This is a genomic window from Leifsonia sp. YAF41, from assembly GCF_052113185.1.
Taxonomy (GTDB): Bacteria; Actinomycetota; Actinomycetes; order Actinomycetales; family Microbacteriaceae; genus Cryobacterium.
Map to the genome: position 1 here is coordinate 1 of NZ_JBFRCS010000005.1, position 115,343 is coordinate 115,343.

Genomic DNA, 115,343 nt, shown 5'->3' on the forward strand with positions numbered 1-115,343 from the left:
GCAGCATTAGCGTGGGACATGAGGGTCTCCTGGTTTTAGTGAATGTCTAAGCAACACCACTGTGAACCGGAGACCCTCACCCTTTCGTCAATGACTACAGCGAGTCGTCACACCGAGTCAACCAACGTCCCTGGGCAGTACAGCTAGCCGGACGGTCCGACGGCGCCTACCATTGAGTGATGTGACGATTGCTCATGGAGATTGGGCGCCCGCGCTCCGCACACATCCCCCGCTTTTCCCCCATTCGCGCATATGTGAAACGTCACGTACACTTTTTAGTGCGCATGATTCGTAGCGTCGGGCGTGGCTCGAGCACATACAGATGTCAGGGGTTTCTGGATGCTCGAGCCGGCCTGACGACGCGCTCGGAGTTCGAGACGCCTCTCGAAATTCGCGCTTGCGTAAACGGTTAGCGCGGCTGCATCCGGATCGCCCCATCAAGACGAATCGTCTCACCGTTCAGCATCGAGTTCTCGACGATGTGGCAGACGAGCGCCGCGTACTCAGAGGGGTCGCCGAGACGCGACGGATGCGGAACCTGCGCCGCCAGTGAATCACGCACCTCCTGCGGCAGCCCTTTCAGCATCGGGGTGTCGAAGGTTCCGGGCGCGATCGTCATCACACGGATCAGCGTCTGCGCGAACTCCCGCGCCAGTGGCAAGGTCATAGCGGCGACGCCGCCCTTCGACGCAGAGTAGGCGGCCTGCCCGATCTGCCCATCGAATGCCGCGACGGACGCCGTGTTGACGACGACCCCGCGCTCCGGGGTTTCCCCGGTCGGTTCTGTGGCTTGCATTGCCGCGGCGGCGAGTCTGATGACGTTGAAGGTTCCCACGAGATTGACCCGGATGACCCGCTCGAATTCCTCAAGCGGAATCGGGCCCTCCCGGCCGACGGTGCGTGCACCGGTCGCGATGCCGGCGCAATTGACGACGATTCGCAACGGACCGATCGCGGTTGCCGCATCCACTGCCGCCTGCACCTCGGCGGCTTTGGTGACATCCCCGGCGACAAAGCGTGCTCGCCCGCCGAGCGCCTCGACGATCTGCTCGCCCGGCGCCCCGGGAAGGTCGAACAAGACGACCGATGCCCCGGCGTCGTGCAGGGCAGTGGCCGTGGCCAGGCCGAGACCCGAGGCCCCGCCGGTGACGAGTGCAGCGCATCCGTGAATCAACATGGTCAGAGCCTTTCGATGATTGTCGCGTTGGCCATGCCGCCGCCCTCGCACATGGTTTGCAAGCCGTAGCGGCCGCCGGTGGCTTCGAGTTCGTTCAGCAGGGTGCCGAGCAGGCGGGTGCCCGAGGAGCCGAGTGCGTGCCCGAGGGCGATCGCCCCGCCGCGGGGATTGAGTTTGGCCAGGTCGGCGCCGAGTTCGCGCTGCCACACCAACGGCACGCAGGCGAACGCCTCATTGACCTCGTAGGCGTCGAGGTCGTCGATGCTGAGGCCCGCGCGGTCGAGGATGCGCCGGGTCGCCGGGATCACACCCGTCAACATGAGCAGCGGGTCGCTTCCGGTGACCGCGAAGCTGTGGAAGCGGGCGCGCGGGGTGAGGCCGAGCTGTTCGGCGCGCGCGGCGCTCATGATCAGGGTGGCGGAGGCTCCGTCGGTGAGCGGCGACGAGTTGCCTGGCGTGATCTGCCAGTCGAGGTCGGGGAAGCGCTGGGCGAGTTTCTCGCTGTAGAACGCGGGCTTGAGTCCGGCGAGGGATTCGACGGTGGTCCCGGCCCGGATCGTCTCGTCGGCGCTCACGATCGTGCCGTCGGGGGTGGTGATGCTGAGAAGTTCGCGGCCGAAGTCGCCGCGGGCCGCTGCCGCTGCGGCGAGCTGGTGGGAGCGGGCGGCGAAGGCGTCGAGCTCGTCGCGGTCGAGGCCCCACTTCTGGTTGATGAGCTCGGCGGAGACGCCCTGGTTGACCAGTCCCTTCGGGTAGCGCTCGTGCATGAGCGAGCCGAACGGGTCTTGGCGGTACTCGCCGACTCCAACGGAGGAGCCGAGCGGCACGCGGCTCATCGATTCGACGCCACAGGCGATGACCACGTCGTAGGCTCCGGCGATCACGCCCTGCGCGGCGAAGGCCGCCGCCTGCTGGCTGGAGCCGCACTGCCGGTCGATGGTGGTTCCCGGCACCGAATCGGGGAAGCCGGCGCTGAGCAATGCGGTGCGCGTGACGTTGTAGCTCTGCTCGCCGACCTGGCTGACGCATCCGCCGATCACGTCATCGACGAGGGCCGGATCGAGGTCATTGCGGGCGACCAGTTCGCCGAGCACGCCGGCGAGGAGGTCGGCCGGGTGCACGCTGGAGAGCGCACCGCCCGGTTTTCCCCGGCCTGACGGCGTGCGGACAACATCGACAATGACGGCATCGTTGCTCATGGGGTCCAGCGTAGAGGGTGGTGCTGTTTGTTTGCTTGCGCGCCTGCGAAGTTGAAAAGTCTGCCGAAGTGAGTGTGGCTAATTCAGGTAATCCGGGACTGCGCACCTCCGGAGGCCTCGGACTAGTGCGATGGAGTTGGGCCGCGCAACCGGATTTCCTGAGTTAGCCACCGAGAACACGGATGATTAGGCCGACAGCGCCCACATCGCCACGGCGCTGGCCGCCGCCACGTTGAGCGAGTCGATTCCGTGCATCATCGGAATCTGCACCACGGTGTCCGAGGCGGCGAGGGCGTCGTCGGTCAGGCCCGGGCCCTCGGCACCGAGCACCAACGCGAGTTTCTCGTAGCCGGTGGCCTGAAAATCGCGCAGGCTCACCGCATCCGGGGTCAACGCAAGCGCGGCGACGTGAAACCCGTGCCGGGTCAACACCTCACGGGTTGACGCCCAGTCTCCGGTGCGGGTCCACGGCACTTGCAGCACCGTGCCCATTGAGACGCGAATGGCCCGCCGGTAGAACGGGTCGGAGCAGCGCGGTGTGACGAGGATCGCGTCGGCGCCGATCGCGCCGGCCGAACGGAAGATGGCGCCGACATTGGTCGGGTCGGCCACGTTCTCGAGGATCACAATGCGGCGGGCGCCGTCGAGCAATTCGTCAAGGTCGGGCAGCGCCGGCCGGTGCATCGAGGCGATCAGGCCGCGGTGCAGGATGTACCCGGTCAGCTCGGCGAGGAGCTCCCCCGGCCCCGAGAAAATGGGCACGTCGTCGCCGACGAGAGCGATCGCCTCGTCGACGGTACCGCCCAGGGCGAGAACGGAACGCGGCCGGTGCCCGGCACGCAACGCCCGCTCGAGCACGAGCGCCGACTCGGCGAGGTAAAGACCGTGCTCGGTGCTGCTCGCCTTCTTGAGAGCGACATCCGTCAGGTGCGAGTAGTCCGACAATCGCGGATCGCTGAGGTCGGAAATCTCGATGACGGGCATCCGTCGATCTTATCGAGCGCCTCGAGGCCGGCCCGGTTCGTCGCGAGTGCGAGACCCACGCCCACGCGTGCGCTCGAATCGTCGCCTGCCGGTGGATCAAGGCGACGATACGAGCGCACGCGCGAAAAGAGCGCGTGACGGAGAGAGATGGATGAGAAGCGACAGTGGCGAGAAGAAGGCGAGATGCACGCTGCAGATTCAACACGCGCGTGCGCCCGAACCGTCGCCTGCCGGTGGGTCGAGGCGACGATGTGAGCGCACGCGCGAGAAGAGCGCGTGACTGGTGAGACTGGTGAGACTGGTGGGACTGCTTCGCTAGACCGCGAACGGATCCGGCGTCAGCGTGTACTTCGTCGAGAGGTACTCATGGATTCCCTCGAGGCCACCCTCCCGGCCCAGACCCGACTGCTTGACCCCGCCGAACGGGGCCGCCGCGTTGGAGATGACGCCCATGTTCAGGCCCATCATTCCGGTCTGCAGGCGTTCGATCATGCGCTGGCCGCGGGCGAGATCCTTGGTGTAGACGTAGCTGACGAGGCCGTATTCGGTGTCGTTCGCGAGGCGCAGGGCGTCCTCCTCGTCGGTGAACGAGGCGATCGCAAGCACCGGTCCAAAGATCTCTTCACGCAGGATGCTGCTGCCCGCGATCACGCCGCTGATCACGGTCGGCTGGTAGAAGGTACCCTCGCCGGCAATCGCCGAACCGCCGGTGAGCAGCGTGGCCCCGCGGCCCACGGCATCCTGAACCAGCTCGTCAGCTTTGGCGACTGCCTTGTCGTTGATCAGCGGGCCGATGACGACGCCCTCTTCGGTGCCGCGACCGATCGCGAAGCCGTTGACTCGCTCGGTGACCCGGCGGGCGAACTCGTCGGCGATCGACTCGTGCACGATGAACCGGTTGGCCGCCGTGCACGCCTGGCCGATGTTGCGGAACTTCGCCGCGATGGCCCCGTCGACGGCCTTGTCGAGGTCGGCGTCTTCGAAGACCACGAACGGCGCGTTGCCGCCGAGTTCCATCGAGGTGCGCAGCACGCTCTGGGCCGACTGGCGGATGAGCGCCTGGCCAACCGGGGTCGAGCCCGTGAAGCTGAGTTTGCGGAGGCGACGGTCGGCGATGATCGGATCGGAGACCGCACCGGAGGTCGACGTGGTGATCACGTTGACGACGCCGGCGGGCAGGCCCGCTTCTTCGAGCAGCGCGACGAACAGGAGCGTGGTCAGCGGGGTGAGCGAGGCCGGCTTGATGACAACGGTGCAGCCGGCGGCGAGCGCGGGGGCGATCTTGCGGGTCGCCATCGCGAGCGGGAAGTTCCACGGGGTGATCAGGAAGCAGGGGCCGACCGGAACCTGGGTGACGATCATGCGGCCGGTGCCCTCGGGGTTCGAGCCGTAGCGACCCGTAATACGCACCGCTTCTTCGCTGAACCAGCGCAGGAATTCGCCGCCGTAGGCGACCTCGCCGAGCGCCTCGGCGAGCGGCTTGCCCATCTCGAGTGTCATCAGCAGGGCGAAGTCCTGTTTGCGTTCCTGCATCAGGTCGAACGCACGACGCAGGATCTCGCCGCGCACCCGGGGCGGGGTCGCCGCCCAGCTGTCCTGTGCGGCAACGGCGGCGTCGAGAGCGGCGGCGCCGTCTTCGACGCCGGCGTCGGCGATGGTCTTGATGGTCTTGCCGGTGGCCGGGTCGGTCACTGCGATTGAGCGGCCGGAGCGGCCTTCGACCCACTGGCCCCCGATGAACAATTTGTCGGGAACGCGGGCCAACAGTTCGATTTCGCGTGACTCATTCACGGGGACTCCTTCATCGTCATTAATGATTCGGTTCGAGCATAACTACCGCGTCTGAGTTGCAAATGTCGAGCGGCCAGATCTCGCGCAGGCGCGCAATCCGCGTGCGCGGGCGGGCAACGGATGCGCCGGACTCGTTCGGTATTCGAATTCTATGTTCTACTATTGAAACAGCCAGGTACCGGCTTCACACCATCACTGCACGGAGTTCAGCAATGCCGCCACATGGGTTGATGAGAGACGCGACGGATTCGACGAGCGAGCTCGACTGAATGGCTGACTTCACTCTGCGGCAGCTGACCTACTTCGTCGGGATTGCGGAGGCCGGCAGCATTTCGGATGCCGCGCTACGCCTCCATGTGTCGGCGTCGGCGCTCGCCGCCGCGCTCACCGACCTTGAATCAAGCGTGGGCGCCGCCTTGTTCATCCGCCGCAAAGCCCACGGGGTCACCCTCACTCCGAACGGCCTGGCCGTGCTCGACCAGGCGCGTCTCGTGCTCCGCGCAGCCGACGAGATCCGGCATGTGTCCGACCTCCCCGACCACGCACTGCGCGGCCCTGTCACGCTCGGCTGCTACCTCTCTCTGGCACCGACGATTGTGCCGCGGATCCTCGATGAAATCGGCAGACAGCATCCGGATATCACGCTGAATCTCGTCGAGGCAACGCAGGACGCTCTGCTGCGCGGTCTCGATGATGGGCAAATCGACCTCGCAGCGGTATACGACATGCAATTGGCGGGGCGTCTGAACCGGGTGCTACTCCATCAGGTGAGAATGCACATTCTGCTGCCAGCCGACCACCCACTCGCCGCCGAACCGAGCGTGAGACTGGAGCAGCTGGCCGACGAGCCATTCGTACTGCTTGACGCTCAACCCAGCCAAGAACACACGCTGGGCGTGTTTCAGGCCGCCGGATTCCATCCCCTGATCGGGCATCGCACGTCGAGCTACGAGATGGTGCGTTCCCTCGTGGCACGGGGACTCGGTTGGAGCGTGCTCGTGCAACGCCCGGCTAACGACTTCAGCTACGAAGGTTTGCCCCTCGTGATGAAAGAGATCAGCCCGGCTCCTGCACCGGTTGGCGTCTACGTGGTCTGGCCGGAGAGCAGCGTTCTCACCGTGCGGGCGAAGGCGATCATTGACTGTGTTCTCGGCCTCGACTGGCCGAATCCGGCGGCGACAGCCGTCTAGGCGATTAACAACCATGCACGCCCCCTCCCGTCGAAACGGAGAGGGGGCGTGCTGTTGTCGGGCGCGACTGTTGTCGGGCGCCCTAGTAACCCGCGCTGCCTGCGGTCACGGCATCGGCCGAATGCTTCATTCCGTAGATCTGCCCGACAGACTGCTCTGCTTCGTGGTCCGGCCCCAGCGGGATGCCCGTGCGATCACGCAACACGAGCGTCGCGGCGAAAGCGATGACCGTCAGTACTGCGATGTAGACCGCAACGGAGAACGCAGTTCCGGACTGCTGCACGAGCCAGGTCGCGATCAACGGCGCAAAGGCGCCACCGAGGATCGCCCCGAGTGCATACGTGATCGAGACGCCGGAGAAACGGATCGAAGCCGGGAACAATTCAGCAAAGAACGCGGCCTGCTGACCGTAAGTGAAACCATTCCCGATTGTGAAGAGCGAAAGTCCGAGGAACAGGAGCCAGACGTTCCCGGTGTTCACGAGGGGGAAGAGCAGGAACACCGTCGTCAGCTGCACGCACCAGCCGATGATGTAGGTGTTGCGTCGCCCGATACGGTCTGACACGCCACCGGCGATCCAGGTCATGGCGAGCCAGACAACGGCCGAACCGGTGACGGCGAGCAGCACCGGGGTGCGTTCCATCCCCACCAGCCCGTCGGGGTTTGTCGCGTAGTTCTGGATGTACCCGCCCGTTGTCATGTAGCCGGCGGCGTTGTTACCCGCGAAGGTGAGAGCGGCCAGAATCACCAACAACCAGTGCTTGCGAAACAGCGTCGCAACCGGCATCTTGCTTTGCTGCTTGCGCTTGGCAATCTCGGTGAAGACCGGGCTCTCATCAACGCTGCGGCGCACGATGAAGCCGACGACGATCAGCACAAAGCTGAGCAGGAACGGAACGCGCCAACCCCACTCGAGGAAGGCCTCACCGGGTGAGATCACGCCGGTCATCAGGGCCAGCATGCCGGATGCGAGAAGCAAGCCGATCGGGACGCCGATCTGGGGGAACGCGCCAAAACGACCCCGCCGTCCGTCGGGCGCATGCTCGACGGCCATCAGCACGGCGCCACCCCACTCGCCACCGGTTGAGATTCCCTGCAGAATGCGCAGCAGCATCAGCAGCACCGGGGCGGCGATGCCGATCTGGGCGTAGGTCGGCAACAGGCCGATCAGCACCGTCGAGGAACCCATCATGATCAGAGTGACGGCCAGCACGACTCGGCGGCCGAGCCGGTCACCGAAGTGGCCGGCAAGAAAAGCGCCGAGGGGCCGGAAGAGAAAACTCACTCCGACGGAGGCGAAGGAGAGCAGGATCGCGGCTTGCGGTCCGGCCGGCTGAAAAAAGAGCTGCGCGAAGACGAGCCCGGCGGCGCTCGCATAGAGAAAGAAGTCGTACCACTCGATTGTCGTGCCGATGACGGTGGCGAATGCCACTCTGCGCAGTTCGGGGCTCATCCTTACCCTCGGGCGCTCGAGTACAACTGTTGACATCCTTGACTCCTTCGTCGGCATCGACTCAAACATGAGTCGGCAATGCTGATCAGAGTACGCGGCGCACCCAGACGGCCGTCAACGGCATTTTGCCCAGGTGTATCCCCGGGTTCGGTGCGGAAGCGGCGGGTCGATGACGGAGCCAACGGCTGAGAGACGCGTCACTCCAGGGTTCGCTGCTAGGATCCCTGTCACAGATCGTATACACCGCAGTAGCGATCCTGAGAGCTTTCGAGGTGTTCCCGTGCAGCGTTCCCTAGCCGCCCCCACTCCCCGTGCCACCGACAATCGGGCGTCGAACCCGAAACCCCTCACCTTCAACGAGTTCCGCACCGCGGTTTCCGAATCCTTCGTGCCACTGAAGGTCACCGCCTCGGCTTCGGAGACCGCTTCGTTTCGCGGGGTGCTGCGCTCGGTCAGCGTCGGCGATGTGCACATCTCGGAGGTCAGCGCTGCCCGCCATTCGGTGGAGAGAACACCGGAGCTCATCGCCCGAGGCGGTGTCGGCGACTCGTTCAAGATCAGCCTGCAATTGAAAGGGACCGGGCTTCTGATTCAGGACAACCGCGAAGCGGTCCTGCGCCCGGGGGATCTCGCCGTGTACGACACGCACCGGCCGTATTCACTGGTGTTCGACGAGGCGTATCGCTCGATGGTGATCATGTTTCCGAAACATCTGGTCAACCTTCCCGCCGACGCCGTCGGACAGCTCACCGCGGTGCGGATGTCCGGCTCGGACGGGATCGGCGCCATCATCGTTCCCTTCCTGGCCCAGCTCGTCGAGAACTTCGATCAGCTGAACGGGAGCACCGGCGCCCAGCTCTCACAGAGCGCACTGGACCTCGTCTCCACGATGTTCTCGCGAGAACTCGCGATCGATCGTGGGCCGACCACCCCGCACCAGGCCCTCATGCAGCGCATTCGCACCTACATCGACGACAACCTGGCCTCTGTCGATCTCGACCCCGCCCAGATCGCCGCCGCGCACTTCATCTCAACCCGCCACCTGCACGGACTCTTTCACGAGAACGGATGCACCGTCTCATCACTCATCCGCAGCCGGCGCTTGCAGCAGTGCCACCGCGACCTGCTGAATCCCGCACTCGCCGACCGCCCGGTTGCCGCCATCGCTGCCCGCTGGGGATTCGTGGATGCCGCGCACTTCAGCCGCGTGTTCAAAGCCGCACACGGCCTCCCGCCGAGTGAGGTGCGCAGCCGCGCATTCAGCCCAGCCTCCTAGTCGGCCTCCCCGTCCAGCCGCTACATTCCCGCGTGCTCGAACGCCAGGGTCGGCAGATCCACCACATGCGCGCCGCCGTCGGCGACGATGACCGATCCGGTCATGTACGAGGCCTCGTCGGAAGCGAGAAAACGCACGATCGAGGCCATCTCGGACGGCTGAGCCTCGCGCCCCAACGGCACATCCCTGGTCACGAGGGCGTAGCCGTCCTCACGACCGGTCAGCCCTGCCGCCTGACCGAGGGCATCCATTTCTTCGTCGGCCATCGGCGTGCGCACCCATCCCGGGCAGAGCGCGTTGACCCGCACTCCGCGCTTGCCGTAGTCGCGCGCCATCGACCGGGTCAGTCCGATGAGCGCGTGCTTGCCGACCGTGTACCCGGCGACATCCGGCCCGGCGAACAAACCGGCCAGGGAGGAGACCACGACGATCGCCCCGCGCGACTCGATCAGCGCGGGAAGTGCCGCCCGAGCGATCACGAAGGCGCTCGTCAGGTTCGCCTGGAGGCTTGCCGCCCACGCCGCATCGTCGGTGTCGGTGACCGACGCGAGTCCGTGGCCGCCGGCATTGGCGACAAGGATGTCGATGGAGCCGAAGGTGTCGACGATCTGGCGGGCGGCGGCGGTGGCTTGTGCCCCGTCGCTGGCATCGGCGACGATCGCCAGGGCGCCGGTGCGGGCGGCCACCTCGTCGAGCGGGGCACGGCGCCGGCCGACGATCACGACCCGAGCGCCCTCCGACGCGAATCGCTCGGCAATTGCGGCGCCGATCCCGGTTCCACCGCCCGTGATCACAACGACCTTGCCCTCGACGGTCGCTCCGGTGTAGCCCATGTCTTCTCTTTCCCGTCGGTCAATCAATCGCGTTCTCCCCCATACTGCCGCCTGAGACCGACTCACCGACAAGCTCTGCACGCAAAGTCAACTGCCTCTCACTTGCCGACAAAAGCCAGCTGCGGCTGCGCCCGAGAATTCTAGATACCCGCATCGGCCAGCCCTGGCATCCGCCTGAATGAGCAGAAGGACAACAGAATGAGTGAAGTGTCGCGATCGGAAGGCAATACCCGCCTCGCCAGGAACGTGCTCGGAGTGCCCGGCATCGTCTTTTTGGTGCTGGCCGCCGTCGCTCCCCTGACCGGGATGATTGTCATCGCCGCCATCGGCATCGCCGTCGGCAACGGTGGCGGCATGGTCGGCGCGTTCCTGCTCGTCATGGCCGTGCTGCTGCTCTTCGCCGTCGGCTACGCGCAGATGTCGAAGATCCTGGTCAACGCCGGCGGCTTCTACGCCTTCGTGGTGAAGGGCCTGGGGCGCCCGATGGGCCTCGTCGCGGGCTTCGTCGCCATGCTCGGCTACAACTGCTTCGTCGCCGGCGCCATCGGCACCAGCGGTTTCTTCACGGCGATGGTGGCGAAGGATGTCTTCGGCATTGACATGCACTGGATGATCTGGAGCCTGATCTCGGTCGTTCTCGTCTTCGTGCTCAGCCGCAAGGGCATCGGCTTCAGCGCCAAGATCCTCGGCGTGTGCCTGGTCCTGGAGATCTCGATCCTGCTGGTGATGGACTTCACCGTCTTGTTCCGCCACGGCCTCAGCTTCGAGGTCTTCAACCCGTCGATCATCCTGTCGGGGTCGCTCGGCCTGGCCATGCTGTTTGCCGCCAACGCGTTCATCGGCTTCGAGGCCACGGCACTCTTCAGTGAGGAGGCGAAAGACCCCAACCGCACCATCCCGCGCGCAACCTACATCGCCATCACCTTCATCGGCCTGTTCGCCGCATTCACCACCTGGTCGATCGTGAGCGCGATCGGCGTCGCACAGGCACAGGATGTCGCGCTTGAGCACCTCTCCACCGGCGACCTGGTCTTCACCATCTCTCAGGACTACCTCGGCGACACCCTCACCAAGGTGATGATGGTACTTCTGCTGATCAGCCTGTTTGCGGCACTCCTCGCACTCCACAACTCGGCCACGCGGTACCTGTATGCGCTGGGCCGCGTCGGAGTCTTGCCGCGGGCGCTCGGCCAGACCCGGGCCTCGACCGGTTCGCCGCAGAACGCCGCGATCGTGCAGCTCGCCTTCGGAACGCTCGTCGCCGCCATTTATTGGGCTGCCGGGCTCGACCCCATTGCGGCACTCACCGCGAGCATGACCGGCTTCGGAACCCTGGGCATCCTCGTGCTGCAGCTGCTCGCCGCCCTGTCGATCGTCGTCTACTTCCGCCGCACCCGGGACTCGCGGATCTGGAAGACCTTCATCGCTCCCGGGCTCGGCGGACTCGGCCTGCTCGTGATCGTCGGCCTCGCCATCCTGAACTTTCCGGACATGGCGGGCTCGGACAACCCGATCATCGGGATGCTGCCCTGGCTTCTGCCCCTCGTGCTCATCGCCGGACTGGCGACCGCCGCCTGGCTGAAGAAGTACCGGCCAGCCGTCTACGCGAACCTGGAGACCGACCTGGAACAGTCTGAAGCCGCCGCCGTCGCCAACAGCGACGCCTCGAACTCAGCGGTGCGCTAGAACCGCTGCTCCAGCGAAAACACGCGAGGAGAGGAGACCACCCGGACGGGGTGGTCTCCTCTCCTCGCGTTTTCGGCGTGCGCTGCGGCCTACAGCGATGGTGCGCCACCGGGCAACCATCGCGCGCCCTGGGACAAGCGACCGATGCGCCCCAGTGCATACGGTGGAAGAGGTGTTTGACTCACCGTTCAGACTCACAGTGGAGGACCAATGCAGACCTACGACAGCCTTCTGGCGACGATCACTCCGTCGTCGGGACCCACCCGCGACATTCTCGATCCGGCCACCGGCGCGGTCGTTGGTTCGGCCCCCGTGCACTCCGTCGAGGACCTCAACCGTGTTGTCGCCGCGGCCGTCGCCGCTCAGCCGGCCTGGGCCGCACTCGGGCACGCCGCTCGCAGTGAGACGATGCAGCGGGTCGCGGATGCGATCGACGCCGCCGCCGAGCCGCTGGCCGAGTTGCTCTCCCGTGAGCAGGGCAAGCCGCTGAACGGCCCGAACGCCCGCTTCGAGGTCGGTGGGGCATCAGCCTGGCTGCGCACTGCGGCCGCGACGGTGCTGGAAACCGAAGTCGTTCTGGACGACGGCCCCGCCCAGGCGTCGCTGCACTATCGCCCGATCGGTGTCGTCGGCGCGATCGGACCGTGGAACTGGCCGATGATGATCGCCATCTGGCAGATCGCCCCGGCACTGCGGATGGGCAACGCCGTTGTCGTCAAGCCGTCGGAATACACGCCGCTGAGCGTGCTCGCTCTCGTCGCGGTGATGAACCAGGTACTGCCGGAAGGCCTCGTCACCGTCGTGTCGGGCGACCGCGAAATCGGCGCCGGCCTGTCGAGCCACCCGGCCATCGGCAAGGTCATGTTCACCGGTTCGACCGCCACAGGCAAGGCAATCATCCGCAGCTCCGCTGACACCGTGAAGCGCCTCACTCTTGAGCTCGGCGGCAATGACGCCGGCATCGTGCTGCCCGACGCCGACCCGGCGGCCATCGCCGAGGGACTCTTCTGGGGCGCGTTCATCAACACCGGCCAGACCTGTGCCGCATTGAAGCGCCTCTACGTGCACGACGACATCTATGACGAGGTCTGCGAGGCTCTCACCGCTCTCGCCGCCGCCATTCCGATGGGCGTCGGCCTGGATGAGAACAATGTGCTCGGCCCGCTGCAGAACAAGGCCCAGTACGACATCGTGCACCGCCTGGTCGAGAGCGCGAAGGAGTCTGGCGCTCGCGTTCTCATCGGAGGCAACCCCGTGGCCGAGCAGCCCGGATACTTCTACCCCACCACGCTGATCGCCGACATCGACCACGACAACGCCCTGGTCGTCGAGGAGCAGTTCGGCCCGGCGCTGCCGATCATCCGCTACAGCGACATCGACGAAGCCATCGCGCTGGCGAACAGCCTCGATGTCGGTCTCGGCGGTTCGGTCTGGTCGTCAGACCTCGACAAGGCACGCGAGATCGCGGCCCGCCTGGAGACCGGAACCGTGTGGATCAACTCGCACGGCACCATCCACCCCATGGTTCCGTTCGGCGGGGCGAAGCAGTCCGGCTACGGCCTTGAGTTCGGTGTCGAAGGCCTCAAGGCGCTCGGTGTGCCGCAGGTGATCAGCGGCTAGATCTGTCACCGGCTGCATGTGACGATCGCCGCCCCGCCGGCTTGCGGGGCGGCGATCACCCTGTCGTGGCTCGCCGCCGGGCCGCGCTCACCCAGCCACTCACGTTGACGCACATTCCCTGAACTCGTGCACAATCGGACGCTGCGTCGCGAGCCGAACTGTGCGTATAGTTCACTGTGAATTCCGGTCACACAGTAGTGCCCGCATCACAGCGCGCAATGAAGGGTCTGTGGAGATGAGCGACGACCTCACTCGGCTCTCGGCTCGCGCGCTCACCGGGATGATCGCGACCGGCGCGCTGTCGGCCCGCGAAGCGTTGCACTCGCACTGGGACCGCATCGACCGAGTCAACCCGGCCATCAACGCGATCATCTACGAAGACCGGGACCGGGCCTTCGCCGAGGCCACCGCCGCCGATGAGCGGCAGGCGTCGGGGGCCGTGCTCCCGCCACTGCACGGATTGCCCCTGACTCACAAAGACACCAACGACGTCGCTGGAATGCCGACCACCTGGGGCTCACCGCTGCTCGCCGGCTCGGTACCCGCGACCAATGATGTCGTGATCGAACGGCTGCGCGCAGCGGGGGTGGTCAGCACGGGCAAGAGCAACGTTCCGGAGTTCGCCGCCGGCGCGCACACCTTCAACGACCTCTTCGGCCCGACGCACAACCCTTACGACCTCTCGCGGAGCGCCGGGGGCTCCAGCGGCGGAGTCGCCGCAGCACTCGCCGCAGGAATCCAGCCGCTCGGCGACGGATCCGACATGGGCGGGTCGGTGCGCATTCCCGCTGCGTTCTGCAATGTTGTCGGTCTGCGGCCGTCGCGCGGGCGCATCCCGATCGTCACTCCGAACTCGTGGGCCTGGCTCGCACGCGCCGGCCTGATGGCCCGCGAAGTGGCCGATGTTGCCCTGGCGATGTCGGTCGTGTCGGGCCCGGATGCCCGGAGCCCCCTGTCTCTCGCTGAGGATCAGGCGTCGTTTGCCGCCCCGCTGGAGCGCGACCTTCGGGGATTGCGCATCGGCTGGACCGTCGACTTCGGACTCGGCCTGCCCGTCGAACCGGAGGTGGTCTCGGTCTTCCTGGCCGCCCTCGGCGAATTCGAGCAGCTCGGTCTGCACATCGAAGAGGCGGCGCCCGATCTCTCCGACGCCGACTTCGTGTTCAACCAGACCAGAGCCTTCGACTTCGAACTCGGTTGGGGTGATCTGGTGCGGGGCGACCCTGCGCGAGTGAAACCTGAGATGCTCTGGAACGTGGGCCTCGGCACCCGACAGACCGGGGCAGACATCCGTGAGCTGGCCCTGGCCCGCACCCGGCTCGAGGGCCGGATCCGCGAATACTTCAGCCGATTCGACCTGTTGCTCACCCCGGGGTCGCAGTGCCTGCCCTTCCCGGGCGAGTGGCGCTATCCCGGGAGCATCGACGGCCAGAAGTTCGACACGTACCTCGATTGGATGCGCTCGGCCAGCGTCATCTCCGCCGCCGACGTCCCGGCCTTGGCCATACCAGCCGGGTTCACCCCGTCGGGCCTTCCGGTGGGCCTGCAACTGGTGGCTCCGCACGGCGCCGACCTCCTGCTGCTCCAGGTCGGTCATGCCTTCGAACAACGCACTCGCTTCTTCGAGCGTGCACCCGAGCTAGCCTGACCCTCTGCTGAACGAGGCGGCTCGACTGGCCGCTTCCCTCAGCCCAGGAGCCCGGCCAGGCTTCCCTCCATCTCCCGCAGGAGCAGCTCGGCGTGCTCACTCTGAAAAGCGAGCGGTGGGCGAATCTTCAACACCGAATCGTTCGGACCGATCTTGCTCATCAGCACGCCGCGCTCACGCATGTCTTCGACGATCGCCCGGGTGAGCGCCGCATCCGGCTGACTCTGGCCGGCATCGCTGTAGAGCTCGAAGCCGAAGAAGAGGCCGGCACCGCGCACCGGACCGATCCGGTCATAGTGGCTCGTGATCTCGGTCAGTCGCTGGTTGATGAGGGCACCCAGCTGGGCGGACCGGTTCATCAGATCTTCGTCACGCATCACGTCGAGCACGGCAAGCCCCACCGCCGCCGAGACCGGAGTACCGGCAAAGGTGTTGAAGTACATGTTGCGACGCCCGAACTCATCGAGAAGCGCCTCGGTCGTCACGACGCCGCCGAGCGGATGACCGTTGCCCATCGGCTTGCCGAGGGTGACCAGGTCGGGCACGATCCCGAGACGCTGGTAGCCCCAGAAGTGTGAACCGGTGCGCCCGAAACCCGACTGCACTTCGTCTGCGATGACGAGTCCGCCCGCCGCCCGCACCCGCTCGGCGACCCCGGCGAGGTAGCCGTCGGGTGTGTGGCAGAGCCCTTCGGTCGAGAACAGGGAGTCGACGAGCACCGCGGCGACGCCGTGCCCGGCGGCGACAAGTGAGCTGATCGCCGCGTCAACCTCGGCCAGGCTCGTGGCGAGAAGTTCTTCGTCACCGAGCGCACTGCTGAGGGTGTCGGGAATATGAATCGTGCGCACGTGCTCGCCCAGCCCTTCGTGCGCCGTCAGCCCCGTGGTCAAACCAGCGAGATAGGCCGTGTTGCCGTGGTAGCTGAAGTCGGAGACCAGCACGCCGGTGTTGCCGGTGTGCTGGGTGGCGACACGGAATGCGAGTTCATTCGACTCGGACCCGCTGTTGGTGAAGAACACGCGGTCGAGGCTCGGCTCGAAGTTCTCCAGCAACGCCTCGGCGTAGTCGACGACCCGGTCGTTGAGATAGCGGGTGTGGATGTTGAGCGTCGACGCCTGCGCGCGCATGGCCTCGATCACCCGGGGATGGCAGTGCCCGACGTGCGGCACGTTGTTATAGGTGTCCAGGTAGCGCTTGCCCGCGACGTCGGTCATCCACACCCCCTCGGCGGAAACCAATTCGATGGGCTCGTTATAGAAGAGGGGCGAGTGCGGGCCCAGGGTCGCGATCCGGCGTTGCAGGAGATCGTGTGTCATCGGGTTGGTCCTTTGCTGCCGTCGCCGGCGGTGAGAGCGAAAAGTGAGGGTGAGGGCGCCGGCCGAGTCAGGGCCGGCCCCAAGGCAGTGGTTCGCCGGCCAGATAGACGGATGCGCAGTGCACGACCCAGGGGGCGACATCCGTTTCAATGTGGTCGGCTGCCTCATCGCCTGGCCGGTCCGAGGCCCAGCCGAGGTAGGTGAATGCGCGGGCGAGCAACATCGCGTCCCAGGCCGCGAGCTCCGCGGCGGTCAACTCGCGGACCGCGTTGTAGCCGTCGAGAAGTGCACTGCGGTACTCCTCGAAGCGCGGGTGGTGCGTGTAGAAGAAGAGGATCGTGGCCAGGTCGAAGAGGTACCAGCCCTCACCGAAGTCGTCGAAGTCGATGATGACCAGACCGTCGGCGTCGCGCAGGATGTTCTCGGGCGTCAGGTCGGCGTGAATCACGCCGTAGTGGTGCGCATCGACGCTGAGCGTCGCCAGTTCGGCGCGCACCCGGGCGACCGCCGACCGGAGGATCGCGCGTTCGGCATCGTTCAACGTGCGGAGTTGTGTCGGGTCACCCCAGAGGGGCTGGTTCCCGGTGAGACCGTCCAGATCCCACGGCGCCCGTTCGAACCCGGCCGGGCGACCGAGTGCCTCGGAATCGTTGTGCACGGTGCCGAGCAGCCGACCGATCTGGGCGAAGGTCGCGGCATCGGTCTGGTCGAGGCCGTCGAACGCCGCCGCCACGTCGCCGACGGGCGCGGCATCCTCAAGCCAGCGTTGCACCGACACCCGCCGTGAGTGGCCGTTGCAGTCGACCCGGCTCCAGAGGGCACCGGATGTCGCCGGAACGATCTCGACGACCGGCAGCCCCCGCTCCTTCAGCGCGCAGATGTATTCGAGCTCGTTCTCGATCTCCCGGTCGCTGCGATAGTCCGGTCGGTGCAATCGGAGAGCCACCGCGGCGCCGTCGGCGGGAGCGACCCGGAAGACATGATTTTCGCGGTACTTGACGAAGGTGATCTCTGCCTCGTCATCGATTCCGAAGTGGGACAGAGCGGCTCGCGCGGTCTCCCGTGCTGCGATCTGGTCAAACACCATGCGGTGATCCTTTCGTCGTGAGCCGCCCTGAACCGGCGTCACCTGTGACGCTCAACCGGAGCCCAAAAAACCATACTCACGTTCTTGTTTACAGAATGGAAGTCTGGAAATAGGATTGCATTAACCGACCGAGAAGAAAAGGGGAACTCATGACGACTGCTGCGCGGACACCACTGCGCAAGCGCCGACAGCAACGCGTGCGCGAGGATCTCATCGCAGCGACCGTGAACCTGGTCTCGACCGGTGACCTCGCCGCCGCCACCATTGATCGGATCACTGCCGAGAGCGGGATGTCGCGGGCAACGCTCTACGCCCACTACCCGGCAGGCCGGGACGACCTGCTGCGCGACACGTACAACGCGGTCGGCAGCGCTCTTCTCGCACAAGCTCGTCAGGGCGCCTCGTCGGCGGAGACCTGGAACGCGAAGATTCTCGCGTACGCGGCGGCGATGCTCGAGTTCTCGACCGACCCCCGGCTCGGCTCCTTCTACAACATTTCCGGACCCCATCTGGTCGGCTTCCGTGCCGAACGCGGCATCGGCTCCCAGGGGTTCTTCGACGCATTCTGTGAGCAGCTCCGCGATGCCGTCTCGGCCGGTGCGATCGATGCGAGCATCGACGTCGAGTCGACCGCGACACTTCTCACCGGGAGCCTGCGCGACGCAGGGATCGAAACGTCCCGCAATCCGGCCCGCGCGAGCGCTTTTCTTGACAGCTTCGACCGACTTCTCGTCGGCCTCACCGCTTCGCACTAACAACTCCGACCACAGCACGGCTACAGCACCGACGCGGCCATCGCGGCGAGCATCACGCCGAGACTCGCCGCTTCAAGAGCGCTTGACCGCCGGCGACGCGTGCGCCGCGCGTGGCGGACAACGAGCCACGCGGCATGCACGAGGAGGCCGAGGACGCCGACCAGCAGCCATCCGGTCGCCCCGCCGACGCCGTGCGCTCCAGCATGAGCATGCCCACCCGGCGAGCGCCCCGCACCGACGAAACCGACGGGACCGGCGGGACCGGCGAGAACCAGGATCAGCCCCCCAGCCACCACGAACGTCAGCGCGCGGTGCAGATCCAGCGACGCGCAGACCGAGCCAGGGTTCGGAACCGACCAGCGCCGCCGCGCCGCCCCATACATGCCAGCCGCAATCAGCAGCGCCGACCAGACGAGAGGTGGCAACCAGTCGCCGGGCACCGACATGTCGAGCATGGCCGCAACCATGATCGCCTGCCCCAGCCAGCTGGACACAGAGGCCCGGTGAGGCCCGAGCACCCCGCAGGCCGTGCAGGCGAGTGCCGAGATCAGCATGCACACGTGTAGCGCAACTTCCATGCAGAACTTCCTTGTTTTGTGGAGTTGACCTAAGTTACCCTACAACCGTAGGGAAAAAACAGAGAAGAGAGTGAAACATGACAACGACGTCACCGAACGCAGCGCTACATGCCGGCACCCCGGCGTCACTGCCCGCACCGGCCGACCCATTGGCCAGCCTGCAGGCCGAAGAAATCGTGACGGCGCGCAGTCTCCTCTCGGCGGCCGGCCATGTCAGCGACACCACGCGCTTTGTCTATCTGGGCGTCGACGAACCAGACAAAGCAGCTGTTCTGAGCGGTGGCGAACTGCCGCGCATTCTGCGTGCCGTGCTCCTCGACCAGGCGACGGGCATCGCGCTCGATGCGCGAGTGTCACTTGGCGATGGGCAGATCTCCGTCTTCGATATCGACGGCGAGACCGGTCAGGTCGCCATCCTCGACGAGGAGTTCGGCTCCATCGACGGCATCCTGGCCAACGAACCCGACTGGCATGCAGCCCTCGCCAAACGTGGCATCACGCATGATCAGGTTGCGCTCGCTCCCCTCTCCGCCGGCAACTACGGCTTCGCTGAGGAGAAGGGCCGCCGGATCATCCGTGTGCTCGCCTTCATGCAGCAGTATGAGGGCGACCACTGCTGGGCGCACCCCGTCGACGGCCTGTGCGCCTACGTCGACATGATCGACCAGAAGATGTTCGACCTGATCGACCACAAGGTCTACCCGATCCCCGCCGAGGGCGGCAACTTCAACGATCGCGCGGTCGTCGGGCCGGACCTCGACACGCTGAAACCGATCTCGATTACCCAGCCCGAGGGGCCGAGTTTCACCGTTGAGGGCGAGGAAGTCACCTGGGCGAACTGGCGGTTCAGCGTCGGCTTCGACGCCCGCGAGGGTCTTGTGCTGCGTCGCATCCGTTTCAATGATGCGGATGCCGGCGAGGAGCGCGACGTGATCTACCGCGCCTCGATCTCGGAGATGGTGGTGCCCTACGGCGACCCGTCACCGACCCGCTTCTGGCAGAACTACTTCGACACCGGCGAGTACATCTACGGTCGGTACGCGAACTCGCTCAAGCTCGGCTGTGACTGCCTGGGCGAGATTCACTACTTCGACGCGACCCTCGCCGACGAGCTCGGCAACCCGCATGTCATCCCCAACGCGATCTGCATGCACGAGGAAGACTTCGGCACCCTGTGGAAACACACCGACATTTACACCGGCGTCGAGGAGGTGCGTCGTCAGCGCCGCCTGGTGATCAGCTTCTTCACGACCGTCGGCAACTACGACTACGGCTTCTACTGGTACCTCTACCTCGACGGCACCATCGAGTGCGAGGCCAAGCTGACCGGTGTGCTGTTCACCTCGGCGTATGACCCCGAAGCCGGCGACTTCGCCAGCGAGGTGGCGCCCGGCCTCGGTGCTCCGTACCACCAGCACCTGTTCAGTGCCCGCCTCGACATGATGGTCGACGGTCTGTCGAATGCCGTCAACGAGGTGGATGCCGTGCGCCTGCCGATCAGCGACACGAACCCGTACGGCAATGCGTTCACCAAAAAGACGACACGACTGCGGGTCGAGTCGGAGGGCGCGCGCGACGCACAGCCCTCGGTCGGCCGCGCCTGGCATGTCGTGAACACCGAGAAGACGAACCGCCTCGGATACCCGGTCGGCTATGAGCTGCTCGCCCAGGGAACACCGACCCTGCTCGCCGCCGACGACTCTGTCATTGCTCAGCGTGCCGGCTTCACCCGCAAGCACCTCTGGGTGACCCGGTACTCCCCCGCCGAGCGCTATGCGGCCGGCGACCTGCCCAACCAGAACCCGGGTGGCGACGGCCTGCCCCGCTATAGCGCGGCGAATCGCAGCATTGACGGTGAAGACATCGTGCTCTGGCACACCTTCGGCCCGACGCACTTCCCGCGCGTCGAGGACTGGCCGGTGATGCCCGTCGATTACGCGAAGTTCACGCTCAAGCCCTACGGGTTCTTCGGTCGCAACCCCGCTCTGAACGTGCCGGCGTCTGCCTCGGCCGGCCATGGCGCGAGCGCGTGCGCCTGCGATCACAGCGGCGGCGACAGCGCGGACTGTGCATGTGCGGGTTGCGAGGGTTAAGAGCTCACTCGCTGTCAGACGATGACCGGGCGGCACTGGCCGCCCGATCATGTCGCTGTGTGGTCATGTCGGTGCGTGGGCGTTCAGTTCAGTTCAGTTCAGTTCAGACGTGTCAGAAAGTCGTCGAGCATCGCTGTCAGGCGTGCGGCGGCGCCAAGGTCTGACGACAAGACGGTGAGCACCTGCACTCCGTTCAGCATGGCCATCAGCTGGTCGGCCACGAGACCGGTATCGAGATCAGATCGGGCCTGGCCCTCCCGCTTCGCCTCCTCGAGATACCCCAGCATCTCGGCGCGCCAGCGGGCCATCGTGTTCTGGTGCAACTGGTTCAGCGCCGGGTCAGTGGCGGCGTGTTCCCAGAACGCGACAACGATCCGCGCCTCAAGCAGGCGCTCCCCATCGAGCGGGAAGATCTCGATCAACATCACGCGCAAGGCCGCGAGCCCGGTTTGATTCGAGCGGGCCCGGGCGAAACGATCGTTGGTCGCAGCGAACACGTGCTCGAAGGCTGCCGTCAGGATCGCATCCTTATCGGTGAAATACGGCACCAGTGTTCCGTTGGCGACGCCGGCCTCACGGGCGATCTCGCGCATGGTGGTGGCGCGGATGCCCTGGGTGGCGATCAGTCGCCAGGTCGCCTGGACGATCGTCCGGCGGCGCTCGGCATGATCAACGATCTTCGGCATCGCTCCTCTTTCGCACTCGGAACGCCAGACTATCGGCGCGCGGCGGTTCGGAGCGGTGCCCGGCCTTCACATCGTGTCGAGGATGCCCGTGAGCTGTTCGAACGTCGTCAGCGGGTTCACGATGGCGAAACGCGTGTTCGTGCGACCGGCATGCGAGCTGGGCGTCACGAACGCGCGCTGCTCGCCGAGCAGCCGGGCCGACCACGCCTCGTAGTCGGCCGGCAGCCATCCGTCTCGTTCGAACACCACCACCGACAGTTGCGGCCGGCGCACGAGACGGAGGTGCGGCCGGCGCTCGATCTCCTCGGCGATCTGCTGCGCGAGTTGGAGTGCTGCACCAATTGCATCGCGGTAGGCGCCGGCGCCATAGGTGGCCAGTGAGAACCAGAGCGGAAGACCCCGGGCGCGACGGGTGAGGTGCGCCGCGTAGTCCGACGGGCTCCAATCGGACATCTGCGTGAGCGTGTCGAGATACTCGGCATGCTGTGTGTGCGCCTTGCGTCCGGCCTCCGGGTCGCGGTAGATCAGGGCGCAGGCGTCGAATGGAGCGAACAGCCACTTGTGCGGGTCGACGATCACCGAGTCGGCGTGCTCGACTCCCGCGAACAGCGGCCGCGCCAGCGGGGATAGCATCGCCGCCAAGCCGTAGGCGCCGTCAACGTGCAGCCAGAAATCGAACTCCCCCTTCAACGCGGCGATTGAGGCCACGTCATCGACGATGCCGAAGTTCGTCGAACCGGCGGTCGCGACAACCGCGAACACCGATCCCTCATACTCCTCCAACGCCGCCCGAACGGCCTCGCCGCCGAGGGAACCGGAGTCGCGCGGAGCAACGGGCACGACATCCACATCCATGACCTGGGCAGCGGATGCGATCGACGAGTGCGCCTCGGCACTGCAGACGACAGCCCAGCGGGTCGGCATCGCGGCCCCGATTTCCCGGCGTGCGCGCCGGGCGTGGTCGCGAGCGGCGACGAGGGCCGAGAGGTTTCCGAGGGTGCCACCTTGCACGAAGACTCCGCCGGCAGTCGCGGGGAGGCCGAATTCGTTCGCCAGCCACGACAGCGCCTGATTCTCTGCATAGACCGCGCCAGAGCCTTCCAACCAGGACCCGCCATAGACGGCACTGGCCGACACGACGAGGTCGAATGCGGTCGCTGCCTTCGTTGGAGCCGTTGGAATGAACGAGAGGTATTGCGGATGATCGGTGGTGATGCAGGCCGGCGCCAGCACATCCTCGAAAAGCGCGAGCGCCCGCTCGGCGCCGATGCCGCCCTCGGTGAGTGCTCCGGCGGCGAGCCGGTCGAGCGTGGCTTCGGACTCCGGCTTGTCGAGCGGGGTGTCACTGGACAGCATTCGGCGGCGCGAGTAGTCGAGCACCAAATCGATCAGCTGCGTGGTTTCCGTTGAGACGGAATGCATCCGGCCCGGGTTGCCAGCGGCCGCCGCGTTGCCCGGCGAGTTGTTGTTTTCTCGAGTCATCGGTCTGCACCCTTCATCGGCCCCATCCCCCTCCAGGCCGACTGTACTTCATTGGTACGTCGAGCGAGAGTGAGATCAATCAACCGGAGCAGATCAAAAAACCACCGCGCTGCTGGTACTCACCGAGCGCGGTGGTTTTCGATTCGCGGGATGCACAGCCGAGGTTTACACCTCCGTCAGGTCCTTACCCTTGGTTTCTTTCAGGGTGAACGCGATCACCGCAGTACTGACCAGCAGCAACAGAACCGCGTAGACGGAGAAGAGCACGCTGACGCCGATCGAGCTCAACCAGGCCTGCAGGTACGGGGCGGTACCGCCGAAGATCGCCACACAGAGCGCATACGGAATTGCAGTGCCGACGGTGCGGATGCGAGTCGGGAACAGCTCGGCGTACAACGCGGGAACAATTGACGCGCACGCGGCCAGGAAGAGCAGCATGACGCTCATCGAGGCGGCAAGCTGCCACGGCTGTTCGCGCAGGAGCGCCATCATCGGAAAGAACATCACGGCCGCGCCGAACGTGCCGATCATGAGCACGGGGCGACGCCCGATGCGGTCGGAAAGCATTCCCCAGAGCGGGAGGGCGATCAAGAAAACGACGTTACCGACGACGCTGGCCCAGAGTGCCTGGCCACGATCCATCCCGAATGCCGTCGACGCGTAGCCGGGGGCCGTGACACCCCAGACGTAGAACGAGACAGTGAAGCCGACGGTGAGGCCGATCACCTGAAGCGCCTGCTTCTTGTTTTTCAGCACCTGCGGCCAGATCGATTCCCTGCGCACGGCCAGCTCGACCTTGTTGAAAGCTTCAGTCTCATGCAGACGTGCGCGCATCACCAGCGCATACACGCCGAGGATGGCACCGAGGAAGAACGGCACCCTCCAGCCCCAGGCGAGCATGGCCTCTTCGCTGAGTGCCATATTGAGCACGGCGCCGAGCAATGTCGCGAACAGGATGCCGAGCATGCCGGAGAAGTAGATGAGGCTCGACCACAGACCCCGTTTTTCTTTCGGTGCAGACTCGGTCAGGTAGGTCTGCGCCGACGGCATCTCACCACCGTGGGCGAGACCTTGAATGAGGCGTGCCCCGAGCAGCATGGCCGAGGCGAGAACTCCGACACTGTTGAAGGTGGGGGTCACCGCGATGAGCAGGCTGCCGAACGAGGCGATACCGACAGCCAAGGTGAGCGCAAACTTGCGGCCGCGCCGGTCGGCGATCCAGCCGAACAACAGCCCGCCGAACGGGCGAGCGACGAAGCCCACGGCGAAGATCGCCAGGGCGGAGAGCATGGCGCTCACCTTATCGTCGGAGTTGAAGAGCTGGGTCGCGAAGAACGGCGCGAACGTGGCGTAGGTCTGCCAGTCGTACCACTCGAGGGCGTTTCCAATTCCGGTGCCGACCAATGTCTTTCTGGTTTGCTTCTGACGTTGAACTGGTGACGGCGCAACGGCTGTGGTGCTAGTCATCTGGTTACTTTCTCTGAGTGGACGGAATGATCGTGCGTGAGCACGAGGTCGATCGCTGAGGTGCGCGTCAAGCCGGTGGGAGGTTGGCCGGTGGGAGGTTGGCCGGTGGGAGGTTGGCCGACGCGAGGTCGGCCGGTGCGCGGGTGAGAAGCTGCGCCAGCCGCCGATCGGCGATTTCGGCGAACAGCGTTGCGCCGTCGGCGAGCACGCTGTCGTCGAACGTGGCGAAAGGTGAGTGGTTGAACGCCGCGGTCCGGGGGTCGCCGCCGACGGGGATGGCTCCGAGGCCGATGAACGCGCCGGGCACCGCCTCGAGAATGCGGGAGAAGTCCTCGGATGCCGCCATCGGCTTCGCGAGACGGGAGTACCGTTCGGCGCCGAAAACGTCGGTCACGATGCCCTCGACGATCTCGGCCTCTGACACGTCGTTGACCGTCGGCGGATACTCRGTGATGTACTCGACGGTGACGTCGAGCCCGTGGGCCGACGCGATTCCCTTGAGCAGTCGCGGAACCGCACTCTGCAGCGTGACCTGCGACACGAGGGAGAACGAGCGGATTGTCGCCTCGAAGTAGGCGCTGTCGGGAATGATGTTGCGCTTGGTTCCCGCCTGCAAGAGCCCCACCGTCACAACGACCGGGTCGAAGGCATCGAACTGCCGCGCCACCATCACTTGGAGCGCCGTCACCATCTCGGCGACGGCGACGACCGGGTCCTTGGCCAGGTGCGGCGCGGATCCGTGGCCACCCTCACCATGCACCGTGACCTTCAGCCCGTCGGATGCCGCCATCATGATGCCGGGCTTCGTCGAGAACCGGGCATGAGGTTCGAGGGCGGAGAAGACGTGCATGCCGTAGGCGGCGTCGATGCGGCGACCGGAGACATCCAGAATGCCCTCGTCGATCATGACCGAGGCACCGTCGAATCCCTCCTCGCCGGGCTGGAACATGAATACCACGTCGCCGTCGAGCCGGTCGCGGTGGGCGGAGAGCACCCGTGCGGCCCCGACCAGCATTGCGGTGTGCAGATCGTGCCCGCAGGCGTGCATCGCGCCATCGATGCGGGAGGAATAGGCCACGCCTGTTTGTTCCTGCACCGGAAGCGCATCCATGTCGGCGCGGAGCAACACCGTCGGTCGACTGCTCGGCTGGGGAGAGGCGGATGCCTGACTCGTGCCGCGCAGGACCGCTGCGATCGAACTGCATCCCGTGCCCAGTGTGATCTCCAGCGGAAGCCCCTCGAGCGCCGCGAGCACACGCGCCTGGGTACGCGGTAGGTCGAGGCCGACCTCCGGGTAGCGGTGCAATTCGTGACGCAGCATCACCAGGTCAGCTTCGATCGCGTGGGCGTCGAGAGTTGTTGACACCAGTTCCTCCTTGATTCTGGTCACTTGCAGGGTTCGCCAATTGTGTGGTGAAGTTGCGCACATGCCGAAAAATCTCTCGAAATCTGCATTCCAGATGCAAAATCGCAAGAAATGATGCAGACATCCGCAGATTTTGACGTGACCGAAGAAGATCTCGCTCTGATCCACGGCCTGCAGATTGCGCCGCGTGCAAGCTGGAGCGACGCGGCTCGAGTGCTCGACAGCCACCCCACCACCCTGGCAGCCCGCTTCGGGCGACTTCGCGACGCAGGCTGTGCCTGGGTGACGACGCACCTCATCGGAACCCCTTCGCAACGCTGCCTCTCGTTCATCGACATCGAGTGCGAGCTGAGCCGGCGGGATGCGGTCATCGCCGCGGTCTGCGCCATTCCCGAGGTCGTTTCGGTCGATGTTTCGGCCCGCAACCGTGATCTCCTGCTGACCGTGCTCACCCCGTCGATGGCCGGGCTCAGCGACCAGATCTTTCCGCTGCTCTCCCGGATCGATGGCCTGACCCGCTACCAAACCTCGGTGTGCACCGCTCTGCACGTGAGCGGCGACGCCTGGCGGTTGAACGCGCTCGACAAAACACAGATCGCGGGATTTCGTGCGCTCGCCCCGCTCACCACGGCGACGCCACCCGTCGAGCTTTCGCCGCCCGCCTGGCCGATCACCGAGATCCTGGCTCGTGATGGACGCGCGACGGCCGCCGATATCGCGAGAGAAACTGGAATGCATCCGGCGACGGCCAGACGACAACTCGGGCGCATGCTGGCAAGCCGCGCCGTGTCGTTTCGCACCGAAATCGCTCAGCCGATTTCCGGGCTCCCCCTGACCTGCCAGTGGTTTGCCAAGGTTCCGGCCGGCCAGCATGAGCTGGCCGCCGAGGCGATCCGTTCGCTGCCGAACGTGCGTCTCTGTGCCTCCACGACCGGGCCCACGAACTTCATCATCGTGATGTGGCTCACCGGGATCGCCGAGGTCATGCCAACCGAGAGGCTCATCGTCGAGAAGATTCCCGGCATCGAGCTCACCGAGAGCGCGATCGCCCTCAACATCGTCAAACGGGTGGGCTGGATGCTGCGCCCCGACGGAACGTCCACGGGCACCGTTGTCACACCGCGACCACCAACATCCGGGCTTGCATCGTATACGATCTAACCAACGGGCGAACGGTCAACAACGCATCGAACAAAAACGCGACACGACGCTGACGCCCGAGTTCCCATCAACAAGGAAGTGGTGCTGAACGTGTTGGAACCCTCACGGATCGCCGAGATCGCCGACGAACTCTTCGAAGCCGACCGGTCTCGCACCACGGTGCCCCGGCTCACCGCCCGCAATCCCGAGATGACCGTCGAAGACGCCTACGCGGTCCAGAGCCTGTGGAAAGAACGCGGCATCGCAGCCGGTCGCCGGCTGGTCGGCCGCAAGATCGGCCTGACCTCAAAGGTGATGCAGGTCGCCACCGGGATCACCGAGCCCGACTACGGCGTCATCTTCGACGACATGATCTACGAAAACGGCGCGAGCATCCCGTTCGATTCCTTCTCGAATGTGCGCATCGAGGTCGAACTCGCCTTCGTGCTCGGCAAGCCGCTCGAAGGCCCGAACTGCACCCTGTTCGATGTTCTCGACGCGACCGACTACGTCATTCCGGCGCTCGAGATTCTCAGCTCCCGCCTCGAAATGCCCGGACGCACCATCGTCGACACGATCTCGGACAACGCCGCGATGGGCGGCATGGTGATGGGCGGCAACCCCGTCAAAGTGGGCGACGTCGACCTGCGCTGGGTCGGGGCGCTGCTCTACCGCAACCAGACCATCGAGGAATCGGGTGTCGCCGCCGCCGTGCTGAACCATCCGGCCGCCGGCGTCTACTGGCTCGCCAACAAGCTCGCCCAGCACGGTACGCGATTGGAGGCGGGCGAGATCATCCTGGCCGGTTCCTTCACGCGCCCGATGTGGGTCGAACGGGGCGACACCATTCACGCCGACTACGGACAGCTGGGAGCAATCACATGTCGTTTCGAGTAGACCCCACTTTTCGGGACACCCTCGCCGCAACCGACCGCCCCCAGATCGGGATGTGGGTCTGCTCCGGCAGCGCCCTCGTCGCCGAGATCTGTGCCGGGAGCGGCCTCGACTGGCTGCTCATCGACACCGAGCACAGCCCGAACGGCCTGGAGTCGACGCTCAGTCAGCTGCAGGCTGTCGCCGCCTACCCGATCGTTCCGTTGGTGCGGGTTCCGATCGGCGACCGGGTGATCGTCAAGCAGCTGCTCGACCTCGGGGCGCAGAACCTGCTCATCCCCATGGTCGATGACGCCGAGCACGCCCGCGAAATGGTGGCCGCCGTGCGCTACCCGCCGCTCGGGGTGCGCGGGGTCGGCAGCGCCCTGGCCCGGGCGGCACGCTGGAACCGCATCGACGGCTACCTGGCGAATGCCGACGACACCATTTCGTTGTTCGTGCAGATCGAAACCGCACTGGCCGTGCAGAACGTGGCGTCGATCGCGGCGGTCGACGGCGTCGACGGCTTGTTCATCGGACCCTCAGATCTCGCCGCATCCCTGGGCCTGCTCGGTCAGCAGGATCACCCGGATGTCGTCGCCGCGGTCGAACACTGCATCCGCACGATCGTGGCACTCGGCAAGCCGGTCGGGGTGAACGCATTCGCGCCGAAAACTGCCGAACGCTACCTGGCGGCGGGGGCGAACTTCGTGCTCGTTGGGGCGGATGTCGCGATTCTGGCGCGCTCCTCAGAGGCCCTCGCGCAGAGGTACATTCACGATCGTGCTGTCTCCGCGCCCGCGTCCGCGACCCCACCCGATCAGGCGCCGCGCGCGAGCTACTAGATCCCGCACAGTGCGCCTCGGAATGGGGGAGGCGCTGGATTGCTCGCTCCGAGAGGATGGGAGGCACGATGGCTGAGTCGCCTCTCGCCGTTGTCCCGACAAAGGAGAGCCTTCAATGCCGCATGCCCACCGTCATTTCCACATGACCAAGGCAGGGCGTTTCCTGGCGCTCACCACCGCTGCCACCCTGTCACTCGGCTTCCTGAGCACGGGGGCCGCCCTGGCCGCACCCGCACCAGGGCCGACAGTGTTGAACAGCGCGACGACCACCGCCGTCGCGTCGACTCTGAACGTCAGAGCGCAGACCGGAGAGTGGGCTCTTGCGCTGGGATCGATCGATCCCTCGCGCAATCGGCTCTATCTCGCCGTCGCGTCTGAGGTTCCGAAGGTCGCTCAGGTCGACCTGTCCACGGGAGCAGCCACACTGATACCCCTCGGCGCCGCCGGCGCCTACGCCGCAATCGACACCGCGGTATCTCCGGTGGACGGCACCGTCTATGTGGCTCACAACAGCTACGACCCGGGCATCTCAGTGATTGACCCGTCGCAGATCGGCGCGGGAGCACCGCTCCCCCCGGTGATCACCACCGGGCTCGAGGACAACCCCCAGCAGCTCGATGTCGGAAATGACGGTCGCGTATACGCCCTGCATCTCGGACAGCGCACCGTGTCGGTGATCGGGGCCTCTGACGGCCCGGATCGCCTGAACGTCGTGCAGACGCTGACCGGCCTCGAAAGCAGAGAAGGGAACATGGCCATCGACAACGACCGTGACCGTCTCTATGTCGTGAGCCCGGTGTCCAAGACCCTCACCGTCATCGACACACAAGCGGTTCCCGCGGTCGTGCTCGGCGTCATTACCCTTGCCGCCTCGCCGGTCGGGGTCGGGGTCAATGCCGCAACCGGTCAGGTTCTCATCACCAGCATCGTTGACAATTCCGTGTCGTGGCTCACCGTCGCCGACGACCAGGAATCAGCCATTGTCACGCGCACTGAACCGCTCGCCCCGCTGCCAGTCGGAGCGAGTTCGGCGTCGCAGCCGGCATCGATCAGCGTGCGCGCCGACGGAACCACCTTCGTCGTCACGACGGTGTACCCCTCACGCATCCGCTCACAGGTCACGGTCATCCCGCCCGTCGTTTCGGCGGCCACCCCCATCTCGCTCGCCACCGTCGGCTTTGGAGCGAACGGCGGAGTCTTCGACCCGCGCGCGGGCGGCACACTCTATGTACCCAACGGCAGCCAGGGCACACTCTCCGAGATCAGCGATGTGACGTTGTCGACCTACGCCACCAGCACCAGCATCGGTTCGCCCGGAACGCTCCGGGCAACGGTCAGCCGGTCGGATGCGCGTGCGTTCACCGGCACCGTCAGCTTCACCGATTCGTCGGCTCAACCGCTCGGCACCGCACCGGTCGACGCCTCGGGCACCGCTGAACTGGCCGTGAGCAACCCGCCGCTCGGGTCGCTCGGCTTCACCGCGGCCGTCGCCACTCCCCAGGAGATCCCGCTCAGCGCGGCCGGCACACTCACCGTCTCGAAGGCCGCCTCGACGACAACCCTGACGACTTCGACCGTCGTCGAAGGGACATCCGCGTCCGCCACCATCGAAGTGACCGGCCTCACCGGGGTTGCCGCGACCGGCGGCTACACCGTGACAACAGCTGCGGGCCTCGTACTCGCCTCCGGCACCCTGACCGATGGTCGGGCGACGGCGAGCTTCACTGCTCCTCCGGCTGGCACGACGTCCGTCATCGCGCATTTCGCCGGTGACAGCACACTGCTGGCCTCCGACTCGGCCGCAGTCGATCTTGTGGTGACCGCCCGAACCCCGGCCGTGACGGCACCCGCGACACAGGGCACCGTCGGCGGAAAGGCGAGCGTCTCAGTCTCCGGCTTCGCCCCGGGAGAGAACGTCAGCGTCACGCTGCATTCCGACCCCATCTTCCTCGGCACGGTCAAGACCGACAGCGTCGGCTCCGGCACGCTCACGTTCGTGGTTCCGGTCGTGGCTCCAGGGCTGCACCACATCGTCGCGGTGGGCGAAACCTCAGGTCGCGTGACCACGTTGCCCTTCACCGTCGCTGCGACCGGGACGACTACCCCGGGCACAACGACCCCCGGCACCGGAACTGGCGGCACTGCGTTGGCGAGCACCGGAACAAACCCGGCCGCATCCCTCTGGCTCGTCGCCCTACTCGTGCTGCTCGGTGCCGGCGCCTGTGCCGTCGCCGGCACCAGGCGGGCGCGCCGGGTTCACTAACCCCACGCTCGCGAGAGGTCGCAGACCCCCCCCCATGAACTCGATCGAGGGGGCGGACTGCGACCTCTCGCGTGATTAACCCCTAGAATCGTCAGGTCTGACGGCTTTGGCCGTTGCGCCCGGAAAAGGGGCGCTGAGCGATCGGGAATCGCATCGCGAGACATATACGGAAGAACACCCGCTATATGACTCGTTAAGGATTCACCCATGACCACTGTGTCAACGCGCGTCGCCGACGCCATTTCTGCCCACGTCACGGACGTCTTCGGCGTGATGGGCAACGGAAACGCCCACTTCATCAACGCCCTCTTCACCGGCGCAGGGGTGACCGACGACACGACCCGTGTGCGCTACACCGCCGTGCGCCACGAGACCGCCGCCGTCGCCGCCGCCGACGCCTACTTTCGCGCCTCCGGCCGTGTCGCCGTCGCCACCGTCACCTACGGCGCCGGCTTCACCAACATGGTCACCTCGCTCGCCGAGTCGGTGCGCGCCGGAATCCCCCTCGTCGTCGTCGTCGGCGAGGCCCCGACCGCGGGACTTCGCCCCTGGGACATCGACCAGGTCGCCCTGGCCACTTCGCTCGGCGCTGAAACCTTCACCGTCGGCGCCGACGATGCCGGCCGAACCACGCTCATCGCGCTCGAGCATGCCCTGAACAACCGCACCGCCGTCGTGCTCGCGATCCCCTACGACTTGGTCGCGGCGCCGGCCGGCGATGAGACGCTCCCCACCGAGCTCCGCCTCACGGCACCGCTCGCCCCCACCGCCACCGAGACGGATGCCGCCGCGGCCGTGCTCGCGCAGGCCCAGCGCCCCTTCATCTTGGCCGGCCGGGGCGCCTGGGTGTCCGGCGCGGCCGACGCGCTCGGCGAACTCGCCGACGCCCTCGGCGCCGTGACCGGGTCGAGCGCGCTGGGCCGCGGAATCTTCCCGAAGCAACAATTCGACCTCGGGGTCACCGGCGGCTTCGGTCAAGACGAGGCGATGGCACTCGTGCGCACCGCCGACGTCGTGCTCGTTGTCGGCGCGAGCATGAACCAGTTCACGATGAGCTTCGGCTCCCTCTTCGCGCCCGGAACCACGGTCATCCGGATCGACGAGGATTCCGAGGCGACGCATCCGCTGGTCACCACCCTGATCGTCGGCGACGCCCGCCTCGCCGTCGAGGCGATCGTGGCCGACCTCGCCCGCATCGACGCCGCCGCATCGGGCTGGCGCGAAGCGATCGACGGCTTCGCCGACGGCTCGCTGCATCGCCGCGATGCCGGCGATGAGAACCTGCCCGACGGCCTGCTCGACCCGCGCCGGGTCGCCACTCGTCTCGCCGAGCTCCTGCCCGACGACCGCGTCGTCGTCTCCGACGGCGGGCATTTCATCGGCTGGGCGAACACCTACTGGCCGGTCGCGGCCCCGAACCGGATGATGATGGTCGGCACCGCCTTCCAAACCATCGGCCTGGGCTTTCCGAGCGCCGTCGGCGCGACGACCGCCCTGCCAGACCCGACGCTCGTGATCACAACCGGCGATGGCGGCGGCCTGATGGCGCTGGCCGACCTCGACTCCGTCATCCGCTCGACGAGGCGCGGCGTAATCGTGGTCTGGAACGATGCCGCCTACGGCGCCGAGATCCACATGTACGGACGCATGGGGCTCGATACCCGCCCGATGATGATCGAGCAGGCCGACTTCGCCGCGCTCTCCCGTGCGCTCGGCGGTCACGGTGACGTGATCAACACCCTCGACGACCTGGATGCGTTCGAGCAGTGGTTGGCCACGGATGCCGACGGCGTCTATCTGCTCGATTGCCGCATCTCGGGCACGATCATGGCGCCGTATCAGCACGAGATCTACGCGTTCGCGACGGGCAAGCACTAGAGCCCACCATTCCCCTCCGCCGAGTTTGACCGTTCCGGTCGAGAATCCCCGGCACATCGGGGTGTCTCGACCGAAAGTGTCAAACTCGGCGGGTTCTCGGCGGGGTTGAGCGGGTGAGCGTTAGACGACCCGCGCGGGCGGACTCACCGTCAGCGCCGGGTCGCGCACGACAACGGCGCCTAGCGCCGCATCGATCGCCGTCATCTGCTCCGCCGGGATACGCACGCCACCGGCTGCGACATTCTCGATAATCTGCTCCGGCCGGGAGGCCCCCACCAACGCGGCAGACACATTGTCGTTCTGCAGCACCCAGGCAATCGCGAGCTGCGACATCTTCAGCCCGAGGTCGTCGGCGATCGGTCGCAGCTTCTGCACCGCGGTCAGCACAGGTTCTTCCATCAGTCGCGAGATGAAGTTCTTGCCGCCCTTGTCGTCCGTGGCGCGGCTTCCCTCCGGTGCCGGTTGACCGGGCAGGTATTTTCCGGAGAGCACGCCCTGGGCCATCGGCGACCAGACGATTTGGGCGATCCCGAGCTCCTTCGACACCGGCACGACTTCGGCCTCGATGACCCGCCACAATGCGGAGTACTGCGGCTGGTTCGACACGATTGAGAATCCGGCCTGCTGGGCCAGAGCCTGACCGGCGCGCAGCTGCTCGGCGTTCCACTCCGAGACACCGATGTAGAGCGCCTTGCCGGAGCGCACGACATCCGCGAACGCTTGAATCGTCTCCTCCAGCGGGGTCTCGTAGTCGAAGCGGTGCGCCTGATAGAGATCGACATAGTCCATCTGCAGCCGTCGCAGGGAGCCGTTGATGCCCTCCATGATGTGCTTGCGTGAGAGGCCGGTGTCGTTCGGCCCTTTCGGCCCGACTGGCCAGTACACCTTGGTGAAGATCTCGAGGGATTCCCGGCGCTGCCCGGCGAGCGCCGCCCCGAGCACGTCCTCCGCCGCGCCGTTGGCATACGTGTCGGCGGTGTCGAAGGTGGTGATTCCGACGTCGAGCGCTGCCCGAACGCAGGTGCTCGCGACATCGCTTTCCACCTGGGAGCCATGGGTGATCCAGTTGCCGTAGGTGATTTCAGAGATTTTGAGGCCCGAAGCGCCCAAGAAGCGATAGTCCATGGGCTCAGCCTACGAATTCGATCGCTGATGGCCTAGTGATTTCGGTGGTTCTCGATCACCATCCTTGGCAACCACCGCCAGATCGTATATCATTTGTGATACCACGATCGACGAGGACGTAATGAGCAACGAGACCTTCACTACACCGGGCAAGATCATCGCCGTGCACCTGAACTATCGCTCGCGTGCCGAACAGCGCGGCCGCATTCCCGCCCAGCCGTCGTACTTTCTGAAGCCGAGTTCCTCGATCTCCGCCACCGGCGAGGTTCTCGAGCGGCCGGCCGGCACCGAACTTCTCGCCTACGAGGGCGAGATCGCCCTCATCATCGGCGAGCGCACCCGCCGTGTGTCCCCCGCCGAAGGATGGTCGCGCGTCTCCGGCGTGACGGCAGCCAACGACTTCGGTCTCTACGATCTGCGTGCCGCCGACAAGGGGTCGAACGTGCGCTCCAAAGGCGGCGACGGCTTCACCCCGATCGGCCCCGGCGTCATTCCTTCCATCGACATCGACCCGGCCGCCCTCCGCGTGCGCACCTGGGTCAACGGCGCGCTCGTGCAAGAAGACACCACCGACACCCTCCTTTTTCCGTTCGGCCAGCTCGTCGCCGACCTCTCCCAGCTGATGACGCTCGAGCCCGGCGATATGATCCTCACCGGCACCCCGGCCGGATCCTCGGTCGCCCGCCCCGGCGACGTCGTCGAAGTCGAAGTGGATGCGCCGACCGCGCCGGGTGCGCCAACCAGCGGCCGTCTGGTCACCACGATCACTGCGGGCACCGAACCGTTCGGCGATTTTGGCACCAAGCCGAGCGTCGACGACCTGCAGCGCACCGAAGCCTGGGGCAGCGCGGAAGCCGCCGGGCTCGCTGCAGCGGCCATCCCCGCCGCACCGCAGGCATCCGCCCCCGCCTTCCAGCTCACGCCCGAACTACGGGAACGCATCCTGAGCGTCGGCGTCGCAACACTCAGCGTGCAGATGCGCCGCCGCGGCTACAACGACATTTCGATTGAGGGCGTCGCCGCCAACAAGCCCGGCGCGAAGATGGTCGGACGCGCCCGCACTCTGCGCTTCGTGCCGTTCCGCCCCGACCTCTTCGAATCGCACGGCGGCGGCTTCAACGCTCAGAAACGCGCCTTCGATACGGTGAATGCCGGCGAGGTGCTGGTGGTCGACGCCCGCGGCGTGCGTGAAACGGGCACAGTCGGTGACGTGCTCGCGCTGCGCGCCCAAGTGCGCGGCGCCGCCGGAATCGTCACAGATGGCGGCGTGCGTGATTTCGATATCGTCGCGTCCCTCGATATCCCCACCTTCTCTCAGGGCCCGCACCCCTCGGTGCTCGGCCGCCGTCACGTGCCGTGGGACGCCGACGTCACGATCGCCTGCGGCGGCGCGGCAGTGCAGCCCGGTGATGTGATCGTCGGCGACGGAGACGGTGTCATCGTGATTCCTCCTGCGCTTGTCGTAGAAGTCGTCGACGCGGCGATCGTGCAGGAGCGCGAAGAGGCTTTTGTGGCCGAGATGGTCGCGGCCGGTGAGCCGGTCGACGGTTTGTTCCCGATGAACGCGGCCTGGAAGAAGCGTTACCTCGAATGGCCGGGTGTCTGATGCCTTCCCTCAGCAAGGCCCAGTTGGCTCACCAGTGGATCAGCGAGCGCATCAACGACGGCCGTTTCGTGCCCGGCTTTCGTCTGGTGCTCGGTCAGATTGCCAAGGAACTCGACGTCAGCGTCGTGCCGGTGCGCGAAGCGATTCGTTTGCTTGAAGCCGAAGGACTCGTGACCTTTGAGCGCAATGTCGGCGCGCAGGTAGCGATGATCCAGGAGACCGAATACCTGCACACCATGCAGACCCTGAGCATCGTCGAGGGCGCGGCGACGGCGCTGTCGGCGCCAACCCTCACCGCCGATCACTTCGCCCGGGCGCGCGTCATCAACGCACAGATGATCGCCTGTCTCGATGACTTCGACCCGCACCGGTTCACCCAGCTGAACCTCGAATTTCACTCCGTGTTGTTCGAGGAATGCCCGAACCCGCACATTCTCGACCTGGTGCACCGCGGCTGGAACCGGATGAACGTGCTGCGCGACTCCACCTTCAGCTTTGTGCCGGGCCGGTCCCGCGCATCGGTGCAGGAACACGAAAACCTGCTGCGACTGATCGAAGGCGGGGCGCCCACACTGGAGATCGAACTCGCGGCACGAGCTCACCGCACGGCAACGCTCGACGCGATGTTGGCGTACCAGGCCGAGCACAAACATCCGTCTGCAGCTCAGCCGGCCGAGGCTCCCTTGCCGACCGGCAACGCTGCAGCGACGGCCTACTGATTCAGCCCTGCCCCCAATCTGCCTGATCCAATGGAGGAAAGACACAGATGAACCACTACATTCCCGACGGGCTGCCGTCGTCGATTCAGCATTTCATCGGCGGCGCGTTCGTCGACAGCGTCTCGGGCAAGACCTTCGACGTGCTCGACCCGGTGTCGAACCAGACCTATGCGACGGCCGCGGCCGGCCAGCAGGAGGACATCGACCTCGCCGTCGCCGCCGCGAAGGACGCCTTCGACAACGGCCCGTGGCCGCGCATGAAGCCGCGTCAGCGTTCGCGCATCCTCAACAGGATCGCGGATGCGATTGAAGCGCAGGATGCCCGCCTCGCCGAACTCGAATGTTTCGACACCGGCCTGCCGATCACACAGGCTCTCGGCCAGGCGCAGCGCGCGGCCGAGAACTTCCGCTTCTTCGCCGACCTGATCGTGGCTCAGGCGGACGACACCTACAAGGTTCCTGGCCTCCAGGTGAACTACGTCAACCGCAAGCCGGTCGGCGTCGCCGGGCTGATCACGCCCTGGAACACCCCGTTCATGCTCGAGAGCTGGAAGCTGGCCCCTGCCCTCGCGTCCGGTTGCACCGTCGTACTCAAGCCGGCCGAGTTCACCCCGCTGTCGGCCAGCCTCTGGGCCGAGATCTTCCGCTCCGCCGGCCTGCCCGACGGCGTCTTCAACCTCGTGAACGGCATCGGCGAAGAGGCCGGCGACGCGCTGGTCAAGCACCCCGACGTGCCACTGATCTCCTTCACCGGCGAGACGACCACCGGCCAGACCATCTACCGCAACTGCGCGGCGAACCTCAAGGGCATGTCGATGGAACTCGGCGGCAAGTCTCCCGCCATCGTCTTCGCCGACGCCGACCTCGAGGCCGCCATCGACTCGACCCTGTTCGGCGTCTTCTCGCTCAATGGCGAGCGCTGCACCGCCGGCAGCCGCATCCTCGTCGAACGCAGCATCTACGACGACTTCTGCGCCCGCTACGCCGCCCGCGCGAAGAACATCGTGGTTGGCGACCCGCACGACCCCAAGACCGAGGTCGGCGCGCTTGTGCACCCCGAGCACTACGCCAAGGTGATGAGCTACGTCGAGATCGGCAAGGGCGAAGGCCGCCTGCTCGCTGGTGGCGGTCGTCCCGAGAGCCTGCCGGAGGGCAACTATGTTGCACCGACCGTGTTCGCGGATGTCGCCCCGAGTGCCCGCATCTTCCAGGAGGAGATCTTCGGACCGGTCGTGTCGATCACCCCGTTCGACACGGACGAGGAGGCGCTGGCTCTCGCCAATGGCGTGAAGTACGGCCTCGCCGCCTACATCTGGACGAGCAACCTGCAGCGCGCCCACACCTTCGCCCAGTCGATTGAGGCCGGAATGGTCTGGCTGAACTCGCACAATGTGCGCGACCTCCGCACCCCGTTCGGCGGCGTCAAGGCCTCGGGCCTCGGCCACGAGGGCGGCTACCGCTCGATCGACTTCTACACCGACCAGCAGGCCGTGCACATCACGCTCGGCGCTGTGCACACCGCCCGCTTCGGCGCCCACTAAAAAACAAGAACTCGCCAACTCGTTGGTCGAGGAGGCCCGCCAGGGCCGTCTCGAGACCACGCGAGTCGATCTTCAAACGCAACCCGCGTTCAGAGACTGGCTCGCGAGATCTCGAGACGCGGCCTCCGGCTGCTCCTCGATCAACGGCAAATACTCAACGAGGAGACATCATGAGCACCACAGCACCCATCCCCACCCCCTCCATCGCGCCCCCGGACATCCTGCGCTGCGCTTACATGGAGATCGTCGTCACCGACCTCGCCGCCTCGCGTGAGTTCTACGTCGACATCCTCGGCCTCGTCGTCACCGAAGAAGACGAGAACTCCATCTACCTGCGCTCCTTCGAGGAATTCATCCACCACAACCTGGTGCTGCGCCAGGGCCCGGTCGCCGCCGTCGCCGCGTTCAGCTACCGGGTGCGCACGCCCGAAGACGTCGACATCGCCGAGGCCTACTTTCGCGAGCTCGGCTGTCGCGTCGAGCGTCGCTCCGAGGGTTTCGTCAACGGAATCGGCGACTCGGTGCGCGTCGAAGACCCGCTGGGCTTTCCGTACGAGTTCTTCTACCAGGTCGACCATGTCGAGCGGATGTCCTGGCACTACGAGCTGATGGGCGCCGGCGCTCTGGTGCGTCTCGACCACTTCAACCAGGTCACCCCCGATGTGCCGCGTGCGCGTGCCTACATGGAAGATCTCGGGTTTCGGGTGACCGAGGACATCAAGGATGAAGACGGCGTCACCTACGCCGCCTGGATGCGCCGCAAGGACACCGTGCACGACACCGCCCTCACCGGTGGCGACGGTCCGCGGATGCACCACATTGCGTTCTCGACGCACGAGAAGCACAACATCCTCTACATCTGCGACAAGCTCGGCGCCCTGCGCAAATCCGATGTGATTGAACGCGGCCCCGGACGCCACGGCGTCTCGAACGCGTTCTACCTCTACATCACCGACCCCGACGGCCACCGGGTTGAGATCTACACGCAGGATTACTACACCGGCGACCCCGACAACCCCGTCGTCACCTGGGATGTGCACGACAACCAGCGCCGCGACTGGTGGGGCAACGCTGTCGTGCCGAGCTGGTACACCGATGCCTCGCTTGTGCTCGATCTCGACGGCAACCCACAGCCGATCGTGGCGCGCACCGACGCGAGCGAGATGGCCGTCACGGTCGGCGCCGACGGCTTCTCGTACACCCGCGAGGGTGACGTGGAGAAGGGTTTCAAGCTCGGCAACACGCTTTAACCATGTATCGGGGTGCCCCGCGCATTTCAGCGGGGCACCCCGAAGCTTGGTTGACTCACGGCCGGTCGACTCCTCTCATCAGTCGAGGAGCGTACGTTCGCCGATCTTGCTCGTGCTTCCCGCCGGCATCAATTCATCGCGCGTGCGCCGGCACAATGCATCGAGCCGGTCGGGGTCGACGAGCTCGCGCCCCGTCCCCTTGGCCGGAAACCCGGCGACCGGGCTGCCGTAGCCGATGACGACAGCGGCGTGGGCGGTTCGTCCTCGCTCATCGACGACCAACATATCCACGGTGTCTTTGTGGCGCTGTGTGGTCAATGCATTCGCGTAAAGCAACAACGCCTCACCCAGATCGCTTCCCGTCAGGATCGATCCGCTGGTGTGGAAGATGTGCATCATTCCCGGTCTCCTTCGCTGTTGAAGAGAAGGGGGCGTGCGCCCGATCGGGCGCCGCCGGAGCCGCCGCTAGCTCAGTGACAAAGTGGCGTGGACGCGCTGCGGCAGTGACCGCGATTCCACGTCAGTAGCTGAGGTCTTCAACCATCGCTCGATCGGCATCGTCGAACTCCCACGCCCGATACTTCGAGTCGTCGTTGTGATGTGCCGGTCGCTCGTCGGGTGCCACCGTCTCGATGTCGTCCGGAACATCCGGATCGGCATCGGTGACAGCCGGATTGCTGTCAAGAAGAAAAAGTTTCATCGCCAGACTCCCGATTCCTCGCGATTTGAATAGTTACAATCCGGCCGGGGTCTGGGGCTTCTCTTAAATATAGAACGGCATCAAATCTGACGCTACCGGTTGATACAGTCGGCCTGTTTTAGCCTGCTCATGCACCGGTACTCATGCAACCGCATGCAACCGGTGGTCTCATGCAATCGGCACAGGTGACGCCGGTTAGAGTTCCAACGTGCGTGCGACGATACCGGCGGCGACATCGCCGAGTGCCAACTGGTGAGCGCGCGCATAGCTACGGATCAGGTCGAATGAGTCTTCCATCGTCGCGTTCCGCGTGTGGGCCACCACCCCCTTGGCTTGCTCGATCAAGACACGGCTGTTCAGGGCGCGTTGAAGTTGTTCCCTCGCGATGTCGTTCTCCCGAATCGCGCGTTCTTGCAGGATGCTGATCGTCGCGACATCGGCGAGTGCCTGTGCGATATCTACGTCGCCCCGATCGAGCACCCGGGGCTGCTCCCAGAACAGGTTGAGCGAGCCGATCGTCGTGTCACGCAGTCGCAGAGGAACGGCTTGAAGCGAGACGAATCCTTGCTCCAACGCAGCGGAGCGGAACTGCGGCCAGCGCGGGCCCACCTGGTCGATGTCGGGCACCGCGATCGGCTTGCCAGTCGTGACGCATTCGAAGCAGGGTCCGCCGCCGACACGCAGCTGCATCAACTCGACAAGAAGGCTGCGTTCGTTAGTCGACGCCACGACCTCCAGCTCGCCGTCGGCATCTGCCAGGAGGATGCCGGCGGCCGAGGCGTCAAGAATCTCCGCGGAACTCTCGACCAGCGTGTGCAACATGTCAACCATGTCGTATCCGGCCACAAGGGTATCCGCCAAGGCGACAAATGTCTCGACGAGCTGAATCTCTCTGGTCTTCAACGCCATACCCTTTATTCTAAAACTCGGTATTCGGAGACGATAGGTCAAGTCGACGTTCGACAATTGCATTCGCCGTTTCACGTACTGATCTGCCGTGCGCAAAGGCGTGTGCCCGGATGATGATGTGGGCGTCGGCGGCTGTCACGTTCAGTTGCGCGAGAACCATGCCCGTTGCTTGATGCTCGACCCGACGGGAGTACTCCTTCTCACCGGGCACAAACTGTGCATCCAATTCGTGCGAAGCCATCGCCCGTTTGAGCAGCTGCACCGCCGCGAGATCGGCCAGGGCTATTGCGTCATTGACCTGCGCCGAGGTGAGCTCGCCGGGAGATTCGGCGTACAGCTCGACCGCCCCGATTTCGAGCGATCCGACGGCAAGCGGAAACGCGTACAGCGCACCGACCGCATCCGCAGAAAGAGCCGCAAGGAGCATCGGCCAGGCCGATCGGCCAGGTTGGGTCAGGTCGGAGGCAAACACAGGTGCTCGCCGGGAAAAGGCGTCCCAGCTCGGGCCTTCGCCGAGGTCGATCTGTAATTCGTCGACCCGCGCGGCTTGCGGGTTTGTCGCACACACCGTCTCGATGCCGAACGGTGCCCCGAGCATCGAAATTGCGGCGCCGTCAATCGGGAGAACCGCGAGAAAGGGATGGCACAGGCTGGTACGACGTTCAAAGGCATTCGAGAGCTCACCAGTGGCCACAGCCATCGCATTGCGCTCAGACATGACGCGTCCCCCCGTCAAACTGAAGATACCAAACAGCCACGTTACCCCCGCGGTCTATATGAAGGATCTGAATCCGACAGCGCACCCGTAGCTGCGGCTCGCCGACGTGATTTCAGAGTACCGCGTGGGCCGGGGCGCATGAGATTTCTGACGAGGCCGGCCGAGAGGATACTTGAGGGATGTACCGCGAGCTCCCGTCCCACGTTCCCGGAGCGACGCTCTGGCGCACGGATTCGACGGAGTTCGCCGGCGCAACTCGAATCGTTCCCGACGGCTCCATCGACATCATCTGGCTCGGCGATCGACTGATCGTCGCCGGAGCAGACACTCACGCCCAGTTCGCCCAGGCCGTGCCGAGACGACCCACGGCGGGCATCCGATTCGCACCGGGCTTCGCTCCGGCTCTCCTCCACACAGCCGCCTACGAACTCACCGACCAGCGAATCCCCCTCGACACGATCTGGGCCTCACGACTCGTCGACCCGATGACCGAGCGCTTGCAATCCAGCGGGGCAACGGATGCCGACACGCTCGCCCACACCCTCGACCAACTGATCGTCGCCCGCCTCGACGCTCTCGACCTCGGCCGCGCCCATCGCAGCCGGGGACTGTTTCAATTGGCCGACGCCGGATTGTCCGCAGGTCGCATCGCCGATCGACTCGGTCTCTCCTCGCGCCAGCTTCACCGACGCGCCGTCGATGATTTCGGCTACGGGGTGCGCACTCTCCAACGCATCCTCCGCTTCCAGCGCGCTCTCACCATGCTCGAGCGGGGCCTCCCCCTCGCCGACGTGGCCGCCCTCGGCGGCTTTGCCGACCAGCCGCATCTGTCCCGTGAGGTACGAGCCTTGGCCGGTGTCACCCCCGGTCAGCTGGCCGGCGAGTCGGTCAGCGCTGCAAACAGGTCGACTGAGTTGCCGTCGGGGTCGAGAAGCGTCGCGTAGCGCTGCCCCCAGAAGGCATCCCACGGTTCGACATGCGCGGTGAACCCGGCACTCACCATGTCTGCGAAGGCCGCATCGACCCCGGCCGGCGACTCGCAGTCGAACGCCAACGCCACGCGGTGGCTCCCGGTCGGTGCGCTCCACGCAGGATCGAAGGTTCTGATCGTGTCGATGGTGTCCCAGCCCAGGCGCAGCCCGCCGGGCAGGGTCGCTTCTACGTGCGGCTCGGCATCTGAGTTCTCCGGGATGGGCACCCCGAGGCGCCGATAGAAGTCGAGGGAACGCGCCATGTCGGCCACGACAAGGCCGATGAAACTGAAGTGAATGCTCATACCGACAGACTACAAAGCGGGCTTCACCCCGTCTTGAACGATTCGGACATCAGGCGAGTCCGAGGCGCAGCCAGTCAATCAGGAGTGCCCGGCCCACTCCTCGTCGCCGTCCTCGGCATCGTCGGCCGGCGAGTCAGCGTCCGGTGAATCAGTAGCTGGCACCGCCGCATCCGGCATTTCCGCGGCCGGCTGCTCAGTAGCCGTCTCCTCAGTAGCCGGCTCCTCGGCAGCCGACTCGTCGACGATCGTTTCAGACCGCGCAAGCACCGCGCCGGCATGCGCGAGCTCGGCCAAGGCCGCTTCGCTCGCCGTCGCCGCGACTCCCGCGATCAGGTCGGTGAACACCCGCACGTGCTGGCCGTGATCAAGCGCGTCGAGCGCCGAGGCCCGCACACAGTGGTCGGTCGCGAGACCGACGATGTCGACATCCGTCACACCGCGCGCGGTCAACAGCGCGCCGACGCTCTCGCCTGCCTCTGTCGTGCCTTCGAAGATGGAGTACGCCGCCTTGCCCTGCCCTTTACGAATGTGAAAGGTGACCGCGTCGGTCACCAGTGCCGGGTGGTACTCGGCGCCGGGGGTGCCGGCCACACAGTGCACCGGCCAGGTGGTCACGAAATCGGGCGCAGCATCCCGGGCGAAATGACCACCGTTGTCGTTGTCGATGTCATGCCAGTCACGGGAGGCGAAGACGCTGTCGTAGTAGAGCGGATGCTGCGCCAAGAGTTCGCTCACCCCGGCGGCGACCTGGGTGCCTCCGTCGACGCCGAGAGCACCGCCCTCGGTGAAATCATTCTGAACGTCAATGATGAACAGTGCTCTGGCCACGGTTCGCTCCTCTTCACTCGTTCCCGACTCAAGCTTCTCTGATTCAAACACTCAATTGTTCGACAGGTTGTCTCCGCAGTTGAAGAATCCGGCGGTGATCGTGTCGATGGCTTGTTTGGCGCTGTCGTCTACGTCGCCGAGGGCATAGACGGCGAAGGTGAGCGGGGTGCCGTCTGCCGCGTGAATCACCCCGGACAGGGTGTACCCGGTGTCGATCCACCCGGTCTTGGCGAAGACGGCGCCGTCGGCCACCGAGTTGTCGCCGGAGAACCTGTCGCTGTAGCTGAGTGACCCACTCTCCCCGGCAATCGGGAGGCCGTCGAAGATCACGCCGAGGTTGCCCTCGCGGGCGTTGATCTTGATGAACAGCTGGGTGAGGTACGACGGCGGTACCGCGTTGTTGTCGCTGAGTCCCGAACCGTCGGCAATGACGATGCCGGTGGTGTCGATGCCATACGGCTTCAGCCCGGCGACCGTTGAGGTGGCCATCGCCGCGAAGGTGTTTCCGGCGCCCGACTCAACGGCGACGAGGCGGCCGAGCATCTCGGCGATCGCGTTGTCCGAGACGATCAGTGATTGCTGAATGAGCGTGGAGACCGGCGCAGACTGCACGGTGCCGAGCACTGCGGCGCCGGCCGGGGCCGTGCCCCTGGTGACGTTGACCGAGCCGGGAAGCAGCTCGGCGAAGGCCTCGCCGGCGCGGCCGACGGGGTCCTCGCTGCGCTCCGACGTGCTGCGGTAGGGATTGTCGCGGTCGCCATCGACCTGTAGGGCGGTGATCTCAGGCATGTAACCGTCGGTGAGTTCCTTGCGGTTCCAGCTGGGTTCCCAGCCCGGGTCGCCGAAGAACGACGAGTCGAGAACGAGGGAGGTGATCGGGGTGCCGGCGGTGGCCGGGTTCGCCTTCCAGGCTGCGATTGCCTGGTCGGCCAGGCTGTCGAGGTGCGCGGCGCCCGGGTAGGTCGATTCGTCTCCGGTGCTGGTGCGGGACAGCGTGAGGTCGCCGCCGCCGACGAGAACGATGGAGCCGGGCTCGCTGCCGGCCACGACCGTGGTGGTGGCCCGGTAGTCGGGGCCGAGCACGGTGAGCGCCGCGGCCGAGGTGAGGACTTTGAGTACGCTCGCGGTGCGCGACGGGGTGCTGCCGCCGCGGTCGAAGAGGATTTCGCCCGTGTTCGCGTTGACGACCTGCCCTTGGAAGCTGCCGAGTCGGGGGTCGGTGGCGAGGCTGGCGACGCTGCAGGTGCGCAGTCTGCTGGCCACGGCTTCACCGGCGGGAACCGCCCGCGGCGGAACGGTTGGCGTGGCAGTCGGGGTGGACGTCGGAGAGGTCACGGCGGCCGACGACGCCGACGGCGATCCGGTTGACGCTCCGGCCATGACCGCGCCCGTGCCCAGAAGCGCGAACACGGTGGCCCCGGCGACGACGCTGGAGGCCACTCGGTGGCGGCTGAGAAAACCGAGGAATCCCAAACGCTGCGGCTGGGTTGTCGACGCGGATGCGGCATCCGTCGTGTCGGCAGGGCTCGCGTCGGCGGGTGTCGCGTCGGCAGGCGTCGCGGAGTCGGGGCGGCCGGTCAGCTCGGGGTCAGGTTCTTGCACCCCCATATTTTAGCCATCGCGGGGTGGGAGACCCCTCCGAGCGGCTGTCACGAAAACCGCAACGGTCACCGCGTGCCGCACAATCTGTGCGGCGCACGGTGACCGTTGCGCAATTCTTGCGGTCTAGCTGACCGCGACGAGCTCGGCGCGAGCCGGGCGCAGGCCCGGCGCCGCGCGGCCCTCCCCCGTGCGGCTATTCGCCCGGGTAGCGCAGACCGATCTGCTCCCGCACGGCGTCGAGGGTCTGCATGATCGCAACCGACTCCTCGGCCGGCATGATGGTGCTCGTGAGCGCTCCGGCGCGAATCAACTGCTCGGCTTCGGCAGCCTGATAGTGCATCCCCCGACCGTTGACCTCGGCGCTGAACGACTCGAGCACGACACCGTTGTTGTCGATCACCCGGAACGTCGTCGGCGAGTACCAGACCCGGTCGATGTCGATTCGGGCCGTGGTGCCGAGGATCGTCGCCGCGTTCGGCCCACGAGTGTCGCTGGCCGAGAGGGTCGAGGCGATCCGGCCACCCGAGTAGCGGAAGATCGTCGCCACCTGAGCATCCGCGCCGGTCTCTTTGAAGGTGGCGGATGCGAGGATGCTCTCCGGCTGGCCGAACAGAGCGTGAGCGAACGACAGGGGGTAGATGCCGAGGTCGAGCAGTGCTCCGCCGCCGAGCGCCATCGAATTGATGCGGTTCTCGGGGTCTTCGGAAAGCCTCTGGGTGTGGTCGGCGATCAGGGTGCGCACCTCGCCGAGCGTTCCCGCCTCGAGAATTTCGCGGATGCGCACCATGTGCGGCAGAAACCGGGTCCACATTGCCTCGAGCACGAGAAGTCCCTTGCTCGCGGCCAGATCGACGATCTGGCGCGCCTCAACGGCGTTCAGAGCGATCGGCTTCTCGATCAGCACGTGCTTGCCGGCGTTCAGGGCCAGTGCCGCGTTCGCGGCGTGGAACGGATGCGGCGTGGAGATGTAGACGATGTCGACATTCGGGTCGGCGACCAGGGCTTCATAGCTCGCGTGGGCCGTCGGAATGCCGAACTCTGCGGCGAAGGCATCGGCGCCGGTTTGCGACCGGGAGCCGACTGCGGCTATCTGAAACCCGTTGAGCACGAGGTCGTGGGCAAATTCGTGGGCGATGCCACCGGTGGCCAGGATTCCCCAGCGAAGCGCGTCAGTCATGCCGCGAGCCTAGCGCGCCGCGGGATGCTCGTTAAACGAAAACTGGCCACCAGCCGGCGAGGGCTGGTGACCAGTTGTCGGGCCGCCTATCAGAATCGAACTGATGACCTATTCATTACGAGTGAATCGCTCTACCGACTGAGCTAAGGCGGCTTGATCCACACGCTCCTCCGAAGAAGAACGCGGTGACACAAGAAGATAGCTTACCCGATCCAGCGAGGAGTCACGTACACGTCAGCACGTCACGTCCGCACGTCACGTCAGCACGTCACATCAGCGCATCAACACTTCGGATCGGCGGCGGGCACCGTCCCGTTGATCAGATAGTCGTCGACCGTGTCATTCACACAGGCATTGGACTTGTTGTAGGCGGTGTGACCTTCACCCTCATAGGTGACGAGGTGTCCGCTCTCGAGCTGCTTGGCCAGGCTCACCGCCCAGGAATATGGCGTCGCCGGGTCGTTCGTGGTGCCGACAACGAGAATCGGGGCAGCGCCGGGCGCATGGATCTCGCCGCGCTCCACGGTGGTCTTGTGGGGCCAGTTTGCACAGCTGATGTCACCGAAGCTCATGAACGGGCCGATCACCGGGGCTGCTGCCGCGAGCTCGGCGGCCTGGGCGCGCATCGCGGCGGGATCGTCGTTGTAGCTGTAATCGAGACAGTTGATCGCGGTGAACGCTTCGGTCGAGTTATCGGAGTAGGTGCCGTCTTCCAACCGTCCGTTGTAGGCATCCGCGAGTTTGAACGCCGTGTCGGCGTCGCCGTGCATCACGCTGGTGAACATATCGCTGAGCACCGGCCAGGCGCCGGCTTGGTAGAGCGGAAAGATGATGGCGGTGAACAAGGTGCTCGACCCGAGCTGGCGACCGTCGGAGGCCGTGATCGGGCTGGCATCGACCGATTCGAGCAGGGCATGGATGGTGCCCATCGCGTCGTCGACGGTGCCGTCGAACGGGCAGTCCTCTCCGGCGAGGCAATCCTTCAGATAGGCACGCAGCGCACTCTCGAAACCCTGCGCCTGTGTGCGCGTGACATCGAAGTTGCTGGCCGACGGGTCGAGTGCGCCATCGAGCACCATACGCCCGACCTTGTCGGGGTAGAGGCCGGCGTAAACCGCGCCCAGGTAGGTGCCGTACGAGTAGCCGAGGTAGTGAAGCTGCGTGTCACCGAGCACGGCCCGCAGCAGGTCCAGGTCATGTGCGGCGCTGACCGTGTCGACCTCCCCGAGTAGGGCACCCGTGTTTGCCTGGCAGGCCGCGCCGAAATCAGCGGCGATCTTCTCCTGCTCAGCAATCCACGCATCCGTGCCGCGCGGTGCGTCGACAAGACCAAAAAGGTACTCGTCCATTTCGGCCGGGCCGTAGCACTTCACCGCTGTCGACCGGCCGACACCGCGCGGGTCGAAGCCGACGATGTCGAAGTTCTTCTGCAGACGCTTGTCGACGGCGTAGTCGAGGGAATCCTTGACGAAGTCATATCCCGAGCCGCCCGGACCGCCCGGGTTCACCAGCAGCGAGCCGATGCGGGAGCTGTCGGTCGACGGCTGGCGGACCAGGGCGAGGTCGACGCTTCCGACGCCCGGGTCGGACCAATCGAGCGGCGCCTTCGCCGTCGAACACTGCAGGCCCGATCCGCAATTGGACCAGGTGAGCGTCTGGCTGTAGAACGGCGCGAGGGCCGGGTCGACCTTCTCCGAGACCGGAACAGAGGTGCTCGGCGCCGGGTCAGGCAGAAACAGCGACACGCAGCCGCTCAGCCCGATGGTGAGAGCCAGGGCGGCAGCCACCGCCGCAAACGCACGAGTTCGTTTCATTGCAAGGTTCCTTTTCGTGGCGCCCTCTGAGTTGCGCCGGGCAGCGGATTCACCGACGAATCGCGGTCACCAACATTGCTTCGAGAGCAAGAGCCGGTGCCACGTTGGATTCAATTCTCTGACGCGCGATGGCAATCGCGTCGAGCGTTGCCACCGTTTGTGCGGCGGTGCACGAGGTGCTCGCCTGACGAAGCTCCGGCAGGAGCTCCCGGTTGATCACGGTGCTTTCACGGTCAAGCTGCACCATCATCACGTCGCGGTAGAGCGATGCCAGGTCAACGAGGATGCGGTCGATACCGTCGCGCAAGCCTCGCGTGGCACGCCGTTTCTGGTCGTCTTCGAGAGCTTTCAGCTGCCCGCGGAGCCCCGGAGGAACGGTGCCGCCCGGCTCGACACCGAGTGAGCGCAGCACGCCGGCGCGCTCGGCGGCATCCTGTTCTTCGGTGAAAGCCTTGGCATCGTCGCCTGCGATCGCCAGCAACCGGGCGGCCGTCATTACGGCCTGTGACACTCCCCGGATGCCGAGGGCGGCCCGCAGCGTCTCGTCGCGGCGGTCGCGGGCATCCGCGTTGGTGGCCAGGCGTTGTGCCATGCCGATGTGGCTCTGCGCCAGGCGCGCGGCGCGCTCAGCCGTTTCGAGGTCGATACCATTGCGTTTGACGAGCAGAGCCGCGACATCTTCGACACTCGGCACCCGCAACCGCACCGAACGCACGCGCGATCGGATGGTCGGAAGCAAGTCGGCTTCGCTCGGCGCGCAGAGGATCCAGACGGTGCGCTCCGGCGGCTCCTCGAGAGCCTTCAACAGAACGTTTGAGGTGCGCTCGACCATGCGGTCGGCGTCTTCGACGACGATCACCCGGTAGCGGGACATCGACGGAGAGTATTGGGACCGCGCGACGACCTCTTTGACGGTGCCCATCTTGATGATGACGCCCTCGGTGCTGAGCACGGTGAGATCAGGATGCGTGCGGGCGTTCACCTGACGATGGGTCGCCTCGTCACCCTCGGGAGTGCCGGGGCTGAGGAGCGCCGTCGCGAATGCGAATGCCAAGTTGGAGCGCCCCGATCCGGGCGGCCCGGTGATCAGCCAGGCGTGCGTCATCGACGCCGATTCGGCGGAAGAGCCGGCTGATGCGCCTGCGGCTGCGCCGGTATCAATGCCGGGACGCGCGGCGGCGGCCCGAAAAATGGCAATCGCATCGGCCTGCCCTGTCAGGTCGTCCCATGCTGCCATGGTTCAAGGGTACCGTCCGGCGCTGACAGAGTTCTCCGGTCGCGCAGACAGTTTCGGCGCGGTATATCCCGGTGGGCGCGGGGTAGAGCGCGCGCCAGTGGGGATACACCGCGCCGAAATGGTTGGCGCAGGCGACTTGCCGGCTACACCGTGAGCAGTTCAGCCACGCGAGCGCGCACGATCGCGGCGATCGTGTCGACCGGTTGCGCGGCATCCGTCACGAGAAACCGGCTGGGCTCCGCCTCGGCGAGCCCCAGAAAAGCGGCGCGCACCCGAGCGTGGAATTCGTTCTTCTCGGCTTCCAAACGGTCGAACCGCTTGTTCGCCGCGTTGAGACGCTCGCGGGCGACCGTCTCATCCAGATCGAGCAGAATCGTGAGATCCGGCAGCAGCCCCTCGGCGGCCCAGAGCGAGAGGTCGCGCACCTCGGTCGCACCGAGAACCCGGCCCGCACCCTGATAGGCGACGGATGAGTCGAGGTAGCGATCCTGGATCACGATCTCGCCCCGTGACAGGGCGGGCCGCACCTTCGTCGCGATGTGGTGCGCTCGATCAGCCGCGTAGAGCAGCGCCTCGGCGCGTGGAGCAATCTCTCCGGGGTGATGCAACACGATCTCGCGGATCTCGATGCCGACCTCGGTTCCGCCGGGCTCCCGGGAGCGGAGCACGGTGTGCCCCTGCTCCGCCAGCCAGTCGGTGAGCAGGCGGGCCTGGGTCGATTTGCCTGACCCGTCGCCACCTTCAAATGTGATGAACAGACCGGTCACGACGTCGCGGTCTCCGCAGCAGCAGCGGCAGCCGCTGCCTTGTTGGCCGCCCGCGTGGCCGCAGCCTTCTGCGCCGACGCCGACCGGGCGGCGCTGGTCGCAGCCGACACGGTGGGGTTGCCGGTCTTCTTGACCGCTGCCTTCTTCGCCGGGGCCTTCTTCGCTGCCGGCTTCTTGGCCGCGGCCTTCTTCGCCGGCGCCTTCTTCGCTGGGGCCTTCTTGACCGCTGGTCCCTTGGCCCGCTTGTCGGCGAGCAGCTGCACTGCGCGGTCGAAGTCGACGTCTTCAACGGTCTCGGACTTCGGAATCGTCGCGTTGGTGACGCCGTCGGTCACATAGGCGCCGAAGCGGCCGTCCTTGATCTTGATCGCCTTGCCGCTCTCGGGGTCGGGCGCTTCGAATTCTTTCAACGCGCTCGACGCCCGACGGGCGCCGTACTTCGGCTGCGCGTAGAGCTCGATCGCCCCGGCCAGGTCGATGTCGAAGATCTGGTCTTCGCTGGTGAGCGACCGGGTGTCGACGCCCTTCTTGAGGTAGGGACCGAACTTGCCGTTCTGCGCCAGAATTTCGGCGCCGGTCTCGGGGTCGACACCGACGACTCGGGGAAGGTCGAGCAGACGCAGAGCCGTATCGAGGTCGATCGTCGCGAGATCCATCGACTTGAAAATGGATGCCGTGCGCGGCTTGGCCGCGGCGGCAGCCTTCTTCGCCGGCGCCTTCTTCTTCGGCTTTCCCTCGGTGACCTCGCCGGTCTTCGGGTCGACGACGCTTCCGTCGGCCAGCGCAGTGGCGGCTGCGGCCGCAGCGGCGGTCTCGGCCGGATCAACGACCGGTTCCGGGTCGACCTCGGTGACGTAGGGGCCGAACCGGCCGTCTTTCGCCACGACGTTTTTTCCGGTGGCCGGGTTCACGCCGATGACGCGGTCGGTGACGACGGGGGCGTCGATGAGCTCGCGGGCCTTGGCGGCGGTGAGCTCGTCGGGTGCCAGGTCCGGCGGAATGTTGACGCGGCGGGGAGTCGCCTCCGGGTCGGCACCAGGATCGATGACTTCGAGGTAGGGGCCGTACTTGCCGATGCGCAGTGTGATGTCGTCGGCGATGGTGACCGAGTTGATGATCCGCGGGTCGATCTCACCGAGGTTGTCGACGACCTGACGCAGGCCGCGGTGCTTGTCGGAGCCGAAGTAGAAGCTGGTCAACCAGTCGACCCGGTCCGCCTCGCCATCGGCGATCCGGTCGAGGTCGTTCTCCATTTCGGCGGTGAAGTCGTATTCGACCAGGTCGCCGAAGAAGTCCTCGAGCAGGCGCACGACTGAGAAGGCGATCCAGTTCGGAATCAGCGACTGTCCGCGCGGGGTGACGTAGCCGCGGTCGGTGATCGTGGAGATGATCGAGGCGTAGGTCGACGGGCGACCGATGCCGAGTTCTTCGAGCTTCTTGACCAGGCTGGCTTCGGTGTAGCGCGCGGGCGGCGTGGTCTCGTGGCCCTTCGCCTCGACCTCGTCGAGGGTGAGGGTCTGGCCTTCGGCGAGCGGCGGCAGCTTCGACTCGGTCGGGTCGGTGGGCGCGTTGCGCTCCTCGTCTCGGCCCTCCTCGTAGGCGAGCAGGAAGCCACGGAACGTGATGACCGTGCCGCTGGCCGAGAACTCGGCGCGGGCACCGGAGGCCGAAGGGTGGTCAGCGGTTCCGGTCGGGCCGGCTTCGATCGTGACGGATGCCGTCGATCCGGTGGCGTCGGACATCTGCGAGGCGACGGTTCGCTTCCAGATCAGTTCGTACAGCTTGAAGTCGTTGCCCCGCAGACTGCTGGCGAGCGACGCCGGGGTGCGGAAGGTGTCGCCCGACGGACGGATCGCTTCGTGCGCTTCCTGGGCGTTCTTGCTCTTGCCCTTGTAGACGCGCGGCGCATCCGGAATCGTCTCTGCGCCGTACAGCGCCGTCGCCTGGGCGCGCGCTGCCGAAATCGCCTGCTTCGAGAGCGACGGCGAATCGGTACGCATATAGGTGATGTAGCCGTTTTCGTACAGCGACTGGGCCACGCTCATCGTCTGGCGGGCGGTGAAACGCAGCTTGCGCGCTGCTTCCTGCTGCAGGGTCGAGGTCGTGAAGGGCGCGGCGGGGCTGCGGCGGTAGGGCTTCGAGGCGACCTTGCTGACGGTCACGGCGACGCCGGGCTGCTTGAGGGCTGCAGTCAGCGCGACGGCGGCGGCCTCATCGAGGGTGACGGCCTTGACGGAGGGCTTGAGTTTTCCGGAATCGTCGAAGTCGCTGCCCGAGGCGATGCGCTCGCCATTCAGGCGAACGAGTTTGGCCGAGAAGGAGTTCTCTGCGGCCGCGGATGCCGGGGTGAGCTGGGCAATGAGATCCCAATAGCCGGCGGCGACGAACGCCAGACGTTCACGCTCCCGCTCGACGACCAGACGGGTCGCTGCCGACTGCACGCGGCCGGCCGAGAGGCCGGGGCCCACCTTGCGCCAGAGCACCGGGGAGATCTCGTAGCCGTAGATACGGTCGAGGATGCGACGGGTCTCCTGCGCGTCGACGAGTGCAGTGTCGAGGTCGCGGGTGTTGTCTTTGGCTGCCAGGATCGCGTCTTTGGTAATTTCGTGGAACACCATGCGCTTGACCGGAACCTTGGGCTGCAGCACCTGCAGCAGGTGCCAGGCAATGGCCTCTCCCTCGCGGTCCTCATCAGTGGCGAGCAGGAGTTCGTCGGCGTTCTTCAGCGCACGCTTGAGTTCGCTGACCGTCTTCTTCTTGGCGTCGGAGACCACGTAGTACGGCTCGAACCCGTTGTCGACATCGACAGAGAATTTGCCGAGCGGCCCCTTTTTGAGCTCAGGCGGCAAGTTCTTGGGCTCGATCAGGTCGCGGATGTGTCCGACAGAGGACAACACCTCATAGCCGTCACCCAGATAGCCCGCAATCGACTTCATCTTGGTCGGCGACTCAACAATGACCAGCTTCTTAGTGCCTGGCACCAGACTCCTCTTATAGGTAGGGGCCCGCGTGTGGGCCAAGGCACACCATACACACAGGAAACGGGTACTCGCCGAATTGAGGGCTTGTCACTTCTCTGCCGGTGAGGACAATGGAGGCATGGGCACAGCATCGGCGGCCACCTATACGGCCAAGTTAACTGACGGTCCCCTCGAGGGAAAGACGATCACCACCGAGTTTCTCGACTCCGGCGATCCGCGTCCTCGCCTGGAGATTCCCGCCACTGCGGGCAAGAGCTACGTCTATACGCGTGGCTCGGGGCTGGAGTTCGATTCAAGCGACCATCCCGAGCGACCGAGCGCTGTCGACTACCGCTACCTTGAGGCTGTCTTCGAATAGTTCCTGCACTAGCCGTCCGGGCGTGGTTCTGCGCCGGGTGGCCCTGCCCGCGCCCGCGCATCGATCGTCATACCGACGACCTCGCGTGCGACAGCGACTGCGGCGATCAGGCCGTCCACGCTGCACGCGGTGAGGGATGCCCCGTTCCCTTCTGCGGTGCGGCTCGCTGCTTCGCAGGGCACGCCGGGAAGGGCTCCCGACGCCGTGTCGGCGGCGGCGAGCGCTGCGGCATCTGCGGCGCCCTGCGCCTGGGCGTTTCCGGTCAGCGCGACGAGCACGGGGATGAGGGCCGCAGTGGCGGCCATCGTTGCGCCGAGGAGTCCGATGGCCAGCACCGAACCCGCTCCGTGTTCTGGCCCCCGCGTCGGCGCCCCGACGCGAAGCCACGCTGTCGCCGCGCGACGCCAGACTGTCACCGTGCGAAGCCACGCTGTCGCCGCGCGACGCCAGACTGTCACCGTGCGACTCCAAGCTGACATTGAGCGAAGCATCAGAGTCCCCCGGCCGGAGCGCACGAGACCGCGGTCACCGTGAGCCCGACCAGCGCGAATGGTCCGATTCCGCTCGGGGCACTCAGCGTGGCGCAGACGAACTCGCCGCGCGACTCGGCGCTGAGAGCGACACCGGGCACCGCACCATTCGCGAGCGCGGTGGCGTGGTCGCTGCTTTCACCACGGCCGAGCGCGCGGGCGGCCCCGGCAGCGGCATCCGTCATGCGCACCTGCTGACCGACTACCTGAATTGCCCCGAGACAGCAGCCCAGCACGAGAACGACGGCAGGAATCACCAGGGCGAACTCGGCGGTGACGCTGCCGGCGTCGCGGCCGATTCGGTTACCCCACGGTGAGCGCATTGCGCACCAGGTCGGTCAGGATCGCCCGCACTTCGTCGCCGCGCAGGATGATGATAAGCAATCCAGCGAACCCGACGGCCGCCATCGTCGCTACCGCGTACTCGGCAGTTGCGGCACCATCGTCGGCGCTCAGCCGGCCTGTGGCCCGGCGCAGTATGCGCTTGATCTGGCGCTCATTTCTGGCCGCGTTCCGTTCCTGGTCACGGAGCGAAGCCCGTGCTGGCTGCTGGCTCGGCGCGAACCCGGCCGCCTCGTTTTCTTGATTGCTTGATTGACGATGCATGTGTTCTTCTCCTGGGTGCGTCACTCGACGCTTCTGGCGGTGACACGAGTGATTCCAGGCTGATCGTTCGGGCGACTGCGGATCATCGATCGGGCAGATCGGTGCACAAGATCGTGGTGGCGCCGAGGTGGAGGGCGCCTCGGCCAAACGGCAGCTGCCGCCGAAAACCAGCATCACCGTGAAGGTCTAGTGAATGAACGCCTTCAGCAAGATCATTGCCACACCGAACGAGGCAGTGCCGATGCACCCGAGCACCCGATAGCGCCACGGGCTCCCCCGCAGCGCGAACGCGCTGTAACCGAGGACTCCCAAGATGATCACGCCGAGCCAAAGCGCCGCCCAGAGCGCAAATTGATCGGGGACGACGCGCAGTGCACCGAGCAACAGCACGGCGCTCGGCGGCACCGCCGAGAGAAGGAATCCGATGGAGCGGCGGATCGAGCGCCGAAATGCGGTCGGGAGGGTGGTTTGATCACCCTCGACAACCCCATGGCCGGCGACGGTGCCGGCGTAGACGTGCGCGGCCCAAAACACCACGACGGTCCCAACCACGGTCAGAAACGTCTCCATGAGCGTCGCGTCATGCGACCCAGCCGCGACGATCATTCCGCTGACCAGAATCGTTCCGTACACCGACTCTTCGGTGATGATGCTTTCGCGAAAAGTTCGCGACGCGGTCAGGGCATTGTGCGCGTGCGGCTCGTTCATACGACCATCCTTTCTTGGCGCACAGACGATTACAACGTGACGCGCTCAGATTGTCTGAAGAGTGGAAGACAGCACCGCCAGCAAAAGCGGAACAACGGCGACGAGCATGAACGCGGGCAGCACGCACAGTCCCAGTGGCATCATCAAAGTCACGGCCAAACCTTCCGCCCGGCGCTCCCCGACACTCCGCACCTCCCGACGGCGCTCATCTGCTTCGCTCCGCAGCAGCTCGGCCGCCGGAACGCCGGCCCGGCTCGAGAGTTCAAGCACGCCGTCGAGTACCGCGTCGTCAACCCGGCCCGGCAAGTCGAACTCGGTCGCGGCGCCCTGCACGAGCAGCCGGGCACTGTCCAGCGATCCGCCGCCGGTCATGGCGATGGCCATCAGATCAAGCTCCAGGCCCGGCGCGGGGTCTCTCGCCCGCGCCAATCGCACCAGCCGGCCGTTCCAGAGATGCCCGAGCAGCATCAGCGCGGCTCCGACGACCAGGCAGAGCAGACCCGGCACGGTCAGAAACAGAGTGCGCACGGAGTCAAACCCCATCAGCGTGCCGAACACGATGCCGACCACCGGCAGGGCCATCATCATGCGGGCTGTTGCCGCCGGCCCCGTCAGGGCCAGTTCCACGGTGCGATGCAGTTGCGCCACGTCACGAAACGTCGTCGCCAGCTGCCGAAGGCACGAAGCCAACGGCGCTCCCGACCGAGTGGCCACCTCCCACGCTCCGGCGAGCGCCAACCACGCCTGGGCGATCTGGCCGCCGACCAATCGGGCATCGAGCGCTATTGCCAGAGAGATGCTCTCTCCCTTGCTGCCGGCTTCGGCTGCCGCCGCGATGATTCGGGCTGTGCCTTCGACGTTCGTGGGGGCATCCCGGGCAGACCGAGGTTTCGGAACCTCCCCCGCAGGGCGACCGTCAGGTGCGCCCAGATATCCCCACGCGGAGTGCGGTGGCACTCCGGCGGAGAGCAACACCGCCAAGCGCTGGGCGACAGCAGCAACCGTTTCGATCGGCGACACCGCTTGATCTGGCCGGTGCCGACGCCGGATCATGCGGCGATCACAGCCAACCGGTCGTGGTCGTCGAGGCTGAAACGCCCCACCTCGGCCAGGCGGCGCACTCCCCGATGCCGTTCCAGGTGCAACACCAGTCCGATCGCGCTGACCGTTTGCCTGGCCACCGATTCGACGCTCATCCCGGCGAGCGCACCAAGTGCCTCGATGCGGGCCGGCACATCCCGAAGTGAATTGGCGTGCAAGGTGCCCGCCCCACCGTCGTGGCCGGTGTTCAGCGCGGCCAGGAGCTCACGGATTTCGGCGCCCCGGCATTCGCCGAGCACGAGCCGATCGGGGCGCATCCGTAGCGCCTCACGCAACAGCGAATCGGCGGCGATGCGTCCGGCGCCCTCGAGGTTGGCTTGCCGGGCTTCCAGGCCGACCACGTGAGGATGCTCGATCTGCAGTTCTGCGACATCTTCGATCGCGATGATGCGTTCGTCCGGGGGCGATTCGGCGAGAAGCGCGGCCAGAAGTGTTGTCTTTCCGCTGCCCGCGGCTCCGGTGATGAGAAGGTTCACCCGATCGTGCACCGCCTGACGCAGCCGGTCGACCATGGCCTCAGCCGCGCTTCCCGCACCGCACAGGCCCGCCGACGCGAGCGTTTCGAGCGAGAACCGCGTGGCGTTCGGCAGGCGGATCGAAATGAGCGTTCCGGTGCTCGAGACCGGCGGCAGCACGGCGTGCACCCGGATGCCGTCGGCCAGACGCACGTCGACGCACGGGCTTGCCTCGTCGATGTGTCGCCCGCCGAGGGCGATCAACCGCACAGCCAGCTCCCGAAGTGAGCGCTCGGGGCACATCCAATCCGGCTCGTGCCGAAGTCCGTGGCCGGAGTCGACCCAGAGCCCCGCTTCGCCATTGATGAGCAGATCGGTCACTCCCCCAACCGCAAACGCGGCCAACGGCCCGAGTACCGTGACGTCGCGGGTCGCCTGCGGGGCGAACCGAACGACGGGTGATGCCGCTGGACGCGGGGCGAGGATGTCGACGCCGGCGTGCCGGGGCGCGGGAGCTGTGTTCGCTGAGGACGGGAACGCGACGAATGGAGTGAGCATGGCCCGACGGTACGCCGCAGTCGCGACGCCCAGCCGCTCGGCGTCGTTCGCGTGCATAACCCGCGCACTCCGAGACTGTGGAGGGATGCACCCGGCGACCGATCGGGCCAGGCGAATTTCTACTGCCTTCCGAACAGGTAGCGACCCACTGGTTAAAAAAAGGGGGGCGGCACCTATTGGGGGGAACAGGTGCCGCCTCGGCAATGCGCAGATTGGGGGGAACCATACGCATCGCTGGTCAAAACATTACGTTCGGACGAGTCCAAGCATACGCGGGATGTTGGAAATCGCAACATCGTGGTCCCCCTAAATGAGGACACTCCGAGATTTCTTTCAGGAACACCAGCCAACTACACGAGGCGTCACGCTGATTTTCGGTCATTCCAAGCAGAGTAGGGTTCTTCTGTGGCTGGCCACACGCTAAGGATTTCATGCATCGCGAAGGAGCGAACCAAAAACAATGAGCGTCCAAATTGACCACCTGCTCACTGAATCGCGTCGATTCGCCCCCACCGCAGAATTTGCCGCCGCAGCAACTGCGACGCCGCAGCTCTACACGGATGCCGCGGCGGATCGCCTCGGATTCTGGGCAGATCAGGCTCGCGACCTGCTGCATTGGCACACTCCGTTCACCAAGACGCTGGACTGGTCGAATCCTCCGTTCGCGAAATGGTTCGAAGACGGCCAACTCAACGTTGCCTACAACTGCCTCGACCGCCACGTTCTGGCCGGCAATGGCGACCGGGTCGCACTGTATTGGGAGGGTGAACCGGGCGATTCCCGCGCCATCACCTACGCCGAACTGACCGCCGAGGTCAAGCGGGCAGCCAATGTGCTCACAAAGCTCGGCGTGAAGGCGGGCGACCGAGTCGCCATCTACCTGCCGATGATTCCCGAAGCCGTGATCGCGATGCTCGCCGTTGCCCGCATCGGTGCCGTGCACTCGGTGATTTTCGGCGGTTTCAGCGCGGAGAGCCTGCGTTCGCGCATCGACGACGCCAACGCGGCACTCGTGATCACCGCCGACGGCGGCTTCCGCAAGGGCCGCGCGTCGGCACTGAAGCCGGCCGTTGACGCCGCACTGGCCAGCAACGACTCGTCGGTCACCAATGTGCTCGTCGTCAAGCGCACGGGCCAGGACGTCGAATGGAACGACCGCGACCTGTGGTGGCACGACGAGCTCGCCTCGGTCGAGGCCGAGCACGAAGCACAGCCGTTCCCCGCCGAGAACCCACTCTTCATCTTGTACACCTCCGGCACCACCGGAAAGCCGAAGGGCATCCTGCACACCAGCGGCGGCTACCTGACCCAGAGCGCGTTCACCCACCGAAACGTCTTCGACCTCAAGCCGGAGACCGACGTCTACTGGTGCACCGCCGATGTCGRCTGGATCACCGGGCACAGCTACGTGGTCTACGGCCCGCTCGCCAACGGCGCAACCCAGGTGCTGTTCGAAGGCACCCCCGACTCCCCGCACCCCGGACGCTGGTGGGAAGTAATCGAGAAGTACAAGGTCTCGATTCTCTACACGGCGCCGACCGCCATCCGTACCTTCATGAAGCTCGGTCGCCAGATCCCGCAGAAGTTCGATCTGACGAGCCTTCGTCTGCTGGGCTCGGTCGGGGAACCGATCAACCCGGAAGCCTGGATGTGGTACCGGGAGGTCATCGGCGCAAACGTGGCCCCGGTCGTCGACACCTGGTGGCAGACCGAGACCGGCGCGATCATGGTCTCCGCACTCCCGGGCATCACCGAAGCGAAGCCCGGAAGCGCCCAGGTGGCGATCCCCGGCATCAACATCGAGATTCTCGACGATGACGGAAATCCCGTCGCCCATGGCGACGGCGGACTGCTCGTGGTGAGCGAACCGTGGCCGTCAATGCTCCGCGGCATCTGGGGCGACCCCGAGCGGTTCAAGGAAACCTACTGGGACAAGTTCGGCGACAAGTACTTCGCCGGCGACGGCGCCCGCTTTGACGAAGACGGCGATATCTGGCTGCTCGGCCGGGTCGACGATGTGATGAACGTGTCGGGCCACCGCCTGTCGACCGCTGAAATCGAGTCGTCGCTCGTCGCGCATCCGCTCACCGCAGAAGCTGCGGTGGTCGGCRCCGCCGACGAGACAACCGGTCAGGCCGTCGTCGCGTTCGTGATCATCAAAGCCAGCCAAGAGAACATCGCGTCGCACGAAGACGTGTCGGCTGTGCTTCGCGCGCACGTCGCGCAGCAGATCGGGGCGATTGCCCGTCCGCGTCAGATCTTCATCGTGAACGAGCTGCCGAAGACCCGCTCCGGCAAGATCATGCGGCGGTTGCTGCGCGATGTGGCGGAGGGGCGCGAGATCGGCGACACCACGACGCTCGCCGACACCTCGGTCATGCAGATCATCACCGACAAGCTCAAATAGCTGTTTCGGTGCGCCGCGATCTCGGCCGCGGCGCACCGTCACACGTATCTCCACCCGATCGACCCCGACTCCGAGGACGCGCGCCGCTGACGCTTGTGGCCGGCTACAGGGCCGCGCGCGCATGCCTGAGGATGCGGCCCGTACCGAAGAGCGCGCTGCTCAGCATGAGAATAGCGGCGGATGCCGGCAGCACGCCGAACCCCGCGACGAGCACCACGGTGACGCCTCCTGCCCCGAGCACCGTGTCAAGCGCGACGGATCGCGGCGTCGATTCGGCCGACGGGATGCAATTCTGCGCGGTCCGGCGGCCGCGTTCGAAGCGAGCGAACACGGCGACGACCGGTACGACGCTGAGCCCGGCGACGGCCAGCCAGAGCGGTCGGCTGCTCCACCATGACGGGCTGAGCGGTTCGGGCAGCGCAAGGCCGGAGGCGGAATTCAGCACCAGCAGCAGGGCGGCAAGCGCGATGAGCACTGGCATGTGCCAGATGTAGACGGTCATACCGCACCGACCGAGCGCGTCGATGAGTCGACGAACGAGCGGGCGACCGGCCAGAGAACCGATTCGGCGCCGCAGCAGGGAGAAGACCATCAGCTGTGCAACGCCGAGCAGCACGAGGCAGAGAGTCGGAGGGTTGAGATTCACCAGCATGTCTGCTGGGTACGGCCCGATCGTCAGCGCGAGCAGCGCCGCGAGTGCGGAAATCAGTATGCCGAACCGTGTGCGCCGGCTGAGCGCGTCAACGTCTCCGTCAGCCAACCAGAACCCCAACTGCTGCACCAGGAGCCAGACGAACAGCAGATTGAGCAAGCCGACGGCCTGGATGCCACTGGTCATGCGGGCCACATCGACAGCGATCACTGCGCCGAGCAGCAGCAGCGGGGTCGCATACCGCGCATGTTCATGCGCTCGCACCATCAGCGGCACCAGCGCCGAGCAGAGAATGTAGACGCCGAGAAACCAGAGAGGCTGGCCGATGCGAAAACCGGCCGTCGCCGCGATCTCCGCGGGAACCCCGAGCAGCGTCATCGCGAACAGTGAGGTGCCGACCACCGCGACGAGCACCAGCGCCGGGCGCACCAATCGATCGATCCGGCCACGCAGATACGCGGAAGCGGAGACGTTGCGCGCCCTCAGGCTGCGCCACTGGGTGAAGCTCGAGAAGCCACCGATGATGAAGAACAGCGGCATGACTTGAACGAGCCAACTCACCGGGGCAAACCAGGGTTGATTCTCGAGGGCGTTCTGCATGACCGGCCCGTCTGCGCCTGCGCTGACCCCGACCATCATTGCGTGAAGCACGACGACGGCCGGGAGGAGTGCCGAGCGCATCGCGTCGATACTGTGATCGCGGTTGACCGGCGCGGGGCCCGTGGATGCCGCAGTGCGTGCGATCGGCCTGTGCGGCGTTGTGCTGCCTGTTCGTACTGAGCCGCTACGCTCTGGCGCGATTGTCACGATGTTCTCCCTGCCGGGGCGGCGTATCCGCCCGTGACGGCAGGCTAAGGAGACGGTTGGCTCCCGGGCATCACCCTGGGGAACTGTTCCTGGGCCCTACCCGAGTAGGGGTGGAACGGCGACAGCTACGACTCGGCTCAGGTTCTGGAGCGGAGTTCGGGCGTGTTGCCCGAGCCACCACCCGGCTGCACCAGTGCCACGTCGTAGGCGAAAACCACGGCCTGCACCCTGTCGCGCAGCATGAGTTTGCCCAGCACCTTGCTCACATGCGTCTTGACCGTCTGCTCGGCGATGAAGAGTGCCGAGGCGATCTCGGTGTTAGACAGCCCGCGGCCGACCAGGGTGAGCACCTCGACCTCCCGCTCAGTGAGGCCGGACAGTAGCGCCGTGTCGGTGCGCGGCGGCGGGCCCGACCGGGCGAAGTCTTCGATCAATCGCCGGGTGACGCTCGGCGCGAGTAGGGCATCACCGCTGGCCACGATGCGCACAGCCGCGACGAGGTCTTCGGCCAACGCATCTTTCAGCAGAAACCCACTGGCCCCCGCACGCAACGCCTCGTAGACGTAGTCGTCGATGTCGAAAGTTGTCAGCATGAGAACGTGCGGGACATAGCTGCTGCTCCGCGGCGGCGTTTGCAAGGCGCGCGTCGCCTCGAGTCCGTTCATCACCTGCATCCGCACGTCCATCACGACGACATCCGGTCGCAACTGGTGAGCGAGTTCGACAGCTTCCTGCCCGTTCGCGGCCTGGCCGAGCACCTCGATGCCCGGCTGGGCGGCGAGCACGGCGGCGAAGCCCGCACGCACCATGGCTTGGTCATCGACAATGAGCACGGTGATCGTCACAGTTGAGTGGGGCCTTTCGCCTCAGTGGGGATGGCTGGCGCGTAGCGGCGCTCAGCGGCAGCAATCGGCAGCGTCGCAAGCACTCGGAATCCGCCGCCGGCGGTGGGGCCAGCGTGAAGCCTGCCACCCAGTATGCTGCAGCGTTCGCGCATGCCGATCAGCCCGTGCCCACCGCCGGTCTGGGGCGTGCCGCCGGACGGGTGGCCATTGATCGGCCCTGCCGGCACGTCGTTCTCAATGCAGAGAACGATTGCCCCGTCGACGAACTCGGCTCGCACACTGGCTCGCGCGCCGGGCGCGTGCCGAACGACATTGCTGAGCGACTCCTGGGCGATTCGATAGGCCGCCGTGCTGGCCAGGCCATCGCCCGGCAGCTCGGGATCGATGTCGACAATCACGGTGATGCCGGCGCGGTCGATCGATGGCACGAGCTCGGCAATCTGGAAGATTCCGGGCTGCGGCATCCCGTCGCCGCTCGCATCCTCGCTGCGCAGCACCCCGAGCAGCAGCCGCATTTCTTGCAGCGCTGCACGAGCGGATGCCGCGATCTCGCCGAATTCACCGCGCGCCTCTGCATCGAGTTGCGCGAGCCGATAGGGGGCGCTTGACGCCTGCACTTGGATCACCGACATGCTGTGCGCGACGACGTCGTGAAGCTCGCGGGCGATGCGGTTGCGTTCTTCAACGATCACTCGGCGCTCGAGTTCGCTGGCTGTCTGCAGACGCTCCACGGCAAGCTCTCCCCGAATGCCTTCGCGTTGCGTGATCAAGATCGCAACGAGGAGAGCAAGCGCCGAGGTCGCGGTTGTTGTGACGAGGTTCGCCACCACGCCGTCGAGAGTGAGATCGATCCACGGATAGAAAAGCACTTGGAGCGAGGCCACAGCGCTCAGCAGCCAAGCGGCGATGGCGACCGAGGCACGCTCGCGCAAGCCGAGTACGACGAGCAACGCACACACACTGAGCAGACTGGGCACAGCGCGGGGCCACGGGGCTCCCAGCGGCACGGTACTGAATGCGACGAAGACGGTGAACCCTGCAATTGACGCGGCGATTGCCCACCGGGGGGCGACAACGGCCAACGGGATGCTGCCGCATTGCAATAGCCCCACGGCGAACGCCGCAAGGACCGGTAACCCGTAGAGAGTCGCCGAGAGCGGGACGTAGACGGCGTAGAGCGCGACGGCAACCGTCGAGGTACACATCCACAGCCAGAAATGCTGTTGCGTCTCGGTCAGCGGCAGCCGCGGAAAATGCAGCTGCGGCAGCGGCGGCTTGGGCGGTTGGGGCGGTCGCATTCTTCAACTCTGACAGGCGAAACCGGCTCATGCATCACCCCGCGGTGGGGCGCACCCCCTACCGGCGTAGCATTCACAGTCAATCGATGACCGAAGCTAGCGCTTCGACATCGATTGAATCTCGGGTTCGTAGCTGCCGAGAGTGTCAGTCAGGAATGCCTGCTTCACAGCGGATAGCGCGTCCCAATCGATGTTCACGATCGACTGGCCACCTGACGATGTGCCGGTGCCGTTCGTGGGCATCGTGAAGAAGGTCACATCGTCCACTCGCACATCGCGCAACTCCACGGCAAGACCAGCGACGTAGGCGGCAGTGAAACCACCGTCGACGGCAAGGTACGGAGCGACCGCTCCGACGAGAGCATTCACCCGTAGTGGGTTGCTCAAGGTGCTGGCGCTGAGCGCGGTGCCGAGCACGGCCTTCAGAAACGCCTGCTGGTTGCGCACACGCTGAAAATCGCCGTCGGCGAACGCGTATCGCTCGCGTACGAACGCAAGCGCTTCGGTCCCGGTGAGTTTCACCGTTCCCTGCGGGAAGTAGTGCCCCTCAATCTTCGACGAGACGAAACCGACGGGGTTGGCCACGTCAACTCCACCCAGGGCGTCCGTCACTTCTTTGAAACCAGAGAAATCGGCCACGACGACATGGTCGATCCGCACACCAATCAACCCTTCGACCGTTTGTACGGCGAGCGGCATCCCGCCGAAAGAGAGTGCCGCATTGACCTTGGCCTGCCCGTGACCCGGGATATCCAGCCAACTGTCGCGCAGGATCGACATCACATAGAGGTGTTTGCGGTCGGCGGGAACGTGAAGAATCATGATCGTGTCGGAGCGCTGCCCAGTGAGATCGCCGATCGAACCGTCGATCGAGCCCCGGGTATCAGACCCGATCAGCAGAATGTTCTGGGCCGTTGCCGCCGTCGCTCCTGCGATGGCTGGCGCCGGTGTCGATGTCGGCGGGCGCACCGTCTCGGCGGGAAACACCTGGGGAATCTTCTGCGTTGCCGCGTCAAAGCTGCTCCCCAAATAGAGGACATAGGCGGTTGACCCTCCGACAGCGATCACCAGGAGCAGACCGACGGCGAGAAGAATCCTCCTCCCCCAGCGGGGTGACGGCGGCTCGTTGCCAGCATCGATTGACTGCGTGGATTTCGGCATCGGGTTGCCTCCTGCGCCCGTTTCGGGTAGACGGTCGCCTCACTCTAGGCCTGCCAAACGCAGGAGAAAAGAGAAATCCTCACAAAAGACACAAAGAGGCACCCCCAATCCGGGGGTGCCTCTTTGTGATGCTCGCGCCTGTGCTACTGCCTAGGCGAATGAAACGATGAGCTCCACCTCGACCGGCGAATCGAGCGGCAGCACCGCAACACCCACGGCTGAGCGTGAGTGGACGCCGATCTCACCGAAGATTTCACCGAGCACCTCTGAGGCACCGTTGATGACTCCGGGCTGACCGGTGAACGCGGGGTCGGATGCGACGAAACCGGTGACCTTGACGACCTGCGTGATGCGATCGAGTGAGCCGATCACAGATTTGATCGCCGCGAGAGCGTTCAGCGCCGAGATACGCGCGTACTCGCGGGCATCCGCTGCCGGGATGAGCCCGTGACCGTCGCCGACCTTGCCGGTGGCCGGCAAGGCGCCGGACACCATCGGCAGCTGGCCGGAGGTGAAGACCAGCGAACCGGAGACGATGGCCGGGATGTAGCTGGCAACCGGGGGAACAACGGTGGGAAGTTCGATCCCCAACTCAGTGAGGCGTGCTTCGATCTGCGACATGCTCATGCTCCTTCAGTAGTGTCGTCGGCGCTAACGATCTGACGCTTGAGATAGGCGACGAGCCCGCCTTCCGGCCCATTCACCACCTGTACGAGTTCCCATCCCTCCGAACCCCAGTTGTTCAAGATCGCCGCGGTGTTGTGAATCATCAACGGCGTTGTGAGGTATTCCCAAGCTGGCATGTCTCTCCTATTCAAGCTGATGTTCAGCTTCGTCCCTATAGGGTCAATCTTATGTCTGTCAAAAAACGAACGACCAAAGGTGTGCTCGGCGGTGTCCTTGGTTTCGTCGGGATGAGCGCTGTTGCCGGCGTGCTCGTCACGGTCGCCGTCACCCCCGCCTTGGCCTTGTCCGGTATGGCTGCAACAAATACCATCGGCGTCTTCGAGAACCTCCCCGAGTTTCTCGCGATCGACCAGCTCTCCCAGAAGAGCAACATCTATGCCACGCAGAGCGATGGCACCCCCGTTCTTCTCGCCTCCTTCTACGACCAGAACCGCGTCGAGGTACCCTCAGACCAGATCAGCCAGTTCGTCAAGGATGCCGCGGTCGCCGGTGAAGACCCCCGCTACTTCGAGCACGGCGGCATCGATGTCGAGGGCACCGTCAAGGGTGCAGTGCAGACTGTCGCCGGCGGCGACACCCGCGGTGGTTCCTCGATCACCCAGCAGTACGTCAAGAATGTTCTCGTGCAAAAGTGCGAGGTCATGAACGTCGAGAAGGAACGCGAAGCCTGCTACACCGATGCGACAGAGACGAGCATCGACCGCAAACTGAAGGAAATGCGCCTGGCGATCGGCGTTGAGAAGAAGTACTCGAAGGACCAGATCCTGCAGAGCTACCTCAACATCACCGGTTTCGGTGGCACCGTGTACGGCATCGAAGCCGCAGCCAACTACTACTACTCGACGAGCGCCGCGAACCTGACACTGCCACAGGCAGCCAGCCTCGTTGCGATCGTGAACAACCCGTACAAGTTCCAGCTCGACCGGCCGGACAGCGAGAACAATGGCGCTGCGAATGGCTACGCCGCGAACAAGGTGCGTCGCGACTACATCCTCGGTGAGATGGTCAAGCACAAGAAGATCACCCAGGATGAGTACACCGCTGCAGTCGCCACCCCGATTGAGCCGGCCATCACCGAGCCGAGCACCGGCTGTCAGACGGCCGGCGACAACGCCTACTTCTGTGATTACGTCACGAAGATCCTGCAGAACGACCCGACCTTCGGCGACAACGAAGACGAGCGTCTTCTGAACTTCAAGCGTGGCGGCTACGACGTCTACACGACACTCGACCTTGATCTCCAGAGCGCCGCTGTTCAGACTCTGCGCGAGAACGTGCCGATGAGCTACCCAGGTTGGGATGCCGGAGCGGTGGTCACGAGCGTGCAGGTCGGAACCGGCCGAGTGTTGGCGATGTCGCAGAACAAGCTGTACAGCCAGGACCCTGCGGTTTTGGACTCGAGCACTGACTACACAAGCATCAACTACAACACCGATCTCGCCTACGGCGGATCAAGCGGATTCCAGCCCGGCTCGACCTACAAGGTGTTCACCCTCGCCGAGTGGCTGAAAGAGGGCCACTCCCTGAACGAGCGCGTCGACTCCAGCCGCAAGTCGAACTGGGGAACCTTCCAGGACAGCTGCCTCGGGCCGCAGACGTTCCCCGGCTACAACCCGAAGAACGATGCGGGTGAGAGCGGCAGCAACTACAGCGCGCTCCAATCGACCGAGCAGTCCCTCAACACCGGCTTCATCGGAATGGCCAAGAAGCTCGACCTCTGCGGCATCCGCAAGACGGCCGAAGCTTTCGGCGTGCATCGCGCCGACGGCGACCCGCTGGAGCAGGGCATCGGTTCGGTGCTCGGCACCAACGAGGTGGCCCCGCTCAGCATGGCTGCGGCTTTCGCCGGCATCGCCAACAACGGCAACACCTGCTCTCCCGTCGCCATTGACAAGATCGTCGGCCCGGACGGCACCGAGCGCGCCGTTCCGACATCCACCTGCGCGCAATCGGTTGATCCTTCCGTCGCGGCAGGAATGACCTATGCGATGCAGCGAGTGATGAACAACACCGCCGCCCAGTCCAAGGCCGCCACCTCTCCGCGGGTGCCGATGATCGGTAAGACCGGAACCACCGACGACAACTACGACACGTGGATGAGCGGCGCGAGCACCAAGGTCGCCACCGTCGCCGGGGTCGTGTCGCTGCGCGGCGGGCCCAACGGTGTCGCCAACCAGCGTCAGATGTACTTCGACAGCGGCCAGGCCGCCACCGCCCGTCACCGGATGTGGCCGGCCGTGATGTCGGTCGCCAACGCCAAGTACGGCGGAGATTCCTTCCCCGAAGCGTCTTCCTCGGTCATCAACGCCGTTCAAGTTCCGGTGCCCGATCTGCGCGGCAAGTCGATGGCTGACGCCAAGTCGACACTTGAATCTGCCGGCTTCAGCTTCGCCGACGGTGGAGCTGTCAGCGACAACGCACCAGTCGGAAGCGTGGCTCGCACCGATCCGGCAGCCGGCGCGACCGCCGGTCGCGGTTCGACCATCACCGTCTTCTCTAGCGACGGTAAAGGCGTGACCGTGCCGGATGTCGTCGGTAAGACCCAGAAAGACGCTCAGAGCGCGCTCAGCGGCTTCCAGGTCGAGGTCAAAGTTCAGCAGACCGACGATCTCACTCAGAACGACAAGGTGCTCTCGATCGAGCCGGGCGCTGGAACTCTCGTCGCCCCGAATTCCAACGTCGTCATCGTTGTGGGCAAGGCCAAAGACAATGGCGGCAACGGCGGAAATGGTGGCAACGGCGGGAACAACGGCAACGGCAACAACGGATGAGCCGACGTAGCGCTGGATCGAAAGGGTTGATGACCGGTGCCGGCCTGGTGGCCGGTGCCGGCCTCGCCGCCTTCGCCTGGGGATCCCTCGTGGAGCGCAAGCGCTACACCTTGCGTCAGGTGCGGGTTCCGGTGCTCCCTGCAGGCTCCGACTCGCTCCGGGTGCTTCACCTCTCTGACCTGCATATGGCGCCCTGGCAGCGCGACAAACAGGAATGGGTACGCAGCCTCGCCACGCTGAGGCCCGACCTCGTGGTGAACACCGGCGACAACCTCGGTCATGTCGACGGGGTGTCCGGAATTGAGTATGCCTTCGAACCGTTCGCCGGCATCCCCGGCGTCTTTGTCAACGGCTCCAACGACTACTTCGGCCCCCAGCTGAAGAACCCGTTCAAGTATTTCGGCGGCCCGTCGATGGCGCATAGCCACCCCATCCGACTCGACATCGATAGCCTGCACCGGGTCTTTGCGGGACTCGGCTGGAAAGATCTCGACAATGCGGCAGACGTGCTGTCGATCCGCGGAACCCGGCTCGAGTTCTTCGGCGTCGACGATCCCCACATCGGCCGTGACCGTTTGGACCTGATCGCCGGCGCGATCGACGAGATGCGGGCCAACGACCCGCTCGCCGAGGAAACCTGGCCGGATCCCGCCACACCACGGGCCGCAGAGGGCATTCTGACGGTCGGTGTCACCCACGCCCCCTATCAACGCGTTCTCAATTCCTTCGTGAATCATGGCGCACAGCTGATTCTCGCCGGCCACACGCACGGCGGTCAGGTGTGCGTGCCCAAGTTCGGCGCGCTCGTCACGAACTGCGATGTCCCCCGGCGTCAGGTGCGTGGACTGAGCCTCTGGAATCAGGGTCTCCGCACCGCGTACCTCAATGTTTCGGCAGGGCTCGGCACATCGATCTATGCGCCAGTGCGTTTCGCTTGCCCGCCAGAGGCAACGTTGCTCACGCTGACGGCTGTCGACGCCTGAGCTTCACTGGGCGGCGTGAAATTTTGTTCACTTTGACCGCTGGAGGCGCCCAAGCGTCATCGAGCACCCCTCGGAGCGTCTATACTAGTAGAGGCCCGCAGGGGCCATCGGGGTATGGCGCAGCTTGGTAGCGCGCGTCGTTCGGGACGACGAGGTCGCAGGTTCAAATCCTGTTACCCCGACATAAAAGAGAAGGACATCCACACATCGTGTGGGTGTCCTTCTCTCGTTAACTCGTCGGCTGAGATGCCAGCTCACAGGAACAGTGAGAACAGCAGCGTGAACCCGAGGCCCATCACTGAAATGATGGTCTCCATGACGGACCAGGTTTTGATTGTCTGGCCGACGGTCATCCCGAAGTACTCTTTCACCAGCCAGAATCCGGCATCGTTCACGTGCGAGAAGAACAGCGATCCGGCGCCGATGGCAAGGACGACGAGCGAGAGCTGACCCGGGGCCAGACCAGTGGCCAGTGGAGCGACAATTCCGGCCGCGGTCACGGTCGCCACGGTTGCCGAACCGGTGGCCAGTCGAATGAGTACGGCCACCATCCAACCGAGCACCAGCGCGGAGAGGCTGGCCGCCAGGGCGATCTTGGCGATGGCTGTTCCGGTACCGCCGTCGATCAGCACCTGCTTGAACCCGCCGCCCGCGCCGACGATGAACACGACGCCCACGATCGGGAGCAAACTCTGTCCAATCTTCGTGGCAAGAACGGATGCGGAGAAGCCCACGCTGGTCCCGAACGTCACCATGGCCAGCAGTACCGCCAGCAGCAAGGCCACGACAGGGTCGCCGAGAAAGTCGAGCACCGTGCGTGCCGTGGTGTCCTTCGGGAGCCAGATATCTGCGGCCGCCTTCGCCAACATCAGTACGAGCGGCAACAGGATGGTGGTCATCGTCCAAGCAAAGCTAGGGGTCCTGGTTGCTATCGGATCCTGGGATGCACCGGCCTGCTGGATTCCCTTTTCTTTGTTGGATTCTGCCGTTGTCTCGCTCACGGCCAGTCCCGCGCCAGCGGCGCCGATGGGTACCCACCTGGCGGCGAGGCGCCCGAACAACGGACCGGCGACAATCACCGTCGGAATCGCGATGACCAAACCAATCGCCAGGGTGAATCCGACATTTGCGCCCAGGATCCCGATCGCGGCCAGAGGGCCGGGGTGCGGTGGAACGAAGCCGTGGAGGACTGACAAGCCGGCCAATGCGGGGATGCCGAGCCGCATCGCCGGGGTATTCGTGCGCCGAACGGCAAGCATGACGATGGGAATCAGCAGCACGAGCCCGATCTCAAAGAACATCGGAATGCCGATGATTCCGGCGATCAGGGCCATCTTCCACGGCAGTGTGGCTGGGCGACCCCTCAAAATCGTGCTCACCACGATGTCGGCGCCGCCCGAATCGGCGAGGAGCTTGCCGAGCATGGCGCCGAGCGCTATCAGGATGCCGACATAACCCAAGACGCCACCGACGCCGAGCTCGTATGACGCTGTCACCTTGTCCAGCGGGATGCCAGAGCCGATTCCCACGCACAGGGCGCCAATTGTCAGGGCCAAGAATGCGTGGAACTTCGCCCAAACAATAAGCACGACCACGATGGCGATGCCGAGCGCCGCCACGATCAAGACCTGGGTGTCGTGACTATTCCAGGGTTCGTCAACGGGGTTGGTCGCACCATGCACGCCCATCCAGGTCAGCGCAGAAGATGCGTGGTCCAGAAGGTTCATCGCGTTCCCCATCCTGTTCAGCCGTACCTGTTCAGTCGTGCGGTTTCAGGGCTCGCAATTCGGACGTCGGCACGTCGGAGAGATGCAGTTCGGTGATGATCGACTTCGCGATCGCCTTCGGTTTTCGTCCGATCTCGACAGCGATCGCCGGTTCATCCGACCCCGGCACCTCCAGTGTGGCGAACTGGCTGTCGAGGAGCGCCGTCGGCATGAAGTGGCCCTGCCTGGCAGCCATCCGACTCTCGATCAACTCGCGGCTGCCGGCCAAATAGACGAAGAGCACCCCGGAATTCCTGCGATTCAGAATCTCGCGATACGCGCGTCTCAGCGCTGAGCATGTGATGACGCCGTTTTCGCCGGCATCAAGACGCTCCTCGATCCAGTCGGCGACCAGCGCCAGCCAGGGCATCCGGTCGGCGTCATTCAGCGGATGTCCCGCCGCCATCTTCTCGACATTGGCAGCGGGATGCAGGGCGTCACCTTCTTCGAACTCCCAGTGCAAGCGACCGGCAAGCATCGCTGCCACCGTCGATTTCCCGCATCCGGACACGCCCATCAGCACGAGGACGAGTGGGCGGTGTGCTGCGATCCTCTGCCAGTCGCTCATGCCTCCATACTTCTCTCGATGGGATCCGATGCGCAAGCAACGATCCGGCCCAATCAGGCACCGGCTTGACCCGATTCGGCGAGAAGCAATGCGTCCACAGAGAGAGAGCTCTCTAGGCGGATGCGCCCGCTGCGGCGCGCAGCTTGGGAATCAGCTTCTCGAGGAACGCTGCGGTGTCTTCCCAGCCCTCGACCGCGACACACTCCACGCCGAGAACCTTGACCGGGTAGTCGTTGCCGTTCTCATCGAGACGGTCACCGACGAACAGCATGTCGTCGAGCGGAACATCCGTCAGCGCGGCCAACTTCGTCATGCCGTATGCCTTGTCGATGCCCTTGCGGGTGATGTCCACCGAGGTCGACCCGCCGGAGCGCACCTCCAGGTCGGGAACCAGCGCCTGCACGGCTTCGCGCAAGGTGTTCTTCTTCTCACCGGTCGGATCCCACGCCATCTTTGCGGCCACCGGAGCAGCCTGACCGAGGGCGGAGAAGGTGATCTGCGAATCGCGGTCTTCCAAGATCGGACCCCAGATGTCGCTTTCCCAGTAGCCGAGTTCGCGTGCTGCGCTTTCGACGGAGGCGAGGGCGCGGGCCTTTTCATCGTCGGTCAGACGCTCGTTGTAGAGCTGCGACCAGTCCCCGTCCACGTGACGGTAGTACTGCGTGCCGCAGGTGGGCATGAGGTGCAGGCGAGCGAGTGCCGCATCGCTGACGTCCGTGAGGTTGTCAATCAGCTGCATCCGGAACTGAGCGATCTGCCCGCCCGAGATAACACACACTTCGACCTCGTCCAGCAGTTCGACCAGCAGGCGAGCCATGCGCGGGTCGAGCGGTGATTTTGACGCGGCAAGCGTGTCGTCGAGATCGAATGCCACCAGGCGTGGAGATGTCGTCACGTGAAAGTTCCTTCTCTGGGAGAGGAACTGGTCGCCGTTTCGGCAATCCGGCCAGTTCACGCACCCCCTCAAACGACCCTAGGCGACGCCGTGGCGCTCGTCCAATCAACGCCGGGCAGGCCAAATGTGATGCCCTGGCCGGGCATGTGGAGACCCGGACGGGCCCTACGGGCGACCAAGCCCGTAGTAGGTCCAACCGGCCGCGCGCCAGGCAGCGGGGTCGTAGGAGTTGCGGGCGTCGACGACGATGCGGGTGCGCACGTGGGATGCCACCCAGACCGGGTCAAGAGTGCGAAACTCCGGCCACTCAGTCACGAGCACGACAACGTCAGCGCCATGAAGCGTCTTCTCCAACGACTCGTCGTAACTGAGTTGCGGATGCCGCACCCGCGCGTTCTCGATGGCCTGCGGGTCGGTGGCGACAACATCGGCACCGAGCCCGTGCAATTGCACGGCAACGTCGAGGGCCGGGGAATCACGCACATCGTCGGAGTGCGGCTTAAAGCTCAGCCCCAGCACCGCAACTTTGGAGGTGTGCAAGTTCGAGCCGAGGGCCTCGACGGTGAGGTCGACCACTCGCTGGCGGCGACGCAGGTTGATCTTGTCGACCTCCTTGAGGAACGCGACGGATTCCCCCCGCCCGAGCTCCTCGGCACGCGCGGTGAACGCGCGAATGTCTTTGGGCAGGCACCCACCGCCGAAGCCGACCCCTGCACCCAGAAACTTGCGACCGATTCGTTCGTCGAACCCGATGGCATCCGCGAGCTGCGTCACATCCGCACCCGTCACTTCGGCGATCTCTGCCATGGCGTTGATGAAGCTGATCTTCGTCGCGAGGAACGCGTTGGCCGACACCTTGACCAATTCAGCGGTGGCGTAGTCGGTCACGACGAGGGGGGTGTTCGCGGCGAGTGCCGCAGCGTAGACCTCGTTCAGAAGCGCAGTCGCTCGTTCCCCGGCTTCGCCGGCCGGAACGCCGTAGACCAGACGGTCGGGCGCGACAGTATCGGCGACAGCGTAGCCTTCCCGCAGAAACTCCGGGTTCCAGGCGAGGTGGGCGTCGGAGCCGGCAGTGATGACGCCGGCAAGGCGGGTGGCGGTGCCCACCGGCACAGTGCTTTTGCCCACTACGAGGTTGCCGGGCGCCAGGTGTGGCAGCAGAGCGTCAACTGCAGCATCGACATAGCGCATGTCGGCGGCGTGGCTCCCCGGTTTCTGCGGGGTTCCCACAGCGATGAAGTGCACGGCCGAGCCAGCGGCGTCGGCGATATCGGTGCTGAACCGCAGCCGACCACTGCCCATGGCGGAGGTCAGAACCTCGGCCAGTCCCGGCTCGAAAAAGGGTGGAGTGCCGTTCGTCAGAAGCGCGATTTTCGCCGCATCGACGTCGATGCCGACCACCTCGTGCCCCAACTCGGCCATCGCCGCAGCGTGAACAGCGCCCAAGTAGCCGCAGCCGATGACGGACAATCTCATGCGTTAACACCCATAACTCAAGCCTAACCCGGGCTACGCCCAGCCGGAGTGAAGGCGAATCGGGTTCAGAGCTCCCGCACCGTCCCGGCAGCGTCGACCGTGAGCATGCGCTGTTCCGCCGACTCCACAACGATGGTGGCGAATTCCGGGCGACCCGACGGAAGGATCCGCGCGGTGAGCCGGCCGCCCTGCATCCGTTCGAGTTCGTTGGCAATCGCCACCGAAGTTGCGACGACGCCGATGTTGCGCGCATCGGACCCGTCGTCGCCGTCGTCGATCAAAGTGACGTCGACCCCGCGGGCACGTGCCCGGTGCGCAGCAGTGATGACCGGTTCGATGCTCAGCGACCTGCCGCGAATTGAATCGCGCAGCGACGCTTCAACGAGCAGGCACTCTGCCCGAAGCGCGGTTCGGACAGGTTTCAGATCATCGCACGGAGCTTGAGCATGCGCACCCGGTTCGCTCTCGCCGGGTCGCGCCTCACCCACGCGCAGCCCGGCGAGTCGATCGAGCAGGCTACGTGCCCGGGAATTGACCTTGGCGAGTTCCGACGCGCGCTCCCGCAGGCTGGCGGCCGTCGTCGCCTCCTCGATCGCCCGCTGTGTGCGCTCACTGTTGATGGTCTCCAGCGTCGCCGCAGAACGACGCAGCCCCAGCACGAAGAGCGAGCCGGCCACAAGCGTGCCGGCATGACGGATGACCATGTCGACTCCGTCGCCGGGCGTCAGCCCGTTGGCGACAGCCCACCCGATCATCGCCCCCAGGAGTACTGCGTAGCCGATCCACGCCCAGCCGATACGTCTCTGAGCGACGAGCACCAGCAGAATGAGGGTGATCGCCCCAAGGTGCCACTGCGCGAACGGCAGAGCGCTGTCTGGAGTGACCTGGAAGAGTTGCAGAGTCGCAGTCACCGCACAGAGCACCAACGCCTGCACTGTCGTTTGCCGTGGCAGCGGATAGGGGGCCGGCGAGGTGACGAGCACCGCGGCAGCACTCACAGCGAGTACCGCGGCGATTTCAAAGACAAGCGGACCGCGCGGGTCGCGGTCACCGAATGCGAGGAGAGCATGAGCCGCCACGAAGAGAAGCAGCGCACCGCGCACCGCACGGCGGGTAACCAATCGGATGCCGGCGAAGGAATACCCCGCAATCGGCGCCCGGGAATCCTGGGCAAGGTCAGGCGGTGACCACGACAGGGTGATCTTGGTTCCGTGCCCCGGTGCCGACCAGACGGTCGCCGATCCCCCAGCGACCCGCTGCATCCGCCCCACCATACTCTGCGCAATACCGAGACGCTGCGCCGGAACCTCTGCCGCGTTGAAACCTACTCCGTCATCGGCCACGATCACGCTCACGCCGGCCGCACCGCGCTCAAGTGTGATGCTGCGCGACACCGCGCCGCCCCGGCCGCGGCCCGCATGCAGAGCGGAGTTGCGCACGGCCTCGGCGACAGCGTCGACGAGCGCCTCCGCTGCTTCACGGGGAATCGATGGCGCCGGTTCCCCCTCGCGCACCACGATGTCGATGCCCGGTTGCAGCTTGACAGCGGTCTCCCGGAGACGAGTTTCGAACTCACCGGCGGTGATCGGGGTCGACGATTCCCTCACGGCCAACGAATTGAGCAGGTTCGTCGTTCTCCGCGCATGAAGAGCGACGGCATCGGCTGACGTGCGACCGAGGCCAGCCATCAGAAGCGTGGAGAGCACGCTGTCGTGCACGAGGGCGTTGATCAGCAGCCGCTCGCGCCGGCGCGCCAGACGGCCGGCACGTTCGGCACTTTCCCTGCGCGCCGCGCGCATCGTCTCGTCGCGGCGAACGGCGCTCTCCTTGGTCGCCAGTACCAGCCCGACGAAAACACCGACGAGCAGGAAGGAATAGAGACCATCTTGCAGCCCGATCAAGATCGGGTGGTGATAGCTGGTCGTGTCAGCCCGGAGCAGTGCGCCGAGCGAGCACACCAGGATCGCGTAGGCCCAAGCCACACGGCTGTTGACCGCAGCGGCAATGGCGACAGCCGGAACTCCGGTGAACGTGGTTGCCCAGGGAATTCCTGCATCCGCCGGAAGCCGTCCCTCCCCGATGATCAGCCAGAGGAGGATCGTGGCGAGCTGCACCAGCCCGGCGGTGACGGCAATGATGCGCAGCACCCGGTGCGGCGCCCAGCGGGCCAGGATTCCGAGCGAAGCCAGGAGCCCGACCAGAAGCGTCCAGAGCGCCGGGGACAGCCAGGGCATCGGTGGGTAGCTCTGCAGCCGCATCGCGCCGTAGACCAACGCCCCAAACATGACGCCCGAGATCCCGATTGCCAGATAGAGCGTTCGGGCGACGCTGTCGCTCGCTTCGGTTGAGGTGACGGATGCGGTTGACGGGGTTGCCGCGGATGCTGCGACATCCGTCGGCGCGGTCGTCACCGTCAGCGCGGACTCCCCCGAGTTCACGCTCAGTATCCGGGTACCGGCAGAATGCCGTCTTCCAACGCCCGCTTGTACAGGTCGATTTTGGTGTTGGCCGGCCGGCCGACGCGCTCATACTTCGAGCGCACGCGGCGGATGTAGTCAATCACCGTCGACTCGGCGATCCCGGCGCGGGACGCGACCAGGGGCGCCTTCGCGCCTGCCGCATAGAGCGACAAGACCTGACGCTCGCGCGGACTCAAGCCGGCGTCGGCGAGGTCGGGGTCGCCGTCGAGCGCTGCCGCCCATTCAGTTGACGCGACGGGTTCCCCGGCCGCCGCACGCGTGACGGCGTCAAGGAGAACTGCCGTCGACTCAGACTTTCGCACGACACCGAGCACGCCGCTTCGGGCGGCGAAGCGCATCAGCTGCGCATCATCCCCGCCGGTGAACGCGAGCACATCGATTCCGCGTTCGCGCAGCCGGTCGACATTGCTGGCGACCATCGAGCCGTCGGCCAGGCGCAGATCGAGAATCGCCAGGTCGAGGCGTTCCCCGGGGGCCAGAGAATCGAGCAGCGCCGACACACTGTCGACCGTCGCGACGACTTCGATCTCGGGAAGCGTCGAGAACAGGTCGGCAAATCCACGGGCGACGATCTCGTGGTCATCGATCAACGCAACGCGGTAGCAGGACATACGAGTCTCCATCTCCAACACTGCCCCCTTTTCGGGGGCCGGTGAAAGTTGCGGCTTGAACGAAATTCGGGGGATGCCTACGGTGTGATGGGGGAACTACCGGGGGGACGAGTAGGGGCGCTCCTGAGCACGTTGACATTGTCGCGTTCTCCAGCAGGGCGCCCCTTCTCCCCACCGCGGCGGCGGTTGTTGAGCACCCCGCCGCTTTCGTCGAGGTAGCACGATCCGCAGAGGGATTCGTAGGTCACCTCAACACCGTCGATGGCCACTTGATCGCCGTCGAAGACGAAGACACCGTCGATCTTGCGCCCGTTGAAAACTGCCTTCTTACCGCAGCGACAGATGGTCTTCAGTTCTTCGAGGCTGTGCGCGATCTCGAGCAGGCGACGGCTGCCCGGAAAGGCGACGGTCTGAAAGTCGGTGCGGATTCCGTAGGCGAGCACAGGAACCCCCTCGAGAATCGCGATCCGCAGCAGGTCATCGACCTGCGTCTCACTGAGAAATTGCGCCTCGTCGAGCAGCAGTGCGCTGACGTCGCGGCCGGTGTTCTCCCGGGTGAGCGCGCGCCGTTCCTGAAACAGAGCGTAGACATCCGTTTCGGGCGCGATCAAGAAGTCGACGGCGCGGGTCACGCCGAGCCGGGACAGGATTCCGATGTCACCGCGGGTGTCGATGGCCGGCTTCGCGAGCAGCACCTGGTGCCCGCGTTCCTCGTAGTTGTAGGCGGCCTGCAGCATCGAGGTGCTCTTGCCACTGTTCATGGCCCCATAACGAAAGTACAACTTGGCCATGACTGGGCGGATCCGTTCTCGGTGTGTGATCGCTGGTAAGTACTGAGCGTACCAACCCACCCTGCCCGATCGGGGTCAAAACAAGGTGGGGGCAAGTTCCGGCGGAAGCTCCTCTGCGATGAGCGAACGCGGTGGCCGTTCACCGTCTGCGTGATGCAATCGCCCGAGCGCGCTCTCGCGCCCAGTCGAAGCCCCCGGCCCGTGCTGCACCCGCTCCAGCCCGTGCGCCCGGATGAGCGGCTTGATGCGCGCCGCCAACCAACTCCGGTACTCCTTCGGCGCGTAGGCGCCTCGGTAGAGCTCGCGGTAGCGCGGAAGCAACTCGGGATAGTCGCGAGCCAGCCAACCCAGGTACCACTCCTTCACTCCCGGCCGCAGATGCAAGGCGGTGTAGAGCACACTCGTCGCGCCGGCGGCTCGTGCTCGTCGGAGAGCCTCATCGAGATGCGCAGTGGTGTCGGTCAAGAAGGGAAGGATCGGCATGAGGAAGACAGCACAGTCGAGACCGTGCTCACGCACCGCAGTCACCGTCGCCAGACGTGCCGCCGTCGACGGGGTGCCCGGCTCAACGGCCTGCTGCAACTCATCGTCATAGATCGCTATCGAGAGGGCGATGTCGACCGGGACATGTTCGGACGCTTCGGCGAGAAGCGCGAGATCGCGGCGCAGCAGGGTGCCTTTGGTGAGGATCGAGAGCGGGGTCCCGCTCGAGGCGAGCTCGGCAATGATGCCCGGCATCAGCCGGTACCGTCCCTCCGCCCGCTGGTATGGGTCGGTGTTGGAACCGAGGGCAACGGTCTCCCGCGCCCACATCGGCTTGGCCAATTCCTTGTGCAGCACCTCGGCCACGTTGACCTTGACAATGATCTCGCTGTCGAAATCCTTGCCGGCGTCGAGGTCGAGATAGGTGTGCGTGGGGCGGGCGAAGCAATACGTGCAGGCGTGGCTGCATCCGCGATACGGGTTGATCGTCCAGTCGAACGGCATCGCGCTCTGGCCGGGAACACGATTGAGCGCCGACTTCGCCAGCACTTCATGGAAGGTGATCCCCGCGAATTCGGGAGTCGTGACGCTCCGAACGAGATTGTTCAGGCGGGCAAGCCCCGGCAGGGTTCCCGTCTGTTCCGTCTGTAATTCTTGTCCGCTCCACCGCATAGACCAATTCGAACACATGTTCGATACTTAAGCAATGGGCGCGCCGGACGCCTCGTCGTCACGACGAGTGATTCAGGATGCTGCGGCAGCCTTAGGCGGGAAGGTGCAGGGCCTTCGCGGTCGCGGCCAGTGACGTGGCGGCGGCCTCGGGGTTGTCGGAGAGCTTGGTGCCGAGGCTCGGAATCATCGTGCGGAGCTTCGATTCCCACGCGACGTACTCCCGGGGGAAGCAACGCGCAAGCAGGTCGACCATGATCGGGGCTGCGGTCGAGGCTCCGGGCGATGCGCCGAGTAGGCCGGCGATGCTGCCGTCGGCCGAGGTGATGACCTCGGTGCCGAACTGCAAGACGCCACCCTTCTTCTCGTCTTTCTTCATGACCTGCACGCGCTGGCCGGCAGTGATGAGCTCCCAGTCTTCCGACTTCGCGGTCGGCATGAACTCCTGCAGCGCCTTCATCTTCTTGGTGCGCGAGGCGAGCAATTCACCGACCAGGTACTTGACCAGGTCGAAGTTGCTCATGCCCACGGCGAGCATCGGCACGATGTTGTGCGCGCGAATCGAGAACGGCAGATCGAACCAGGTGCTGCTCTTCAAGAACTTGGGTGTAAAGCCGGCGTACGGGCCGAACAGGAGCGACGTCTCACCGTCGACGACGCGGGTGTCGAGGTGCGGAACCGACATCGGCGGAGCACCGACCGCTGCCTTGCCGTAGACCTTGGCCTGGTGCTGGGCGACGATCTTCGGGTTGCTGGTCTTCAGGAACTGGCCGCTGATCGGGAACCCACCGAAGCCCTTGGCCTCGGGAATCCCGCTGTGCTGCAGCAGGGCGAGGGCGCCGCCGCCGGCACCGACGAACACGAATCGGGCGTTGACCTCGCTGCGGGTCTGGCCGACCAAACGCAGCAATTTAACGTTCCAGGTGCCATCCTCACGCTTGGTCAGGTTGGTGACCTGGGTGTTCCGGTGCACGCCGGCACCCTGCTTGACCAGGTCGTCGAGGTAAAACTTGGTGAGGGCGCCGAAATCGACGTCGGTGCCCATGTCACTGCGGGTCGCGGCGATCTTCTGACGCGGGTTGCGCTTCTTGGTGAGCAGCGGGGTCCACTCGCCGATCACGGCGGGGTCATCGCTGTACTCCATACCAGCGAACAGGGGCTGGTCTTTCAGCACCTCGAAACGCTTCTTGAGGTAAGCGACGTTGGCCTTGCCGTGCACGAATGTCATGTGCGGGGTCGGGTTGATGAATTTCTCGGGCTCGGGCAGCACGCCAGTTGTGACGAGGTGGGCCCAGAGCTGACGGCTGATCTGGAACTGCTCGTTGATGCTCACCGCCTTGTCGGCGGTGACGGATCCGTCGGCCGCCGCGGGCATGTAGTTGAGCTCGCAGAGTGCGGCGTGACCGGTGCCGGCGTTGTTCCAGGGATTCGAGCTCTCTTCGGCGACGTCGCCGAGACGCTCATAGACCTGGATGCTCCAGTCGGGTTGTAGCTGCTTGATCAAAGTGCCGAGAGTTGCACTCATGATCCCGCCACCAATGAGTACGACGTCGATGGGAGCCTCAGAATTCACACCTTCGAGTCTAACCTGGCGAAACCGGGGCTCCGTCCTCCCGACGGGGGTCGGGGCTGTCAGTCAGCTGTGCAGCTGGGCGGCGCGAGTCAGCTGCGCGGTTTGATTCGCTCGTATGTGGCGAGAAAGCGCTCGACCGGAATTGCCGCGATGGCTCGCGCGATGATGTCCAGGTCAACGTCTTCGAGTTTCTTGAATCGCAGGCAGCTCTTTCCCATGTTCAGCGTGCGCCCGGTCGCCGCCCACTCTGCGCGGAACGCCGCATCCAGTTCTGGATTGCTATAGAGCCCGGTCAGGTAGAGCGAGTTGTACTGTTTCTGAGCGGCGATGCCGGCATAGGCAAGCGGCTGCTTGTTATAGGTGTCGGGGTAGGTCGACAGCGGGATCACCCAGCCCGGCATTCCCCAGCCCATCATCAACTCGTAGCCGTCCGGCATCGATTCACGCACCACGGTGAAGACCGGGAGTATCACCTCGCGGCGTTTCTCGTCGAGCGCGGCGAAGTATTCCTCAACCTCCGGGGGCACAGGTGGCAGGCTCATTCCGCCAGGGTAACGGATGGCGCCGCCCGGCGACACGGCCCGACAACGCCAGGACCGCCAGGCGCGCCGCCCGCGCGTTGGTACGATGAGGCCGATGGACACCATGGCGGAACGACGTGTTGCAGTAATTATCGAAGATGACACCGACATCCGTCATCTGCTCGAGACCGTGCTCGAACAGGCCGGGTTCGAGGTCGTTGCGACGTCAAACGGACTCGACGGCATCGCCGCCGTGCGTGAGCACGGCCCCCTCGTCACCACGCTCGACGTGAGCATGCCGGGAATCGACGGCTTCGAGGTCGCCAAACGAATCCGGGCGTTCAGCTCGACCTATCTGGTGATGCTCACCGCTCGCAACGAAGAGATCGATCTGCTGCAAGGGCTCGATTCCGGCGCCGACGACTACGTGACAAAGCCGTTTCGGCCTCGCGAGCTGCGGGCCCGGATCGAGGCGATGCTGCGGCGCCCGCGTACGCACGGAACGGTCGCGCCGGAAGGCACCACACCCACCGCATCGGTCGCCCCCGTCGCCGTGGCCACAACGGTGAGCGAAGCCGGCACCCCCGTCGACCTCGGTGGTGCAACCGAGCCGGGCAGGGCATCCGTGACCACCCCGTCCGACTACCTGGATGCCGAATGGTTGCGACACAACGGGCTTCAGCTCAACTTCTCAAGCCGCATCGTCACGCTTGACGATATCGAGGTCGATCTGACCCGCAGCGAGTTCGAGCTTCTCGCGGCTCTGCTCGATTCGGGCCGACGCGTGCGCAACAAACAAGAGCTCGCGCTGCTGCTGCGTGGCGACGCTTACCTGACCAGCGACTTTGTGAGCGAAACCGACAAGCGTGCCGTCGAGGTGCACCTGACGAATCTGCGACGAAAGCTCGGCGACAGTGCTCAGTCACCGCGCTTCATCGAAACGGTGCGTGGGGTTGGCTATCGTCTGAGCGCCGCGCGGGTTGAAAACCACCTCGCGGGTTGAATTCATCGCGCGCCGCGGTTTTCAACGCGCGCGGTGACGACCATGCGTGCGCGTCAGGCGGGGTTGACGGCGAGCACCGCGACGAGCGCCCGGCAGCTGCCCTGGCCGTCGGCCATGAGCGAGCCGATCGACCCCGCACACGCAGCAATGCCCGAGTGATGAAGCGCATCGAGCATTGTCGTCGTCGAGGCCTCGAGCGCGACCGCGCCGATCATGTGAGCCGACGAACGGATGCTGAGCAAGACGACATGCGCCGCGTCGACCGACTGGGCGGCGAGCGCATCCGTCAACCTCTGGGCTCGGGTATCCCAGAGGCTGACGAAATCAGTGATGAAACCGGTCAGGCTGAAGATGTCGCCRCCGAGATCGTCGAGAAGTGCGCGCAGCACGCTGCCGTCGAGATAGTCCGACGCCGGCCAGGTCGAATTTCGTTCAGCTGTCATCTGCATGTGTTCGGGTTGCCGGCGCCGTTCGAGCCCTTGCGAAACATGACGGTGGTGCCTTCGGCGGAGGTCCAGCCGGGTGCGGAGGACAGCTGCGTCAGCACACTGACGCGATAGTCAGTGTTGTTTTGAAACTGGCCGCTGTTGACCGAGATCCGTGTCGACTGAGCCCCGGAGGCGACGGGGAAGTCAACGACCCCGCCGGCCAGCACTCCGACGAACCTGACGAGGTAGCCATCACCGGCGATGGTTCCCGGCGCTGTCGTCCAGGCCAGTGCGAGCTGGGATCCATCGACCGAGCAACCGGAAATCGTGGCGGAGCCGAGCGTGCCGGCCGTGATCGACGGGCTGGCCACGGCTGTCTCGGAGTCGGTGAACGACGCGAGAGTGGGGGTGACGGGAACAACGGCGGCCCCGAGCACGATGGCGAGGGCCGTCAGAGTTGCACCGATGAGGAGGCGCATCAGACAGCCACCTTCGAATGGCGGTGGCTTCGGTGCCGCGGAGAGCCCAATGAGCCGGTGGTCGAAACGGTGGTCGAGGTGGTGGTCGAAACGAGGGCTGGGGCGACCGGACCGACGGCACCGGTAGTACTCCCGACCTCCTCATTCGCATCGTCCTCAACCCGACGCGGCCAGAATGCCCAGACCACGAGAGCCGTTGCGCCGAGCGTGATCGAACCGAGCACGAGCGGGTTGCTGAGCCAAACAACGACGCTGGCGAGGCCCGGAGCCGACCAGAGCACGATGCGCACCGTCGAGACGGTGTACGGCGCCGGATCTTCCAGCTCGTTCGCGTCGCCCTTGAGGGTGATCGAGCGCGTGCCGTCGGCAGCGACCGGTGTCTCGGTGGTGACGCGGTGGGTGACCGGCAGCTTGCCCTCGCGATCGACGGTGACCACGTCGCCGACCTTGATCTCAGAAGCCGAGATCTCCCGCACGAGCGACAGAGAGCCGGTCGGGATGGTGGGGCTCATCGAACCGGTCTTGAACATGATCAGCGAGATGTTGAAGAAGAATGCGAGGGCGACCAGCGTGAGCGCCACCAGACCGCCGAGGGCAGCGAGGTTCAAACCGATTTCGGCCAGGCTGTGGCGAATGCGCCGGGTACGGGTGGCGGTCATCGTGTCTCCCCTTCTGTCGGTGTGGCGGTGGTGCGTCTCAGGTGGCAATGGTGCGGATGCTGCGTCGTGCGTGATGCCGGCCGATTAGCTCGACACGGCGCTGAAGCTCCAACTCGGCGCCGACGTCTTGCCCTGCGCCGCATTGTCGACGCTGTTCGGCATCGTCACGGCGAGGCAGTAGTTGATCTGGTCGGCGCCATTGGCACTGACCGGAAGGGTGACGCCAGCGGCCTGGCTCGCGGTCAGCGCCGAACCCGGCGCAACGACGGTGGTTCCGGCGGCAAACGAGGCTGCGGTGCAGGCGCCGGTTGCGCCACTGGCGATGGTCTTCACGCCGTACGTGAGGTAGGCGCCGAGTCCGGTTCCGCTGGTGGTGTTCGTCGACGCCGCGGCCACTGCCACAGTTCCGGCCACGCTCGGGTTCGCGGTCTTCACTGAAAACAGGGCGTAGGTCGTCGTTCCGGGGGCCATCCCCGACAGCGGAACCGGAAAATTGAGTGCTGCGGCACTAGTTGCCGCGTGATGGCCGAACGCTCCGCCGTCGATGCTGCCAACGACGTCGAAGCGCCCGGCCGTGAGCGACGCTGTCGCCGTCTCGCTGTCGTTCCACGAGGCCAGAGTGACGCTGGCGCCCACTCCGAGAACCAGCGCGCCCGCCAGGATCGCGCGGAGCCGGGTGAATCGGCTACTTTCGCGAACTCGGGGGTGTGAATGACGAGACATGACGGCAGTGCTTTCTGGTTGGAGTGCCGGTTGATTAGAGCGCAGGGGTGGCGAGTGCTGCGTTGGAGACGCCGGCGAACTCCCACGTGACGGTGCTTGTGCTGCTCTGCGCCAAGGTGCTGTCTGCGGTCACGGCGACGCACAGGTAGGCCGTGGTGGCGGCGTCGTTGAGCGAGAAAGCGTTGGCGAGAGTGCTCGCACTGACGGCGGTGTTCGCCGCTGCAACGGTGGTGCCGGTCGTAGCGGCATCGCAGCCCCAGGCCGCGGTCTTCAGGATCTTGTAGGTCAGGTGGCTGCTGGCGTCAACGCCCGGGGCGACGGGAGCGGCCGAGGTGGACTTGATCGTCACATCGGACACGTTCGTGGTGCCGGTCGCCAGCTTCACGGCGAACGGAGCGTACACCGTGGTGTTCGGCGAGAGGGTGCCAGGGCCGACCTTGAAAGTCAGGGCCGCGGGGCTCGACGACGTGGCGTCGGTCCATGTGGTTCCATTGGCGCTGCTCTGGACGTTGAACTTTCCACCGGTGAACGCACCGAAGGCAAACTCCGAGTCGTTCCACGATGCGAGCGTGACTGCTGCTCCGACGCCGAGCACGAGGCTTCCGGCGAGGATGGCGCGAGCCTTGACTCCGAATGTGCGAGTTGATGTCTTCACTGGGACCCCTTGTGCTGATGTCTGCGAGTTGTCGAGACTGTCGGCATCGGTGCCCCGTCTCATCAACAGACTGACGTGTGAAGTGCAGGGTTCCGCGAGCGAAGACACACGGGTGCCCCAGGCTTTCTGCAGTTTTAGCGCAGGATTGTCGCGAACTCGGTCGTGACGAGGTCAGTGCACGTTGGTCGCAACCACGATGTCGTTTCCGCCCGCAGTTTTCACTGCCTCGAGGGTGTCGGTGACGGCGGTCGTGAGCGTGCCGAGATCGTGGCTGTAGTCGCCCGTGAGCGCAACGCTGAAACTGGCGGTAAACCGAATCTGACCGTCGTGCTCGAGCGGAGTGTCGACGAGTGAGCTCTGCAGCCGGGCGGCGAGTGCCCGTGCTTCGGTGTGGTTGGCCGCCTCGGCCAGGATCAGGAAACGTCCGGCCGCCGGGTGCCCGACGACCGACATCACCGGAGCGGTGCGCCGCAACGTCGAGGCAAATCGAGCGATGGCCTGGTCGCCGGCTGCGCGACCGAACGCGATGTTGAATTCGGGGAGGTTGTCGATATCCGCAGCGATCAGGGCGAGCGGCACGGCCCCTCCTGGGGCATACTCGGCACGATCGAGATGATCGACGGCGGCTTGGGCGAATGCTGCTGCCGACAGCACTCCTGCCGCAGAGTGGATGCCGGTGGTGAAGTCTCCGACCGCTCCCGCGGCACGCTCGGCCCTCAAGGTCGACAGGGCGATCGACAGGGTCACCAGCAACAGCGTGTTGACGAAAGTGACGGTGGAGGTTCCGAACACCGTGGTGAAGAACGTGCCGTCGTGGCCGTCGACCACCAGCGCGACCGACCGGGCGGCATAGAAGCAACCGACCAGCCAAAAGACCACCGATGCGATCCGGGCGTTGACATTGCGTTTCAGACGACGGCTGAACATCTCCACCGCCGCGCAGAGGGCGAGCGCTGCGACGCCGAGATTGAACTCGACGGCACCGGCCCAGCCACCGGCATCCGGACCCCGCACGATCACCGCGCCGGCGACGAACGCCGCGACAATGCCCACAACGACGAAGCGGGAGGTTTTTCCGTTGTACAAGCGTGCGCCAGACCACATGGCGCCCAGGGCGAGCGGAAGTGCGCCGTTGCCGACGATCAGGGCGAACCAGGTCGAGGGGCTCATCGCATAGATGGTGAGGCTGATCCCGCCGAGAATGGCGGCGATGAATCCGACGCTCCACATTCGTCCGGTGGCGTCATTACGACCAAAGGCGGTATTCAGCACGAAGGACATACCGCACAAAACGGCGATGACCCCGCTGACCGCGAGGAGGGTCAGCGAGTCAAGTGGCATCGAAACTCCGGGAATGTGTTGAGGAATCCATCGGCATCATCATGCGTGTTCCACCGTCGCTCGCGCCTGGTCGTGAGCGGCATTCGACGCCAGAGGCACCGTCGCCACCGCCGTCGTGCCGACCCCCGGCTCCGAGCGAAGTTGCAGCTCGCCGCCGTGTTGACGCATGATGTCACGGCTGAGGCTCAGACCGAGGCCGGTTCCGTGTACGGCGGAGCCGCGCACCGAATCGGCACGATAAAAACGTTCGAAGAGGCGCGTCTGCTCGGCCGCGCTCATGCCCAGACCCGTGTCGGTGACGCGCAGCTCAGCCACCGACTCGTCGGCGCTCACCGCGACCTCGACCGTGCCCGATCGCACGTTGTACTTCACCGCGTTCGAGAGCAGATTGTCGACAACCTGACGCAGGCGGAACGCATCCGCTTGAATCCAGACCGGCTCCCCGTCAGACTGCGAGATGACGATGGCGCGTTCCTCCGCCAGCGGACGGATCGCTTCGACGGCGTCGGCGACGATCTGCGACAGTTCGCACCGCTCAAGCGCGAGCAGCAGCAGGTTCTGTGAATCACTGGCCGCGGTGAGCAGATCTGCGACGAGAGAGAGCAGCCGCTCGGCGTTCTTCTCCGCGACGGTGAGCATGTGCCGGGTCGACGGCTCAAGACGCTCGTCGTCCAGAGCGAGCTCCAGATAGCCAAGCACCGAGGTCAGCGGAGTGCGCAGCTCGTGGGAGACGGATGCAACCAAGTCGTCGCGGGCCTGGATGGCGCGCATCTCAGCGGTCACGTCGCGCAGCACGAGCACGCTGCCATCGAAGTCGCCGGCCAGATCGCGCAGTGGGCGCGTCGAGACGAGGAAGGCCGCCCGGTCGCCACCCGGATGCCCCATCCAGACGGTGACACGATCGATCGTCTCGCCCCGGAGCGCACGGCGATACGGCCGGTCGTCGTCGTCATACGCCGTCACACGATCCTCGCGATAGACGACACTCGGCACGGCGAGGTCGCTGCGCCCTTCGAACCGTTCGAGAATCTCACGCTGGGCGCGGTTGACCAGGTGCGCATGCCCGGTGCGGTCGAAACTGACCACACCGAAATCGACGGCGTTCAAGATCTCGTCCAGGGTGTGTTCCTGGCGACGGGAGCCGCGCAACGCGACCTCGAACAGGCCGGCCTGCTGGGTGAGCAGAACGCGCTGGGCCGCGGCACGCCGGGTCGTGCCGTAGATGGTCACCGCCACAAAGGAGAGCACGATCGGCACGATCGCCAGGCGCGGGACCTCCGCCTCGCTCATCGGCACGGCCCGCACCAACGCCGACCCCCAGACCAGAACCGAGGAGAGGACCACCCCGCCGATCGCCCCACGAATCCCGAAATGGCTCGAGAGCCAGATGATCGGAAAAATCAACAGGAAGGTGGCCCCGAGCAACGGTTCGGCCTCGCGCATGATGACGATCGCGATGATGTCGAGYACCGGGAGCACGGTGATCGCCGCGGTGGGAAGCCGGCCCCAGGGCACGGCCGCGGCCAGCGCAGTGGTCACGAAGACGAGAACCGTCGCGGTGAAGAACAGCGGGCCGCTCAGCATCTCCGGCATCACGACGGCGGAGATGGCAACGAGCAGGAGCGTCGACGCCGCGAGGAGCAGCTGGGAGACGAGCGCGGAGCGGCCGAGAAGCGAGACCTCGGGGTTCGACGCCGCGGCTTTGGATGCGGCGGATTTCGACGCTGCGGGCCGTGAGGTCGATGGTTTCGACGCGACGGAGTTCGGCACAGTGCGGCGCTCCGTTTCCCCCATTCGTTGAGCCTAGCAACGGTTCGCTCATCCCCCGTCTGCACAGACCGATTAGACGCTCTGAACTGCTCCGAGCGCACGAGGGGCGATGGCCGCCGCACCGAACAGTTCGAGTCGCGAGATGGTGTGGCCCGAACTTTCCGGCACCCCGTAGTGATACCCCTGCGCGCTGCGCACACCAATGACGCCCAGGTGATCGGCCATCGCTTGGTTCTCGACGCCCTCGACGATCATCGAGTACTCGAGATTGTCGCCGAAGCTCTGCAGGGCCATCAGAACTTCACGTTGGCGGATGTCGTCGAGGTCGTCGACCAGGCTGCGGTCGATTTTCAGAATATCCATCGGCATCCGCACGAGTGCGTCGACGGACGAGTCCTGGGAACCGTAGTCGTCAAGGGCGATCAGGATGCCGAGGTCGCGCAGTCGCTCGGCTTCGGCACGCACCTCAAGCGAGACCCGGGCGACCGAGCGCTCGTTGAGTTCGAGGCAGAGGGAGATTCCGGGGTACTGGGCGGCGAGGTTGACCAAGAAGTCGCCCATCCGTTCGGGCAGCAACTGCGATGCCTCGATGTTGATGGCCATGCAGACGATTTTCGGTTCGACGCTTCGAAAATCGGCGGCTGCGGTCATCGCCTTGGTCGCGACCTGGCGAGTGAGGGCGTCCATCCGTCCGAGCGCTTTCGCCGCCTCGATGAGGGTGGACGGCGCCACTGTTCCGACCTCGGGATCCGCGAAGCGCACGAGTGCCTCGAATGCCCAGATCTGGTTGTTGATCAGGCTGACGATCGGTTGGAATGCGAGATCGAGGCGATCCTCGTCGATGGCACGCACGACGACATCGTTGAGGTGCGCCGAGCGGTGACTCGAAACATAGATGCTGCTCTTTTTGCCCGGCCCCACTGCCCGGCGAGCCTTCTTGGTGATGAGCATGCCCTGGTCGGCGTCGTGCACGAGATCGTCGATGTCGCTCTCGCGGTGTGCGGAGTAGGCCAACCCAATGCTGAGCACCGGGGTGAAGGTGTGCACGCCGATACTGACCGGTTTGCTGGTGGCCGCCGAGATGCGCTCCGCGATGGTTTTAGCCTCTTGAATCGACGAGAGGTGAGTCAGGATGACCACGAATTCGTCGCCGCCGACGCGCGCGACGAAGTCTTGCGGCCGTACTGCGTCGCCGAGACGCTGCCCGATGGCGCGCAGCATCTCGTCACCGGCCGAGTGGCCGTGCCGGTCGTTGATTGTTTTGAAGTCATCGAGGTCGATAAAGAGCACGGCCAGCGCCTCGGAGTACTCGCGATGGTCGTTGATATTCATCAGCGCATCGTGGAATGCGCCGTAGTTCGGCAACCCGGTGAGCGGGTCGGAGTTCGCCCGCACCGTCAGACCGCCGATGTTGAACCGGGACGTCATCACCGCACTGGCGGTATGGGCGAGCGCGACGAGGGCACTGCGGTCGTCGGTGGTGAATGCGCTGTCGCGGCCGTCACGCTGTGCCACGACATACTCGGTGTGGCCGCGGTGCAGTGCGACAAGTGCGCCGATCTCCCCGTTCCGCGGCGCTTCGGCGCGCACCACCACTGATTCGGCGCCGATGGTGTCATTCACCGCTGCGCAGAGCAGCTGGGCCACCCCCGCCGCGGCATCCGCGTCGCTCACTGCCCGCGAGCCGCGGACCTCCGCCGTGACCTTCGTGAAATCCTCGCTGGTCGACAGCGCCCGTGTTCCCGCGATCAAACCGACCAAGCGACGATGCATCGACAGATTGAGTGAGCTGACGCTGACGGCGGTGGCGACCACCACGAGCAGCAGGAGCACAATCAGCGTGTTCAGCTCTCCGGTTCCCGCGCTCATCAGCGGGAGGCCGAACTCACTCCAGCGACCGGCGAGCAGGGCGATGGCGACCGCCGCCACAATCGTCACCGTGATGCGAAGCGGGGAGAGGTTGAGTCGGCGCGAGGCGGGGCCCGGGTGCGAAAAATGACGCACGCGCAGAGTTTCGGCCACCATCGCGAAGATCACGTACAGGCCACAGGCGATGGCCAGTGAACCGTTGGATGCGAAGCCGGTTGCGGAAAGCAGTGCGGCAAGCACGAGCACGACCACGCCGCCGGCGCCGGCCAGCGCCGCACTGTACAGGGCGACGAGCCGGCGAGCCCGGTGAATGTTCACCACGAGGAACGTTCCAAGAACGACGACCCCGACTGCCGCAAGGGGCGGAAGCTCTGGCACGAGTGCGGGAAGGGCGAGCACCGGAAGGCTGATCATCATGCTGCGATGCGGCACCTGCCCGAGCCGGATGCGGCAGGCTTCAAGCGCCGCCGCGCAGAACACACCGGCGATCGCTATCGGCCAGCGGGCGACCTCGCCCATGACCAACACCATGACGGTGTTCACGACCAGCACCCCGACGATGGTGCTCATCAGAATGACGATCACCCGTCTGACGCCCGACAGCCCCCGAAATTCCTTCACGCAGTCAGAGTAGTGGAGGCCTGGGACGTTTCGGCAGTGACAGGCCAGGGCAGTAGCGACCTGAGCGCGAAGCCGCGAGCGCCCGGTCGGTGGCTAACTCCGGTAATCGAGCGCGCGAGAGGTGACTGGGCCCGTAAAGACGCGCCGGCTCCTCCGCACAATGCCGGATTGCCGGAGTTAGCCACTCGATTCGGCGCGCAGAGCATACGCAACGACCCCCTGCCCGGCACGAGGCCGAGGCAGAGGGTCGTTGCTGCAACGTGGTGAGGCGGATGCGACGATCGCTTAGGCGATGCCGCCACCGTCGACGACGAGTGCGGAACCCGTGACGTAGGACGAGTCGTCGCTGGCGAGCCAGACGACGGCCGCTGCGATTTCACTCGGCTGGCCCATGCGGCCGAGCGGACGGTCGGCCGACTCGGCGAGGAACGCGTTGGCGTCCTGCGAGAGCTGACGTGCCTCTTCGAGCAGCATGCCGGTGTTCACGTCGCCCGGGTTGACCGAGTTGACGCGGATGCCCTGCGGGCCGTGGTCGATCGCCAGCGCGCGGGTCATGTTGACGACGGCACCCTTCGAGGCGCAGTAGGAGATGGCCTGGCCGCCACCCTTGAGGCCCCAGCCGGAACCGGTGTTGACGATCGAGCCGCCACCGTTTGCGGCCATGATCGGCACGACGTGCTTGCTCATCAGGAAGATCGACTTGACGTTGACGCCGAAGACGCGGTCCCACTCCTCGGCCGTGGTCTCGACGGCCGTGGTGCGACGGATGATGCCGGCGTTGTTGAAGACGACGTTGACGCCGCCGAACTCCTCGACCGTGGTGGCGATGATGCGCTGGATGTCGTCTTCGTTCGAGACGTCGGCTGCAATGGCAACGGCGGTGCCGCCGGCCGCGCGGATCTCTTCGACGACTGCTTCAGCGGCATCCGCGCGCAGGTCGACGACGGCGACCTTGGCACCTTCAGCAGCGAAGGCCAGCGCCGTGGCGCGGCCGATTCCGCCGGCGCCGCCGGTGACGATTGCGTTCTTGTTTTCTAGACGCATGACTGCGCTCCTTCATCTTCGGTGAGTGAAACTCGTGGTGCTGAAACTTATGGGGTTGAAACTGATAATTCTGCTGACGCCGTCGCTTCGGGCGCAGTGACAGGGTAGACGCCGGTGCTGCCGACACCCGTGATCACGCGAATGTAGCCCGCCACCGTGCGATCGACCACGGGATCGCCCGTGTCGACGAGGAGAGGCTGCCCGAGCAGCAGGGCGAGCTTCTGTTCGGTGGCGACGACGAGCAGTGGGTCGTTGCCGAGCGCCGCGACAACTGCGGCAGAGATCTGCTGGTTGCCGCGCCCGAGCAGAAACCCTTGCCCGCCGATCACGGTGACGACGGCTTGTGCGTGGGCGACGCCATCCGTGACGCCAGCCGTGGCCGCGCGTGCGCCCAAATCGTCGCCTCCGGCGGTGGGCACGCGACGATTTGAGCGCACGCGCGAGGAATCATCGGAGGAATCAGCCGCCGAATGAGCGGGGTCCGACGACGGACCGGCCGCGAGCGAGGCGATCAGGTCGAGCAGCTGCTGCTCGGAGGCGTCGGCGAGCACGAGCTCGCCCTTCTTCGCCGCGTCGACCCGCACCACATCGACGCCGAGGGGCGTCTTCGGGGTGCCGAGCTGGCGGGCGACCTCGCGGGTGGTTCCGCCGGGGCCGAGCAGATAGAGGGTGGTGTCATTCATGGCCGCGATCACACCGCGTGCCGCCGCCTGCACGGCCGCGGCCTCGGTGACCGGGGTCGCGGACTTGCGCGATTGGGTGCGCCCGACAATGAACGGAACCTGCACGAGGGCGAACAGTTTCGGGTCGACCCGTCCGTGCCGAATCTGCTCCTCGTCGACGTCGAGCACCTCCCGCTCGGTGAGCGGAACCTTCTCGTCGCCGAGCCAGTGGGTGGCCAGCGCGCCGGCCGCCGTCGGGCTGACGGCGAAGCAGCCGGAGTACATCTTCACCCCGGCGGGCACACCGAGCATCGGCTGCCACGGGCGCAGAGCGGATGCGACGTCGCGCGCCGTTCCGTCGCCGCCGACGAAGAGGATCAGGTCGGCGCCCGCCTCCTCGATCGCCAGCGCCGCAGCGGTGGTGTCGGCCCCGGTCGAGGGTACGTCGGCCTGGTAGACGACACGAGCCGACAGCCCGGCTTGACGCACGGCATCCGCGCCCATCGCGCCGTCGGCCGTGATGATCTCGGCCTGCGGGTGCGCGGCGGCGATCACGGTGAGCGCGGCGACGGCACGCTCACCCGAGCGCGCGTGCGCGCCCCGGGCGAGCGCCGTGGCCTGAACCTCTGGCCCGTCGCTCCCCTTGAGGCCGGCCGGCCCACCCACCCCGGCGACGGGGTTGATGAGCAGGCCGATGGTGCGAATCATGCGTGAGGCTCCGGCTTCTGGTTGTAGATCGTTGGTCGAGCTTGTCGAGACCCGGTGACCCAGTCTCGAGAACCGGTCACGTGATCTCGACAGGCTCGATCACCGTGCTGTCTAGCTGAAGTACTTGCGCTGGTACATGCGCCAGGTGATCGCCCAACGCTCGGGATCGTCGAGGTCATCGTGGTGCGTGTGGTGAACCGTCTGGTTGTGCGGCGCGGTGCGCACGACCTCCGGCGTCTCACGGGCCTCACGGGCAACCTCGGCCAGCACGCCGGCATACTCGTCGAGTTCGGCCATCGTGTACGACTCGGTCGGCTCGAGGGTGAACGGCTGCGGCACCACGTAGGGGTGGTGGCTGGTCCAGTAGTGCATGCCGAAGTCGCTGGCGCGCACACCGATCTCTTCCGAGCTGATGCCGGTCTCTTCGAACAGTTCCTCCCACGAGTAACGCACCTGTTCGATGCGGCGACGGCCCGTTGCGTACGGGGCCGATGCGCCGGGGATCTCGAGGATGCGCTTCATCAGGTAGTTGTTGTTCAGCACGGCGATCTCGGCGACGGCGCGGAGGCCTTCTGCGCCGAGGGCCATGATCCACGAGTACGCGCGCACCAGGTTCGGGATGACGCCGTAGAACGGCGCAACCTTGCCGATGGACTGCGGGCGGTCGGCGTTGAGGGTGTAGCGGTCGCCCACCTTCTCGACGATCGGGCCCGGCAGGAACGGTGCGAGGGCCTCGGAGACGGCGTTGGCGCCGGCGCCGGGTCCGCCACAGGCGTGCGGGGTCGAGAACGTCTTGTGCAGGTTGAAGTGGCAGACGTCGAAGCCGGCGTCACGGGCACGGGTGATGCCGAGGATGCCGTTGGCGTTCGCCTGGTCGTACGAGGCGAGGGCGCCGACGGAGTGAGCCAGGTCGACCCATTCCTTGACACGCGGGTTGAAGATACCGGTGTCTTCCGGGTTGGTGATCATGATCGCGGCAGTCTGCGGGCCGATCACGGCACGGAGGGCGTCGGCGTCGGGGTAGCCCTCTGCATCGGGGTAGAGGGTGATGACCTTGTAGCCGGCAGCCTTGGCCGTTGCGGCGTTCGACGGGTGGCTGAAGATCGTCGTGATGACCTCGTTGCGCTGCTCGCCCTCACCGTTCGACTCGTGGAATGCGCGAATCATGGCGATGTTGGTCCAGATCGCGGTCGAGCCGCCACTGGTGTGCAGCGAGACGCTGTGCATGCCGGAGATCTCGGCGATCATCCGCTCGAGGTCGTAGATCAGGCCGAGCACGCCCTGCGCGTCTGCCTCATCCTGCAGCGGGTGCATGTCGACGAGCTTGGTGGTGCGGATCAGTGCGTCGTTGACCTTGGGCGAGTACTTCATGGTGCAGGTGCCCTGTCCCACGTCGACGTTGAGGTCGGCGCTCAGGTTCTCCTGGCTCAGGCGCAGGTAGTGACGCAGCACGCGCATCTGGCCCATTTCGGGCAGGGCAGCCTGCTTCGTCCGGCGCATGCCGGAGGGCAGGTCGGCCACGACGTCGCCGACGGCCGCGGTGACGGCGGCCTCGGGGCGCGAGACGAGAACGCCGCGCTCGCCGGGCGTCGTCAACTCGAAGATGATCTTTTCGTCCCAGCTCGCCTGGTGGAAGCGACGCAGGGCTGGCTTCGGTGCAATGGGGAGGCTCATGCGCTCTTCTCCTCGGTGTTTGCTGACGTGTTTACTGACGTGTTGGCAGCGGCGGTGTTCAGAACGGCGGCGACGGAGACGACCAGGCGGTCGATGTCGGCCTGGGTGGTGACCTCGGTCACGCAGACGAGCAGCTCGTATTCGCCGACGACGACGCCGGGCTCGATGCCCTCGGCGCGCAGCGTGCTGACGACCGAGTGAGCGGTGACGGATGCGCCGCTGAAGTCCACGACGAACTCGCGCAGGTGCAGCGCGTCATCGGTCAACCGAACGCCGGCCAGGCCGGAGAGCTGCTGCTGGGCGTAGCGGGTGCGAGCCAGCAGGGTTTCGCCGAGGTCGGCCATTCCCTGCGGTCCCATCAGAGCGAGGTACACGCCGGCGGCGATACCCCAGAGTGCGGCGGCCGTGCCGACCCACTCTTTGCCGTCTTCGCGCAGTGCGAAGGAGGTGCGGTCGTAGGCGACGTCACCGAAGCCGTACTCGCCGGCGACATCGGTCGAGGCCAGGCCGAACAGACGCGACGGCATCTCCATGATGAACTTGGGGTCGTCGTGCACGGCGATGAAGCCACCGTGTGCGCCGCCGAACCACTGGTGGATGCCGAACGACTGGATGTCGCCGCAGACGATGTCCGCGCCCTGGTCGGCGGGCGGGGTGAGCACGCCGTAACCGACCGGGTCGGTTCCGACGACGAGGATGGCGCCGATTGCGTGGGCGGCGTCGGCGAGCTGACGGATGGCGGTCTCCACCGCGCCGGTGTAGCTGGGGGTCTCGACCCAGATGGCCGCGATCTCTTCGCCACGCGACTGGGCGAGCGCGACGACTGCCGCGACATCCGCGGTGCCGTTCACGGTGGGAACGAAAGCGAGGTCAAGGTTGGTGCTCACGAAGTCACTGACGCGCGAGAGCTTGTCGGGCAGCACGTCGCTGGCGACAATGACGCCGCGGCGACCGCTCATGCGGCCGGCCATCGACAACGACGTGGCCGTGGCCTGGTAGCCGTCATAGGTCGGAACGTTGACGACGTCCATGTTCAGCAGCTCGGCCATGAGCGACTGGTAGGTGAACAGCGCCTGGAAACGGCCGTGGTCTTCGTAGGGCTCACCGGCGTAGGCGGTGAGGAATTCGCTGCGGTTGATGACCTCGTCGACGACGGCGGGAACGAAGTGGTTGTAGGTTCCGGCCCCGAGGAAGCTCAGCTTCTCTTTGGTCGAGCGGTTCTTGTTCAGAACGCCTTCGACGTGACGCACGAGGTCCTGTTCGGCCACGAGCGCGGCCGGCAGATCGAGCGGACGGGTCATGCGAAGGTCGGTGGGGACATCCACATAGAACTCTTCGATCGACTCTGCGCCGACGGCGGCAAGCATCGCTGCTTTGACGTCAGGTGCCGAGTTCGGCAAGTAGGGGTGCACGAATGGTTGTGTCATCTGACTAGACCTCTGTCTTCTCGGTCGGGTGGGATTCTTCGGTGGATTCGGTGGTCGAGCCTGTCGAGACCGGTGACCGGGTCTCGAGGTCGGCGTGCGGGATCTCGACAAGCTCGATCAACGGGTGCGCGACATTCGCCGGGTGCGCGAGCACCGCGACGCCGGCCGGGGCCAGCGTCAGCCGGCCGGTCACGTCGGCACCGGTGATCAGGTCGTGTGCGCCGGCCGGCACGGTGACGGATGCGTCGGTGTGGCCGTGATTCAGCACGAACGTGTAGTCGGTGTCACCGTCGGTGCGGGTGACGACCTCCAGGTCGCGAGTGGCGACACGGTTTTCGAGGCCCGCAGCCGCCAGGGCGCGAGCGAGAACCTGCTCGAGACCGGCCGGTGCGAGCGTGGCCGAGAGGTACCAGGCTGAGCCGGCGCCGACCGCGTTGCGCACGATCGCGGCGCGCCCCGCCAGAACTCCAGCGGAGTACGACGCGACGATCTCGGCATCCGGTGCCGCGTCGATCCACTCGCTCCAGATCTGGGTTTCGAGCTGTTCGCCGCCCAGGCTGACCTGACCGGTCTGCCCGTCGGAGAGGGGCCACCACTCATCGACCTCGACACCGAGCAGCGCGCGGAGCGGGCCGGGGGCGCCGCCCTCGTGCACCTTTTCGGTCGGGTCGACGACGCCGCTGAAGGGGCCGACGACCAGCTGGCCGCCGCGCTCGACGAACGCGGTCATGGCTGCAGCCTGCTCGTCGGTGGCGATGTAGAGGTTGGGCACGACGACGACGTCATAGCCGTCGAACGAGCCGGTGGCGCGCACGACGTCGACGGTGTGGCCGAGGGCGAACAGGGCGCCGTGCCAGGCACGGGCCTGCTCGAGCCAGTTCAGACGCTGCGAGGGCAGCGAGTCGGGTGCCGCGCTCCCCCACCAGGAATCCCAGTCGGCGACGAGGGCGACGGATGCTCGCACGCGGGTTCCGCGCACGGCCTCGATCTGCTTGAGCTCGTGTCCGAGGGCTGCCGTCTCCTGGAAGGTGCGGCTCTTCTCGCCGCGGTGGCCGAGCATGGCGGAGTGGTACTTCTCCGGGCCGAACTTGGCCTGGCGCCACTGAAAGAACATGGCTCCGTCTGAACCGTGCGCGATGGCCTGGAAGCTGTCGAGACGCATCCGCCCCGGAGCCTTGGGCACGTTCACGTCACGCCAGCTGACCGCGCTCGGAGCCTGCTCGAGCAGCAGCCACGGCTGGCCGTCTTTCAGCGAACGCATCAGGCCGTAGTTGAGAGCCGCGGGCACGTGTGCCTGGGGGTCTGCGGGGTCGGGATAGGCGTCATCCGTCACGAGGTCTTCGGCAGCGGCGAAGTCCCAGTAATCGAGCTCCTTGAAGAGGCTCATGAAGTTGGTCGTGACTGCAACGTCGGGGGTGACCCGGCGCAGCACGTCGATCTCGCTCTGGAACAGCTCGAGCAGGGCGTCGCTCGAGAATCGCTCGAAGTCGAGGTTCTGCGAGGGGTTGATCGGTCCCATCGAGGTGCGCGGCGGTTCGATGTGTTCGAAGGTGTTGTAGTTCTGGCCCCAGCAGGTGGTGCCCCAGGCCTCGTTCAGGCCGTCGATGCTGCCGTAGCGAGCCTCGAGCCAGCGGCGGAAGTGACGGGCCGACTCGTCGCACCAGCAGCGCGGCACGTGGTCGCCGTACTCGTTGGAGATGTGCCAGAGGGCGAGGGCCGGGTGGTTGCCGTAGCGCGTGGCCATCGCTTCGGTGAGGCGCAGCGCGTGCTCACGGAAGATCGGTGAACTCGGGCAGTACGCCTGACGCGAACCGAACTCGAGACGCTGGCCGTGGATGTTGGAGGGCAACACCTCGGGGAACTCGCGAATAAGCCAGGCCGGCGGCGTGGCAGTCGCCGTTGCGAGGTCGACCTTGATACCGTGCTCCCAGAGCAGGTCGATCACGCGGTCAAGCCAGCCGAAATCGTAGACGCCCTGCGTCCGTTCGATCTGCGGCCAGGAGAACACCGGGAGAGAGACCAGGTTGACGCCGGCCTTCTGCATCAGCCGGGCATCCTCGATCCAGGTCTCTTCAGACCACTGGTCAGGGTTGTAGTCGCCGCCATAGGCGAGTGCATCAAGCTTGATCGGCCGTGCAGGAGTCGAGGTCATGCCCGCTCCCCTTTCAGGATTTCTCGTGCAGTGTGAGAGCGAACCATTTACACCGCGTTGTGAAGATTGTATTCTGTATACAGCAACCGTATGACGAATATTGTATGGAGTCAACCCATAAACTGGGCGTCTCATTGGTGAGCCTGGGAGGGCGCATGGCAATCGAACGTAAGACACTTCGCGCACAGGTGCGCGATGAATTGCTCGCACGCATGCGATCAGGCGATGCCCAACCCGGCGAAGGCATCAACGAGGTTCAGCTTGCCGCCGAACTCGGCGTGAGCCGCACCCCGCTGCGTGAAGCTCTGATCGGCCTCGAGAGCGAAGGCCAGATCACGAGCGAGAACGGCAAGGGCTTTCGCTTCGTCGAGTTGAGCGCCAGCGAGTTCGAAGAACTCGCGCCGGTGATCGCCACCCTCGAGGGTCTCGCAATCGAACTCTCCCCGCTCGACAAGATTCAGGAGATCGGGCGCCGGCTCGCGACCCTCGCCGCTGAGTTCAACGACGATATCGCCGAGCACGCCGAGGTCGCCCATCGCGACGACGAGTGGCACAACATCATGCTCAGCGCCTGCCCCAATTCACGACTGCTTGAGATTATCGGCGGCGTGCGCGGGCTCTTCCACCGCTATGAATCACTTCTCGTCGAGGACCGGGCGATGATCGCCCGCGTCGCGGCAGAGCACGCCACGATCGCGAACCTGCTCGTCGAGGGCGACATTCCCGGAGCACAGGCCGCCCTCAAGGCGAACTGGCTGAACGGTGTTCAGCGCATTCTCGCCAACGCGGAGTTGACGTCGGCGCTGGCTCCGCGCCGCTGATCGAGCCGCACCGGTGATCGGGCCATACCGGTGATCGAGCCATACCGGTGATCGAGCTTGTCGAGATCACGCGAGCCGATCTCGAGACCCGGTCACGAGGTCTCGACAAGCTCGACCAACGAAATGGTTCGAACCCGAAGATGGCGCACCCGGTCTCGACCAGCGGCATCCGCCTCGGATGAACGACCGGTGATCGAGCCTGTCGAGATCACGCGAGCCGATCTCGAGACCCGGTCACGAGGTCTCGACAAGCTCGACCAACGAAATGGTTCGAAGCCGAAGATGGCGTACCCGGTCTCGACCAGGGGCATCCGCCTCGGATGAACGATCGGTGATCGAGCCTGTCGAGATCACGCGAGCCGATCTCACGACCCACGCACCCGGTCTCGACAAGCTCGACCAGCGAGATGGCGGGCAGCGCTAGCCCTTGACCGCCCCACCGAGCAGGCCAGAGATGAACTGGCGCTGGAAGATCAAGAACAAGATCAGCAGCGGCAAGGTCGCCAGCAGCGAACCGAGCATCAGACCGGAGTAGTCGACCCGCGACAGGCCGATCATCGTGTTCAACGCCACCGGAATCGTGTAGTTCTCTTCGGTGTTCAGCATCAGCAGCGGCCAGATGAACGCGTTCCACTGCGTCATGAACGTGTAGATGATCAGCGCGGCGATCTGCGGCCGGGCGACCGGTAGCACGATCCGGTAGAAGGTGCGGAACTCGTTCGCGCCATCGATCCGGGATGACTCGATCAGCGAGTCCGGGAAGTCGAGGAACGACTGCCGCATCAGGAAGATTCCGAAGGCGCTGGCGACGAATGGCAGGATGACGGCCTGGTAGGTGTCGATCCAGCCGAGGCTGGCCATCATCTGGAACAGCGGCACGAGCAGCACCTGCATCGGAATCATCATCGTGACGAGGATGAGCCCGAGCGCGATCCCACGCCCGCGGAACTTGAATTTCGCGAGCCCGTAGCCGGCCATGATACTGATGACGGAGCTGAACGCCGTGTAGACGATCGCGACCAGCAGGCTGTTCACCATCACGCGGCCGAAGTTCACCGACTCCTGCAACCGGGCCAGGTTGGTGAGCAGTTCGCCGCCCGGAAGCACCGGCAGCGGTGTGCCGAACAGGTCAGAGGTCTGATGCGTCGAGGCGATGATCATCCAGAGGAATGGGATGAGGCTGATGATCGAGCCGATCAGCAGAACGATGTAGACGGGGGCGTGACGGATGGCCGAGCCCAGTTTGGTGGCGACCGTCGGCGTAGCGCGGGTCACGATTTCTCCCTCGTGAGACGGAACTGGATGAGCGCGATCACCGCGGTGATCGCAACGATCATCCAGCCGATGGCGGAGGCGTAGCCGAAGTCGAACTGACGGAAGCCGACCTTATAGAGGTAGAGCACGGGCGTGAGGGTGGCGTCGCTTGGCCCTCCCCCGGTGAGAATGAAGTTCTCGTCGAACAGCTGCAGGGCGCCAATCGTTGACGTGATGCCGGTGAAGAGAAGAACCGGGCGCAGCTGCGGAACGACAATCTTCGAGAAGATTGCCCAGCGGCCGGCGCCATCCATTCGTGCTGCCTCATAGAGCTCGCCGGGGATGGCCTGGAGTCCGGCCAGGATGATGACCATGTTGTAGCCGGTCCAGCGCCAGGTGATTGAGGCGATCAGTGCGACCCGCGCCCAGACCTCGTTGTTCAGCCAGTCGACCGGAGCGATGCCGATCAGGCCGATCATCTGGTTGACGGCGCCGCCGTCGGTCGCGAGCATGACGCGAAACACGACTGAGTAGGCCACCAGGGTGGTGACGGCCGGCAGGAAGTGCAGAACGCGGAAGCCGCCCTTGAACTTCAGCCAGGTCTGATTGAGCAGGTAGGCCAGGCCGACGGCCAGGCACATCATCAGCGGAACCTGGATGACGAGCAGGATGCCCGCGTTGAACAGGCTCTTGCCGATCAACGGGTCGGAGAACAGGCGGACGTACTGGTCGAGACCGACGAACACGGTCTGGCCGCCGACGGTCTTCGTCATGCTCTGGTAGAGCGACGAGCCGAGCGGGTAGGCGAAGAACAGTGCGAACAGAACGAGGGCGGGGGCGGCGAAGTACAACCCCGGACGCTGAAGCTTGCGCCCCAGCGTCCGGGGTGTGGTCAGCCCGCCCTGGGCGGCGCGGGTGCGCGCCCGAGAGGACGAGACGGTCATGCTATTCGGCGATCGTGCGACCAGTCGCGTTGGCGATCTGGTTGGCGACGTCGTCGAGGGTCTTCTTCGGGTCTGCCCCGTTGATGACGGATGCGACGACCGCGTTGGCGACCATATCCTGCGCCTTGGCGTTGTCACTGGTGTAGTTGATCGACGGGATGTTCGCGGTCTCTTCGCCGAACAGCGAGTAGACCTTCTGGCCGGAGAAGTACGGGTCTTCCTGCTGGAAGAAGTCGTCTTGCAGGGCCGGCAGGTACGACGGGAACAGTCCCTCGTTCTTCATCATCGAGACCTGGTTGGCCGTGTCGGCCAGGGTCCAGGCGACGAAGGATGCGGCGAGGTTCGGGTTCTTCGCCTGGGCCGGAACCGCGAGGCCGGAGCCGCCGCTGTTCGAGGTACGCACACCGTCGGCGGTGAAGCCGGGCAGCGGGGCGACGGCGAACTTGCCCGACAGCTCGGGCATTTCACCGGTGAGGGTTCCGGTCCACCAGACGGCTTCGGGGTGCACGGCGGAGTCGCCGTCCTTGGTCGCGGTGACGCGGCCGTCCCAGCCCTTGACGTTCTTGATCAGCCCCTTGTCGTTCATCTCTTTGAGAACGGTGAGTGCCTTGACCGCTTCGGGCGAGTTGACAGTGATGTCACCCTTCGCGTCGAACAGGCCCTGGCCCTGCTGCTGCAGCATCATGGTGAACGTCGCGCCGGTCGACACGTCGATCGACATGAGAGTGTGGCCGGTCTCGGCCTTGATTTTCTCGCCGGCCGTGATCAGGTCGTCCCAGGTGGTGAGGGATGCCGGGTCGACGTTCGCTTCGGCGAGGTAGTCGGAGCGGTAGAACAGGCCGACGGTTCCGGAGTCCCACGGAGCGACGAGGATCTTTCCGGCTTCATCGGAGGCGGCAGACCACTTCGACGGGTCGAAGTCGGCTTTCTGGTCGCCGATGATCGGGCCGAGGTCGGTCAGGCCGGTCGGGAACTCGGTGATGTAGCCGGGTGCGCGGTCGGTCTCGATCGTCACGACATCGGGCAGACCACTACCGGCCTTGAAGCCGACCGAGAGCTTGTCGTACGCGTTGTCGTATCCGACGTCGACGACCTTGATGGTGGTTCCGGGGTGGGCTGCTTCGTATTCGGAGCTGAGGCGCTTGAGCGCCGTCGCCGCGACATCCCATGACCACACGGTGATCTCACCGGAGACCTTGGCACTCGGGTCGAGGGCCGGAGCGGCCGCGCCCCCGGTGCCGCCCGTCGCGCAACCGGCGAGAAGAGCCACCGCTGCGAGAGCCGTAACTGGAACGAGATATTTGCTGATCTTCATGATGACTTCCTTGTCGAGAGCGCAGAATATTGTATACAGTACACGGATGCCGAGAGATTCGTCAACGCCCGCATCGAGGGTCGTGCGGCGGCCATCTCGTTGGTCGAGGAGTACGCGACGCAGGAGCGCGCATCTCGAGACCACGCGAGAGAATCTCCGGACTTGGGTCGCGTCTGAGCATCGGCTCACGAGATTTCGAGACACGTGCTCGCTACGCTCGCGCGCTCCTCAATCAACGAGAATGTCGGAGGACGCGAAAAGGCCCGGCCCCGAAAGGGCCGAGCCTTCGAACGTGACCGCGCGCTAGGCGGAGAGCCGCACCGCGAGATCGATGTAGAGCGCCGCCGACCAGCCGAAGGAGGTCGTCGCCGTGCGCGCCTTCTGCCCGGTGACCGGGTTGAAGTACTCGTTCGGGCCGCCACCGTGAATCACAAGCGCGACGGTCTGCTCGGCCAACTGGCGTGCCTCGTCGGGGTAACCGGAGGCGTCGAGCCCGTCGACGATCAAGGCGTTGATGTTGATCCAGACGGGGCCACGCCACATCCGCTCAGTCGAGAAGTCGGGGTCGCCGACAGCCACGGTCGGGATGCCCCATGGCGTGCCGAACTGGGCTGGGTCGGTGAGCGCCGCGACGAGAGTCGCTGCGGTCTCGGCCGGCAGCTCCCCGGTCAGAAGCGGAAGGAGGCTGACCGCGGTGTACGAGGCCACAATCTCGTCGCCGGCGTGGGAGAGGAAGCGGCCGGCCTCGGCGTCCCACATCTCGAGCAGCAAACCCAGGGTCGCGTCGGCACGCGCGGTGCACGCGGCGGCCCGCAGGGCATCGCCGGAAGCGGTGAAGCGGGCGGCCACGAGCCGGTCCTGCAGCACGAGGTAGGCGCCGAGGTCGGGCGAAGCCAACGGGAACGGTCCGTCGAAGATCGGGCTGTCGTCGAGACCCGACGAGTAGGGGTGGCCGTATTCGGGCATCCCGTCGCCGTCGAGGTCGGAACCGGCGAACCACCAGTCCTGCGAGCGAGCGATGGTCTGCCAGTTGGTGTCGGCCCAGGAGGCGAGCTCCGCGGCATCGACATCCGTCGACTTCGCCAGGATCTTGCCGAGCGCCCAGGCGGCCAGCGGCGGCTTGGTCAGCGGAACCGGGATGCTCGGGTCGGCAACGTTCGACCCGTGCGCACGCAGGGTCTCGCGGTCAGCCGGCGGCAGATCGTCGCTCGACGCGAGCACACCCTCGTCGTGCACGACGTCGGGCAGCTGGCCGGTCTCGGTCGGAAACCGGAAGGCCAGGTCGAGCTGCTCGCGTGCGAGCTCGGCGTCGCCATGGCGGAGGCCGACGGCGATGAAGTAGGCATCCCACTGCCAGAGACCGACGTAGCCGATCTTCGAGGGCACGACGGCGCGCGCACTCCCCTGGCCGGGCAGTTCGACGATGTTCGCGCCGAGCACCCACCAGCAGAACGCGGTCATCGCCTGAAGATCGGGCCGCACGCGCGGGCAGCGGTCGAGCCAGTCGCGCCAGATCGTCTCGGTTGCGCCGAGGTGCGCGGCGTGACCGTCGGCGTCATCCGCACCGAAGAGAGACGTGGTGACCACGCGCTCCTCGCCGACGGTGAGCGAAACGGATGCGGCGGCGTCGCCACCGAGGGCGATCGCCGTTGTGCTTCCACCCGGAACCCCGAGCCGAAGTTCGGCGGATGTTCCGGCTGCGACACCGACACTCAGCGCGTGCGGGCCCGCGAAGGTCAGCGTGACGAGCCCTCCGCCGAATTCGATCCGCTGCGGAAGCACCGCGGTGACGGCGAGGAGCTCGCCGTCGGCGCCGGCCACGGAGAGGCGGTCGAAGACCACGCAGTCCGAGAGGCGGCGCTCATACTCGGCGCGGCAGACGCGCACCGAAGTGAGCGGTGCAGCATCCGTCGCCTGGTCGCCGTGAGCGAGCACGAGGATGCGCGAGCGTGGCAGCGTGAAGGGGGCGGCGACGAGGTCGAGGAAGGTGCCGACCGTCGCGAGCAGGTCACTGGTTGAGGCCGTCGAAACGGTCGCGGTGTCGCTCAACGTCCGCCCAGCCCCGAGGCAGCCATGCTGGCGATGATCTTGCGCTGGCCGATCACGAATGCAATGAGCATGGGGATCGTCGCAACAGCGGAGGCCGCCATGATCAGGCCGTAGTTGACCGCACCGAACTGGCCGCTGAACGACGACAGCAGCAGCGGAACAGTGAACAAGTCGGGGCTGTTCAGCAGCACCAACGGGAAGAGGAACGAGTTGAACACGTCGAGCGCGACGATGATGCTCAGCGCACCGATGCCCGGGCCGAGGTTCGGCAACACGACGCTCCAGAAGGTGCGCCAGCGCCCTGCGCCGTCCATCAGCGCGGCTTCTTCGAGTTCACGCGGCAGCGACATCACGAACTGACGCATCAGGAACACCGCGAACGGGTTGACCATCATGGCCGGAATGATCAGCGAGAGGTGCGAGTCGACCCATCCGAAGTTGCTCATGATCAGGTAGAACGGGATCAGCGTCACCTGCTTGGGGATCATCTGCGTCGCGAGGAAGATGATGAAAATGACTTTGCTGCCACGGAACTTGATGCGCGCGAAGGCGTAGCCGGCCATGGATGCCGTCAGCAGGGTTCCGACCACGGCGAGCACCGTGATGTAGATGCTGTTCAGGTAAGCCTGAGCGAACGGGGCAGCGTTCCAGGCATCGGAATAGTTGCTGAACGTCCACGGGTCCGGCCAGAAGCTCAGTGGGTCCTGCAGCAGCTGCGGCAGCGTCTTGAACGAGGTCAGCAGCATCCAGATGAACGGGAACACCATGGCGATCCCGACGATCGTCAGGATCAGGTGAAGCAGGCCCTTGCGGGTCAGTGAGGCGCGCTCCCCCGGCTTGGCCGACGTGCGCGACTGGCGCGGCGTGGCCTGTTCGGGGCGACCGGCTTCGGTGGCAAGGATCTGTGCGGCCTCATCGACGACATCTGTTTCGACCGGGGTCACTCTGCACCATCCTCGTAGTGAACGAACTTCTTCTGTGCACCGAACTGAATGGCCGTGATCACCAGGGTGATGACCAACAGGATGATGGCGGCCGCGCTCGACGGCCCGAACTCAAACCGGCCGAAGCCGAGATCGTAGATGTGGTAGACGATCGTGCGAGTGGCGTTGTCCGGTCCACCCTGGGAGGTCAGCACGAAGACGACGTCGAACGTCTGCAACGAGCTGATGAAGGCGATCACCGACGAGAAGAAGATGATCGGCGAGAGCAGCGGCATCCGGATGCGCCAGAACAGCGTGAAGGCGCCGGCGCCGTCAATGCGGGCTGCTTCAATGACCGACGCCGAAATGTTCGACAGACCGGCCAGGAAGATGATGACGTTCAGACCCATCGACGCCCAGATCGACACGATGCAGACGGAGATCAAGGCCAGGGTGGGGTCACCGAGCCAGTCGGGCGGTGAAATGCCGAAGGTCTTCGAGATGACGTCGCTCAGCACACCATCGGCGCGGAGCATCTGCTGCCAGATCATCGCAACGGCGACGGTGCTGGTGACCACCGGGGCGAAGAACAACACCAGATAGAGCGTGCGAGTCTTCAGCTTCTCCAACGCGACGGCGATGATGAGCGAGAACGCGAGGCCGATCGGCACGGTGATCAGGGCGATCAACAGGGTGTTGATGATGCTGCGGATGAGCAGCGGGTCGCCCAGCTGTGACACGAAGTTATCGAACCCGACCCAGGTGAGGTCAGTCAGGCCATCCCAGGAGGCGAAAGCGAGAATGAAGCTTCCGGCGAACGGCAACAGCACGAAGAGCGCCATTCCGATTACCTGAGGTGCTACGAACACGTAGCCCCAACGCCGGTCCCGGCGCCGCCAGGCGGACTCCTTGTGGAGCCCGCCTGCCGCCGGAGAGGCGTTGTGCGTTTGCTCGGTGTGCGAGCTCGACACGACGGTCATTATTTACAGCCTTACTTGCTGGTCTTGCTGGTGATCAATTTCTCGACATCGTCGAGAGTGCTCTGCGCGTCGCCCTTGCCCTGGTAGAACGCGAGCATCTTGTCGCTCACGTCGGTCGAGAGACCGGGAACGCTGGCCTCCGTTGCGGGACCGGCGAAGCCGATGTCGCGCATGTCAAGGAAGGTCTGGGCGTGCGCCGGGTAGCCGTCCTTGAGCACGACATCGTCGGCGCCCTTGATCGACGGCACAGCGTTGCCGCCGCCGCCGAGACGGAAGGTCTGGCCTTCTGCGCTCAGGAACTCGGTCCAAAACGTGAACGCGGCATCCTTCGCCTTGGTGTCCGCGTTGATCGCGAGGTACGAGGCGGCGACGCCGGTCGGCGCCGGGGTGCCGTCGGGGGTCGGCCACGCGACGATGTCGTAGTCGTCCTGCACGCCGGCCGACTCAACGGTTCCGATCGTGTAACGACCCTGTGAGAAGAAGCCGGCCTTGTGTGTCACGAAGACGCTGTCGGCGCCGGCGCCGGAGGGAAGGGTGTCGGCAACGACGAAAGTTCCGTCGTTGAAGTTCTTGCCGAGTTCCTCAACCGCAGCGACCGAGGTCTTGTCGGTGTTGGCGACGAATTTTCCGGCCTCATCGAAGGCGGTGCCGCCCTGCGAAGAGATCCAGCTGTAGTGGGTGGCCCAGTAGTTCCAGAACATCGAGCCGGTCAGGCCGGCGGCCTTGAGCTTGTCGTTCATCTCGAGGTACTTCGCGGTGGTCCACTCGCCGGCGGCGGCGAGGGTGGCCGGGTCTTCGGTCACGCCGGCGTTTGCGAGGGCGACCTTGTCGTACCAGAGCACGTCGGGGTTCGAGTCGTTCGGCGCCGCGAAGATATCGGTGTCGGTCTTGGCTGCACCGAAGAGGCCAGGGAAGAAGTCGTCCGGCTTGGTCTGGCTCGCCGGGGACTCCATCAGATCGGTCAGAGGCATCAGACGCTTGGAGGCGACGAACTGGCCGATCTTGTCATCGCCGACGTAGAACACATCGGGAGCAGTGTTCGAGGTGAGCTGAGCGAGAAGCTTCGAGTGGTAGTCGGCGTAAGACGCGACCGGCTGCAGCTTCACGGTGATGTCGGGGTGGCGCTTCATGAATTCGGTATTGAACTCGTTGAATCGAGTGAGTTCCTCTGGCGTACCCCAGGTTGACCACACAATAGAGTTCGGGTCTGACTTGGCCGACGTTCCGCTACACGCGGCCATCGACAAAGCGATCGCCGCGGCAGCGCCAATCGCGATAAGTCGTCTCGACTTTGAGAACATACAGATACCTCTTCCGGGTGACAGTTGTCTCTGTATTCTGTATACAGATGCACCCGTTGTCAAGATGACACGGCCCGCGCAGGTCATCTCCCGAGGTTTTCTCAGTGTTTTTTACACGCTGAGGGAATCCGCGATTCCCGTGCGATACGCCGAGGCGGTTCCGCCGGCGAGCTCTCCCCCATCGACGATCAACTGCTGACCGGTGATGAACGCGGCGTCCGGCGAGGCGAGAAAGTAGAACGCTGAGGCAATCTCGCTCGGCTCGGCATGGCGCCCAGACGGAATCTTCGCGTTGACCTCCTCAATCATCTCATCGCTATATTCCAGTCGCTGCATGGGTGTCATGACATACCCAGGACTGACACAGGCGGTGCGCACCCGCGGCGCCAGTTCGAGCGCGACGCTCTTGCAGAGTGCGAGCACCGCCGCCTTCGACGCGTTGTAGTCGGCGTACCAGGGGTAGCCCGCCGTTCCGTTCGTCGATGCGGTGGCCAGCAAGACGCCCGAGCCGGCATCGAACATGTGGCGCCCAGCCGCCTGCCAGAGGTTGATCACGCCGATCACGTTGATGCTGAACAGCTTCTCAATCTCCGCGCGCTTCATCTGCAGAAAGGGGCGACGGATGCTGATTCCCGCGTTGGCGATGACGACATCGACTCGACCTTCCGCCGCGACAACCGCGTCGACCAGCGACGCGACCTGCACGTCATCCGTCACATCACACTGGCGCCAGATCGAGCCGGCCGCCGGGTCGGTCGGCTCCTGCAGATCGAAGTTGTAGACCGTCGCGCCGCCGGCGATGAAGCGTTCGGCACTGGCGCGTCCGATTCCGGACGATGCACCGCTGATGATGACGATCTGCTCCATCTCGGAGCACCTCCTTGATACTGAAAACTTGGACTGGGTGTGGGTGTGAATGGGGGTGTAGGGGGGCGCGTGCGTTAGAGAACCTTCGACAAGAACTGCTGCGTGCGCGGGCTCTGCGGATTGGCGATGACCATGCGCGGGTCGCCCTTCTCGACGACGACGCCGCCGTCGACGAAGGTCAGTGAGTCGCCGACCTCGCGGGCGAAACCGATCTCGTGAGTGACGACGACCATCGTCATTCCGGCCAGGGCCAGCGACTTCATCACTTCGAGAACCTCGTCGACGAGCTCGGGGTCGAGGCCGGAGGTCGGTTCGTCGAACAGCATGACCGAGGGGTCCATGGCGAGCGACCGCGCGATGGCGACCCGCTGCTGCTGCCCTCCGGAGAGCTGGTTCGGGTATTTATGACCGTGCGTGCCGAGGCCGACCATTTCGAGCAGTGCCTGCGCGCGCTCCTTGGCCTCCTTCTTGTTCACACCCTTGACCTTGATCGGTCCGCAGGCCACGTTCTCCAGCGCGTTCATGTTGTTGAAGAGGTTGAAGCGTTGAAAGACCATGCCGATTCCGAGCCGGAACTGGGCGTAGTCCTTCGAGCCCCACTCATAGAACTTGTCGTCCTTGAAGGTGTATCCGACGTCGGAACCCGAGACGCGGATGCGCCCGCTGTCGATGGTCTCGAGGGCGTTGAGGCAGCGCAAGAATGTCGACTTGCCCGATCCCGACGGCCCGATCACGACGGCGACCTCGCCGGCGGCGACCTCGAAACTGATGCCGGCCAGCACCTGGTTGGTGCCGAATGACTTGTACACCTGCTCGGCGATGATGATCGGTTCGGTGGATGCTGCGGCAGCGGCCACATTCACATCAAGCTGAAGCTTCGTCACAGTGATCCTCCTGAGGCATTCGTCGTCGGGATGGCGAGCTTGCGCTTCGCCTGAGCGTTGATCAACAGGGATCGACCCCAGCTGGCTCGGGGCGACGGCGGCAGGTTTGCCGTGCCGAACTTCTTCTCGAGCTTGTTCTGGAAGTAGGTCGCGATGGCCGTCAAGATCATGTACCAGATGCTGACGACGATCAGGAGTTCCATGATCTTGCTGTTCTGCTTGTAGATCTGGCTGGCGTTGGTCATCAGGTCGTTTCCGGCGACAACGTAGACGAGCGACGTGGTCTTCAGCATGCTGATGAACTCGTTGCCGATCGGCGGCAGGATGATGCGTCCGGCCTGTGGGAGAACGACGATGCGCATCCGTTGGGCCGGGGTCATCCCGATCGAGCTGGCCGCTTCCGACTGCCCGACGTCGACGGCCTGGATCCCGGCGCGCACGGTTTCGGCCGCATAGGCGCCGAGGTTCAGGGCCAGGCCGAGCATTGCGGCGTTAAAGCCGGTCATCAGGGTGTTCATGTCCCACTGGTAGCCGATGCTGGTGAACGGGATGGCCAGGGTGAGGGTCGGAAACAGGAAGGCGAGGTTGAACCAGAAGATCAGCTGAACCAGGACAGGGGTGCCGCGGAAGAACCAGATGTAGAGGTTGCTCAGCATCTGGGCGAGAGGGTTCGACGAGAGCTTCATGATCGCCAGGATGACGCCGATGCTGAGGCCGACGACGGTGGAGATCACCGAGAGTTCGAGGGTGACCAGCACGCCCTCGAGAATCTTCGGGAAGACCAGATAGGCCGCGACATCCGGCCACGAAATGTGCGGATTGGTCGCCAGGGTGACGGCGAAACCGACGAGCGCAAGCACGCAGAGGATGCCCACGACGACCCGGCCGGGGTGTTTCAGTGTGACGGTGTTGTCGGGGGTCGGCTGCAAAACCGTTGCCGCCTTCTCCATCGTTTGTTCTTCCAGCATGTGCACTTCTCCTGGCATTGGTTCGATTGCGTTGGATCGATTGCGTTGGCTCAACGGGCACGGTCCGCGCGAACGCGGCCGTGCCCCGGTGGGGTGAGAGGGGGCGGAGCTCGCGGGCGACGAAGGTCACCCGATCGGCATCCGCCCCCCGGTGGCTACTTGCCCTGGTTGACCGTTGCCTCGGTGAGTGCCATGCCAGAGAGGTCCCACGCGGCGAGGATCTCGTCGTAGTCGCCGTCGGCGATCAGCTTGTTGACGGTGTCCTGCAGAAGCGTGATGAGTTCTTCGTTCGTCGGGTCGACGGCCAGGCCGAAGAGCGATTCACCCGGGATCTCGATGGCCTCGATGGTGCCGCCGGACTCCTTGGCCCGGAAGACGCCGACCGGGTAGTCGTTCATGCCGGCCTGTGCGCGGCCGCTCTGCAGCTGCAGCAGCGCCTCGGGGTCGTTGGCGAAACCGAGGATCTCGATGGCGGCCTTGCCCTGGGCGACGCAGTCGTCACTGAAAGTCGTGGCGAGCTGCATGTAGTAGCCGTTGTCGAGAACTGCCATCGTGTGACCGCAGAGGTCGGCCGGCGCGTTGATACCCTCTGGGTTACCCTTCGCGACGATGATGGCGCCCGACGACTTGGCGTAGTCGACGAAGGAAGCCTTCTCGCGGCGCACCTCGGTGTCGTTGAAGCCCGAGGCGAGCACATCGAAGCGACCGGACGCGACGCCTGGCATCATCGAGTTCACATCGGAGTTGGTGATCACAACTTTGACGCCCCAGCTGTCGGCGATGGCGCGCATCAGCGACATGTCGACGCCCACCATGGTCTTGCCGTCTGCGTCGAACATCTCCATGGGCGGGTAGCCGTCGGCCGTGGCGACCTTGAGCCCGTTGGTCTTGATCTCGGCCGGAACACGGGCGGCGAAGTCGGCGTTCTGGCTGATGCCCTCGAGCACGGATGCGGCGAGGTCGCCGGACGGGATCGGGTTCTTGAACGCTTCAGCCGCCGGGGCGTCGGTGCCGACCGGTGCGGCGGCCAGCGACTGGCCACCACAGCCGGTCAGCAGCAGTGAGCCGAGGGCTACAGCGGCGAGGGCGGCGAGGCGGAACGGGGTGCTTTTCATTGTCAATCTCCTTTGATTCAACGTGAGGCAGAACGGTGGTGCGGGTGGTGCGGGTAGAACGTGTGTGAGGGCCTAGCGAGCCCAACGCACCTCGCCGCCGACAACGGTCAGCGTGACCGCGGTATCCAGCAACGCGGCCTCGTCGACGGCGAACGGATCCCGGTCCAGCACAGCGAAGTCGGCCAGATAGCCGGCGGCGAGACGCCCCTTCGAGGCGGTCTCGCCGGATGCGGTGGCCGGTCCGGTCGTGTACGCGGCGAATGCCTCAGCCCGGCTCAGTCGCTCGGCAGGCTGCCAGCCGCCCTGCGGGTATCCGTTCGTCCGCTGCCGGGTGATGGCGGCGTGGATGCCGGTGAACGGGTTGGTGCTTTCGACGGGCGCATCGGAGCTGAAGGCGAGCGTGCCGCCGGCATCCAGGATGCTGCGCCAGGCGTAGGAGACGATGTCACGGCCGCCGAGCAGTTCGTCGACCATGTCGATGTCTGACGTGCACGACGACGGCTGCATGCAGGCGACGGCACCGAGCGCGCCGAGCCTCGTGATGTCGTTCGGGGTGCTGTGCTGCACGTGTTCGACCCGGTTTGGCAGCAGGGCGCCAGAACCGTCAGGCCGCGTCACCCGTTCGAGCGCGGCGACGGCGTTCGTGACGGCGCCGTCGCCAATGGCGTGCACCGCCGCAGCGAGGCCGTTGTCGGCCAACCGTTGCACCAGCGCGTTCAACAGTTCCGGCGGGGTGACGGCGATCCCGGTGTTGCCCGGCTGGCCGGGGTACGCCTCGTGCAGCAGGCAGGTGTGCGACGAGAGCGATCCGTCGCCGAAGATCTTGACGGCGCCGAATCGCAGCCAGTCATCGCCGTCGCCCGAGCGGATGCCGCGCTCGATCAGGCTCTCGAGCGACGCGACGGGCATCAGCTTGTGCACGCGCAACGGGAGGCGCCCGGCCTGGTGCCGTGCGCTGAACGCGCGGAGGGCATCCTCACCGTCGATGTCGTGGATCGAGGTCACGCCGTGCGCGAGCAACCCCTGCAGCGTGGCGCCGAGTGTCGCATCGAGCGCGGAACTGGTCAGTGGCGCGAAGAATCGTTCCGCGGCGAAGGCGGCGGCCTCCCCGAGGATGCCGGTGAGGTCGCCCGACGCGTCGCGTGAGTAGCTGCCGCCGATCGGGTCGGCCGAGTCTCGCCCGATGCCCATTCGCGCGAGTGCCGCCGAGTTCACCCAGAAGGTGTGCAGGTCGCCGTGGTGCAGGGCAACCGGGATGTCGCCGGTCACCGCATCGAGCTGGAATCGTGTCGGAGTGGCGCGGTCGACCCAGAGGCGATTGTTCCAGCGTCCGCCGAAGATCCAGTCGGTGCCGTGCGGCTCTGCCGCCCGTGCCGCGCTGACGCGGGCCGCGACTAGCGCGAGGGTTTCGTCGAGGGAACGCGCCGACGAGAGGTCGATTTCGGCGGACTGCAACGCCAGCTGGGCAGTGTGGATGTGGCTGTCGGTGAAACCGGCGACGACGTCGGCCCCGCCCAGGTCGACCGTGGCGTGAGGCCCGTTGGCGCGGTCGTTGCAGTCGGCTGAGGTGCCGATGTGTTCGATTGTTTCGCCCCGTACCAGCATGGCCGGTGATGATTCGGTGCGTGCACCGGGGGTGTGAAACACGCCGTTTTCGTAGACGGTAACGCTCATGGTGGTCTCGCAATGCCTCAGACAGCTTCGCTCGAACGCACCTGGCGGCGAGGAATCTGATGTCCCACGTGAAACTGTCGTCTGCCCAAGACCGCTGCGCTCGAGGTCGATTGTGTCGACCCCGCTTCAGTGCCTCATTGCTAACCTGAATACTGCATACAGTACATTCACAGCCGCTCAGACACAAATTCGCAGCTTCGCGACCCCGCAGCCCGCAAACGGAGGCCGCCACCAACGCCGAAGGCGGGCGGGCGAGGATGCGGCACTGCCGCTTCCTCCGCCCACCCGCCTTCGTGTCAGCGAGGGGTTGTCGACGAGCTAACTGTTGCTCGCCGCGTTGATCGTGATGCTGCCGAGGCCGCCGTCGGCGACACCCCAGGCATCGAGGATCTTCGTGTAGCTGCCGTCGTCGACCATCGACTGCAGGGCAGCCTGCACGGCTTCAGCCATGCCGGTGCCTTTGGCTGTCGCGATTCCGTAGGGCGACAGGTCGAACGTCTTCCCGGCCGGAATGAGCTTGCCCTTGGTCTGCGAGATCGCGTAGAGCGCGACAGGTGAGTCGGCAGTCCAGGCGTCAGCCTGGCCGAGCACGACCGCGTTCACCGCGGCATCCTGAGTGTCGAACCGCACCTGCTCGATCGGCGCCTTGCCGGCGGCGACGCAGGCACTGCTCTTGGCTGGGATCTCCTCGGTGTCCTGCACGGTGTTCGCCTGCACGGCGACCTTGAGGCCGCAGGCATCGTTCGGGTCTACGACCTTGTCGGTCTGCGACGCCCACTGGATTCCGGCAGCGTAGTGGTTGACGAAGGAGACGACTTCCTCGCGCTCGACGGTGTCGGTGAACGACGACATACCCATGTCGAGCTGACCGCCGACGATGCTCGGAATGATGCTGTCGAACTGGGCGACCTTGTACTCGGTGGTCAGGCCGAGCTTGCCGGCGATGCCTTCGGCCAGCTCGATGCCCCAGCCGACCGGGTTGCCGTCGGCGTCCTTGTACTCGTTGGGGGCCGACTGGGCGTCGGTGCCGATGCGCAGCACGCCGGCCTTCGCGATTCCGGCCGGAAGTAATCCAGCAGCGGTCGCATCCTTCTGCGTGGTTGCGGAGCCGCTTGTGCTGCCGGCACCGTTCTTGACGGCCGGTGCGGAGTTGTCAACGCATCCGGTCAGCAGAAGGGCCGCAGTAGCCGCAAGAACCGGAAGGATGAGTCGAACGCGCATAATTCCTCTTTCACTGTCTGTGTCGCGAACCGCTGCCGGAGCGGACGCGGGCCGGGCGACGTCATCGTCGCGGCCATGCACCGTTGCATTCTGCACACTGTATAGCCAACGTGACTCCGGATCGAAAACGACCGGCTGAAACGACCAGCTGTCGCGGGCAGAACGACGAATGGGCACCCGCGAATCGCGGGTGCCCATTCAGGCGGTGCCTACGTGTGCTGAGGGTTCGGTCAGCTGGCGACCGGGGCTGCGAGCACATCGGCAGCCACCAGTTCGGCGATCTGCACGGCGTTCAGTGCCGCGCCCTTTCGCAGGTTGTCGTTGCTGATGAACAGGGCGATGCCGCGGCCATCCGGTGCACCCTCGTCCTGACGGATGCGACCGACGAAGCTGTCGTCCCGGCCGGCGGCTTCGAGCGGGGTCGGGATGTCGGTGAGCGTGACACCCGGCGCATCCGCCAGCAACGCGGTGGCCCGGGCCGCCGAGAGCGGGCGAGCGAACTCGGCGTTGATCGACAGCGAGTGGCCGGTGAAGACCGGAACGCGCACGCAGGTGCCGCTGACCCGCAGATCAGGAAGCTCGAGGATCTTGCGCGACTCGTTGCGCAGCTTCTTCTCCTCGTCGGTCTCGTTGGAGCCGTCGTCGACAATGGAGCCGGCCAGCGGGATCACGTCGAACGCGATCGGGCGCGCATAGATGGTGGGTGCCGGCAGCGTGACGGCCGAGCCGTCGTGGACGAGCTGCAGCAGGTTCTCGTCTTCGACTGCAGCGCGCACCTGGGTGGCGAGCTCTTCGGCGCCGACGAGGCCGCTTCCGGACACCGCCTGGTAGGTGCTCACGGTGAGACGCTCGAGCCCGGCTTCCTCGTGCAGCACCTTGAGTACGGGCATGGCCGCCATCGTGGTGCAGTTCGGGTTCGCGATGATTCCCTTGACGGCCTGCTTGATGGCGTGCGGGTTGACCTCGCTGACGACGAGGGGAACCTCGGGGTCCATCCGCCAGCCCGACGAGTTGTCGATCACGGTGACGCCGGCCGCGGCGAAGCGGGGGGCCTGGGCCTTCGAGAGCGTGGCACCGGCAGAGAAGATGGCGATGTCGAGCCCGGTCGGGTCGGCG

General features: G+C 65.5%; 97 protein-coding genes, 2 tRNA genes and 1 pseudogene (1 of these 100 running past the window's edge). 24 read left to right on the top strand and 76 right to left on the bottom strand.

Features of this window, described 5'->3' with window-relative positions:
* Nucleotides 1-409: 409 nt before the first annotated feature.
* The 4 genes from AB4Y63_RS05965 to AB4Y63_RS05980 form a co-directional block, all read right to left on the bottom strand.
* A complete protein-coding gene (locus tag AB4Y63_RS05965) occupies nucleotides 410-1,177 on the bottom strand; it encodes a 3-hydroxyacyl-CoA dehydrogenase (RefSeq protein ID WP_441790133.1) in 768 nt (255 codons plus the stop codon).
* A 2-nt stretch (nucleotides 1,178-1,179) separates the two neighbouring features.
* Entirely contained in the window at nucleotides 1,180-2,376 is a 1,197-nt protein-coding gene (locus AB4Y63_RS05970) for a thiolase family protein (RefSeq protein WP_441790134.1), read from the bottom strand.
* Between the two features lie 186 nt (nucleotides 2,377-2,562).
* The gene (locus tag AB4Y63_RS05975) at nucleotides 2,563-3,360 is read right to left on the bottom strand and encodes a TrmH family RNA methyltransferase (protein ID WP_441790135.1); all 798 of its coding nucleotides are present in this window, start codon (nucleotides 3,358-3,360) and stop codon (nucleotides 2,563-2,565) included.
* Between the two features lie 315 nt (nucleotides 3,361-3,675).
* Nucleotides 3,676-5,151 carry an NAD-dependent succinate-semialdehyde dehydrogenase gene (locus AB4Y63_RS05980; RefSeq protein ID WP_441790136.1) on the bottom strand — a complete coding sequence of 492 codons (1,476 nt, stop codon included), beginning with the start codon at nucleotides 5,149-5,151 and terminating at the stop codon, nucleotides 3,676-3,678.
* Nucleotides 5,152-5,420: 269 nt separating this feature from the next.
* Here AB4Y63_RS05980 and AB4Y63_RS05985 point away from each other — a divergent pair, with 269 nt between their 5' ends.
* Nucleotides 5,421-6,341, top strand: a complete 921-nt coding sequence (locus tag AB4Y63_RS05985) for a LysR substrate-binding domain-containing protein (RefSeq protein ID WP_441790137.1) — start codon at nucleotides 5,421-5,423, stop codon at nucleotides 6,339-6,341.
* A gap of 82 nt (nucleotides 6,342-6,423) precedes the next feature.
* Here AB4Y63_RS05985 and AB4Y63_RS05990 read toward each other — a convergent pair whose 3' ends face one another.
* Nucleotides 6,424-7,830: an MFS transporter gene (locus tag AB4Y63_RS05990; RefSeq protein WP_441790138.1), complete on the bottom strand. Its 1,407-nt coding sequence runs from the start codon at nucleotides 7,828-7,830 to the stop codon at nucleotides 6,424-6,426.
* Nucleotides 7,831-8,074: 244 nt separating this feature from the next.
* Here AB4Y63_RS05990 and AB4Y63_RS05995 point away from each other — a divergent pair, with 244 nt between their 5' ends.
* Nucleotides 8,075-9,070: a helix-turn-helix domain-containing protein gene (locus AB4Y63_RS05995; RefSeq protein WP_441790139.1), complete on the top strand. Its 996-nt coding sequence runs from the start codon at nucleotides 8,075-8,077 to the stop codon at nucleotides 9,068-9,070.
* Nucleotides 9,071-9,090: 20 nt separating this feature from the next.
* Here AB4Y63_RS05995 and AB4Y63_RS06000 read toward each other — a convergent pair whose 3' ends face one another.
* The gene (locus AB4Y63_RS06000) at nucleotides 9,091-9,903 is read right to left on the bottom strand and encodes an SDR family NAD(P)-dependent oxidoreductase (RefSeq protein ID WP_441790140.1); all 813 of its coding nucleotides are present in this window, start codon (nucleotides 9,901-9,903) and stop codon (nucleotides 9,091-9,093) included.
* Between the two features lie 198 nt (nucleotides 9,904-10,101).
* On the opposite strand from AB4Y63_RS06000, the gene AB4Y63_RS06005 reads away from it, so the two are divergent.
* From AB4Y63_RS06005 to AB4Y63_RS06015, 3 genes are all read left to right on the top strand, one after another.
* Entirely contained in the window at nucleotides 10,102-11,589 is a 1,488-nt protein-coding gene (locus AB4Y63_RS06005) for an APC family permease (protein ID WP_441790141.1), read from the top strand.
* Between the two features lie 210 nt (nucleotides 11,590-11,799).
* Nucleotides 11,800-13,209 carry an aldehyde dehydrogenase family protein gene (locus tag AB4Y63_RS06010; protein WP_441790142.1) on the top strand — a complete coding sequence of 470 codons (1,410 nt, stop codon included), beginning with the start codon at nucleotides 11,800-11,802 and terminating at the stop codon, nucleotides 13,207-13,209.
* A gap of 235 nt (nucleotides 13,210-13,444) precedes the next feature.
* Nucleotides 13,445-14,857: an amidase gene (locus AB4Y63_RS06015; protein WP_441790143.1), complete on the top strand. Its 1,413-nt coding sequence runs from the start codon at nucleotides 13,445-13,447 to the stop codon at nucleotides 14,855-14,857.
* Nucleotides 14,858-14,895: 38 nt separating this feature from the next.
* Here the strand turns inward: AB4Y63_RS06015 and AB4Y63_RS06020 are convergent, their stop codons facing one another.
* Nucleotides 14,896-16,173, bottom strand: coding sequence for an aspartate aminotransferase family protein (locus tag AB4Y63_RS06020; protein WP_441790144.1), 1,278 nt, complete (start codon nucleotides 16,171-16,173; stop codon nucleotides 14,896-14,898).
* A 67-nt stretch (nucleotides 16,174-16,240) separates the two neighbouring features.
* Nucleotides 16,241-17,260 (bottom strand): phosphotransferase enzyme family protein, encoded by a 1,020-nt coding sequence (locus tag AB4Y63_RS06025; RefSeq protein WP_441790145.1) that lies wholly within the window; start codon nucleotides 17,258-17,260, stop codon nucleotides 16,241-16,243.
* Nucleotides 17,261-17,409: 149 nt separating this feature from the next.
* Between AB4Y63_RS06025 and AB4Y63_RS06030 the strand changes: the two genes are divergently transcribed.
* Complete coding sequence (locus AB4Y63_RS06030) at nucleotides 17,410-18,015, top strand: TetR/AcrR family transcriptional regulator (RefSeq protein ID WP_441790146.1); 606 nt, start codon at nucleotides 17,410-17,412, stop codon at nucleotides 18,013-18,015.
* A 20-nt stretch (nucleotides 18,016-18,035) separates the two neighbouring features.
* Here AB4Y63_RS06030 and AB4Y63_RS06035 read toward each other — a convergent pair whose 3' ends face one another.
* The gene (locus AB4Y63_RS06035; RefSeq protein ID WP_441790147.1) at nucleotides 18,036-18,593 is read right to left on the bottom strand and encodes a hypothetical protein; all 558 of its coding nucleotides are present in this window, start codon (nucleotides 18,591-18,593) and stop codon (nucleotides 18,036-18,038) included.
* Between the two features lie 77 nt (nucleotides 18,594-18,670).
* Between AB4Y63_RS06035 and AB4Y63_RS06040 the strand changes: the two genes are divergently transcribed.
* Nucleotides 18,671-20,686: a primary-amine oxidase gene (locus AB4Y63_RS06040; RefSeq protein ID WP_441790148.1), complete on the top strand. Its 2,016-nt coding sequence runs from the start codon at nucleotides 18,671-18,673 to the stop codon at nucleotides 20,684-20,686.
* Nucleotides 20,687-20,784: 98 nt separating this feature from the next.
* Here AB4Y63_RS06040 and AB4Y63_RS06045 read toward each other — a convergent pair whose 3' ends face one another.
* The 4 genes from AB4Y63_RS06045 to AB4Y63_RS06060 all read right to left on the bottom strand — a co-directional run bounded on the left by AB4Y63_RS06045 (nucleotide 20,785) and on the right by AB4Y63_RS06060 (nucleotide 25,687).
* Nucleotides 20,785-21,372 (bottom strand): TetR/AcrR family transcriptional regulator, encoded by a 588-nt coding sequence (locus AB4Y63_RS06045; RefSeq protein ID WP_441790149.1) that lies wholly within the window; start codon nucleotides 21,370-21,372, stop codon nucleotides 20,785-20,787.
* 66 nt (nucleotides 21,373-21,438) lie between these two features.
* Nucleotides 21,439-22,854: a pyridoxal phosphate-dependent decarboxylase family protein gene (locus AB4Y63_RS06050; protein ID WP_441790150.1), complete on the bottom strand. Its 1,416-nt coding sequence runs from the start codon at nucleotides 22,852-22,854 to the stop codon at nucleotides 21,439-21,441.
* 165 nt (nucleotides 22,855-23,019) lie between these two features.
* On the bottom strand, nucleotides 23,020-24,321 hold the full coding sequence (locus AB4Y63_RS06055; RefSeq protein ID WP_441790151.1) for an MFS transporter: 1,302 nt from the start codon (nucleotides 24,319-24,321) through the stop codon (nucleotides 23,020-23,022).
* 67 nt (nucleotides 24,322-24,388) lie between these two features.
* A complete protein-coding gene (locus AB4Y63_RS06060) occupies nucleotides 24,389-25,687 on the bottom strand; it encodes a M20 metallopeptidase family protein (protein ID WP_441790152.1) in 1,299 nt (432 codons plus the stop codon).
* A gap of 111 nt (nucleotides 25,688-25,798) precedes the next feature.
* Here AB4Y63_RS06060 and AB4Y63_RS06065 point away from each other — a divergent pair, with 111 nt between their 5' ends.
* From AB4Y63_RS06065 to AB4Y63_RS06085, 5 genes are all read left to right on the top strand, one after another.
* The gene (locus tag AB4Y63_RS06065; protein ID WP_441790153.1) at nucleotides 25,799-26,848 is read left to right on the top strand and encodes an Lrp/AsnC family transcriptional regulator; all 1,050 of its coding nucleotides are present in this window, start codon (nucleotides 25,799-25,801) and stop codon (nucleotides 26,846-26,848) included.
* Nucleotides 26,849-26,938: 90 nt separating this feature from the next.
* Nucleotides 26,939-27,724, top strand: coding sequence for a 2-oxo-hept-4-ene-1,7-dioate hydratase (gene hpaH / locus AB4Y63_RS06070; protein WP_441790154.1), 786 nt, complete (start codon nucleotides 26,939-26,941; stop codon nucleotides 27,722-27,724).
* A complete protein-coding gene (locus AB4Y63_RS06075) occupies nucleotides 27,709-28,545 on the top strand; it encodes an HpcH/HpaI aldolase family protein (protein ID WP_441790155.1) in 837 nt (278 codons plus the stop codon). The genes hpaH and AB4Y63_RS06075 overlap by 16 nt, the downstream gene beginning before the upstream one ends.
* Nucleotides 28,546-28,660: 115 nt before the next feature.
* The gene (locus tag AB4Y63_RS06080) at nucleotides 28,661-30,808 is read left to right on the top strand and encodes a hypothetical protein (RefSeq protein WP_441790156.1); all 2,148 of its coding nucleotides are present in this window, start codon (nucleotides 28,661-28,663) and stop codon (nucleotides 30,806-30,808) included.
* 207 nt (nucleotides 30,809-31,015) lie between these two features.
* The gene (locus AB4Y63_RS06085) at nucleotides 31,016-32,686 is read left to right on the top strand and encodes a thiamine pyrophosphate-binding protein (protein WP_441790157.1); all 1,671 of its coding nucleotides are present in this window, start codon (nucleotides 31,016-31,018) and stop codon (nucleotides 32,684-32,686) included.
* 120 nt (nucleotides 32,687-32,806) lie between these two features.
* On the opposite strand, the gene AB4Y63_RS06090 is transcribed toward AB4Y63_RS06085, so the two are convergent.
* Complete coding sequence (locus tag AB4Y63_RS06090) at nucleotides 32,807-33,811, bottom strand: aldo/keto reductase family protein (protein WP_441790158.1); 1,005 nt, start codon at nucleotides 33,809-33,811, stop codon at nucleotides 32,807-32,809.
* Between the two features lie 121 nt (nucleotides 33,812-33,932).
* Between AB4Y63_RS06090 and AB4Y63_RS06095 the strand changes: the two genes are divergently transcribed.
* The 4 genes from AB4Y63_RS06095 to hpaD all read left to right on the top strand — a co-directional run bounded on the left by AB4Y63_RS06095 (nucleotide 33,933) and on the right by hpaD (nucleotide 38,927).
* Nucleotides 33,933-35,417, top strand: coding sequence for a fumarylacetoacetate hydrolase family protein (locus AB4Y63_RS06095; protein ID WP_441790159.1), 1,485 nt, complete (start codon nucleotides 33,933-33,935; stop codon nucleotides 35,415-35,417).
* Complete coding sequence (locus tag AB4Y63_RS06100; protein ID WP_441790160.1) at nucleotides 35,417-36,136, top strand: GntR family transcriptional regulator; 720 nt, start codon at nucleotides 35,417-35,419, stop codon at nucleotides 36,134-36,136. Before AB4Y63_RS06095 ends, AB4Y63_RS06100 begins: the two co-directional genes overlap by 1 nt.
* 47 nt (nucleotides 36,137-36,183) lie before the next feature.
* Nucleotides 36,184-37,677 carry a 5-carboxymethyl-2-hydroxymuconate semialdehyde dehydrogenase gene (gene hpaE / locus AB4Y63_RS06105; protein WP_441790161.1) on the top strand — a complete coding sequence of 498 codons (1,494 nt, stop codon included), beginning with the start codon at nucleotides 36,184-36,186 and terminating at the stop codon, nucleotides 37,675-37,677.
* Nucleotides 37,678-37,847: 170 nt separating this feature from the next.
* Nucleotides 37,848-38,927 (top strand): 3,4-dihydroxyphenylacetate 2,3-dioxygenase, encoded by a 1,080-nt coding sequence (gene hpaD, locus AB4Y63_RS06110; RefSeq protein ID WP_441790162.1) that lies wholly within the window; start codon nucleotides 37,848-37,850, stop codon nucleotides 38,925-38,927.
* Nucleotides 38,928-39,005: 78 nt separating this feature from the next.
* Here hpaD and AB4Y63_RS06115 read toward each other — a convergent pair whose 3' ends face one another.
* The 4 genes from AB4Y63_RS06115 to AB4Y63_RS06130 all read right to left on the bottom strand — a co-directional run bounded on the left by AB4Y63_RS06115 (nucleotide 39,006) and on the right by AB4Y63_RS06130 (nucleotide 41,254).
* Nucleotides 39,006-39,326, bottom strand: a complete 321-nt coding sequence (locus AB4Y63_RS06115) for a hypothetical protein (RefSeq protein WP_441790163.1) — start codon at nucleotides 39,324-39,326, stop codon at nucleotides 39,006-39,008.
* Between the two features lie 121 nt (nucleotides 39,327-39,447).
* Entirely contained in the window at nucleotides 39,448-39,627 is a 180-nt protein-coding gene (locus tag AB4Y63_RS06120; protein ID WP_441790164.1) for a hypothetical protein, read from the bottom strand.
* A gap of 195 nt (nucleotides 39,628-39,822) precedes the next feature.
* Nucleotides 39,823-40,536: a GAF domain-containing protein gene (locus AB4Y63_RS06125; RefSeq protein WP_441790165.1), complete on the bottom strand. Its 714-nt coding sequence runs from the start codon at nucleotides 40,534-40,536 to the stop codon at nucleotides 39,823-39,825.
* 10 nt (nucleotides 40,537-40,546) lie between these two features.
* Entirely contained in the window at nucleotides 40,547-41,254 is a 708-nt protein-coding gene (locus AB4Y63_RS06130) for a GAF and ANTAR domain-containing protein (protein ID WP_441790166.1), read from the bottom strand.
* Between the two features lie 179 nt (nucleotides 41,255-41,433).
* Here AB4Y63_RS06130 and AB4Y63_RS06135 point away from each other — a divergent pair, with 179 nt between their 5' ends.
* Entirely contained in the window at nucleotides 41,434-42,198 is a 765-nt protein-coding gene (locus AB4Y63_RS06135; protein ID WP_441790167.1) for a helix-turn-helix domain-containing protein, read from the top strand.
* On the opposite strand, the gene AB4Y63_RS06140 is transcribed toward AB4Y63_RS06135, so the two are convergent.
* The 9 genes and pseudogenes from AB4Y63_RS06140 to topA form a co-directional block, all read right to left on the bottom strand.
* Nucleotides 42,123-42,530: a VOC family protein gene (locus tag AB4Y63_RS06140; RefSeq protein WP_441790168.1), complete on the bottom strand. Its 408-nt coding sequence runs from the start codon at nucleotides 42,528-42,530 to the stop codon at nucleotides 42,123-42,125. The two genes, AB4Y63_RS06135 and AB4Y63_RS06140, sit on opposite strands and share 76 nt — an antisense overlap.
* Nucleotides 42,531-42,791: 261 nt before the next feature.
* Nucleotides 42,792-43,358 (bottom strand): annotated as a pseudogene (locus tag AB4Y63_RS06145) (isochorismatase family protein); the annotation flags it as partial.
* Nucleotides 43,359-43,409: 51 nt separating this feature from the next.
* Entirely contained in the window at nucleotides 43,410-44,960 is a 1,551-nt protein-coding gene (gene dacB, locus AB4Y63_RS06150) for a D-alanyl-D-alanine carboxypeptidase/D-alanyl-D-alanine endopeptidase (protein ID WP_441790169.1), read from the bottom strand.
* A gap of 193 nt (nucleotides 44,961-45,153) precedes the next feature.
* On the bottom strand, nucleotides 45,154-46,137 hold the full coding sequence (locus AB4Y63_RS06155) for a Gfo/Idh/MocA family protein (protein ID WP_441790170.1): 984 nt from the start codon (nucleotides 46,135-46,137) through the stop codon (nucleotides 45,154-45,156).
* Nucleotides 46,138-46,217: 80 nt separating this feature from the next.
* Nucleotides 46,218-46,290: transfer RNA gene (locus tag AB4Y63_RS06160), tRNA-Thr, on the bottom strand.
* 128 nt (nucleotides 46,291-46,418) lie between these two features.
* Entirely contained in the window at nucleotides 46,419-47,951 is a 1,533-nt protein-coding gene (locus AB4Y63_RS06165) for an alpha/beta hydrolase (protein ID WP_441790171.1), read from the bottom strand.
* A gap of 49 nt (nucleotides 47,952-48,000) precedes the next feature.
* Complete coding sequence (locus AB4Y63_RS06170; protein ID WP_441790172.1) at nucleotides 48,001-49,188, bottom strand: DNA polymerase III subunit delta'; 1,188 nt, start codon at nucleotides 49,186-49,188, stop codon at nucleotides 48,001-48,003.
* Between the two features lie 143 nt (nucleotides 49,189-49,331).
* The gene (gene tmk, locus AB4Y63_RS06175) at nucleotides 49,332-49,955 is read right to left on the bottom strand and encodes a dTMP kinase (RefSeq protein ID WP_441790173.1); all 624 of its coding nucleotides are present in this window, start codon (nucleotides 49,953-49,955) and stop codon (nucleotides 49,332-49,334) included.
* The gene (gene topA, locus AB4Y63_RS06180) at nucleotides 49,952-52,936 is read right to left on the bottom strand and encodes a type I DNA topoisomerase (RefSeq protein ID WP_441790174.1); all 2,985 of its coding nucleotides are present in this window, start codon (nucleotides 52,934-52,936) and stop codon (nucleotides 49,952-49,954) included. The genes tmk and topA overlap by 4 nt, the downstream gene beginning before the upstream one ends.
* A 118-nt stretch (nucleotides 52,937-53,054) precedes the next feature.
* On the opposite strand from topA, the gene AB4Y63_RS06185 reads away from it, so the two are divergent.
* Complete coding sequence (locus tag AB4Y63_RS06185; RefSeq protein ID WP_441790175.1) at nucleotides 53,055-53,294, top strand: hypothetical protein; 240 nt, start codon at nucleotides 53,055-53,057, stop codon at nucleotides 53,292-53,294.
* A gap of 8 nt (nucleotides 53,295-53,302) precedes the next feature.
* Here the strand turns inward: AB4Y63_RS06185 and AB4Y63_RS06190 are convergent, their stop codons facing one another.
* The 6 genes from AB4Y63_RS06190 to AB4Y63_RS06215 all read right to left on the bottom strand — a co-directional run bounded on the left by AB4Y63_RS06190 (nucleotide 53,303) and on the right by AB4Y63_RS06215 (nucleotide 57,309).
* Nucleotides 53,303-53,773, bottom strand: coding sequence for an Rv3654c family TadE-like protein (locus AB4Y63_RS06190; protein ID WP_441790176.1), 471 nt, complete (start codon nucleotides 53,771-53,773; stop codon nucleotides 53,303-53,305).
* Nucleotides 53,774-53,784: 11 nt separating this feature from the next.
* Nucleotides 53,785-54,147 carry a TadE family type IV pilus minor pilin gene (locus AB4Y63_RS06195; RefSeq protein ID WP_441790177.1) on the bottom strand — a complete coding sequence of 121 codons (363 nt, stop codon included), beginning with the start codon at nucleotides 54,145-54,147 and terminating at the stop codon, nucleotides 53,785-53,787.
* A complete protein-coding gene (locus AB4Y63_RS06200; RefSeq protein ID WP_441790309.1) occupies nucleotides 54,128-54,313 on the bottom strand; it encodes a DUF4244 domain-containing protein in 186 nt (61 codons plus the stop codon). Before AB4Y63_RS06200 ends, AB4Y63_RS06195 begins: the two co-directional genes overlap by 20 nt.
* 303 nt (nucleotides 54,314-54,616) lie before the next feature.
* Nucleotides 54,617-55,138: a hypothetical protein gene (locus tag AB4Y63_RS06205; protein ID WP_441790178.1), complete on the bottom strand. Its 522-nt coding sequence runs from the start codon at nucleotides 55,136-55,138 to the stop codon at nucleotides 54,617-54,619.
* A gap of 45 nt (nucleotides 55,139-55,183) precedes the next feature.
* Entirely contained in the window at nucleotides 55,184-56,158 is a 975-nt protein-coding gene (locus AB4Y63_RS06210) for a type II secretion system F family protein (RefSeq protein WP_441790179.1), read from the bottom strand.
* A gap of 29 nt (nucleotides 56,159-56,187) precedes the next feature.
* Nucleotides 56,188-57,309 carry a TadA family conjugal transfer-associated ATPase gene (locus AB4Y63_RS06215; RefSeq protein ID WP_441790180.1) on the bottom strand — a complete coding sequence of 374 codons (1,122 nt, stop codon included), beginning with the start codon at nucleotides 57,307-57,309 and terminating at the stop codon, nucleotides 56,188-56,190.
* Between the two features lie 403 nt (nucleotides 57,310-57,712).
* Between AB4Y63_RS06215 and acs the strand changes: the two genes are divergently transcribed.
* On the top strand, nucleotides 57,713-59,659 hold the full coding sequence (acs, locus tag AB4Y63_RS06220) for an acetate--CoA ligase (protein WP_441790181.1): 1,947 nt from the start codon (nucleotides 57,713-57,715) through the stop codon (nucleotides 59,657-59,659).
* Between the two features lie 103 nt (nucleotides 59,660-59,762).
* On the opposite strand, the gene AB4Y63_RS06225 is transcribed toward acs, so the two are convergent.
* The 6 genes from AB4Y63_RS06225 to AB4Y63_RS06250 all read right to left on the bottom strand — a co-directional run bounded on the left by AB4Y63_RS06225 (nucleotide 59,763) and on the right by AB4Y63_RS06250 (nucleotide 65,225).
* Nucleotides 59,763-61,118 (bottom strand): acyltransferase family protein, encoded by a 1,356-nt coding sequence (locus AB4Y63_RS06225; RefSeq protein WP_441790182.1) that lies wholly within the window; start codon nucleotides 61,116-61,118, stop codon nucleotides 59,763-59,765.
* A gap of 137 nt (nucleotides 61,119-61,255) precedes the next feature.
* Complete coding sequence (locus AB4Y63_RS06230) at nucleotides 61,256-61,963, bottom strand: response regulator (RefSeq protein ID WP_441790183.1); 708 nt, start codon at nucleotides 61,961-61,963, stop codon at nucleotides 61,256-61,258.
* Nucleotides 61,960-63,261, bottom strand: a complete 1,302-nt coding sequence (locus AB4Y63_RS06235) for a sensor histidine kinase (protein WP_441790184.1) — start codon at nucleotides 63,259-63,261, stop codon at nucleotides 61,960-61,962. The genes AB4Y63_RS06230 and AB4Y63_RS06235 overlap by 4 nt, the downstream gene beginning before the upstream one ends.
* 96 nt (nucleotides 63,262-63,357) lie before the next feature.
* The gene (locus AB4Y63_RS06240; protein WP_441790185.1) at nucleotides 63,358-64,422 is read right to left on the bottom strand and encodes an LCP family protein; all 1,065 of its coding nucleotides are present in this window, start codon (nucleotides 64,420-64,422) and stop codon (nucleotides 63,358-63,360) included.
* A gap of 150 nt (nucleotides 64,423-64,572) precedes the next feature.
* Entirely contained in the window at nucleotides 64,573-65,043 is a 471-nt protein-coding gene (locus tag AB4Y63_RS06245; RefSeq protein WP_441790186.1) for a RidA family protein, read from the bottom strand.
* Nucleotides 65,044-65,045: 2 nt separating this feature from the next.
* Nucleotides 65,046-65,225: a hypothetical protein gene (locus AB4Y63_RS06250; RefSeq protein ID WP_441790187.1), complete on the bottom strand. Its 180-nt coding sequence runs from the start codon at nucleotides 65,223-65,225 to the stop codon at nucleotides 65,046-65,048.
* A gap of 51 nt (nucleotides 65,226-65,276) precedes the next feature.
* On the opposite strand from AB4Y63_RS06250, the gene AB4Y63_RS06255 reads away from it, so the two are divergent.
* The 3 genes from AB4Y63_RS06255 (at nucleotide 65,277) to AB4Y63_RS06265 (ending at nucleotide 69,045) form a co-directional block, all read left to right on the top strand.
* Nucleotides 65,277-67,880 (top strand): transglycosylase domain-containing protein, encoded by a 2,604-nt coding sequence (locus AB4Y63_RS06255; protein WP_441790188.1) that lies wholly within the window; start codon nucleotides 65,277-65,279, stop codon nucleotides 67,878-67,880.
* 29 nt (nucleotides 67,881-67,909) lie between these two features.
* Nucleotides 67,910-68,863, top strand: a complete 954-nt coding sequence (locus tag AB4Y63_RS06260) for a metallophosphoesterase (RefSeq protein WP_441790189.1) — start codon at nucleotides 67,910-67,912, stop codon at nucleotides 68,861-68,863.
* 108 nt (nucleotides 68,864-68,971) lie between these two features.
* Nucleotides 68,972-69,045 (top strand) — tRNA-Pro (locus AB4Y63_RS06265).
* A gap of 72 nt (nucleotides 69,046-69,117) precedes the next feature.
* Here AB4Y63_RS06265 and AB4Y63_RS06270 read toward each other — a convergent pair.
* The 10 genes from AB4Y63_RS06270 to AB4Y63_RS06315 form a co-directional block, all read right to left on the bottom strand.
* Nucleotides 69,118-70,551, bottom strand: coding sequence for a GntT/GntP/DsdX family permease (locus AB4Y63_RS06270; RefSeq protein ID WP_441790310.1), 1,434 nt, complete (start codon nucleotides 70,549-70,551; stop codon nucleotides 69,118-69,120).
* Nucleotides 70,552-70,621: 70 nt separating this feature from the next.
* Nucleotides 70,622-71,197 (bottom strand): gluconokinase, encoded by a 576-nt coding sequence (locus AB4Y63_RS06275; RefSeq protein WP_441790190.1) that lies wholly within the window; start codon nucleotides 71,195-71,197, stop codon nucleotides 70,622-70,624.
* Nucleotides 71,198-71,309: 112 nt separating this feature from the next.
* Nucleotides 71,310-72,092 carry an HAD-IIB family hydrolase gene (locus tag AB4Y63_RS06280; RefSeq protein ID WP_441790191.1) on the bottom strand — a complete coding sequence of 261 codons (783 nt, stop codon included), beginning with the start codon at nucleotides 72,090-72,092 and terminating at the stop codon, nucleotides 71,310-71,312.
* 165 nt (nucleotides 72,093-72,257) lie between these two features.
* Entirely contained in the window at nucleotides 72,258-73,568 is a 1,311-nt protein-coding gene (locus AB4Y63_RS06285; RefSeq protein ID WP_441790192.1) for a UDP-glucose dehydrogenase family protein, read from the bottom strand.
* Nucleotides 73,569-73,633: 65 nt separating this feature from the next.
* Nucleotides 73,634-76,006 (bottom strand): ATP-binding protein, encoded by a 2,373-nt coding sequence (locus AB4Y63_RS06290; protein ID WP_441790193.1) that lies wholly within the window; start codon nucleotides 76,004-76,006, stop codon nucleotides 73,634-73,636.
* Between the two features lie 2 nt (nucleotides 76,007-76,008).
* Nucleotides 76,009-76,671, bottom strand: coding sequence for a response regulator (locus AB4Y63_RS06295; protein ID WP_441790194.1), 663 nt, complete (start codon nucleotides 76,669-76,671; stop codon nucleotides 76,009-76,011).
* Nucleotides 76,672-76,736: 65 nt separating this feature from the next.
* Nucleotides 76,737-77,450, bottom strand: a complete 714-nt coding sequence (locus AB4Y63_RS06300) for a thymidine kinase (RefSeq protein WP_441790195.1) — start codon at nucleotides 77,448-77,450, stop codon at nucleotides 76,737-76,739.
* Between the two features lie 75 nt (nucleotides 77,451-77,525).
* Nucleotides 77,526-78,605: an Rv2578c family radical SAM protein gene (locus AB4Y63_RS06305; protein ID WP_441790196.1), complete on the bottom strand. Its 1,080-nt coding sequence runs from the start codon at nucleotides 78,603-78,605 to the stop codon at nucleotides 77,526-77,528.
* A gap of 91 nt (nucleotides 78,606-78,696) precedes the next feature.
* Entirely contained in the window at nucleotides 78,697-80,127 is a 1,431-nt protein-coding gene (locus AB4Y63_RS06310; protein WP_441790311.1) for a malate:quinone oxidoreductase, read from the bottom strand.
* A 137-nt stretch (nucleotides 80,128-80,264) separates the two neighbouring features.
* Nucleotides 80,265-80,717: a DUF1801 domain-containing protein gene (locus AB4Y63_RS06315; protein WP_441790197.1), complete on the bottom strand. Its 453-nt coding sequence runs from the start codon at nucleotides 80,715-80,717 to the stop codon at nucleotides 80,265-80,267.
* Nucleotides 80,718-80,811: 94 nt separating this feature from the next.
* Here AB4Y63_RS06315 and AB4Y63_RS06320 point away from each other — a divergent pair, with 94 nt between their 5' ends.
* Nucleotides 80,812-81,699: a response regulator transcription factor gene (locus AB4Y63_RS06320; RefSeq protein ID WP_441790198.1), complete on the top strand. Its 888-nt coding sequence runs from the start codon at nucleotides 80,812-80,814 to the stop codon at nucleotides 81,697-81,699.
* 53 nt (nucleotides 81,700-81,752) lie between these two features.
* On the opposite strand, the gene AB4Y63_RS06325 is transcribed toward AB4Y63_RS06320, so the two are convergent.
* From AB4Y63_RS06325 to AB4Y63_RS06385, 13 genes are all read right to left on the bottom strand, one after another.
* Nucleotides 81,753-82,142: a hypothetical protein gene (locus tag AB4Y63_RS06325; RefSeq protein WP_441790199.1), complete on the bottom strand. Its 390-nt coding sequence runs from the start codon at nucleotides 82,140-82,142 to the stop codon at nucleotides 81,753-81,755.
* A complete protein-coding gene (locus tag AB4Y63_RS06330) occupies nucleotides 82,139-82,606 on the bottom strand; it encodes a hypothetical protein (RefSeq protein WP_441790200.1) in 468 nt (155 codons plus the stop codon). Before AB4Y63_RS06330 ends, AB4Y63_RS06325 begins: the two co-directional genes overlap by 4 nt.
* Complete coding sequence (locus AB4Y63_RS06335; RefSeq protein WP_441790201.1) at nucleotides 82,606-83,265, bottom strand: signal peptidase I; 660 nt, start codon at nucleotides 83,263-83,265, stop codon at nucleotides 82,606-82,608. Before AB4Y63_RS06335 ends, AB4Y63_RS06330 begins: the two co-directional genes overlap by 1 nt.
* An 84-nt stretch (nucleotides 83,266-83,349) precedes the next feature.
* Entirely contained in the window at nucleotides 83,350-83,988 is a 639-nt protein-coding gene (locus AB4Y63_RS06340; RefSeq protein ID WP_441790202.1) for a SipW-dependent-type signal peptide-containing protein, read from the bottom strand.
* Between the two features lie 34 nt (nucleotides 83,989-84,022).
* A complete protein-coding gene (locus AB4Y63_RS06345; RefSeq protein WP_441790203.1) occupies nucleotides 84,023-84,643 on the bottom strand; it encodes a SipW-dependent-type signal peptide-containing protein in 621 nt (206 codons plus the stop codon).
* A gap of 171 nt (nucleotides 84,644-84,814) precedes the next feature.
* Entirely contained in the window at nucleotides 84,815-85,984 is a 1,170-nt protein-coding gene (locus AB4Y63_RS06350) for a GGDEF domain-containing protein (RefSeq protein WP_441790204.1), read from the bottom strand.
* Nucleotides 85,985-86,023: 39 nt separating this feature from the next.
* On the bottom strand, nucleotides 86,024-87,778 hold the full coding sequence (locus AB4Y63_RS06355) for a sensor histidine kinase (protein ID WP_441790205.1): 1,755 nt from the start codon (nucleotides 87,776-87,778) through the stop codon (nucleotides 86,024-86,026).
* A 48-nt stretch (nucleotides 87,779-87,826) separates the two neighbouring features.
* Nucleotides 87,827-90,244 carry a putative bifunctional diguanylate cyclase/phosphodiesterase gene (locus AB4Y63_RS06360; RefSeq protein ID WP_441790206.1) on the bottom strand — a complete coding sequence of 806 codons (2,418 nt, stop codon included), beginning with the start codon at nucleotides 90,242-90,244 and terminating at the stop codon, nucleotides 87,827-87,829.
* Between the two features lie 285 nt (nucleotides 90,245-90,529).
* Entirely contained in the window at nucleotides 90,530-91,288 is a 759-nt protein-coding gene (locus AB4Y63_RS06365; RefSeq protein ID WP_345065228.1) for an SDR family NAD(P)-dependent oxidoreductase, read from the bottom strand.
* 47 nt (nucleotides 91,289-91,335) lie between these two features.
* Nucleotides 91,336-92,658, bottom strand: coding sequence for an ATP-NAD kinase family protein (locus AB4Y63_RS06370; protein WP_441790207.1), 1,323 nt, complete (start codon nucleotides 92,656-92,658; stop codon nucleotides 91,336-91,338).
* Between the two features lie 111 nt (nucleotides 92,659-92,769).
* Complete coding sequence (gcvPB, locus tag AB4Y63_RS06375) at nucleotides 92,770-94,332, bottom strand: aminomethyl-transferring glycine dehydrogenase subunit GcvPB (protein WP_441790208.1); 1,563 nt, start codon at nucleotides 94,330-94,332, stop codon at nucleotides 92,770-92,772.
* Nucleotides 94,329-95,759 (bottom strand): aminomethyl-transferring glycine dehydrogenase subunit GcvPA, encoded by a 1,431-nt coding sequence (gene gcvPA, locus AB4Y63_RS06380; protein ID WP_441790209.1) that lies wholly within the window; start codon nucleotides 95,757-95,759, stop codon nucleotides 94,329-94,331. Before gcvPA ends, gcvPB begins: the two co-directional genes overlap by 4 nt.
* A 4-nt stretch (nucleotides 95,760-95,763) precedes the next feature.
* Complete coding sequence (locus AB4Y63_RS06385) at nucleotides 95,764-97,911, bottom strand: beta-galactosidase (protein WP_441790210.1); 2,148 nt, start codon at nucleotides 97,909-97,911, stop codon at nucleotides 95,764-95,766.
* A gap of 155 nt (nucleotides 97,912-98,066) precedes the next feature.
* On the opposite strand from AB4Y63_RS06385, the gene AB4Y63_RS06390 reads away from it, so the two are divergent.
* Complete coding sequence (locus AB4Y63_RS06390) at nucleotides 98,067-98,732, top strand: GntR family transcriptional regulator (protein ID WP_441790211.1); 666 nt, start codon at nucleotides 98,067-98,069, stop codon at nucleotides 98,730-98,732.
* Nucleotides 98,733-99,152: 420 nt separating this feature from the next.
* On the opposite strand, the gene AB4Y63_RS06395 is transcribed toward AB4Y63_RS06390, so the two are convergent.
* From AB4Y63_RS06395 to AB4Y63_RS06460, 14 genes are all read right to left on the bottom strand, one after another.
* Nucleotides 99,153-100,007 carry a carbohydrate ABC transporter permease gene (locus AB4Y63_RS06395; RefSeq protein ID WP_441790212.1) on the bottom strand — a complete coding sequence of 285 codons (855 nt, stop codon included), beginning with the start codon at nucleotides 100,005-100,007 and terminating at the stop codon, nucleotides 99,153-99,155.
* A complete protein-coding gene (locus AB4Y63_RS06400; protein ID WP_441790213.1) occupies nucleotides 100,004-100,930 on the bottom strand; it encodes a carbohydrate ABC transporter permease in 927 nt (308 codons plus the stop codon). The genes AB4Y63_RS06395 and AB4Y63_RS06400 overlap by 4 nt, the downstream gene beginning before the upstream one ends.
* Before the next feature lies 1 nt (nucleotide 100,931).
* The gene (locus tag AB4Y63_RS06405) at nucleotides 100,932-102,245 is read right to left on the bottom strand and encodes an ABC transporter substrate-binding protein (RefSeq protein WP_441790214.1); all 1,314 of its coding nucleotides are present in this window, start codon (nucleotides 102,243-102,245) and stop codon (nucleotides 100,932-100,934) included.
* A gap of 303 nt (nucleotides 102,246-102,548) precedes the next feature.
* Nucleotides 102,549-104,294, bottom strand: coding sequence for an MGH1-like glycoside hydrolase domain-containing protein (locus AB4Y63_RS06410; RefSeq protein ID WP_441790215.1), 1,746 nt, complete (start codon nucleotides 104,292-104,294; stop codon nucleotides 102,549-102,551).
* Complete coding sequence (locus AB4Y63_RS06415) at nucleotides 104,291-105,238, bottom strand: carbohydrate ABC transporter permease (RefSeq protein WP_441790216.1); 948 nt, start codon at nucleotides 105,236-105,238, stop codon at nucleotides 104,291-104,293. The genes AB4Y63_RS06410 and AB4Y63_RS06415 overlap by 4 nt, the downstream gene beginning before the upstream one ends.
* Nucleotides 105,235-106,197 (bottom strand): carbohydrate ABC transporter permease, encoded by a 963-nt coding sequence (locus tag AB4Y63_RS06420; RefSeq protein WP_441790217.1) that lies wholly within the window; start codon nucleotides 106,195-106,197, stop codon nucleotides 105,235-105,237. Before AB4Y63_RS06420 ends, AB4Y63_RS06415 begins: the two co-directional genes overlap by 4 nt.
* 11 nt (nucleotides 106,198-106,208) lie before the next feature.
* Nucleotides 106,209-107,498 (bottom strand): extracellular solute-binding protein, encoded by a 1,290-nt coding sequence (locus AB4Y63_RS06425; protein WP_441790218.1) that lies wholly within the window; start codon nucleotides 107,496-107,498, stop codon nucleotides 106,209-106,211.
* A 111-nt stretch (nucleotides 107,499-107,609) separates the two neighbouring features.
* Nucleotides 107,610-108,365 (bottom strand): SDR family NAD(P)-dependent oxidoreductase, encoded by a 756-nt coding sequence (locus AB4Y63_RS06430; RefSeq protein ID WP_441790219.1) that lies wholly within the window; start codon nucleotides 108,363-108,365, stop codon nucleotides 107,610-107,612.
* A gap of 74 nt (nucleotides 108,366-108,439) precedes the next feature.
* Entirely contained in the window at nucleotides 108,440-109,249 is an 810-nt protein-coding gene (locus AB4Y63_RS06435) for an amino acid ABC transporter ATP-binding protein (protein WP_441790220.1), read from the bottom strand.
* Entirely contained in the window at nucleotides 109,246-110,217 is a 972-nt protein-coding gene (locus tag AB4Y63_RS06440) for an amino acid ABC transporter permease (protein WP_441790221.1), read from the bottom strand. Before AB4Y63_RS06440 ends, AB4Y63_RS06435 begins: the two co-directional genes overlap by 4 nt.
* A gap of 155 nt (nucleotides 110,218-110,372) precedes the next feature.
* Nucleotides 110,373-111,332 (bottom strand): ABC transporter substrate-binding protein, encoded by a 960-nt coding sequence (locus AB4Y63_RS06445; RefSeq protein ID WP_441790222.1) that lies wholly within the window; start codon nucleotides 111,330-111,332, stop codon nucleotides 110,373-110,375.
* Between the two features lie 72 nt (nucleotides 111,333-111,404).
* The gene (locus AB4Y63_RS06450) at nucleotides 111,405-113,006 is read right to left on the bottom strand and encodes an amidohydrolase (protein WP_441790223.1); all 1,602 of its coding nucleotides are present in this window, start codon (nucleotides 113,004-113,006) and stop codon (nucleotides 111,405-111,407) included.
* 318 nt (nucleotides 113,007-113,324) lie between these two features.
* Nucleotides 113,325-114,227, bottom strand: a complete 903-nt coding sequence (locus AB4Y63_RS06455) for an ABC transporter substrate-binding protein (RefSeq protein ID WP_441790224.1) — start codon at nucleotides 114,225-114,227, stop codon at nucleotides 113,325-113,327.
* Between the two features lie 230 nt (nucleotides 114,228-114,457).
* A protein-coding gene (locus tag AB4Y63_RS06460; RefSeq protein ID WP_441790225.1) for an aspartate-semialdehyde dehydrogenase crosses the window boundary here: on the bottom strand, nucleotides 114,458-115,343 show its 3' portion. The gene runs 260 nt beyond the window's last position; the window shows 886 of its 1,146 coding nt (coding positions 261-1,146); the start codon falls outside the window, past its right edge; the stop codon is at nucleotides 114,458-114,460.

Excerpts from the sequence above, each read along its gene's own strand:
- AB4Y63_RS06080 (WP_441790156.1), top strand. The coding sequence starts at position 28,661 with ATGCCGCATGCCCACCGTCATTTCCACATGACCAAGGCAGGGCGTTTC.
- AB4Y63_RS06045 (WP_441790149.1), bottom strand. The coding sequence starts at position 21,372 with ATGCCGAAGATCGTTGATCATGCCGAGCGCCGCCGGACGATCGTCCAG.
- AB4Y63_RS06155 (WP_441790170.1), bottom strand. The coding sequence starts at position 46,137 with ATGACTGACGCGCTTCGCTGGGGAATCCTGGCCACCGGTGGCATCGCC.
- AB4Y63_RS06090 (WP_441790158.1), bottom strand. The coding sequence starts at position 33,811 with ATGGACTATCGCTTCTTGGGCGCTTCGGGCCTCAAAATCTCTGAAATC.
- AB4Y63_RS06295 (WP_441790194.1), bottom strand. The coding sequence starts at position 76,671 with ATGGAGACTCGTATGTCCTGCTACCGCGTTGCGTTGATCGATGACCAC.
- AB4Y63_RS06040 (WP_441790148.1), top strand. The coding sequence starts at position 18,671 with ATGACAACGACGTCACCGAACGCAGCGCTACATGCCGGCACCCCGGCG.
- AB4Y63_RS06255 (WP_441790188.1), top strand. The coding sequence starts at position 65,277 with ATGTCTGTCAAAAAACGAACGACCAAAGGTGTGCTCGGCGGTGTCCTT.
- AB4Y63_RS05990 (WP_441790138.1), bottom strand. The coding sequence starts at position 7,830 with ATGTCAACAGTTGTACTCGAGCGCCCGAGGGTAAGGATGAGCCCCGAA.
- AB4Y63_RS06135 (WP_441790167.1), top strand. The coding sequence starts at position 41,434 with ATGTACCGCGAGCTCCCGTCCCACGTTCCCGGAGCGACGCTCTGGCGC.
- AB4Y63_RS06350 (WP_441790204.1), bottom strand. The coding sequence starts at position 85,984 with ATGCCACTTGACTCGCTGACCCTCCTCGCGGTCAGCGGGGTCATCGCC.
- AB4Y63_RS06440 (WP_441790221.1), bottom strand. The coding sequence starts at position 110,217 with ATGCTGGAAGAACAAACGATGGAGAAGGCGGCAACGGTTTTGCAGCCG.
- hpaD (WP_441790162.1), top strand. The coding sequence starts at position 37,848 with ATGAGCACCACAGCACCCATCCCCACCCCCTCCATCGCGCCCCCGGAC.
- AB4Y63_RS06250 (WP_441790187.1), bottom strand. The coding sequence starts at position 65,225 with ATGCCAGCTTGGGAATACCTCACAACGCCGTTGATGATTCACAACACC.
- AB4Y63_RS06165 (WP_441790171.1), bottom strand. The coding sequence starts at position 47,951 with ATGAAACGAACTCGTGCGTTTGCGGCGGTGGCTGCCGCCCTGGCTCTC.
- AB4Y63_RS06385 (WP_441790210.1), bottom strand. The coding sequence starts at position 97,911 with ATGACCTCGACTCCTGCACGGCCGATCAAGCTTGATGCACTCGCCTAT.
- AB4Y63_RS06245 (WP_441790186.1), bottom strand. The coding sequence starts at position 65,043 with ATGTCGCAGATCGAAGCACGCCTCACTGAGTTGGGGATCGAACTTCCC.
- AB4Y63_RS06445 (WP_441790222.1), bottom strand. The coding sequence starts at position 111,332 with ATGAAAAGCACCCCGTTCCGCCTCGCCGCCCTCGCCGCTGTAGCCCTC.
- AB4Y63_RS06425 (WP_441790218.1), bottom strand. The coding sequence starts at position 107,498 with ATGTTCTCAAAGTCGAGACGACTTATCGCGATTGGCGCTGCCGCGGCG.
- AB4Y63_RS06015 (WP_441790143.1), top strand. The coding sequence starts at position 13,445 with ATGAGCGACGACCTCACTCGGCTCTCGGCTCGCGCGCTCACCGGGATG.
- AB4Y63_RS06260 (WP_441790189.1), top strand. The coding sequence starts at position 67,910 with ATGACCGGTGCCGGCCTGGTGGCCGGTGCCGGCCTCGCCGCCTTCGCC.
- AB4Y63_RS06025 (WP_441790145.1), bottom strand. The coding sequence starts at position 17,260 with ATGGTGTTTGACCAGATCGCAGCACGGGAGACCGCGCGAGCCGCTCTG.
- AB4Y63_RS06330 (WP_441790200.1), bottom strand. The coding sequence starts at position 82,606 with ATGCGCCTCCTCATCGGTGCAACTCTGACGGCCCTCGCCATCGTGCTC.
- AB4Y63_RS06430 (WP_441790219.1), bottom strand. The coding sequence starts at position 108,365 with ATGGAGCAGATCGTCATCATCAGCGGTGCATCGTCCGGAATCGGACGC.
- AB4Y63_RS06000 (WP_441790140.1), bottom strand. The coding sequence starts at position 9,903 with ATGGGCTACACCGGAGCGACCGTCGAGGGCAAGGTCGTTGTGATCACG.
- AB4Y63_RS06195 (WP_441790177.1), bottom strand. The coding sequence starts at position 54,147 with ATGCGCTCACCGTGGGGTAACCGAATCGGCCGCGACGCCGGCAGCGTC.
- AB4Y63_RS05965 (WP_441790133.1), bottom strand. The coding sequence starts at position 1,177 with ATGTTGATTCACGGATGCGCTGCACTCGTCACCGGCGGGGCCTCGGGT.
- AB4Y63_RS06050 (WP_441790150.1), bottom strand. The coding sequence starts at position 22,854 with ATGACTCGAGAAAACAACAACTCGCCGGGCAACGCGGCGGCCGCTGGC.
- AB4Y63_RS06235 (WP_441790184.1), bottom strand. The coding sequence starts at position 63,261 with ATGCGACCGCCCCAACCGCCCAAGCCGCCGCTGCCGCAGCTGCATTTT.
- AB4Y63_RS06215 (WP_441790180.1), bottom strand. The coding sequence starts at position 57,309 with ATGCACGCGAACGACGCCGAGCGGCTGGGCGTCGCGACTGCGGCGTAC.
- AB4Y63_RS06455 (WP_441790224.1), bottom strand. The coding sequence starts at position 114,227 with ATGCGCGTTCGACTCATCCTTCCGGTTCTTGCGGCTACTGCGGCCCTT.
- AB4Y63_RS05985 (WP_441790137.1), top strand. The coding sequence starts at position 5,421 with ATGGCTGACTTCACTCTGCGGCAGCTGACCTACTTCGTCGGGATTGCG.
- AB4Y63_RS06075 (WP_441790155.1), top strand. The coding sequence starts at position 27,709 with ATGTCGTTTCGAGTAGACCCCACTTTTCGGGACACCCTCGCCGCAACC.
- AB4Y63_RS06170 (WP_441790172.1), bottom strand. The coding sequence starts at position 49,188 with ATGGCAGCATGGGACGACCTGACAGGGCAGGCCGATGCGATTGCCATT.
- AB4Y63_RS06035 (WP_441790147.1), bottom strand. The coding sequence starts at position 18,593 with ATGGAAGTTGCGCTACACGTGTGCATGCTGATCTCGGCACTCGCCTGC.
- AB4Y63_RS06285 (WP_441790192.1), bottom strand. The coding sequence starts at position 73,568 with ATGAGATTGTCCGTCATCGGCTGCGGCTACTTGGGCGCTGTTCACGCT.
- AB4Y63_RS05970 (WP_441790134.1), bottom strand. The coding sequence starts at position 2,376 with ATGAGCAACGATGCCGTCATTGTCGATGTTGTCCGCACGCCGTCAGGC.
- AB4Y63_RS06370 (WP_441790207.1), bottom strand. The coding sequence starts at position 92,658 with ATGATTCGCACCATCGGCCTGCTCATCAACCCCGTCGCCGGGGTGGGT.
- AB4Y63_RS06420 (WP_441790217.1), bottom strand. The coding sequence starts at position 106,197 with ATGACCGTCGTGTCGAGCTCGCACACCGAGCAAACGCACAACGCCTCT.
- AB4Y63_RS06125 (WP_441790165.1), bottom strand. The coding sequence starts at position 40,536 with ATGGCGTTGAAGACCAGAGAGATTCAGCTCGTCGAGACATTTGTCGCC.
- AB4Y63_RS06405 (WP_441790214.1), bottom strand. The coding sequence starts at position 102,245 with ATGAAGATCAGCAAATATCTCGTTCCAGTTACGGCTCTCGCAGCGGTG.
- AB4Y63_RS06010 (WP_441790142.1), top strand. The coding sequence starts at position 11,800 with ATGCAGACCTACGACAGCCTTCTGGCGACGATCACTCCGTCGTCGGGA.
- gcvPA (WP_441790209.1), bottom strand. The coding sequence starts at position 95,759 with ATGACACAACCATTCGTGCACCCCTACTTGCCGAACTCGGCACCTGAC.
- AB4Y63_RS06400 (WP_441790213.1), bottom strand. The coding sequence starts at position 100,930 with ATGACCGTCTCGTCCTCTCGGGCGCGCACCCGCGCCGCCCAGGGCGGG.
- AB4Y63_RS06300 (WP_441790195.1), bottom strand. The coding sequence starts at position 77,450 with ATGGCCAAGTTGTACTTTCGTTATGGGGCCATGAACAGTGGCAAGAGC.
- AB4Y63_RS06055 (WP_441790151.1), bottom strand. The coding sequence starts at position 24,321 with ATGACTAGCACCACAGCCGTTGCGCCGTCACCAGTTCAACGTCAGAAG.
- AB4Y63_RS06275 (WP_441790190.1), bottom strand. The coding sequence starts at position 71,197 with ATGAGCGACTGGCAGAGGATCGCAGCACACCGCCCACTCGTCCTCGTG.
- hpaE (WP_441790161.1), top strand. The coding sequence starts at position 36,184 with ATGAACCACTACATTCCCGACGGGCTGCCGTCGTCGATTCAGCATTTC.
- AB4Y63_RS06340 (WP_441790202.1), bottom strand. The coding sequence starts at position 83,988 with ATGTCTCGTCATTCACACCCCCGAGTTCGCGAAAGTAGCCGATTCACC.
- AB4Y63_RS06320 (WP_441790198.1), top strand. The coding sequence starts at position 80,812 with ATGGACACCATGGCGGAACGACGTGTTGCAGTAATTATCGAAGATGAC.
- AB4Y63_RS06310 (WP_441790311.1), bottom strand. The coding sequence starts at position 80,127 with ATGAGTGCAACTCTCGGCACTTTGATCAAGCAGCTACAACCCGACTGG.
- AB4Y63_RS06315 (WP_441790197.1), bottom strand. The coding sequence starts at position 80,717 with ATGAGCCTGCCACCTGTGCCCCCGGAGGTTGAGGAATACTTCGCCGCG.
- AB4Y63_RS06130 (WP_441790166.1), bottom strand. The coding sequence starts at position 41,254 with ATGTCTGAGCGCAATGCGATGGCTGTGGCCACTGGTGAGCTCTCGAAT.
- AB4Y63_RS05975 (WP_441790135.1), bottom strand. The coding sequence starts at position 3,360 with ATGCCCGTCATCGAGATTTCCGACCTCAGCGATCCGCGATTGTCGGAC.
- AB4Y63_RS06335 (WP_441790201.1), bottom strand. The coding sequence starts at position 83,265 with ATGACCGCCACCCGTACCCGGCGCATTCGCCACAGCCTGGCCGAAATC.
- AB4Y63_RS06120 (WP_441790164.1), bottom strand. The coding sequence starts at position 39,627 with ATGAAACTTTTTCTTCTTGACAGCAATCCGGCTGTCACCGATGCCGAT.
- AB4Y63_RS06270 (WP_441790310.1), bottom strand. The coding sequence starts at position 70,551 with ATGGGCGTGCATGGTGCGACCAACCCCGTTGACGAACCCTGGAATAGT.
- AB4Y63_RS06390 (WP_441790211.1), top strand. The coding sequence starts at position 98,067 with ATGGCAATCGAACGTAAGACACTTCGCGCACAGGTGCGCGATGAATTG.
- AB4Y63_RS06005 (WP_441790141.1), top strand. The coding sequence starts at position 10,102 with ATGAGTGAAGTGTCGCGATCGGAAGGCAATACCCGCCTCGCCAGGAAC.
- AB4Y63_RS06450 (WP_441790223.1), bottom strand. The coding sequence starts at position 113,006 with ATGAGCGTTACCGTCTACGAAAACGGCGTGTTTCACACCCCCGGTGCA.
- AB4Y63_RS06095 (WP_441790159.1), top strand. The coding sequence starts at position 33,933 with ATGAGCAACGAGACCTTCACTACACCGGGCAAGATCATCGCCGTGCAC.
- AB4Y63_RS06020 (WP_441790144.1), bottom strand. The coding sequence starts at position 16,173 with ATGACACACGATCTCCTGCAACGCCGGATCGCGACCCTGGGCCCGCAC.
- gcvPB (WP_441790208.1), bottom strand. The coding sequence starts at position 94,332 with ATGAGCCTCCCCATTGCACCGAAGCCAGCCCTGCGTCGCTTCCACCAG.
- AB4Y63_RS06030 (WP_441790146.1), top strand. The coding sequence starts at position 17,410 with ATGACGACTGCTGCGCGGACACCACTGCGCAAGCGCCGACAGCAACGC.
- AB4Y63_RS06140 (WP_441790168.1), bottom strand. The coding sequence starts at position 42,530 with ATGAGCATTCACTTCAGTTTCATCGGCCTTGTCGTGGCCGACATGGCG.
- AB4Y63_RS06085 (WP_441790157.1), top strand. The coding sequence starts at position 31,016 with ATGACCACTGTGTCAACGCGCGTCGCCGACGCCATTTCTGCCCACGTC.
- AB4Y63_RS06115 (WP_441790163.1), bottom strand. The coding sequence starts at position 39,326 with ATGATGCACATCTTCCACACCAGCGGATCGATCCTGACGGGAAGCGAT.
- AB4Y63_RS06240 (WP_441790185.1), bottom strand. The coding sequence starts at position 64,422 with ATGCCGAAATCCACGCAGTCAATCGATGCTGGCAACGAGCCGCCGTCA.
- AB4Y63_RS06365 (WP_345065228.1), bottom strand. The coding sequence starts at position 91,288 with ATGCGTCTAGAAAACAAGAACGCAATCGTCACCGGCGGCGCCGGCGGA.
- AB4Y63_RS06305 (WP_441790196.1), bottom strand. The coding sequence starts at position 78,605 with ATGCGGTGGAGCGGACAAGAATTACAGACGGAACAGACGGGAACCCTG.
- AB4Y63_RS06185 (WP_441790175.1), top strand. The coding sequence starts at position 53,055 with ATGGGCACAGCATCGGCGGCCACCTATACGGCCAAGTTAACTGACGGT.
- AB4Y63_RS06190 (WP_441790176.1), bottom strand. The coding sequence starts at position 53,773 with ATGTCAGCTTGGAGTCGCACGGTGACAGTCTGGCGTCGCGCGGCGACA.
- AB4Y63_RS06065 (WP_441790153.1), top strand. The coding sequence starts at position 25,799 with ATGATGCAGACATCCGCAGATTTTGACGTGACCGAAGAAGATCTCGCT.
- AB4Y63_RS06205 (WP_441790178.1), bottom strand. The coding sequence starts at position 55,138 with ATGAACGAGCCGCACGCGCACAATGCCCTGACCGCGTCGCGAACTTTT.
- AB4Y63_RS06100 (WP_441790160.1), top strand. The coding sequence starts at position 35,417 with ATGCCTTCCCTCAGCAAGGCCCAGTTGGCTCACCAGTGGATCAGCGAG.